At 71.7% G+C, this 81,711-nt stretch carries 70 protein-coding genes and 4 pseudogenes (1 of these 74 running past the window's edge); 33 read left to right on the top strand and 41 right to left on the bottom strand.

The window, feature by feature from the left end:
• Positions 1-91: 91 nt before the first annotated feature.
• The 3 genes from ACZ4TV_RS16690 to ACZ4TV_RS16680 form a co-directional block, all read right to left on the bottom strand.
• The gene (locus ACZ4TV_RS16690) at positions 92-685 is read right to left on the bottom strand and encodes a hypothetical protein (RefSeq protein WP_468135186.1); all 594 of its coding nucleotides are present in this window, start codon (positions 683-685) and stop codon (positions 92-94) included.
• 183 nt (positions 686-868) lie between these two features.
• Entirely contained in the window at positions 869-1,639 is a 771-nt protein-coding gene (locus ACZ4TV_RS16685; protein ID WP_468135184.1) for a bestrophin-like domain, read from the bottom strand.
• A 33-nt stretch (positions 1,640-1,672) separates the two neighbouring features.
• Complete coding sequence (locus ACZ4TV_RS16680) at positions 1,673-1,822, bottom strand: hypothetical protein (RefSeq protein WP_468135182.1); 150 nt, start codon at positions 1,820-1,822, stop codon at positions 1,673-1,675.
• Positions 1,823-2,644: 822 nt separating this feature from the next.
• On the opposite strand from ACZ4TV_RS16680, the gene ACZ4TV_RS16675 reads away from it, so the two are divergent.
• Together ACZ4TV_RS16675 and ACZ4TV_RS16670 are read left to right on the top strand one after the other, a co-directional pair.
• Positions 2,645-3,475, top strand: a complete 831-nt coding sequence (locus ACZ4TV_RS16675) for an SAM-dependent methyltransferase (protein ID WP_468135180.1) — start codon at positions 2,645-2,647, stop codon at positions 3,473-3,475.
• Positions 3,476-3,615: 140 nt separating this feature from the next.
• Positions 3,616-5,757, top strand: a complete 2,142-nt coding sequence (locus tag ACZ4TV_RS16670) for a putative bifunctional diguanylate cyclase/phosphodiesterase (protein ID WP_468135216.1) — start codon at positions 3,616-3,618, stop codon at positions 5,755-5,757.
• 34 nt (positions 5,758-5,791) lie between these two features.
• Here the strand turns inward: ACZ4TV_RS16670 and ACZ4TV_RS16665 are convergent, their stop codons facing one another.
• Positions 5,792-6,871 (bottom strand): FAD-dependent monooxygenase, encoded by a 1,080-nt coding sequence (locus tag ACZ4TV_RS16665; RefSeq protein ID WP_468135178.1) that lies wholly within the window; start codon positions 6,869-6,871, stop codon positions 5,792-5,794.
• A 124-nt stretch (positions 6,872-6,995) separates the two neighbouring features.
• On the opposite strand from ACZ4TV_RS16665, the gene ACZ4TV_RS16660 reads away from it, so the two are divergent.
• Complete coding sequence (locus ACZ4TV_RS16660) at positions 6,996-7,640, top strand: TetR/AcrR family transcriptional regulator (protein WP_468135176.1); 645 nt, start codon at positions 6,996-6,998, stop codon at positions 7,638-7,640.
• A gap of 31 nt (positions 7,641-7,671) precedes the next feature.
• On the opposite strand, the gene ACZ4TV_RS16655 is transcribed toward ACZ4TV_RS16660, so the two are convergent.
• Positions 7,672-8,550, bottom strand: coding sequence for a LysR family transcriptional regulator (locus tag ACZ4TV_RS16655; RefSeq protein ID WP_468135174.1), 879 nt, complete (start codon positions 8,548-8,550; stop codon positions 7,672-7,674).
• Between the two features lie 72 nt (positions 8,551-8,622).
• On the opposite strand from ACZ4TV_RS16655, the gene ACZ4TV_RS16650 reads away from it, so the two are divergent.
• From ACZ4TV_RS16650 to ACZ4TV_RS16635, 4 genes are read left to right on the top strand one after another with little or no spacing between them, the layout of a single operon-like run.
• Positions 8,623-9,327 carry a succinate dehydrogenase cytochrome b subunit gene (locus tag ACZ4TV_RS16650; RefSeq protein WP_468135172.1) on the top strand — a complete coding sequence of 235 codons (705 nt, stop codon included), beginning with the start codon at positions 8,623-8,625 and terminating at the stop codon, positions 9,325-9,327.
• 2 nt (positions 9,328-9,329) lie between these two features.
• The gene (locus tag ACZ4TV_RS16645) at positions 9,330-11,342 is read left to right on the top strand and encodes a fumarate reductase/succinate dehydrogenase flavoprotein subunit (RefSeq protein WP_468135170.1); all 2,013 of its coding nucleotides are present in this window, start codon (positions 9,330-9,332) and stop codon (positions 11,340-11,342) included.
• Complete coding sequence (locus tag ACZ4TV_RS16640) at positions 11,339-12,088, top strand: succinate dehydrogenase/fumarate reductase iron-sulfur subunit (RefSeq protein WP_468135168.1); 750 nt, start codon at positions 11,339-11,341, stop codon at positions 12,086-12,088. The genes ACZ4TV_RS16645 and ACZ4TV_RS16640 overlap by 4 nt, the downstream gene beginning before the upstream one ends.
• Positions 12,052-12,981 (top strand): hypothetical protein, encoded by a 930-nt coding sequence (locus ACZ4TV_RS16635; RefSeq protein WP_468135166.1) that lies wholly within the window; start codon positions 12,052-12,054, stop codon positions 12,979-12,981. Before ACZ4TV_RS16640 ends, ACZ4TV_RS16635 begins: the two co-directional genes overlap by 37 nt.
• Positions 12,982-13,257: 276 nt before the next feature.
• On the opposite strand, the gene ACZ4TV_RS16630 is transcribed toward ACZ4TV_RS16635, so the two are convergent.
• Positions 13,258-14,274: an LLM class flavin-dependent oxidoreductase gene (locus ACZ4TV_RS16630; RefSeq protein ID WP_468135164.1), complete on the bottom strand. Its 1,017-nt coding sequence runs from the start codon at positions 14,272-14,274 to the stop codon at positions 13,258-13,260.
• An 84-nt stretch (positions 14,275-14,358) separates the two neighbouring features.
• Here ACZ4TV_RS16630 and ACZ4TV_RS16625 point away from each other — a divergent pair, with 84 nt between their 5' ends.
• Positions 14,359-14,886: a phosphatase domain-containing protein gene (locus ACZ4TV_RS16625; protein WP_468135162.1), complete on the top strand. Its 528-nt coding sequence runs from the start codon at positions 14,359-14,361 to the stop codon at positions 14,884-14,886.
• A 31-nt stretch (positions 14,887-14,917) separates the two neighbouring features.
• Here the strand turns inward: ACZ4TV_RS16625 and ACZ4TV_RS16620 are convergent, their stop codons facing one another.
• Entirely contained in the window at positions 14,918-15,133 is a 216-nt protein-coding gene (locus tag ACZ4TV_RS16620; protein WP_030028327.1) for a dodecin, read from the bottom strand.
• A 165-nt stretch (positions 15,134-15,298) separates the two neighbouring features.
• Between ACZ4TV_RS16620 and ACZ4TV_RS16615 the strand changes: the two genes are divergently transcribed.
• The 3 genes from ACZ4TV_RS16615 (at position 15,299) to ACZ4TV_RS16605 (ending at position 18,540) form a co-directional block, all read left to right on the top strand.
• A complete protein-coding gene (locus ACZ4TV_RS16615) occupies positions 15,299-16,561 on the top strand; it encodes an extracellular solute-binding protein (protein WP_468135159.1) in 1,263 nt (420 codons plus the stop codon).
• Between the two features lie 147 nt (positions 16,562-16,708).
• Entirely contained in the window at positions 16,709-17,560 is an 852-nt protein-coding gene (locus ACZ4TV_RS16610; RefSeq protein ID WP_468135157.1) for a GNAT family N-acetyltransferase, read from the top strand.
• A complete protein-coding gene (locus ACZ4TV_RS16605; RefSeq protein ID WP_468135155.1) occupies positions 17,557-18,540 on the top strand; it encodes a lysophospholipid acyltransferase family protein in 984 nt (327 codons plus the stop codon). Before ACZ4TV_RS16610 ends, ACZ4TV_RS16605 begins: the two co-directional genes overlap by 4 nt.
• Here the strand turns inward: ACZ4TV_RS16605 and egtD are convergent.
• From egtD to ACZ4TV_RS16585, 4 genes are read right to left on the bottom strand one after another with little or no spacing between them, the layout of a single operon-like run.
• Positions 18,423-19,397, bottom strand: a complete 975-nt coding sequence (gene egtD / locus ACZ4TV_RS16600; protein ID WP_468135153.1) for an L-histidine N(alpha)-methyltransferase — start codon at positions 19,395-19,397, stop codon at positions 18,423-18,425. The two genes, ACZ4TV_RS16605 and egtD, sit on opposite strands and share 118 nt — an antisense overlap.
• Positions 19,394-20,152: an ergothioneine biosynthesis protein EgtC gene (egtC, locus tag ACZ4TV_RS16595; protein ID WP_468135151.1), complete on the bottom strand. Its 759-nt coding sequence runs from the start codon at positions 20,150-20,152 to the stop codon at positions 19,394-19,396. The genes egtD and egtC overlap by 4 nt, the downstream gene beginning before the upstream one ends.
• Positions 20,152-21,507, bottom strand: a complete 1,356-nt coding sequence (gene egtB, locus ACZ4TV_RS16590) for an ergothioneine biosynthesis protein EgtB (protein ID WP_468135214.1) — start codon at positions 21,505-21,507, stop codon at positions 20,152-20,154. The genes egtC and egtB overlap by 1 nt, the downstream gene beginning before the upstream one ends.
• A 56-nt stretch (positions 21,508-21,563) precedes the next feature.
• A complete protein-coding gene (locus tag ACZ4TV_RS16585) occupies positions 21,564-23,057 on the bottom strand; it encodes a glutamate-cysteine ligase family protein (protein WP_468135149.1) in 1,494 nt (497 codons plus the stop codon).
• 108 nt (positions 23,058-23,165) lie between these two features.
• On the opposite strand from ACZ4TV_RS16585, the gene ACZ4TV_RS16580 reads away from it, so the two are divergent.
• Positions 23,166-24,056, top strand: a complete 891-nt coding sequence (locus ACZ4TV_RS16580; protein ID WP_468135148.1) for a TIGR02452 family protein — start codon at positions 23,166-23,168, stop codon at positions 24,054-24,056.
• Between the two features lie 98 nt (positions 24,057-24,154).
• On the opposite strand, the gene ACZ4TV_RS16575 is transcribed toward ACZ4TV_RS16580, so the two are convergent.
• The 4 genes from ACZ4TV_RS16575 to ACZ4TV_RS16560 form a co-directional block, all read right to left on the bottom strand.
• Positions 24,155-24,619 carry a type II toxin-antitoxin system PemK/MazF family toxin gene (locus ACZ4TV_RS16575; RefSeq protein ID WP_468135146.1) on the bottom strand — a complete coding sequence of 155 codons (465 nt, stop codon included), beginning with the start codon at positions 24,617-24,619 and terminating at the stop codon, positions 24,155-24,157.
• A 497-nt stretch (positions 24,620-25,116) separates the two neighbouring features.
• The gene (locus tag ACZ4TV_RS16570) at positions 25,117-25,779 is read right to left on the bottom strand and encodes an O-methyltransferase (protein ID WP_468135144.1); all 663 of its coding nucleotides are present in this window, start codon (positions 25,777-25,779) and stop codon (positions 25,117-25,119) included.
• 61 nt (positions 25,780-25,840) lie between these two features.
• Positions 25,841-27,256, bottom strand: coding sequence for an amidase (locus ACZ4TV_RS16565; protein ID WP_468135142.1), 1,416 nt, complete (start codon positions 27,254-27,256; stop codon positions 25,841-25,843).
• A 61-nt stretch (positions 27,257-27,317) separates the two neighbouring features.
• A complete protein-coding gene (locus ACZ4TV_RS16560) occupies positions 27,318-28,013 on the bottom strand; it encodes an alpha/beta fold hydrolase (protein ID WP_468135140.1) in 696 nt (231 codons plus the stop codon).
• Between the two features lie 183 nt (positions 28,014-28,196).
• On the opposite strand from ACZ4TV_RS16560, the gene cpt reads away from it, so the two are divergent.
• The gene (gene cpt, locus ACZ4TV_RS16555; protein WP_468135138.1) at positions 28,197-28,730 is read left to right on the top strand and encodes a chloramphenicol phosphotransferase CPT; all 534 of its coding nucleotides are present in this window, start codon (positions 28,197-28,199) and stop codon (positions 28,728-28,730) included.
• A gap of 42 nt (positions 28,731-28,772) precedes the next feature.
• On the opposite strand, the gene ACZ4TV_RS16550 is transcribed toward cpt, so the two are convergent.
• Positions 28,773-29,300 (bottom strand): DUF3887 domain-containing protein, encoded by a 528-nt coding sequence (locus tag ACZ4TV_RS16550; RefSeq protein WP_468135136.1) that lies wholly within the window; start codon positions 29,298-29,300, stop codon positions 28,773-28,775.
• 283 nt (positions 29,301-29,583) lie between these two features.
• On the opposite strand from ACZ4TV_RS16550, the gene ACZ4TV_RS16545 reads away from it, so the two are divergent.
• From ACZ4TV_RS16545 to ACZ4TV_RS16525, 5 genes are all read left to right on the top strand, one after another.
• The gene (locus tag ACZ4TV_RS16545) at positions 29,584-30,648 is read left to right on the top strand and encodes a LacI family DNA-binding transcriptional regulator (protein ID WP_468135134.1); all 1,065 of its coding nucleotides are present in this window, start codon (positions 29,584-29,586) and stop codon (positions 30,646-30,648) included.
• Positions 30,649-30,820: 172 nt separating this feature from the next.
• Positions 30,821-32,020, top strand: coding sequence for a thiolase family protein (locus ACZ4TV_RS16540; protein WP_468135132.1), 1,200 nt, complete (start codon positions 30,821-30,823; stop codon positions 32,018-32,020).
• Positions 32,021-32,183: 163 nt separating this feature from the next.
• Entirely contained in the window at positions 32,184-33,623 is a 1,440-nt protein-coding gene (locus ACZ4TV_RS16535) for an aldehyde dehydrogenase family protein (protein WP_468135130.1), read from the top strand.
• 71 nt (positions 33,624-33,694) lie between these two features.
• On the top strand, positions 33,695-34,102 hold the full coding sequence (locus tag ACZ4TV_RS16530) for a thioredoxin family protein (protein WP_468135128.1): 408 nt from the start codon (positions 33,695-33,697) through the stop codon (positions 34,100-34,102).
• A 41-nt stretch (positions 34,103-34,143) separates the two neighbouring features.
• On the top strand, positions 34,144-35,571 hold the full coding sequence (locus ACZ4TV_RS16525) for a dihydrolipoyl dehydrogenase family protein (protein ID WP_468135126.1): 1,428 nt from the start codon (positions 34,144-34,146) through the stop codon (positions 35,569-35,571).
• Between the two features lie 12 nt (positions 35,572-35,583).
• Here the strand turns inward: ACZ4TV_RS16525 and ACZ4TV_RS16520 are convergent, their stop codons facing one another.
• The 8 genes from ACZ4TV_RS16520 to ACZ4TV_RS16485 form a co-directional block, all read right to left on the bottom strand.
• The gene (locus ACZ4TV_RS16520; RefSeq protein ID WP_468135124.1) at positions 35,584-35,784 is read right to left on the bottom strand and encodes a DUF5988 family protein; all 201 of its coding nucleotides are present in this window, start codon (positions 35,782-35,784) and stop codon (positions 35,584-35,586) included.
• 54 nt (positions 35,785-35,838) lie between these two features.
• Positions 35,839-36,150 carry a DUF2087 domain-containing protein gene (locus ACZ4TV_RS16515; RefSeq protein WP_468135122.1) on the bottom strand — a complete coding sequence of 104 codons (312 nt, stop codon included), beginning with the start codon at positions 36,148-36,150 and terminating at the stop codon, positions 35,839-35,841.
• Between the two features lie 156 nt (positions 36,151-36,306).
• Positions 36,307-36,957 carry a hypothetical protein gene (locus ACZ4TV_RS16510; RefSeq protein ID WP_468135120.1) on the bottom strand — a complete coding sequence of 217 codons (651 nt, stop codon included), beginning with the start codon at positions 36,955-36,957 and terminating at the stop codon, positions 36,307-36,309.
• Positions 36,954-37,382, bottom strand: coding sequence for a DUF6114 domain-containing protein (locus ACZ4TV_RS16505; protein WP_468135118.1), 429 nt, complete (start codon positions 37,380-37,382; stop codon positions 36,954-36,956). The genes ACZ4TV_RS16510 and ACZ4TV_RS16505 overlap by 4 nt, the downstream gene beginning before the upstream one ends.
• Positions 37,373-38,002, bottom strand: a complete 630-nt coding sequence (locus tag ACZ4TV_RS16500; protein WP_468135116.1) for a DUF6230 family protein — start codon at positions 38,000-38,002, stop codon at positions 37,373-37,375. Before ACZ4TV_RS16500 ends, ACZ4TV_RS16505 begins: the two co-directional genes overlap by 10 nt.
• 109 nt (positions 38,003-38,111) lie before the next feature.
• Positions 38,112-38,873 (bottom strand): MerR family transcriptional regulator, encoded by a 762-nt coding sequence (locus ACZ4TV_RS16495; RefSeq protein ID WP_468135114.1) that lies wholly within the window; start codon positions 38,871-38,873, stop codon positions 38,112-38,114.
• 47 nt (positions 38,874-38,920) lie between these two features.
• The gene (locus ACZ4TV_RS16490) at positions 38,921-40,123 is read right to left on the bottom strand and encodes a methyltransferase (RefSeq protein WP_468135112.1); all 1,203 of its coding nucleotides are present in this window, start codon (positions 40,121-40,123) and stop codon (positions 38,921-38,923) included.
• A gap of 61 nt (positions 40,124-40,184) precedes the next feature.
• Positions 40,185-40,559 carry a tetratricopeptide repeat protein gene (locus tag ACZ4TV_RS16485; RefSeq protein WP_468135212.1) on the bottom strand — a complete coding sequence of 125 codons (375 nt, stop codon included), beginning with the start codon at positions 40,557-40,559 and terminating at the stop codon, positions 40,185-40,187.
• A 168-nt stretch (positions 40,560-40,727) separates the two neighbouring features.
• Between ACZ4TV_RS16485 and ACZ4TV_RS16480 the strand changes: the two genes are divergently transcribed.
• The gene (locus tag ACZ4TV_RS16480; RefSeq protein WP_468135110.1) at positions 40,728-41,693 is read left to right on the top strand and encodes a pirin family protein; all 966 of its coding nucleotides are present in this window, start codon (positions 40,728-40,730) and stop codon (positions 41,691-41,693) included.
• A 222-nt stretch (positions 41,694-41,915) separates the two neighbouring features.
• On the opposite strand, the gene ACZ4TV_RS16475 is transcribed toward ACZ4TV_RS16480, so the two are convergent.
• Both ACZ4TV_RS16475 and ACZ4TV_RS16470 read right to left on the bottom strand, forming a co-directional pair.
• On the bottom strand, positions 41,916-44,861 hold the full coding sequence (locus ACZ4TV_RS16475) for a hypothetical protein (RefSeq protein WP_468135108.1): 2,946 nt from the start codon (positions 44,859-44,861) through the stop codon (positions 41,916-41,918).
• Positions 44,858-45,286: a hypothetical protein gene (locus tag ACZ4TV_RS16470; RefSeq protein ID WP_468135106.1), complete on the bottom strand. Its 429-nt coding sequence runs from the start codon at positions 45,284-45,286 to the stop codon at positions 44,858-44,860. Before ACZ4TV_RS16470 ends, ACZ4TV_RS16475 begins: the two co-directional genes overlap by 4 nt.
• 220 nt (positions 45,287-45,506) lie before the next feature.
• Between ACZ4TV_RS16470 and ACZ4TV_RS16465 the strand changes: the two are divergent.
• A pseudogene (locus ACZ4TV_RS16465) lies at positions 45,507-46,172 on the top strand (DUF5753 domain-containing protein); the annotation flags it as partial.
• Positions 46,173-46,866: 694 nt separating this feature from the next.
• Here the strand turns inward: ACZ4TV_RS16465 and ACZ4TV_RS16460 are convergent.
• From ACZ4TV_RS16460 to ACZ4TV_RS16440, 5 genes and pseudogenes are all read right to left on the bottom strand, one after another.
• Positions 46,867-47,298 (bottom strand): hypothetical protein, encoded by a 432-nt coding sequence (locus ACZ4TV_RS16460; RefSeq protein ID WP_468135104.1) that lies wholly within the window; start codon positions 47,296-47,298, stop codon positions 46,867-46,869.
• 606 nt (positions 47,299-47,904) lie between these two features.
• Entirely contained in the window at positions 47,905-49,932 is a 2,028-nt protein-coding gene (locus ACZ4TV_RS16455) for a M36 family metallopeptidase (protein ID WP_468135102.1), read from the bottom strand.
• Positions 49,933-50,010: 78 nt separating this feature from the next.
• Positions 50,011-51,885: a M20/M25/M40 family metallo-hydrolase gene (locus ACZ4TV_RS16450; RefSeq protein ID WP_468135100.1), complete on the bottom strand. Its 1,875-nt coding sequence runs from the start codon at positions 51,883-51,885 to the stop codon at positions 50,011-50,013.
• A 427-nt stretch (positions 51,886-52,312) separates the two neighbouring features.
• Positions 52,313-52,450 (bottom strand): hypothetical protein, encoded by a 138-nt coding sequence (locus tag ACZ4TV_RS16445; protein ID WP_468135218.1) that lies wholly within the window; start codon positions 52,448-52,450, stop codon positions 52,313-52,315.
• 64 nt (positions 52,451-52,514) lie between these two features.
• Positions 52,515-52,685 (bottom strand): annotated as a pseudogene (locus tag ACZ4TV_RS16440) (pentapeptide repeat-containing protein); the annotation flags it as partial.
• 220 nt (positions 52,686-52,905) lie between these two features.
• On the opposite strand from ACZ4TV_RS16440, the gene ACZ4TV_RS16435 reads away from it, so the two are divergent.
• Both ACZ4TV_RS16435 and ACZ4TV_RS16430 read left to right on the top strand, forming a co-directional pair.
• Entirely contained in the window at positions 52,906-54,168 is a 1,263-nt protein-coding gene (locus ACZ4TV_RS16435) for a hypothetical protein (RefSeq protein ID WP_468135098.1), read from the top strand.
• Positions 54,165-55,394 (top strand): Dyp-type peroxidase, encoded by a 1,230-nt coding sequence (locus ACZ4TV_RS16430; RefSeq protein WP_468135096.1) that lies wholly within the window; start codon positions 54,165-54,167, stop codon positions 55,392-55,394. Before ACZ4TV_RS16435 ends, ACZ4TV_RS16430 begins: the two co-directional genes overlap by 4 nt.
• A gap of 65 nt (positions 55,395-55,459) precedes the next feature.
• Here the strand turns inward: ACZ4TV_RS16430 and ACZ4TV_RS16425 are convergent, their stop codons facing one another.
• Positions 55,460-56,548: a serine hydrolase domain-containing protein gene (locus tag ACZ4TV_RS16425; protein ID WP_468135210.1), complete on the bottom strand. Its 1,089-nt coding sequence runs from the start codon at positions 56,546-56,548 to the stop codon at positions 55,460-55,462.
• Positions 56,549-56,979: 431 nt separating this feature from the next.
• Between ACZ4TV_RS16425 and ACZ4TV_RS16420 the strand changes: the two genes are divergently transcribed.
• From ACZ4TV_RS16420 to ACZ4TV_RS16410, 3 genes are all read left to right on the top strand, one after another.
• Positions 56,980-58,539, top strand: coding sequence for an alpha/beta fold hydrolase (locus ACZ4TV_RS16420; RefSeq protein WP_468135094.1), 1,560 nt, complete (start codon positions 56,980-56,982; stop codon positions 58,537-58,539).
• Between the two features lie 78 nt (positions 58,540-58,617).
• Positions 58,618-60,156, top strand: a complete 1,539-nt coding sequence (locus tag ACZ4TV_RS16415; protein ID WP_468135208.1) for an alpha/beta fold hydrolase — start codon at positions 58,618-58,620, stop codon at positions 60,154-60,156.
• Between the two features lie 20 nt (positions 60,157-60,176).
• The gene (locus ACZ4TV_RS16410; protein WP_468135092.1) at positions 60,177-61,073 is read left to right on the top strand and encodes a DUF4436 family protein; all 897 of its coding nucleotides are present in this window, start codon (positions 60,177-60,179) and stop codon (positions 61,071-61,073) included.
• A 162-nt stretch (positions 61,074-61,235) separates the two neighbouring features.
• Here ACZ4TV_RS16410 and ACZ4TV_RS16405 read toward each other — a convergent pair.
• Positions 61,236-61,400, bottom strand: a pseudogene (locus tag ACZ4TV_RS16405) (glycosyltransferase); the annotation flags it as partial.
• Positions 61,401-61,581: 181 nt separating this feature from the next.
• Here ACZ4TV_RS16405 and ACZ4TV_RS16400 point away from each other — a divergent pair.
• Positions 61,582-62,211 (top strand): class I SAM-dependent methyltransferase, encoded by a 630-nt coding sequence (locus ACZ4TV_RS16400; protein WP_468135090.1) that lies wholly within the window; start codon positions 61,582-61,584, stop codon positions 62,209-62,211.
• Positions 62,212-62,487: 276 nt separating this feature from the next.
• Here the strand turns inward: ACZ4TV_RS16400 and ACZ4TV_RS16395 are convergent.
• A pseudogene (locus tag ACZ4TV_RS16395) lies at positions 62,488-62,792 on the bottom strand (DUF6891 domain-containing protein); the annotation flags it as partial.
• 394 nt (positions 62,793-63,186) lie between these two features.
• Here ACZ4TV_RS16395 and ACZ4TV_RS16390 point away from each other — a divergent pair.
• The 3 genes from ACZ4TV_RS16390 to ACZ4TV_RS16380 all read left to right on the top strand — a co-directional run bounded on the left by ACZ4TV_RS16390 (position 63,187) and on the right by ACZ4TV_RS16380 (position 67,593).
• Positions 63,187-63,930, top strand: coding sequence for a class I SAM-dependent methyltransferase (locus tag ACZ4TV_RS16390; RefSeq protein ID WP_468135088.1), 744 nt, complete (start codon positions 63,187-63,189; stop codon positions 63,928-63,930).
• Between the two features lie 276 nt (positions 63,931-64,206).
• Positions 64,207-67,128, top strand: coding sequence for an ATP-binding protein (locus ACZ4TV_RS16385; RefSeq protein WP_468135086.1), 2,922 nt, complete (start codon positions 64,207-64,209; stop codon positions 67,126-67,128).
• 48 nt (positions 67,129-67,176) lie between these two features.
• Positions 67,177-67,593 (top strand): DsrE family protein, encoded by a 417-nt coding sequence (locus tag ACZ4TV_RS16380; RefSeq protein ID WP_468135084.1) that lies wholly within the window; start codon positions 67,177-67,179, stop codon positions 67,591-67,593.
• A 156-nt stretch (positions 67,594-67,749) separates the two neighbouring features.
• Here ACZ4TV_RS16380 and ACZ4TV_RS16375 read toward each other — a convergent pair whose 3' ends face one another.
• Together ACZ4TV_RS16375 and ACZ4TV_RS16370 are read right to left on the bottom strand one after the other, a co-directional pair.
• Entirely contained in the window at positions 67,750-69,018 is a 1,269-nt protein-coding gene (locus tag ACZ4TV_RS16375) for an MFS transporter (RefSeq protein ID WP_468135082.1), read from the bottom strand.
• On the bottom strand, positions 69,015-70,379 hold the full coding sequence (locus ACZ4TV_RS16370; RefSeq protein WP_468135080.1) for an MBL fold metallo-hydrolase: 1,365 nt from the start codon (positions 70,377-70,379) through the stop codon (positions 69,015-69,017). The genes ACZ4TV_RS16375 and ACZ4TV_RS16370 overlap by 4 nt, the downstream gene beginning before the upstream one ends.
• Before the next feature lie 88 nt (positions 70,380-70,467).
• Between ACZ4TV_RS16370 and ACZ4TV_RS16365 the strand changes: the two genes are divergently transcribed.
• Complete coding sequence (locus tag ACZ4TV_RS16365) at positions 70,468-71,136, top strand: ArsR/SmtB family transcription factor (RefSeq protein ID WP_468135078.1); 669 nt, start codon at positions 70,468-70,470, stop codon at positions 71,134-71,136.
• A gap of 98 nt (positions 71,137-71,234) precedes the next feature.
• On the opposite strand, the gene ACZ4TV_RS16360 is transcribed toward ACZ4TV_RS16365, so the two are convergent.
• From ACZ4TV_RS16360 to ACZ4TV_RS16350, 3 genes are all read right to left on the bottom strand, one after another.
• Positions 71,235-72,758 carry a flotillin family protein gene (locus tag ACZ4TV_RS16360; protein WP_468135076.1) on the bottom strand — a complete coding sequence of 508 codons (1,524 nt, stop codon included), beginning with the start codon at positions 72,756-72,758 and terminating at the stop codon, positions 71,235-71,237.
• A gap of 76 nt (positions 72,759-72,834) precedes the next feature.
• On the bottom strand, positions 72,835-73,344 hold the full coding sequence (locus ACZ4TV_RS16355; protein ID WP_468135074.1) for a hypothetical protein: 510 nt from the start codon (positions 73,342-73,344) through the stop codon (positions 72,835-72,837).
• A 213-nt stretch (positions 73,345-73,557) separates the two neighbouring features.
• On the bottom strand, positions 73,558-74,619 hold the full coding sequence (locus ACZ4TV_RS16350) for a PucR family transcriptional regulator (RefSeq protein ID WP_468135072.1): 1,062 nt from the start codon (positions 74,617-74,619) through the stop codon (positions 73,558-73,560).
• Positions 74,620-74,895: 276 nt separating this feature from the next.
• Here ACZ4TV_RS16350 and ACZ4TV_RS16345 point away from each other — a divergent pair, with 276 nt between their 5' ends.
• Positions 74,896-76,380 carry an RICIN domain-containing protein gene (locus ACZ4TV_RS16345; RefSeq protein ID WP_468135206.1) on the top strand — a complete coding sequence of 495 codons (1,485 nt, stop codon included), beginning with the start codon at positions 74,896-74,898 and terminating at the stop codon, positions 76,378-76,380.
• Between the two features lie 307 nt (positions 76,381-76,687).
• Here the strand turns inward: ACZ4TV_RS16345 and araA are convergent, their stop codons facing one another.
• Complete coding sequence (gene araA, locus ACZ4TV_RS16340) at positions 76,688-78,199, bottom strand: L-arabinose isomerase (RefSeq protein ID WP_468135070.1); 1,512 nt, start codon at positions 78,197-78,199, stop codon at positions 76,688-76,690.
• Positions 78,200-78,269: 70 nt separating this feature from the next.
• Entirely contained in the window at positions 78,270-79,970 is a 1,701-nt protein-coding gene (araB, locus tag ACZ4TV_RS16335; protein WP_468135068.1) for a ribulokinase, read from the bottom strand.
• 244 nt (positions 79,971-80,214) lie between these two features.
• Here araB and ACZ4TV_RS16330 point away from each other — a divergent pair, with 244 nt between their 5' ends.
• Together ACZ4TV_RS16330 and ACZ4TV_RS16325 are read left to right on the top strand one after the other, a co-directional pair.
• A complete protein-coding gene (locus ACZ4TV_RS16330) occupies positions 80,215-81,213 on the top strand; it encodes an ABC transporter substrate-binding protein (RefSeq protein ID WP_468135066.1) in 999 nt (332 codons plus the stop codon).
• A gap of 103 nt (positions 81,214-81,316) precedes the next feature.
• A protein-coding gene (locus ACZ4TV_RS16325; protein ID WP_468135064.1) for a sugar ABC transporter ATP-binding protein crosses the window boundary here: on the top strand, positions 81,317-81,711 show its 5' portion. Its footprint extends 1,165 nt past the window's final position; the window shows 395 of its 1,560 coding nt (coding positions 1-395); it begins with the start codon at positions 81,317-81,319; its stop codon lies off the right edge, out of view.

Here is an 81,711-nt window from a genome sequence, read left to right as displayed (position 1 = left end):
ACCCACCCTCCCCCCCCCCCCCCCCCCCCCCCCCCCCCTCCCTTCCCCCCCCCCCCCCCCCCCCCCGCCGGTAGCGGGGGACACCGGTCGTTCAATGGCCACGGCCGGCGCCCCTGCGGCGCAGGGCGTACGCGGTACCGCCCACGGCGGCGAGCAGGAGACAGGCTCCCGCGCCGAGCTCCACGGCATTCATGCCGGCCACGCTGCCGCCGAGGCCGCCCTGGACACCGCGGGCCGACGTGGGGGCGGACGTGGGGAGGGACGTGGGGGCGAAGGCCGTGGCGGTGGCGCCCCTGGTGGAGCTGGTGGTCGGTCTGGTCGTGCCGCCGGCGATCGTCAGGTCGGCCGAGCCGGTCTCCCCGTTGCAGGTGAAGGAGACGGAATACAAGGCTCCGCGCCGGGCGTCCCGGTCCACGGTCACCCGTACGCTCTGCCCGCGCGCGATGCTCACGGTGTCGAAGACCCCCGAGGAGGCGGTGGCGTAGGCGGCGTTGCAGCCGGTGACCGCGAGCACCACCTGGCCGCCGGGGGCGACGGTCGATGGGGAGATGGTGAAGCCGAACGAGGTGATGGGCTGGGCCTCGGCCGCGGTGGCGGCGGGCTCGCCGAGGGAACCGAGCGCGAGTACGGCGCCCATGGCGCCGGCGCTCAGCAGGGCTGTGGCGGAGGTACGTATCGCACCCATGGTTGATTCTCCGGATCTCCGAGGAGCAGCCGCGGAACGGTTTCCGCACGTGGGGGGTCGTGCCCTCGATGTCCGCCACGCTAGGCGCGGGTGCCGTGGCCCGCGATCAGGAACGGGCGAATGGGGCATAGCCGTAGGCCGAACCGGGGACGGGAGGCCCGTCCCCGGTTTGCCGGGCGGCCGTCAGCCACCGAGATCCAGGTGCGGGAACTGCGCGAGGAACGGCTCGGCGGTGGCCGAGATGCCCCGGCCGAAGGGCGCGTCGAAGTCCCAGATCAGGAACAGCAGGAAGGCGATGAGCGCGCTGAACAGCCCTGCCAGCAGCAACTCACGGAACGACCGCCTGATCTGCAGGGTGAAGATGAGCCCCACCGTCACCAGGGCGCCGGCGATCAGCCCGAACCACACCACCCCCGGCATCGTGGCCCCGGCGCTCTGGCCGCGCGCACTGCGGGCGTCGTCCACCACCGCGGCCTGGTCGACCAGCGGCTGGTAGGCCTGTCCCTCGTGGTCGGTCTGCGGCTCGTAGTCGGTGACGTCCCGGCGGATACGTTCCAGCAGCTCCCCGCCGCGGTCGGTGAGGTTGCCGCGGTCGGCCATCACCTTCCACTCCGTGTCCACCACGTACGTCACGTACGCGTCGACATCGGACCGGATCCTCTTGCGCACCTCGGCCGGATAGACCTCGGAGCGGACGCTGATCTCGTGCAGGGCCTGCGCCTCCTGGCGTACGGATTCCTGGGCGGCCCCGCGGGCCTCCCAGACGCCGGCGATCGCCAGGCCCAGCACGATCGCGTAGATCACCCCGATCATCATCGTCATGTATTCGATGACGTCCGGGGTCTCGCTCGGATCGTCGTCCTCGCCGATCCTGCGGTGGTTGAAGAAGGCGATGGACAGCACCACGGCACAGGCCGCGGCCATCGCGAGGGACAGGACGAGCCATTCCGACAAGATGACTCCCGATCTTTCGAAAGTGGGGTGCGGCTAGCGCGGGCGCAGCGCGGCGATCGCGAGCACCGCGGGAGCCGCGGTCAGCAGGGTGAAGGTCACCGGCGAGACGTGGTGCTCGGCCGGTTTGCGGGACGCCGCGCGATAGGCCGGGCGGGCCACCGCTTTCGGCGGGGGCGACGTCACCACCGGGGTGGGCGCCGGCTTCGGTGCGGGCGGTGGTGGGGGAACCACGACCGCGCGGGGCGGTGCGGGCGCCGGTTTCGGCGGGGGCGGGACGGGTTTCGGCACGGGTTTCGCCGCCGGCGCGGAAGGTGGCGGTGGCGTGGGTTTCGGGGTCGGCGCGGGCTTGGGGGGTGGCGGCGGAGCGGGGGTCGGCACGGGCGGCGGCGTGGGCTTCGGTGTCGGCTTCGGCGGACACGGCGGGGGAGGCGGCGGTGGGCAGTGGGGGCGGCCGTGACGGCCCCCGCCACGGCCCCTTCCGCGGTCGTCCCCGTGATGTCCACCACCCGGCCCGCCTCCGCGGCCGCCGCCGGCCACCGCGACCACAGCGGTGACGGTCGCGCCGTCGCCGGACTCGATCGTCGCGTAGGCGCAGCTATCAGCCACGGCCGGCGTGGCGGACAGGGCCGCCCACAGCAGGACCGGGACCGCCAGCAGGCGCCTGGCACAGGCTCTGTTCACCCGGGGAGCATGGGCCCGCGCCCGCCCGCGTACGCGGGGCTCGGCCCTGGTTCGCCTGAACGGGTGGACTGGTGAACGGAAAGGTTTGAGCCAGCCGCGAGCAGGTCGCGTGAGGAGCCCGATCGCTACCGATCAATTCCCAAAAGGGATGTGTCGGTAACGGTCATTCTCCCTGCGGGTGCGGCAGGTGTCTTTGGTGTGTGACGAAGAACGGATCGCCAATTTCCGCTTTTGCTCGCCCTGTTGGGCAATGATCAGTACATTCGGCTCGGACAGGAGTCCGACCTCGTACGGACCGCCGTAGGAACAACGCTTGGAGACCCGATGGAGCGCCCCGCCTGGGCCCCGCCAGGCATCGACATATCGGTGCCGAGCGTGTCCCGCATCTACGATTACTACCTGGGCGGGTCCCACAATTTCGAGGTCGACCGCCAGGCGGCCCGCCGCGCCATGGAATTCATGCCGGGACTGCCCAAGATCATGCAGGCCAACCGGGCATTCATGCGCCGCGCCGTCCGGCACGCCGTCGCCGAGGGCATCACGCAGTTCCTCGACATCGGCTCGGGCATCCCCACCTTCGGCAATGTCCACGAGATCGCCCAGGCCGCCACCCCGGAGGCACGCGTGGTCTACGTCGACCACGACCCGGTGGCCGTCGCGCACAGCCACGCGGTCCTCATCGGCGACGACCGCACCGACATCGTCGCCGCCGACCTCCGCAAGCCGAAGGACATCCTGGCCGCACCCGAGGTCGGCCGGCTGCTCGACCTCGGCCGCCCGGTCGCCGTACTGCTCGTGGCCGTCCTGCACTTCCTGGAGGACGCGGACGATCCGTACGCCGCCGTGGCCGAACTGCGCGACGCGCTGGCCCCCGGCAGCCTGCTGGTCCTCACGCACGCCTCGTACGAGGGGATCCCCCTCACACAGGAGGTCGCGTCCGGCGCCGTCGGCGTCTACCGGGACATCCGCAACCCCCTCGTCATGCGCACCCGGGAGCAGATCAGCGGCTTCTTCGACGGGTTCGAGCTGCTGGAGCCGGGGCTGGTCTCCATGCCCGACTGGCGGCCCGACCGGTCCGAGGGCGCCGAGGACGGCGAGGCGCCGGAGGACCCCTACGCCTTCTCGGGCTTCGGCGGCGTGGGACGCAAGGCGTGAGACTTCCGGCACAGACGGCGGGCGCGGCAGCCGCGCCGGGCGCTGCCGCTGCGCCCGTGGCCGAGTCGGCGTCGGCCCAGCCAGCGGCCCCCGCGGCCCCCGCGACCTCATCGGCGCCCGCGGCGGCCCCGAACGGCGGCATCGAGGACCGGATCGCACGCTTCGCGACCATCTGGGGGCGTGCGATCTTCCCGGTCACGGCGACCTCGCTGACGAGGACCGAGTTCGAGCGGCACCTCGTACCGCTCGCCCGGACGCTCACCGAGGCCCTGCGCGCCCGGCCCTTCGACTCCGCCGTGGCCCAGCGGGTGGGGGCGGAACTCGTCGCCGTGCACTGCACCGACCCCGAGGCCCTGGCCGGCACCCTGGGCGTGGTCGAGTCGTACCTGGTGCTCTACTGCGGCCCGGACGGGCCCGAGGGCTCCGGCGTGGAGGGCACCGAGGAGTACCGGTCCCGCTGCGCCCGGCTCCAGCACGGCATCGCGGCGGGATACGCCCGGGCCCTGCGCGAGCGCACCCTCCGGGAGCAGGAGGCCATCGCCCGCTCCGCGCTGACCGCCCGCACCGATGCCCAGCAGGCCCTGCACGCGAGCGAGGAGCGCTTCCGGGCGGTCTTCGAGGGCGCGGCCGTCGGCATCGGCATCGCCGATCTCGACGGGAACGTCCTGGAGGTCAACGACACGCTGCTGCAGATGTTCGGCGGCCTGGAGGGGCACGTCCGCAGCCGCAACGTCAGCGAGTGGGGCCACCCCGACGACACCCCGCACGTCTGGCGGATGTACGGCGAGCTGGTGCGCGGCGAGCGCGAGAGCTACCGCGTGGAGAAGCCGTACTACCGCCACGACGGGACCGTGCTCTGGACCAACCTGACGGTGTCGCTGCTGCGCGACGCCGAGGGCAAGCCGCAGTACCAGCTGGCGCTGATGGAGGACACCACCGAACGCCGGCTGCTGAACCTGCGCCTGCGCTACGAGGCCACCCACGACGCCCTCACCGGCCTGCCCAACCGGACGCTGTTCTTCGAACGGCTCGAGAAGGCCCTCAGCGGGGCCGGCGGCAGCCGCTACGGCCTGTGCTACCTGGACCTGGACGGTTTCAAGGCGGTCAACGACAGCCTCGGGCACTCGGCGGGGGACCGGCTGCTGGTGGAGGTCGCCGACCGGCTGCAGAGCTGCGCGACCGGCCCCGGCGAGGTGGTCGCCCGGCTCGGCGGCGACGAGTTCGTGGCCCTGACCACCGGCTCCGACACCGAGCAGAAGGTGACCGACATGGCGGTCCGCATCCTGACCGCCCTGTCCACGCCGATCCGGCTGGAGGGCCGCGAACTGACGGTCCGGGGCAGCATCGGCATCGTCGAGGGCCGGGCCAAGGAACGCACCCCGGCTGAAGTGCTGCGCAGCGCCGACATCACGATGTACCGGGCCAAGGCGGCCGGCGGCAACCGCTTCGAATTCGCCGACGCCGATGCCGACGCCCGCGCGATCACCCGCCACGGCCTGACCAACGCCCTGCCGGCGGCGCTGGAACGCGGCGAGTTCTTCATCGAGTACCAGCCGCTGGTCCACATGCGCGACGGCAGCGTGCACGGGGCCGAGGCGCTGGTGCGCTGGTCGCACCCGCAGTACGGGGTGCTCGGCCCGGACCGCTTCATCCCGCTCGCCGAACGGACCGGGCTCATCGTGCCGCTCGGCCGCTGGGTCCTGGAGGAGTCCGTCCGCCAGGCCCGCATCTGGCAGTGCCAGCACGGGGGCGCGGCCCTGCGGATCAACGTCAACCTCTCACCGACCCAGCTGCACCACCCGGGCCTGGTCGCCGAGACCGTGGCGGTGCTGGAGAAGTCCGGCCTCGCCCCGGGCGCGCTGTGCCTGGAGGTCACCGAATCGGCCTTGATAGGCGCCGACGACGAACTCCTGGAACCGCTGCGCAGGCTCGCCGCCCTGGGCGTGGACATCGCGCTCGACGACTTCGGCACCGGCTACTCGAACCTGGCGAACCTGCGGCGCCTGCCGGTCAGCGTCCTGAAGCTGGACCGCTCCTTCACGCAGGGGATGCAGCAGCAGCCCGCCGATCCGGTCGACGTCAAGATCGTGGAGGGGATCGTCGCCCTGGCCCACAGCCTCGAACTCGCCGTCACGGTCGAGGGCGTGGAGACCGGCGCCCAGGCCGCCCAGCTGCGCGCACTCGGCTGCGACACCGCCCAGGGCTGGTACTACGCCCGCCCCGGCGCCCCCGACCGCATCCACACGCTCTCCCTCTCGGACGCGGTGCCCACCTCCTCCTGACGCGGGCCCGGGGGCGTCGTATGTGCTGCTCCCGTCAGCCCATGCCCGCCTCCGTCCCCCGGCCCGGCTCACGGACCGCCTCCATGACCCGGGCCATCCGCCGCGTCGTATCGGCGAGGACCGCGGCGGCGACCGGCAGCCGCTCCGCTTCGTAGGCGTCGAGCCCCTGCTCTCCGGCCTGCCCGGTGAGCGCGGCCGTCAGGGTGCGGGCGAGGGCGGCCGCGTCCTGTATCCCGGTGTTCATTCCGAGCCCACCGGCTATGGGGTGGACGTGCGCGGCGTCCCCCGCGAGGAACGCCCGGCCCTCGCGCATCCGGGCGACCATGCGGACGTTGATCCGCCAGGACGAGAGCCAACTCGGTTCCGCCAGCCGTATCCCCGGCATCCGGGCGTGCCGGTCGAAGATCCGCTGGAAGCTCTCCAGGGACGGCGGCAACGGCTCGCCCCGCTCGTCCACTTCCGGTGAGGCCTGGAGCTGGAAGGTCTCCGTTCCCGGCATGGGGCAGAGCAGGATGCCGCCGCCCTCCGAGGTGAACCACTGGTGCCAGTGGTCCCGGCTCAGCCCGGGCGCACGCACATCGCCGAGGACCATGGCGGGCTGCTCCTCCGTGCTCCCTTCGAACGGGATCCCGAGGAGGCTCCGGACCGAGCTGTGCCCGCCGTCGCATCCCGCGAGGTACCCGGCGCGGAGCCAACGGCCGTCTGCCAGCCGCACGCCGACTCCGCTCGCGTCCTGGGTGATGGCGACGACCCGCGCCCCGTATTCGACCTGGACGCCGTGGCCGGCCAGGCGCTCGCGGAGGACCCCTTCGACCTGCCACTGGCCGATCAGGATCCCGTCGCCGGTCGGCGTGTCCCTGATGTGGGCGCCGTCGAAGTACTTGCGCAAGGGCAGGCCCCGGGTGCCGAGGGCGGAGATCCGCTCGGCGACACCGAGCCGGTCGAGAACCTCCAGGCTGCTCGGGTTGAGGCCCTTGCCCCGGGACTCGCGGTGGGGGCCGGGCCGCTGGTCGAGGATGCGGACGCCGATGCCGCGCAGTGCGAGATCGCACGCCAAGGTGAGTCCGGTGGGGCCGGAGCCCACGATCAGTACGTCTGCCCGTAGGTCTGTCATCGGAAGCCTCTCGTCGTCGTGATGTCTCAAGGAAACCGGCTCCCGACACAAAAAGCAACCCGGTAAAGAAAATTACTCAGTGCCAATACTTACCCGGTCACGAAATCGTGCTAGGGTCTGAGGCATGGACAACACGACGGGATTGCGCGAGAACAAGAAGCTCCGCACGCGTCGCCTGCTGGCGGCCACGGCGCTGGAGCTCTTCCTGGAGCGAGGCTTCGATGCCGTGTCGGTGGCGGACGTCGCCGCCGCGGCCGAGGTCTCCAAACCCACCCTGTTCCGGTACTTCCCGAGCAAGGAGGATCTGGTGCTGGACCGGTTCGCCGACCACCAGGACGAAGTGGCGCGCATCGTGCGGGACCGGCCCGCGGGGCAAGGGCCCGTCGAGGCCGTGCGTGCGCAGTTCGTGGAGGCTCTCGCCCGGAGAGACCCGATCACCGGGCTCTGTGACCACCCCGATGTGCTCGCCTACCAGCGACTGCTCTACTCCACCGCGAGCCTGGAGTCCCGCATGGCCCGCTACACCGCCCGCGAGGTGGAGCTGCTCGCCACGGTCCTCGAAGCCGAGTCCGCTCCGCCGTTGACCGCCCGGCTCGCGGCGCTGCACCTGGTGACCGTCCGTCAGGAACTGGGCAGGGGGAACTGGCGCCGGATCGACGCCGGGCAGAGTGCCGACGAGGCGTACGCGGACGCCGTGGCCGACGCCGGCACGGCGTTCGGGATGCTCGCCGGCGGGCTCGACCAGGTCCTGCCGATACGCACGGCCTGACTCGCCCCGGCGCCCGTGCTGGTCCGCGTGGTCAGCCCACGAGCATGCGCTTCAGCTCGCGGGCCGCGCGCGGGGGAGCGACGTCGGTGCGGTGGGCCAGGGCGATCGTGCGGCGCAGCGGGGAGCCGGCCAGCGGGGTCGCCCGCAGGCCGGGACCGGCGCGGTCCACCACCATCGCCGGGACCACCGCGATGCCGAGCCCCGCCCGTACGAAGCCCAGGACCGCGTCCATCTCGCCGCCCTCCACGGTGAACACCGGCTCGAAGCCCTCCGCCCGGCAGGCCGCCACGGTCAGCTCCCGCAGGTCGTAGCCGTGCCGGAACATCACCATCGGCTGGTCGCGCAGCCCCGGGATGGTCAGCTCGCCGCCCCCGCCCGGCGCCGGAAGATCCGCCGAGGAGACCACCACCAGGTCCTCCGTCAGCAGTTCCACCGTGGTCAGTGCCGGAGCGGAGGGCGGAAGTGGCAGTGCGATGAGCGCCAGGTCCAGGGCCCCGCGCGCGAGCTCCCGTACGAGGTCGAGGGAGCCGCTCTCCTCGATCAGCAGCTCGATCCCGGGATGCGCGGCGTGGAAGGCCCGCAGCACGTCCGGCAGCAGGCCGGTGCACACGCTGGGCGTGGCGCCCAGCCGGACCCGCCCGCGCCGCAGCTGCGCCAGCTCCTGGACCTCCAGCCGCGCCGTGTCCGCGTCCGCCAGGATCCGCCGGGCCAGCGGCAGCAGCGTCTCACCTGCGTCGGTGAGCGCGATGTTGCCCCGGGCCCGGCTGAACAGCTCCGCCCCCAGCTCCCGTTCCAGCGCCTTGATCTGCTGGGAGAGCGAGGGCTGGGCCACGTGCACCCGTTCCGCGGCCCGGGTGAAATGCCGGGTCTCGGCGACGGCCACGAAGTAGAGGAGCTGCTGGAACTGCATAGGTCATGTCTATCAAGATGACCGGCATCATGTCTTGGACCTTTCGGGTCCCTCGTCCCTACCGTCGATCCCATGGCTCTGGCAACGCGTACCCGGACAGGCGGACCCGCCGTATCGACGGTCTGGGGCTCCACCATCGGAAAGAAGACCGTCATGGCGGTCTCCGGGCTGATCATGCTCGCTTACCTCGTCGTGCACATGATCGGCAACCTCAAGATCTTCTTCGGCCCGGGCGACTTCAACGGGTACGCCCACTGGCTGCGCCACATGGGCGAGCCCTTCCTGCACAGCCACTGGGGTCTGTGGGCCGCCCGCGTGGTGCTGCTCGCCGCGGTCGGCGCCCACGCGGTGTCCGCCTACCAGCTCAGCCGGCGGGACATCAAGGCCCGCCCCGTGAAGTACGCCCACAAGCGCCGTCGCGCGAGCTACGCCACCCGCACCATGCGCTGGGGCGGCATCATCCTCGGTCTGTTCGTCGTCTGGCACGTGCTCGACCTCACCACGCTCACCGTCAACGAGCGCGCCTGGGCCGGCCACCCCTACGAGAACGTCCTCGCCACCTTCTCCACCTGGTACGGGAACACCATCTACCTCGTGGCCATGGCAGCCCTCGGCCTGCACGTCCGGCACGGCTTCTGGAGCGCGGCGCAGACCCTCGGCGCGGGCAGCGCCCGGCGCGAGCGGACGCTGAAGTTCCTGGCCAACGCCCTGGCCCTCGTCCTCTTCACCGGCTTCGTGTCCGTCCCCGTAGCCGTCATGACCGGAGTGGTGAACTGACCATGAGCGAACACAACCGCTATCCCGACCAGCCCCACCAGACCCACCAGCCCGACCACCCCCACCACCGCGACTACGCCGGCTACACCACCGGCGAGCCCGTCTCCGACACCAAGGCCCCCGCAGGCCCCATCGCCGACCGCTGGGACCGACGCCGCTTCGAGGCCAAGCTCGTCAACCCGGCCAACCGCCGCAAGCACACCGTCATCGTCGTGGGCACCGGCCTGGCGGGCGGCGCGGCCGGCGCCACCCTCGCCGAACAGGGCTACCACGTCGTCCAGTTCTGCTTCTCCGACTCCCCGCGCCGGGCCCACTCCATCGCGGCCCAGGGCGGCATCAACGCCGCCAAGAACTACCGCAACGACGGCGACTCGGTGCACCGCCTCTTCTACGACACCGTCAAGGGCGGCGACTTCCGCGCCCGCGAGTCCAACGTGCACCGCCTCGCCCAGATCTCCGTCGAGATCATCGACCAGTGCGTGGCCCAGGGCGTCCCCTTCGCCCGCGAGTACGGCGGCCTCCTCGACACCCGCTCCTTCGGCGGAGTCCAGGTCTCCCGCACCTTCTACGCCCGCGGCCAGACGGGCCAGCAGCTCCTCCTCGGCGCCTACCAGGCGCTCTCCCGGCAGATCGCCGCGGGCAACGTTGAGATGCACGCCCGCACCGAGATGCTCGACCTGGTCGTCGTCGACGGCGTGGCCCGCGGCATCGTGGCCCGCGACCTGATCACCGGCGAGATCTCCACGTACTACGCCGACGCCGTGGTGCTGGCGAGCGGCGGCTACGGCAACGTCTTCTACCTCTCCACCAACGCCATGAACTCCAACGCGACCGCCGTCTGGCGGGCGCACCGGCGCGGCGCGTACTTCGCCAACCCCTGCTTCACCCAGATCCACCCCACCTGCATCCCGCGTACCGGCGACCACCAGTCCAAGCTCACCCTGATGAGCGAGTCGCTGCGCAACGACGGCCGCATCTGGGTCCCCAAGGCCAAGGGCGACACCCGACCCGCCGCCGAGATCCCGGAAGCGGAGCGCGACTACTACCTGGAGCGGATCTACCCCTCCTTCGGCAACCTCGTGCCCCGCGACATCGCCTCCCGCGCCGCCAAGAACGTCTGCGACGAAGGCCGCGGCGTCGGCCCCGGCGGCCAGGGCGTCTACCTCGACTTCGCCGACGCCATCCGCCGCATGGGCCGGGACAAGGTCGCCGAGAAGTACGGCAACCTCTTCGAGATGTACGAGCGGATCACCGCGGAGAACCCGTACGAGGTCCCCATGCGGATCTACCCCGCCGTGCACTACACGATGGGCGGCCTGTGGGTCGACTACGACCTCCAGACCACCGTCCCCGGCCTCTTCGCGATCGGCGAGGCCAACTTCTCCGACCACGGCGCGAACCGCCTCGGCGCCTCCGCGCTGATGCAGGGCCTCGCCGACGGCTACTTCGTCCTGCCCTCCACCATCAACGACTACCTGGCCCGCCACCCGCACCGCGACACGGTCGACGACACCCACCCCGAGGCGCTCGCCGTCGTACGCGAGACCCGCGAGCGGCTCGCGAAGCTGCTCGCCGTCGACGGAGACCGCACCCCCGACTCCTTCCACCGCGAGATCGGCGAACTCATGTGGGAGTACTGCGGCATGGCCCGCAGCGAGGAGGGGCTGCGCAAGGCGCTCGACCGCATCCCCGAGATCCGCGAGGAGTTCTGGCGCCGCATCAAGGTCCCCGGTCGGGGCGAGGAGTTCAACCAGTCCCTGGAGAAGGCCAACCGCATCGTCGACTACCTCGAACTGGCCGAGCTGATGTGCCTCGACGCGCTCCACCGCGCCGAATCCTGCGGCGGCCACTTCCGCGAGGAGTCCCAGACCCCCGACGGCGAGGCGGCCCGCCAGGACGAGGCCTTCTCCTACGCCGCCGCCTGGGAGTTCGCCGGCACCGGCGCCGCTCCCGTCCTGCACAAGGAAGACCTCGTCTTCGAGTACGTCCACCCCACCCAGCGGAGCTACGCATGAAGCTCACCCTGCGCGTCTGGCGCCAGCGCGACGCCGACGCCCCCGGCCACATGGCCTCGTACGAGGTCGACGGGATCTCGAAGGACATGTCCTTCCTGGAGATGCTCGACACCCTCAACGAGGACCTCATCCTGCGCGGCGAGGACCCCGTCGCCTTCGACCACGACTGCCGCGAGGGCATCTGCGGTGCCTGCAGCCTCGTCATCAACGGCGACGCCCACGGCCCGGAGCGCACCACCACCTGCCAGCTCCACATGCGGTCCTTCGCCGACGGCGACACCATCGACGTCGAACCCTGGCGGGCCGCCGCCTTCCCGGTGGTCAAGGACCTCGTCGTCGACCGGGGCGCCTTCGACCGGATCATCCAGGCCGGCGGCTACATCACCGCCCCCACCGGCGCCGCCCCCGAGGCGCACGCGACCGCCGTGCCCAAGGCCGACGCCGACTTCGCCTTCGAGCACGCCGAGTGCATCGGCTGCGGCGCGTGCGTGGCGGCCTGCCCCAACGGCTCGGCGATGCTCTTCACCTCCGCCAAGGTCAACCACCTCAACGTGCTGCCGCAGGGGTCGCCGGAGCGGGAGACCCGGGTGCTGGACATGGTGGCCCGGATGGACGAGGAGGGCTTCGGCGGCTGCACCCTGACCGGGGAGTGCGCCACGGCCTGCCCGAAGGGCATCCCGCTGCCGTCGATCGCCGCGATGAACAAGGAGTGGCTGCGAGCGGTCCGCAAGGCTCCGCGCCGCTGACCCCGCGAGCCGGGCCCTCGCACCCGCCCGGCTCGCGCCTGCCCGGCTCGCGCCTGCTCGGCTCGGGCCTGCTCGGCTCGGGCCTGCTCGGCTCGGGCCTGCTCGGCTCGGGCCTGCCCGGCTCGGGTCCGGCCCCGCTTCGCTCGCGGGCGCGGGCCGGGCCCTGCGCCGATCGGCTGACCGGCGGAGCGCACGCCGTGCCGCGCCGCGGGGGCGCCCGGGCCATGGGAGACAGTGGCGCCATGCCACACGCCCCCGCCGGGTCCGGACCGCGACGCCGAGCCGTACTGGCCGCCGCCCTCGCCCCGCTGGCCGTGGCCGGCTGCTCCGGCGGGGAAGACCCCCGCCCCGCGGCGCCCGGCCCGGAGGCCGGGCCCACGGACGCCCTGATCATGGTGATCCGGCACGGGGAGAAGCCGTACGCCGGTGACTCCGGCTGGGACGAGGACGGCGAGGACGACCCCGGCTCGCTCGCCGGCCGTGGCTGGCGCCGGGCCGAGGAGCTGCCGCGCCTCTTCCCGCCGGCCCGCGGCTCCTCGCTGCCCCGCCCCGCCGCGGTCTTCGCGGCCGGCGGCAAGGGCGCGGCCCCCGCGCGGTGCAAGCAGACCGTGGCGGCGCTGGGCGCCGCGCTGCGCACGCCCGTCCGCGCCGAGTTCGGCCTCGGCGCCGAAGCCGCCCTCGTGCAGGCAGTATTGGCCGCCCCCATGCCCGTACTGGTTTGCTGGGAGCACAGCGGCATTCCCCGCCTGATCCGGGCCCTCGGCGCCCACCAGGTGCCCGGCACCCCCGCGACCTGGCCCGACCGCTACGACCTCGTCTGGACGTTCACCCGCCGCCGGGGCCGGTGGAGCTTCCGCGAACTGCCGCAGCACTTGCTCCCGGGCGATGCCTGAGCATCAGGGAGTCCGGTACAGCTCGTTCCCGGAAGCGTCGCCGGCAGCCCAGCCGTCCCCCTTCCCGTGGGCTCAGAGGGCTCCGAGGGCCCGAGCCAGATAGCCCGCCGTACGACTGCCCGCTGTCCGGGCCACCTCCGCCGGGGTGCCCTCCGCGACCACCTGGCCGCCCGCCGCACCGCCGCCCGGGCGAGCACCTCCGCGATGTTCAGCCCCCCGTACCGGGCCCGCGTAGGGATCGGCGTAGGGATCGGCGGGCTGGGGCGTTCGTCCCAGTTAGAGGCCCCGCGATCCGCGAGACGTGGAGAGGTCCGCGATCCGCGCCAGCCGCCCGTACGACTCCAGCAGCGCCCTCCGGTCGTACGTGGAGGTGGTGACCAGCAGCTCGTCCGCGCCGGTCAGTTCGGCGATCTCGGCCAGCTCGGCCGCGACCTGCTCCTCGGTGCCGTGGACGTGCCCGGCGAGGGCGCCCTCGTACAGCTCCCGTTCCTTCGGGCTCATCTCCAGGGCCTCGATCTCCTCGGCCGGGCGGAGCGGCGGGAAGCTGCCCCTGGTGCGGGAGTGCGCGAGGGACCACGCCTCCGGGACCAGGAGGCGCCGGGCCTCCTCGGCGGTGGCGGCGACCGCCACCGTCCCGGAGACGACGACGTACGGCTCCGCGCCCCGGGCGGAGGGCCGGAACTCCTCGCGGTACGCCTCCACGATCCCGGCGACCCGGCCGCGCGCCCGCAGGTCGCCCACCACCAGCGGCAGCCCGGCCCGGGCGGCGATCCCGGCCCCCTCGCCGGTGGCCAGCACGTAGGCCGGTATCCGCAGCCCTTCGGCGGGGCGGGCGTGCACCTCGGGGTGCGCCCGCTGGCTTCCGTCCAGCCAGCCCAGCAGCTCGGTCAGCTGCTCCTCGAAGCGGTCGGCGTCCCCGGTGTCCCGGCCCAGCGCCCGCCGGATCCCGTTGGTGAAGCCGACCGAGCGGCCGAGCCCCATGTCGATCCGGCCGGGGAACAACGACTCCAGCACCCCGAACTGCTCCGCGACCACCAGCGGCTGGTGGTTGGGCAGCATGACCCCGCCCGTGCCGACCCGGATCCGGTGCGTCGCCCCGGCGACCGCGGCGGCCAGCACGGTCGGCGCCGAGCCCGCGACCCCGGGCACGCTGTGGTGCTCCGACACCCAGAAGCGGTGGTAGCCGAGCTCCTCGGCCACCCGCGCCAGATCCACGGTGTCGCGCAGGGCCTGCGGGGCCGGGTGGCCCTGGCGGGTGCGGGACCGGTCGAGTATCGAGATTCTTCGGATCACACCGGAATCAACGTCCGGGGACCGTGAGGATTCCCGCGACGGAATTCCGCGATGCCCGGGCCGAGGAGTCCCTAGGGTGGCCGGATGAACGAGAACACCCGGAACACCCAGAACACCCGGAACGCCCAGAGCGCCCGCAGACCGCTGGCCGTCTTCGACATCGACAACACCCTGGCGGACACCAGCCACCGCCAGCACTTCCTGGAGCGCCGTCCCCGCGACTGGTCCGGCTTCTTCGGCGCGGCACCGGCCGATCCGCCGCTCGGACGCGGGGTGGCCATGGCGGCGCAGAGCGCGGCCGACTGCGAGGTGGTGTACCTGACCGGGCGCCCGGAGCGGTGCCGGGCCGACACGGAGGAGTGGCTCGTCCGGCACGGCCTGCCCGAGGGCCGGGTGTGGATGCGCGGGAACCAGGACCGGCGGCCGGCCCGGACGACCAAGCTGGAGGTGCTGAAGCGGATCGCCCGGGGCCGGGAGGTGCGCATGCTCGTGGACGACGACGAACTGGTCTGCCAGGCCGCCCGCGCCGCCGGTTTCCGGGTCGTCGTGGCCGACTGGGCGGCGGAGGCGCCGGAACTCGAGGTCGCCCAGGAGGTGGAGGGCCGGACCTGAGCGGAGCCGGGGAAGGCGGCCGGGTCGGTCCTCAGTCCTCGCCTTCGAGGCGGAAGCCGACCTTGAGCCCCACCTGATAGTGCGCGATCTCCCCGTTCTCGATGTGGCCGCGCATCTGCACCACCTCGAACCAGTCCAGGTTCCGCACGGTCTGGCCCGCGCGGGCGATCCCGTTGCGGATGGCCTGATCGATGCCCTCGTGGGAGGTGCCGACGATCTCGGTCACCCGGTACGTGTGGTTGGACATGGAGTCTCCCGACAGTGGGTGGCTTTTGCCTGGTTCTACGGTGCCCCAGTAAGTCCGGCTCCGCGAACTTTGCGCGAAGAGTCCAGCGCCGAAGACCCTTGACCGGCCCATTGGTCTATGCCAATTTCGAGCCATCTGAGATCGAGCCCCCAGAAGGTGACCCTCTTGAAGATGCGCTTCCCCGCCATGTGCACCGTCCTCGCGCTCGCGACCGCCCTCACGGGCTGCAGCCAGTTGGCCGACTCGGCCGCGGGCCGGCAGAAGGTGACGCTGTGGCTGATGAAGGGCAGCGCCTCGGAGGACTTCATCGACAAGTTCACCGCGTCCTTCGAACAGGAACACCCCGGCACCGACCTCGACGTCAGGATCCAGGAGTGGACCGGCATCGGCGACAAGGTCAACGCCGTCCTCGACGGCACGGGCAAGGAGACCGCCGACGTCATCGAGGTCGGCAACACCCAGGTGGCCCAGTACATCGAGACCGGCGGCCTCGAAGAACTCACGCTCGAAGGTCTGCGCGAGTGGGGCAGCAAGGACTGGCTCAAGGGCCTCGCCGAGCCGGGAAGCATCAACGGCGCCCAGTACGGCGTCCCTTGGTACGCCGCCAATCGCGTGGTCATCTACCACAAGGACCACTTCGCGAACGCCGGGATCAAAACCCTTCCCAAGAACCGCCAGGAGTGGATCCAGGCCACCCAGAAACTCGACAAGGGCGACCAGCAGGGCATCTACCTCGCGGGCCAGAACTGGTACGTCCTCGCCGGCTTCATCTGGGACGAGGGCGGCGAACTCGCCGTCGAGACCAGCGGCAAGTGGGTCGGCACCCTCGACGACGAGAAGGCCCTGGCCGGCATGGACTTCTACAAGCAGCTCCAGGCCCTCGGTGACGGACCCAGGGGCGCCGACGAGGAGACGCCCCCGCAGTCGCAGGTCTTCGCCCGCGGCCAGGTCGCGCAGATCATCGCCCCGCCCGGCCAGGCGGCCGAGATCGAGGCGGCCAACCCCGCCCTGAAGGGCAAGCTCGGCTTCTTCCCGATCCCCGGCAAGACCTCCGACAAGGCGGGCGCCGTCTTCACCGGCGGCTCCGACCTGATCATCCCGGCGAGGACGAAGCAGCGGAAGGGCGCCGTGGACGTGATCACGGCCCTGGTCAGCGAGAGATGGCAGACCGAACTCGCCCGCACGATGAGCTACGTACCGAACAAGTCCACCCTCGCCCACGTGGTCGAGGGCAACGAGGGCGCCGCCAACATGGCCCCCGGCGCCGCCCAGGGCAGGGCCACCCCCACCTCCGCCCGCTGGGCCGAGGTCGAGGCGAAGAACCCGATCAAGCCCTACATGACGGCCGTGCTCACCGGCGAGGACCCCAAGCATGCGGCCCGGGCGGCCTCGGAGGCGATCGGCAAGGTGCTCAGCTCCGATCGCTGACGGGGGTCCAGCCACCGCCGAGTTCAGCGTCCGCACATCCGGGGGCCGCTGAGCGGTCATGTCGAATCCAGCCGGTCACGGAAGAAGTAAAGGAGCCAGGCCACGCACCTGCCGGCCTGGTCCTCCGTGCCCGGATCAGGAGCCGCCATGACCATCGCACCCCTGTCCCCGTCCCCCTCTCCTTCCCCCCTCCTCGCCCCCGCCCCCGCCCCGGCCGCGCCCGCCCCGGCCCCCGTGCCCGCCCCCGCCCGGGGCGCCGTGCCGGCCACCGGCCCCCGCTACGCCGTACGCCTCGCACGCGACGAGGCCGAGGTGCGCGCCGCGCAGCGCCTGCGCCACCAGGTCTTCGCCGGCGAGCTCGGCGCCCGCCTGGACGGGCCCGAGCCCGGCCTCGACGCCGACGCCTTCGACGCGTACTGCGACCACCTCCTCGTCATCGACGAGGAGACCGAGCAGGTCGTCGGTACCTACCGCCTGCTGCCCCCGGAGCGCGCCGCCGTCGCCGGCCGCCTCTACTCCGAGGGCGAGTTCGACCTCTCCGCCCTCGCCCCCATCCGCCCCGACCTGGTCGAGGTCGGCCGCTCCTGCGTCCACCCCGACCACCGCAACGGCGCCGTCATCGCCCTCATCTGGGCCGGCCTCGCCCACTACATGGACCGCTCCGGGCACAACTGGCTCGCCGGCTGCTGCTCGATACCGCTCTCCGAGGGCGGGGTCCTGGCCGCCGCCACCCGGGAGACCGCCCTGACCCGCAGCCTCGCCCCCGAGGAGTACCGGGTCACCCCGCACCTCCCCTGGAAGCCCGAGGGCATCACCTTCCCCGACCGCATGGAACTGCCCCCGCTGCTGCGCGGTTACCTCCGCCTGGGCGCCTGGGTCTGCGGCGAACCCGCCTTCGACGCCGAGTTCGGCTGCGCCGACCTGTACGTGCTGCTCTCCCTGCGCCGCACCAACCCGCGCTACCTCAAGCACTTCCGCTCGCTCGTCCCGGGCGCATGAGCGTCTGGCTGCCCACCTCGCCCTGCACCCCCGAGGCCTGTGCCGGCCACGAGGGGAGCACCGCGAGCGTCCCGCACGCGATGCTCAGGCTCACCGCCGCCGTCGCCCTGATCCTGGTGGGAATCCTGGGCGCCCCGCCGGTCCGGCTGCTTCCGGCCGGCCCCCGGCACACGGTCGTACGGGCCTGGTCGGCCGCGCTGGTACGGGCCTTCGGCATCCGGATCACCGTGCACGGCAGCCCGGGCCCGGACGGCGGCCGCCTGCTGGTCGCCAACCACATCTCCTGGCTGGACATCCCGCTCGTCGCGGCCGTCCTGCCCTGCCGGATGCTGGCCAAGAGCGACATCCGCGCCTGGCCGGTCCTCGGCCGCCTCGCCGGGCAGGCCGGCACCCTGTTCATCGAGCGCGACCGGATCCGCGCCCTGCCCGCCACCGTCGGGACGATCACCCGCGCGCTGCTGGCCGGCGACCGGGTCACCGTCTTCCCCGAGGGCTCCACCTGGTGCGGACGCGCCCGGGGGACCTTCCGCAGGGCCGCCTTCCAGTCGGCCCTGGACGCGCGGGTACCCGTACAGCCCGTGCGCCTCACGTACCTGCGGTGCGACGGGAACCCGGCCGGGGCGCCCGCCTTCGTCGGGGACGACCCGCTGACCGCCTCGCTGTGGCGGATCGCCCGCGCCCGCGGGGTACGGGCCGAGGTCAGGCTGCTGCCGCGGATCCCGCCGGGCCGGTACGCGCACCGGCGGGACCTCGCGGCGGCCGCTCAGCGGGCCGTCGGCGCCGCCTCCGACGCAGGGCCGCCCCCGCTGCCGGGACCGTTGCCGACCCCGCTGCCGGGGCCGCGTCCGCAGGGCGTGCCCACTCAGCCGGCCGCGCCGTCGGCGACCGACAAGGACAGCGCGAACCTGCCCGCCGCGTCCGTCCACCACTGCGTCAACTCCAGCCCCGCCGCCGCCAACTCCTTGCGCACCCCCTCCTGACGGAACTTCGCGGAGACCTCCGTGAGGATCTCCTCACCCGCCGCGAACGGCACCACCAGATCCAGCGCCCGGACCTTCACCACCAGCTCCGACCGGGCCCGCAGCCGCATCTCGATCCATTCCTGCTCCCTGTTCCACACCGCCACGTGCGCGAAGTCGGCGGTGTGGAAGTCCGCCCCCAACTCCCGGTTGATGACCGCCAGTACGTTCTTGTTGAACTCGGCCGTCACCCCTCGCCCGTCGTCGTACGCCGCCACCAGCACGCACTCGTCCTTCACCAGGTCCGTGCCCATCAGCAGGGCGTCCCCGGGCGACAGCATCGCCCGTACGGACGCCAGGAACACCGCCCGCTCCGGCGGCAGCAGATTCCCGACCGTGCCGCCCAGGAACACCACCAGCCGCGGCCCGGGAGACTCCGGCAGGTGCAGCGCACTGGTGAAATCGGCCAGCAAGGCGTGCACCCGCAGCCCCGCATGCTCCGCGAGCAGCGTCTCGGCCGCCCCCCTCAGCGCGCTCTCGCTCACGTCCACCGGGACGTAGGTGTCCAGCGCGGGCATCGCCTCGATCAGGTGCCGGGTCTTCTCCGAGGACCCCGAGCCCAGCTCCACCAGGGTGCGCGCGCCGCTCTCCGAGGCGATCTCCCGCGCCCGCTCCAGGAGGATCTCCCGCTCCGCGCGCGTCGGGTAGTACTCGGGCAACCGGGTGATCTCCTCGAAGAGCTCACTGCCCCGCGCGTCGTAGAACCACTTGGGCGGCAGCACCTTGGGCGTTCCGGTCAGCCCGTGCAGCACGTCCGCACGCAGCGCGCGCTCCGCGGAGTGCTCGTCGAGGGTCCGGGTCAACTGGAAGTCAGTCACGGGGAGTTCTCCTTGAGCGGGGTCAGGTCGACCCGCGTACGGGTGGCGGTGAGCAGGGTCCGCTCGGGCACTTCGCGCCAGCGGGGGTCCTCGTCGTACGGCTCGGAGGCGACCACGGTGCGCTGGGCTCCCGCGTCGGCCAGGTACCAGAGCGAATCGCCCCAGGCCGTCGCGGCGATGGCGGCGCCGTCCGTCAGCAGCAGGTTCAGCCGGGATCCGGGCGCGGCCGCGGCCAGCTCCCGGACCGGCCCGGCGAGCGCCGCGCCGAGGCCGTCCCCGGCCCGCAGGCGGTGCAGGACCAGCGCCCAGATCAGCGCCGAATCCGTGCGCGCGGCCAGCTGGAGCAGCTCCTCGGGAGGCAGCCCGGCCGCCAGCGGGGCCGCGGAGTCGGGCCAGTCCCGGATCGCGCCGTTGTGGCTGAACAGCCACGGCCCGTCGGCGAACGGCGCGGCCGCCGCCTCCCCGTCGGCCCCGGGCCGCGTGGAGTCCCGTACGGCGGCCAGCGCGGCCCCGCTGCGCAGCACGCGGGCGAGATCCGTGAAGCCCAGGTCGGCCCAGATCGGCCCGGCCCGCCGGTAGCGGGCGGGCACCGGATCGCCCTCGGCGTACCAGCCGATGCCGAAGCCGTCGGCGTTGACGGTGCCACTGCGCTGGCGGCGCGGCTCCCAGGACTGGCGCACCAGCGAGTGCTCCGGCTCGCTCAGCAGCCGCCCGAGCCTCACCACCGGGCCCAGGTAGGCGAGATGACGGCACATCAGACGTCCCTCGCGGTCCGGAAGCCGGAGAAGATCTGCCGCCGCACCGGGAGGTCCCAGTTGCGGAAGGTGCCCCGGCAGGCCACCGGGTCCACCGCGAAGGAACCGCCGCGCAGCACCTTGTGTTCCGTGCCGAAGAACACCTCCGAGTACTCCCGGTAGGGGAAGGCCCGGAAGCCGGGGTACGGCAGGAAATCGGAGGCGGTCCACTCCCACACGTCGCCGATCAGCTGGCGCACCCCGAGCGGGGAGGCCCCGGCCGGATAGCTGCCCGCGGGGGCCGGGCGCAGATGGCGCTGCCCCAGATTGGCGTGGGCGGGGGTCGGCTCCGCGTCGCCCCACGGATAGCGGGCCGAGCGGCCGGTCGCCGGATCGAAGCGGGCCGCCTTCTCCCACTCCGTCTCCGTGGGGAGCCGCCGCCCCGCCCAGCTGGCGTAGGCGTCCGCCTCGTACCAGCTGACGTGCAGCACCGGCTCGTCGTCCGGCACCGGTTCGGTCACCCCGAAGCGGCGGCGCAGCCACTGGCCGGCCTCCTTACGCCAGAACAGCGGGGCCTCGATGGAGTGCGCGCGGATCTGTTTCCAGCCCGGCTCCGCCCACCAGCGGGGCTCGTGGTAACCGCCGTCCGCGATGAACGCCTGGTACGCGGCGTTGGTCACCGGCACCGTGTCGATCCAGAACGGCGCGGTGACCCGCACGTGCGCCGGCCGCTCGTTGTCCAGCGACCACGGCTCGGCGGAGGTGCCCATCGTGAAGGGGCCTGCGGGGACGAGGACTTCGACGGTCAGGACTTCGGGGCCGAGCGGGGAGTCGTACGGGGAGTCGTACGGGGGATCCGGATCCGGGGCGGTCAGCACGGGCGCGCCGCGCCGAAGCTGATGGGTGATCAGCATGGTCTCGTCGTGCTGCTGCTCGTGCTGGGCGATCATCCCGAAGACGTAGCCGGAGTCCAGCAGGGACGTTCCTTCCAGTGGAGTGCGCTCCAGCAGGTCGAAGACCCGGCCGCGCACCTCGGCCGCGTAGGCGCGGGCCTCGTCCGGCCCAAGCAGCGGAAGCTTCGGCCGCTCGGCGCGGGGATGCTCGAAGGCGTCGTAGAGCGGGTCGATCTCGGGACGCATGGACTCGCGCCCCGCGACCTTGCGCAGCAGCCAGAGCTCCTCCATGTTCCCGATGTGCGCCAGGTCCCAGACGAGCGGGGACATGAGCGGGGAGTGCTGGGCGGTCAGGTCCGCGTCGCTCACGGCGTCCGTGAGCGCGGCCGTACGCAGGCGCGCGGCGGTCAGAGCGGCGGCGGCGCGCTCGCGCAGGGCCTCCTGGGAGGTGGCGGACAGGGCCTCGTCGGAGGTGGCGGGCAGGGCCTCGTGGGAGGTGTCGGTGTGGGGTGTGTGCTGCTGGGGCGAAGACGGGCTGGTCACCGGCGGGCCCCCTTTCCGGTGAGCTGGAGCGGGGATTCCTCGTCGGCCGGACAGCGGCCGCGCAGGACGAAGCGCTCGGTGAAGGCGCCCACCGTCTCCCGGACGTGCTCGCTCGCGCCGAGCCGGGGCAGCGCCTCGGCGGCGGCCAGGAAACAGACGGTCGCGGCTGCCCGCAGCTCGGGATCGGCCAGACCGTGACGGGCGGCGGAGTGCCAGAGCGGATTGCGGGGCGCGGGGTGCGGGCCGTGGGTGTCGGCCAGCGCCTTGGTCACCCGGTACGCGGTCTCGGCGGCCTCCGGATCGTCGAACAGCGCGTGCACGATGGCCACCGGGACCAGCCAGCCGTCGTCGCCGGGCTGCGCGTCGATCATCCGCAGCTCCAGGTGGCCGCGCGGCCGTACCGGTGGGAAGAGCGTGGTCAGGTGGTAGTCCAGGTCCTCGGCGGTGGGCGGGCGCAGGGGTAGTAGGGGGTGGCTGGGTGTGGGGCCTGTGGCGGGTGTGGTGCGCGTGCCGCCGATGCTGGCTGTGCCGCCGGTGCCGCTCGTGGCGCTTACGCCGCCCGTGCCGCTCATGCGCAGCCAGTCGCGGAAGGTCGTACCGCGCGGGATCTCCCACGGCTCGCCGTCGTAGGACCGTACGCACATCACCTCGGTGTCCAGCGCCTGCCGCGTCCACCCGGCCCGGGGCTCGGCGTCCAGCGGCGGGGCGAGCGTGCGCCGGGAGTCCAGGTCGCTCCAGATCCCCTGACGGGCACAGCGCCATCCGGCGTACGGGCCCTCGTGCGCGGGGGAGTTGGCGAAGGCGGCCACCAGAACCGCGCCCAGCAGGTGCGCCAGCCGCCAGCGCCGGCCGTGGCCGAGCACGCCCGGCTCCTCGTGCCCTGCGTCCACGCAGACCTGAACGGAGGTGGAGGCGCACATCATGGCGCGCCCGGCCGGGCCGGTACGGTCGAAGTAGGCCTCCATCGCGTCGTAGCGCGGGCTGCTCAGCAGCCGGCGGTGCGGGAGGCGGGGATCGTGGCCGAGTCCGCGCAGGACCAGCCCTTGGGCCAGCAGGGCGGCGCGTACGGCGGTGAGGTCGGCCTGCAGGCCGTCCACGCATCCGGTGAGGGAGTCGGCGGGGGCCGAGCTGAGCTCCAGCTGGCCGCCGGGCTCGACGGTCAGCCGGGAGCGCAGGGGCAGCGCGCGGGCGGCGGTGTGCGCGGCCCGCAGGCGCTCGGGGGACACGGGCCGCCCGGGCCGCTCGGCGTCCAGGACCAGCCATTCGAGCTCGGCGCCGATGAAGCGGGGAGGGCCGGTCTTGAAACAGATGCCGTGGATCAGGTCCTCCGCCTGGGTCTCGGTGAGCGGAGGGAGTGGAGGGGATGGAGGGAGTGGAGGTAGTGGAGAGAGTGATGGCGTTGGCTGCGCTGGCTGAGTTGGCCGCGCTGGCTGAGTTGGCCGCGTTGGCCGCGTTGGGTGGGCTGGAGGAGCGGGTGAGTCCTGGGGCATGACCGGGTCCTCGTCTCCTGTCGTCGGTCGTGACATCACCCGTGCCTACCCGTCCCGTGGACACAAATTCCTTTGCCGCCGGTGATCTGGAGGGCGAAGGATGGCGGCGTGAGCAGCAGATTGCGCGAGATCGCGCGGGAGAACGCGGAGATCCTGGCGGCCGGTGGCTACCGGACGCGGTCGGGACGGCAGGTTTCGCTTGCCGCCGCCCTGGCGGAAGCCAAGGCGGGAACCAGGATATATGGACCAAACCGGGTCATTCCAGGCGAATGGCCCGAGGGGAGGGGTGCCGGGACGGCCATCGAGGTCACGGGGGAGAGCAGTACGGTCGCGGCCCGCAGGCTCGCCCAGCCGGTCGGGGGCGGCGCCGCGGAGGGTGCCCCCGTGGCCGTGCTGAACTTCGCTTCGGCCCGGAATCCCGGGGGTGGTTACGTTCGCGGGGCCAAGGCCCAGGAGGAGGCGCTGTGCCGCGCGTCTGCCCTGTACGAGACTTTGCTGGAGGCTCCGGAGTACTACGAGATCCACCGCGCGGAGCGCAGCACCTTCTACACCGACCGGGTGATTCACTCGCCCGGGGTCCCCGTGTTTCGTGACGACCGGGGCGAATTGCTGGAGAACCCCTTCCGGGTCGGCTTCCTGACCTCCCCGGCCCCGAACGCGGGCACGATCCGGCGTCAGGAACCGGAACGGGTCGCCGAGATCCCGACGGCGCTGGTCCGGCGGGCCGGGCTCGTCCTGGAGGTGGCGGCGCTGCACGGGTACCGGCGGCTGGTGCTGGGGGCGTGGGGGTGCGGGGTGTTCCAGAACGACCCGGCGGAGGTGGCGGAGGCCTTCCGGGGGCTGCTGGCGGGCCGGTTCGAAGCGGTGTTCGAGCGGGTGGTGTTCGGTGTGCTGGACCGCAAGCCGGAGACGCGGGAGGCATTCGAGCGGGCCTTCGCGGGGTTCGGTGAGGCTGGGGGGACGGGCGGGGGGAAGAGCGGGGGGACGAGCGGGGGCTGAGGCTCGCCGGGGGGCCTTGGCGGGGGCCGCCTGGCGGTGGCAAGCCGGGGGAGGCCTGGGGCTGGCGCCCGGACTGTGCCGTGCCGTGCGACCGTGCGCTACTGCCAGCCGTAGCGTTCGCTCAGGCGGTGTACCACCAGTTGGAAGCGTCCCAGGTCCAGCGCGCAGGCCTCGCGCCGCATCCCCGACTCGTGCACCCGGAGTACCCGGTCGACGTCCACCCAGGACTCCCGGCCCGCGCTGTCCCACGGGCCCGTCCCGATCGGCACCCACTCCCGGTCGTGGTCGTGCCGCTTGCTGGACAGCTGTACGGCGAGCAGGGTTCGACCGCCCGCCTCGCGGGCCACGACCAGCACCGGGCGGTCCTTGCCCCGGCCGTCGTTCTCCTCGAAGGGGACCCAGGTCCACACGATCTCGCCGGGATCGGGGTCGCCGTCGGGGTCGGGTGCGTACGACGTGCGGACGGGGCCGATGGCGCGGGGGTCGGCCTCGGTGGTGGCGGTGGCGCCGTCGCGGCCGGGCTGGCCGGTGGGACCGGTGCTGTGGTGTGAAAGTGCCGTCATTCGGGCGAGATTAGTGGGTCGGGGGGTGCGGCTTCGAGCGGCGGGAGCTGGGCGGGCGGGATCAGGGAGGGTTTGGGGGTTTCCCGTCAGTCCCATCGTCTCTCCGTGTCGGGCCGGTCCCTCAAGGGCGCTCCTCCTTCGTCGTCGCGTCGCTGCGCGATGGCCTTCGGCCACCCTTGACCGACCGTCCCGCCCCGGACATACGAGGACAGCCGGGAAACCCCCAAAGGAACGAGCCTGGGGTTCCTTTTCAGGGACGGGGCGGTCGGAGATGGACGGGTGGGGCGGGGGACGCGTTCGATCGCTACGCGCTTCGCACGGCTTGGCGGCCGGCCGCCGTCTGGGGCTGGGCGCGGGCGCCACCGATCGCTCCGCGCTTCTCGATGACGGCGGCCGGCCGACCGTGTGGGGCTGGTCATAAGCCGCCACCGATCGCTACGCGCTTCCCGGCGTGAGCAGCTGGCTGTCGTCCGGTGCGTGGCGGGGCGGGCTGGGTGTTACTCCGTGACCAGGGCCATGACGAGGCCGTCGTAGCCCTTGCTGCCGACGGTCTGTAGGGCGGTCGCGGTGAGTTGGGGGTGCTGCGCGATGAGTTCGGTGAAGCGGCGTACGCCCTGGACGCGGGGGTCGGGACTGTCGGGATCGACCACGGCACCGTCGCGGACGACGTTGTCGCCGATGATGATGCTGCCGGGCCGGGTGAGTTTGAGGGCCCATGCGAGGTACGCGGGATTCGAGGGCTTGTCGGCGTCGATGAAGACGAGGTCGAAGGGGGCCAGGTCCGTGAGCTGGGGGAGGAGGTCAAGCGCTCTGCCACGGCGGATGTCGACGAGGTGCTTCAGGCCGGCACGGGCGATGTTGGCGGCGGCGATGTCGGCGCACTGTTCGTCGACCTCCAGCGTGACCAACTGCCCGTCTTCGGGGAGGGCTCGGGCGAGCCAGATGGTGCTGTAGCCGCCCAGGGTGCCGATCTCCAGGATGGTGCGGGCACCTCTGATCCGGGCCAGGAGGTGGAGGAGCTTGCCCTGGTTCGGGGCGACCTGATGGGGTGGCAGGCCGGCCGCCTCACTGTCTGCTGCGGCTGCTCGCAGGGCCTCGTCCTCGTCGACCAGCAACCCGTCGAAGTACGCGTCGACCGCCGTCCACGTCCGTTGAGTCATGGGTACCCCCTGTGGTGTGTAGTGCATTCCCATGGGGAACTTACAGGAGGGGAAGGGTTTTTCAACAGTCCGTTGATCGTTCGGGGCGTAGGGTCTCCCATCCCTGCGCCGCCTCGACCTGGGCGGCCAGTCCCAGGAGGAGTGGCTCCGAGTCCGCCGTGCCCAGGAGTTGGGCACCCATCGGCAGGCCGGCGCCCGTGAATCCCGCCGGGATGTTCACCCCGGGCCAGCCCAGCACGTTCCACGTCCAGGCGTAGGGGCAGGCGGCTATCATCGCCCGGTCCGTGGCCATGGCCCCCAGCCCGGCCAGCGCTCCGATCCGTAGCGGCGGTGTGGCTGTCGTCGGGGTCAGGACCACGTCGAAGCGGCCGAAGATCTCGCCGATCCGGTGGCGGAGCCCTGCTTCCGCCCGGCGGGAGACCCGCAGGGGCAGCCCGCCCAGGATGCGGCCGGTCCGTACGGCCCCGTGCGTGCGCGGGTCCAGGAGTGCGGGATCCGGCACCCGTGCCGCCCAGTCCCGTACGCCGCTGGTCGCGCGGGGTACGAACGTCAGGCCGATCGGGCCGTACCGCGGGTCCTGCGGGATCACCTCGTGCCCCAGCGACTCCAGTCGCCCGGCCAGTCGCTCCACGGCGGAACGGACCTCCGGGTCGAGGGACTTGGGGGTTGCCGTGAAGGGCATCCGGAAGGAGAGGGCGATCCGCAGCCGACGGGGCGCGCGACGGGCCGCATCGACCGCCGAGATGCGTGCCGGGCGGTGCGGGTCCTGCGGGTGCGGGCCGCTCGCGGCGTCCAGCAGGAGCGCCGCGTCGGCGACGGTGCGGGCCAGGACGCCGTTGACCGTGAGCCCGTGGAAGGACTCGGGCTCCGGCCAGGTGGAGATGCGACCGCGCTGCGGTTTCACGCCCACCAGGTGGGTCCAGGCCGCGGGGATCCGTACCGAGCCGGCTCCGTCCGAGCCCAGCGCGGCCGGGACCAGGCCCGCCGCCACGGCGGCTGCCGAGCCGCCCGAGGAACCGCCGGGCGTGTAGGCCGGGTTCCACGGATTGCGCGTCTCACCGAAGGCGTGGCCCTCGGTGAAGGGCCACTGGCCCAGCTCCGGCGTCTGGGTCTTGCCGACGATCACGGCGCCGGCCGCGCGCAGCCTTCGTACCGCCTCGCTGTCGGAGGTCTTCGGCGGGAACGTGCCGGCGCAGCCGAAGGCGGTCGGCTCGCCGGCCACGTCCATGTCGTCCTTGACGGCGAGCGGGACGCCGAGCAGGGGCAGCCGTTCGCCCGCGGCCAGCCGCCGGTCCGCCTCGTCCGCCTCCGCGAGCGCGGCGTCGGCGCGTACGGTCCGGAAGGCGTTGAGCTCCGGCTGCGCCGCCGCGATCCGGCGCAGTGCCTGCTCGGTCAACTGCCGTGCCGATACGGTGCCTTCGGCGAGTGCGGCGGCCATCCCGACGAGGCCGGTCGTTGGCGCTGAAGAACCCGGCATGTGAACCACTCCCCCGTTACCGTTCGGTAGGAAGACGGTAGTGGGGAGTGCTTGTGAAGGGCTAGATCCACCCCTCCAGGGAGGCCATGAAGCCGTCGAAGTCGTCCCGGTGGATGGTGTGTCCGGCCCCGGCGACCGAACGGACCTCGAAGCCGCGGGACGTGAGCGTCCGTGCCCGCTCCGGCGTGATCAGGGCGCTCGGGTCGGCGAGTTGCACGAGTGAGGGGACCGCCGGCGCGGCCGGCATCAGGTCGGCGCCGAGCAGCGGGGCGAGGCTCAGAGCGGTCTGCTCGTCCCACAGCGCCAGGGTCGCCAGCTCGATGTCGACGTCCACCTCCTCCCACCGCGGGCTCATCGTGCGGATCTGCTCCCTCGTCGCCGTCTTGAACTGCGCCAGCAGCTCAGGACCGGAGCCCTCCACGGGGGCGGCCAGATGCCATGCCGGGTCGGAGAACACCGCCCGTCGTGGCTTCAGCCGGTCCACCGCGAGGGAGAGCGTCAGCCCGCCGAGGGAGTGGCCCATGGCGAGTTCGGCGCCGGCGGGAAGCGTCTCGACCACGTCGTCCGCGTAGAGCTCGGGGCTGTACGGGCCACGGCCGCTGGCCCCGTGGCCCCGCAGGTCCACGGCGATGACGCGGTAACCGCGGTCGGCGAGGGCGGGGCCCACGCGGCGCCAGGTCCGGTGATCGGCCATGATGCCGTGGATCAGAAGGGCGATGCGGTCGCCCTCGCCCCAGGTCTGTGTGTGCAGCCGCACGGTGTCGCCTTTCGAGTCGAGTGTGGGGTGCGCCCCGTGATTACACGTGTCAGTGACGCGTGTAAGGGCTGTGTAGCACTCGTTTCACGGCATCCGCTAGTCCTCGGACGGCATCGGTTCCGGCCCGCTTCCTTCTCAAGGAATTCGTTTCGTGTCGTGGGGAGGCCCCTTTACGGTGGCGCGGTGACGACTCAGATGATCATTCTCAATGGTGGTTCCAGCTCCGGGAAGTCCGGCATCGTGCGGTGCCTGCAGGCCGTCCTGCCGGATCCGTGGCTGGCGTTCGGGGTCGATTCGTTCGTCGACGCGATGCCCGCGAGGATGCAGGCGTCGGACGCGGGGATCGAGATCTCGGCGGACGGCCGTGTGAGCGTCGGGGCGGACTTCCGGGCGCTGGAGGCGGCCTGGGTCCAGGGCCTCGTGGCGATGGCCGGCGCCGGCGCCCGGGTCATCGTCGACGACGTCTTCCTCGGCGGAGCGGCGTCCCAGCAGCGGTGGCAGAAGGCCCTGGGGGGACTCGATGTGCTGTGGGTCGGCGTCAGGTGTGGGAGCGAGGTCGCCGCGGGCCGTGAGATCGCACGAGGAGACCGGGTCCCGGGAATGGCCGCCCTGCAGGCAGAATTGGTTCACCAAGGGGTGGTCTATGACCTGGAGGTCGACACGACGCACACCGAATCCCTGGTGTGCGCGCGCACCATCGCCGCCCACGTCGGCTGATCGACGCAGAGGGTGCGCCTGGCGCGCGGGCCCTGTGTCGATCTACGCGATCGGCACTCCTGTCCTGAGGAACAACAGACCAGCGATGCTTCCGTCCTTGTGGAAGGTCACGCGGAACTCGCCGGGCCGGTGTTCCATGCGCAGCGGCACGTTGACCACGGTGAACTCGCCGAGGGCGACGTCCTGGGGATCCCCGTGCGACTGATAGCGTCCGAACTCGTCCTGGTAGGTCTCCCAGGCCTCCGCGAGGGCGTCCGGAGTCAGCACCTTGCGCAGCGTCGCGTCGAAGCGGGCCGTGGCCGCGGTGTAGTCGCCGTTCACGATGTCGTTGAGCGTCCGGGTGGCGATCCGGTCGTATGTGGTCTGGGCCGGGGATGCCGCCGCGACCGTCGTGGCGGCGTGGCCTTGCGTCGCGGCCAGCGCGAAACCGTTGACCGGCAGCAGCGCGCAGGCGGCCAGCGTGACCGTGGCTCCGGCCTGGACCAGGAGCCGCTTGCTGTGGAGCGTCGAGTCTTTGTCGGGCATCAGGACCACGGCTTTCTTGAGCGGGGCGGGTCCGGATACGTTCATCGTGCGCCACCCGCTCGCCCTTCGCCTGCGGGGCAGCCATGGCCTCTTCGGAGGGGATGCCGAGGGGCGAAATCCGGTCCGAACCGCGCCACGCGGGCAGCTCAGATGGGCTGGGAAGCGACGGGCCCGGCACCGCGGCCTGCGGGTAGGGTTGAGCCGGAAGGTCATCATTTGCGGCTCCGCTGCTGGTCACACGCCTGCGCGGTGAGGTACGGACGGGGGCAGTGCAGGCGCGATGTCTGAGATTCGTACCGGTGGTAGGAACGAGGACAGGGCGACGGCAATGTCTCAGTCATCGAAATCGCCGAAGCCGCACAAGCCCCCCAAGCCGCAGACGCCGGCCTCCGGATCGTCCACGCCCCCACCGCCCGTTCCGACCAGCGCCGACGTGGCCCGGCTCGCGGGCGTCTCGCGCGCGACGGTCTCGTACGTGCTGAACAACGCGGAAGCCGTGCGCATCAGCGAGCCGACCCGCCGCAAGGTCCGCGAAGCCGCCGAGGAGCTCGGGTACGTGCCGCACGCGGCCGCCCGCAGCCTGCGCGCCGGGCACACCCGCATCGTGCTGCTGCCCACCCCGAACGCGCCGATCGGGCCGCTCTACAGCACCTTCCTGAACGAGCTCCAGTGGGCGCTGCGCCGCCTCGACTACACCGTGGTCCAGTACGGGAGCCTCGGCCTCAGCGGCGACGAGGCCGTGCGGGCGTGGGCGGAACTGCGTCCGGTGGCGGTGATATCCCTCGGCGAGATCACCCTCACCGCGCACAACGTCGCCACCCTCAAGCGGGCCGGGGCCCGCGCGGTGATCACGATGGGGCCGGTCGGCGTGCCCGGGGCACACGCGCTGGTCATGGACCAGCAGGAGGTCGGCGCCCGGGCCGCCGCCCATCTGGTCGAGCGGGGCCGGCGGCGGATCGGCGTGGTCGTCCCGCAGGAGGAGGGCCTGGAGCTGTTCTCCGGGCCCCGGCTGGCGGGTGCCCGCTCGGTGGCGGGCGCGGAGGTCGAGGCCGTCCCGCTGGCCTACTCGGAGGAGTCGGCCGCGGCGCTCGCGGCCCGCTGGCGCGGGCTCCGGCTGGACGCGGCGTTCGCGTACAACGACGAGTACGCGATGCTGCTGATGCGGGCCTTCCAGGACGAGGGGCTGCGGATCCCCGAGGACGTCGCCGTCATCGGCGCCGACGACCTGCTCATCGGGCGGCTGCTACGGCCCCGGCTGAGCACGGTGCAGATCGAGATGCCGACCGGTGACCACCTGGCGTCGCTGGTGGACCACGCGGTGCGCGAGCCGTCGAAGGTCACCGAGCGGCACGACCTGATGGCGGCCACGGCCATCCACCGGGAGTCGACCTGACGGTGCCCGGGGCCCTTGGCGTCCAAGAGGGCCGGGGGGACCGTTGACAGGCGGTGACGTGCGGAAGGAGACTGCGGGCGCGCCCCACCGGGCGTGCCCGGCGGCGCGCCGGAGGCCCACACCGGCACCGATCCGCGCCACCGCCCGTACGGATCCGCCCAGGAGAGACCCCATGAGCATCCGCACCGTCCGCGACGTCTACGTCGTCGACGCCGTCCGCACCCCGATCGGCAAGTTCGGCGGCGCTTTGGCCGGGGTCCGGCCGGACGACCTGGCCGCGCACGTGGTGCGCGCGCTGGTGGACCGTACTCCCGACCTCGATCCGGCCCGTATCGACGACGTCGTCTTCGGCGACGCCAACGGCGCGGGGGAGGACAACCGGGACGTGGCCCGCATGGCCGTGCTGCTGGCGGGGCTGCCCGTGAGCGTGCCCGGCGTCACCGTCAACCGGCTCTGCGGGTCCGGCCTCGAAGCCGTGATCCAGGCCGCCCGCGCCATCGCCCTCGGTGACGCCTCGGTGGCCATCGCGGGCGGGGTCGAGTCGATGAGCCGCGCACCCTGGGTGGTGCAGAAGCCCGAGCGTGCCTTCCCCGCCGGGCACCAGCAGATGTGGTCCACCACCCTCGGCTGGCGGATGACCAACCCGCGCATGCCCGAGGAGTGGACCGGCTCGCTCGGCGAGGGCGCCGAACTCGTCGCGGACAAGCACGGCATCACGCGCGAGGCCCAGGACGCCTTCGCCCTGGAGAGCCACCGCAAGGCCGCGGCCGCCTGGTCCGCCGGTCTGTACGACAACGAGGTCGTCCCGTACCCCGGCGTGGACCTGGGCCGCGACGAGTGCATCCGGGAGGGTTCCACCCCCGAGGCGCTGGCCCGGCTGAAGCCCGCCTTCCGGGCGGACGGCACCGGTACCGTCACGGCGGGCAACGCCTCCCCGCTCAACGACGGCGCCGCGGCCCTGCTGCTGACCGACGAGGCGGGGCTGGCGGCCACCGGCCGGGAGCCGCTCGCCCGGATCAGCGCCTCGGCCGTCACCGGAATCGAGCCCCAGCTCTTCGGCCTGGGTCCGGTGGACGCCGTCCAGCGGGCGCTCGCCAAGGCCGGCCGCAGCCTCGACGACCTCACCGCCTTCGAACTCAACGAGGCATTCGCCGCACAGGCGTTGGGCTGCCTCGCGGCCTGGCCGGAGCTCGACCCGGCCGTGGTCAACCCGCGCGGCGGCGCCATCGCGATCGGCCACCCGCTCGGTGCCTCGGGCGCCCGGCTGGCCGGCTCGGTCGCGCACCAGCTGGCGGCGGCCGGCTCCGGAACCGGCATGGCGGCGCTGTGCATCGGCGTCGGACAGGGCATCGCACTCGTTCTGGAGCGCTGAACCCACCGACGACGTACCGACGGAGCTGGGGCCGTCGATCGTTTCCGGTCATCGGCCCCTGTCAACTGCCCAATAACTGAACAGAAGTGGAGCCTCCGGTCTGGCACGATGGCGCGTGCTGCCGCCCCCCGCCCCGCCCATCCCCACCCGGAGGCCCCGCGCCATGCCGCTCCTCGACCCGACGCTCTGGCAGGACGGACCCACCCTCACCGGCGGCGCCGCCCCGGTCGTCGAACCCGCCACCGGCCGTGCCCTCGCCACGCTCGACCTCGCCGCGCCCGCCGATGTCGCGGAGGCCGCCGTACGGGCCCGGGCGGCGCAGCCCGACTGGGCGCGCGCGACCCACCTGGAGCGGGCGGCCGTGCTGCGCCGCGCCGGGGACCTGTTCACCGCCCACGCCGACGAGCTGCGGGAATGGCTGGTCCGCGAGTCCGGCTCGATACCCGGCAAAGCCGACTTCGAGCTGCACGTCGCCGCGCAGGAGTGCTACGAGGCCGCCGCGCTGGCCTCGCGACCGGCCGGGCAGGTGCTGCCGAGCGAGGTGCCCCGGCTGTCCTTCACCCGCCGGGTCCCGGCCGGAGTGGTCGGGGTCGTGACCCCCTTCAACGCCCCGCTGATCCTGGCGATCCGCTCGGTCGCCCCGGCGCTGGCGCTCGGCAACGCGGTGCTGCTCAAGCCGGACCGGCGTACCGCCGTCTGCGGCGGCCTCGCCCCCGCCGCGGTCCTCGCCGCCGCCGGACTGCCGGACGGACTGCTGCGCGTCCTGCCGGGCGGCGCCGAGACGGGCGCGGCCGTGGTCGCCGACCCGCGGGTCCGGGTGGTGTCCTTCACCGGATCCACCGTTGCCGGCCGATCCGTCGGAGAGCTGGCGGGCCGTCACCTCAAGCGCGCCCACCTGGAGTTGGGTGGCAACTCCGCCCTCGTCGTGCTCCGGGACGCCGACATCGAGGCCGCCGTCGCCCAGGCCTCCTGGGGCTCCTTCTTCCACCAGGGCCAGATCTGCATGACGGCCGGCCGTCACCTCGTACACGCCTCGCTCTACGACGAGTACGTCGAGCGGCTCGCCGAGCGGGCCGAGGAGCTGGCCGTGGGGGACCCGTACCGCGAGCAGGTCCACCTGGGCCCGCTGATCGACCGGGCCCAGCTGGAGCGCGTGGACGCCCTGGTCGAGGCCAGCACCGGACGAGGGGCCAAGCTCGTCGCCGGCGGCACGCACCGGGACCTCTTCTACCGGCCGACCGTGCTCGCGGGCGTCACCGACGACACCCCCGCCTATGCCGAGGAGGTCTTCGGGCCGGTCGCGCCCGTACGGTCCTTCGCGACGGAGGAGGAGGCCGTGGCGCTGGCTTCGGCGGGCCCCTACGGCCTCTCCCTCGGGATCGTGACCCGGGACGCGGCGCGCGGGCTGGACCTGGCCGCTCGGATCCCGACCGGGATCGCGCACATCAACGACCAGACCGTCAACGACGAGGCCGTGGCCCCGTTCGGCGGAGTCGGCGCCTCGGGAACCGGCGCCCGCTTCGGCGGCGAGGCGAACCTGGACGCCTTCACGGAACTGCGCTGGACCACCGCCCGCGCCGTCCCCGCGGGCCACCCTTTCTAGGGACTGGCGGAATGCTGGGGGCAGGTCGCTCGTTCAAGGAGCAGACGGCTCAATCAGGAGGTCTGGAAACCGTGGCTACAGTCGAGCTCACCAAGGACAACTTCGACCAGACGGTCAGCGAGAACCCGTTCGTCCTGATCGACTTCTGGGCGGGCTGGTGCCGACCGTGCCTGCAGTTCGCTCCGGTCTACGAGAGGGCCTCGCAGACCCATCCCGACCTGCTCTTCGCCAAGGTGGACACCGAGGCGCAGCAGGAGCTGGCCAGCGCCTTCCAGATCACCTCGATCCCGACCCTGATGATCGTCCGGGACCAGGTGGCCATCTTCGCCCAGCCCGGCGCACTGCCGGAGGCGGCGCTGACGGACCTCATCGGGCAGGCCCGCGCGCTCGACATGGACGAGGTGCGAGCCAAGATCGCCGCCTCGCAGCAGGGCGCGCAGGGCACCGGTACGGAGGGACCCGGCACGCCGGAGGCCTGAGTGCGTGACGCGGCCACGGACCAGCGGTGACACTGGCCCGTATGACTGAAGCCGTGGAGTACGACGTCGTGGTGCTCGGTGGGGGGCCGGCCGGCGAGAACATCGTCGACCGGACCCGCGCCGCCGGGCTGAGCACGGCGCTCGTCGAGAGCGAACTGGTGGGCGGCGAGTGCTCGTACTGGGCCTGCATCCCGAGCAAGGCGCTGCTGCGTCCGGTGCTGGCCCGGGCCGATGCCCGCCGGGTGCCGGGGCTGGCGGGGGCCGCCCAGGGGCCGCTGGACACGGCGGCGGTGTTCGCGCACCGCGACTACTGGACCAGTGACTGGAAGGACCAGGGCCAGATCGACTGGCTCGACTCGATCGGAGCCCATGTGTACCGGGGCCACGGCCGGCTCTACGGGGTCCGCAAGGTCTCCGTCACCAGCCCCGAGGGCGAGCACCACGTCCTGTCGGCCCGGCACGCGGTGGTCGTCGCCACCGGCAGCCGGGCGGTGATCCCCGAGCTGCCGGGGATCGCCGGGGCCCGCCCCTGGACCAGCCGCGAGGCGACCGCCGCGAAGGAGGCCCCCGGCCGGCTGCTGATCGTGGGCGGCTCGGTGGTGGCCGCCGAGATGGCCACCGCCTGGCAGGGCCTCGGATCGCAGGTCACCGTCCTCGTACGCGGCTCACGGCTGCTGCCGCGGATGGAGCCCTTCGCGGGAGAGCTGGTCGCCGACGCGCTGCGCGAGGCCGGGGCGGTGGTCCGTACGGGTGTGGCCGTCGAGGCGGTCGTACGGGACGGCTCCACCGGCCCCGTTCGGGTGGTGCTGGAGGGCGGGGAGTCCCTGGAGGGCGACGAACTGCTGATGGCGACGGGCCGCTCGCCACGGACCGAGGACATCGGGCTGGACACCGTCGGCCTGCCGGCCGGGGAGTGGATCGGGGTCGACGACACCTGCCGGGTGCCCGGCCACGACTGGCTGTACGCCGTCGGAGACGTCAACCACCGCGCGCTCCTCACCCACCAGGGCAAGTACCAGGCCCGGATCGCGGGCGCCGCGATCGCCGCCCGCGCGGCCGGCACCCCGCTGGACACCGGCCCCTGGGGCGCGCACACGCCGACCGCCGATACCCGCGCGCTCCCGCAGGCGGTCTTCACCGACCCGGAGGCCGCCGCCGTGGGGCTCACCCTGGCCGAGGCCGAACGGGCAGGCCACCGGGTCCGCGCGGTCGACCACGACCTGTCCAAGGTCTCCGGCGCGGGGCTGTACGCCGACGGATACCGCGGCCGGGCCCGGATGATCGTCGACCTCGATCGTGAGGTCCTGCTCGGGGCCACCTTCGTCGGCCCGGGCGCCGCCGAGCTGCTCCACGCGGCCACCATCGCGGTCGCGGGGGAGGTCCCGATCGAGCGGCTGTGGCACGCGGTGCCGGCCTTCCCGACCATCAGCGAGATCTGGCTGCGGCTGCTGGAAACCTACCGGGGGTGAGGAGGAGACCCCTCACTCCGCGATTTCCGTGCGCTCCCACCACTCGTAGACCGGGAGCCGTCCTTCCGGGCTGTCCTGGTGCCGCGACGTGGTCTTGAAGTGCTCGTACCCGCCGCGGTGCGGAATCTTCAGGTCTTCTCCCGGAGTGGTGACCGCGACGATCCGCTCCGGCAGATCGTCCGGGCCACCCTCCAGCACTGCCTTGTTCGCCATGCCCACAGTGTTCCCATCCCCGGCTCCGCTCGCATCACGAGGGACCGCGGCCCGCTACCGGGTGGTCGTGGACCGCCGGTAGCTGCGGCCGTCACGGGTCCGTGTCAACAGGCCCGAGGTGATCAGATAGCGCCGCAGCGCCGAGCAGTCCTCGTGCACGGTGCGCAGGGCGTCGTTCACCTCGGGTTCCGTGTACTCCCGGTCCACGGTGAAGAGCGTCTCGGTGAGGTGGACGAGCAGCTGCTCGCGCCGGGCGGCCTTGCGCGGAATGGCGATGAGCCGGCCGCCGGAGAAGAGGTCCTGGACGTCCCGTCGCGTCTGGGGCGGGGCGGCGGAGGGCTGTTGGTGATCGGTGCTCTCGGACATGTCGGCGAGCTTGGCGTGTCCGCTCGCGACGGGCAACGGAATTTCCGGCTCTTCGACAACGCCTCCTGCGGCGTGCCGGCCGACCAGCTCTCACACGACCGCCCGGCCCCGGGGTGCTCCGGGGCCGGGCGGGCCTTGGCGCTCGTACGGGTGGAGTCAGGGGCCGACGCTGATCTGCTGCGCCGGGTCGGTGGTGTCGGCGACGTGGTAGACGGCGTTGAAGGTGGACGAGGTCGCGCTCGTCGGGCAGCCGAACCCGCCGGTGACCTTGACCGGTACGGAGGCGTTGGTGAAAGTCAGGCTCGACGGGGCGCCGTTGACCCAGGTCCCGCCGACGTTCGCCGCGGCGGTGGGCGCCGCGGTGACGGTACAGGAGGCGAGTCCGGTCGTCTTGACCACCAGCCCGCCGACGGGCACGGTCATGGTGGCGGTGATCGGGGAGCCGTTCTGCATCGACACCGACCAGGCACCGCTGGTGGTGACCGTGGGGGTCACGCCCGGCATGCTGGAGGTGCACGAGCTGTACGTCGGCGCCGAGATGGGCGACGACACCGGCCCGGCCGGGTTGCTGTTGCCGGGGGCGGCCGGCACCGTGCCGGTGGCGACGGAGACCGTACAAGTCACCGTCACCGAACCGGCCTTGAGGGTGGCCTTCCCGCTGAGGGTGGCCTTGAAGGCGTGCCCGGCCGGGGTGACGGTGGTCGACCCGGCCGCGGGTAAGGGCGCGGCGGAAGCGGTGACCGAGGCGAGCGCGAGGGCTCCGGCAGCGGCCGTCCCGAGGGCGAGCGCGGTGCGCGTGCGGCTCATGGCTGTGCTCCTTGGGGATCGTGGTGCGGGGTGGGGGGAGGGGACGCGGTCGCGGCGGACTCCGCGTCCCCGGCGCGCTGCGCGGCGTACGGCTGCCAGGCGAACATCAGGCCGCCGCCGAGGATGCCGAGCATGGTGCCGATCAGGAAGCCGCCCAGATTCGACAGGACCAGCGCGGCGGTGGCGATCAGGGTGGTGAGGACCCCTGCGAGGTTGCGCTGTGGGGGAGAGAACCAGGCGGTGAGGCCGAGCACGATCATCACGAGACCCATCAGGACGGACGGGATCCCCGCCACCCCCTGCTGGAGCATGATCTTCAGCGGTGCCAGCGGCAGGAGGCAGATCCACGCCCCGGCCAGGACGGTGAACAGACCGCCCCAGAAGGGTCTGCCGTGCCGCCACCGCCGCCAGCGGGTCAGAAGCATTCCTTCTTGCCCTTGCTGACGTTCATGCTGAGCCCGGAGAGCTTGAAGGTGCCGGCGTTGGTCGCCCACGCCGTCTGCTGGAGATCGGTGATGCGGACCGTGTCCGCCTGCTGGGCGAAGAGGTCCTGCATCCCCTGCGCGTCGGCCGGCCCCTTGTCCAGGGTGGAGGCGTCGCGGCCGATCTCGATGTTGCTGAAGACGGCGTCGCCGGAGAGCTGGGTCGCGTCGACGAACAGGTTGCTCGCCTCCACCGGAGCCTTCCGGCCGGCGGTGAGGTTGAGCGAGATGTCACCGACCACCGGGAGCGAGGTGACCACGGACTGGCAGAGGTTGTGGAGCCGGGCCTCCTTGATGGCGGTGACCGCCACCGGGATGAGCTCCTCGCGGGCGTTGACGTCGACGCTGCCGTACTGGACGAAGCCCTCGCCCTCCAGGCTGCTCGCCGACACCTTGAACTGCTGTCCCGACACGGCGAACGAGGCGGCCAGCACGCCCTGGGCGAGGGCGATGCCGAGGCCGGCGGTCACGGCGACGGCAGGGATGGTCAGGACGGCGAACCGCCGCCAGCGAATGCGGCCGGAGCCGTGGGGAGCGTCGGATAAGTGAGGGGAATCCGTCATGGGGTCGTCCCTTGTATTTCGGCTGTGCACCGTTGTTACCGACGAGTTGAATGTAAGAGTGCCAATGGAGGTTGGCAAGGTTGTGCGAGCGCAGCCTTTGAGCCGACTCCTACTGCTCCGTACGCAGCAGTTCGGCGACCTCCGCGTCCACCCGCCGGGCCATCGCCCGGGCGAACTCCGTGGCCACCACCTCCCCGGCCACCGGCCGCAGTGCCGTCACCGCCGCGGTGATGTGCTGGAGCTGCGTGGCCGAAAGCCGCTCCAGCCCCTGCGTCCCCTGCGTACCGATCACATGCCGCCGGAACAGCCCGACGAACCGGTCCGCGAGCGCGGCCGCCTGCGCCTGGAGGAACTCCCCGGCGTCCAGGATCTCCGCGAGCGGCACCCCCTGCCGCACCAGCGTCAGCGTCGCGTCCAGCAGTCGGCGGCTCGGGTACGTGATCAGGTCCCCGTCGACCGTCACGTAGCCCAGCTCCGCCGCCCGCCGGGTGTCCTCGGCGCTCGCCGTGGGGCCGAACAGCTCCCGCAGCTCGGCCCGGGTCATCGTGACCGGCTCCTCCTGCACCCAGTCGCGGGTCATCTCCCGCTCCAGGCCCAGCAGTCGGGACAGGCCGCCACCCTCCTCCCACGCGTGCAGCAGCTCGGCGATCCCGTTGACCGTGTAGCCGCGGCCCAGCAGATCGCTGATCAGGCGCAGCCGGGTCAGGTGGTCGTCGGAGTACCAGGCGATCCGGCCCTCCCGGCGCGGCGGCGGCAGCAGCCCGCGCTCCTGGTAGTAGCGCAGGTTGCGCACCTTGACGCCGGCCGCCCGGGCCACGTCCTCCCGGCGGTAGCGCCCGCCACCGCTCTCGTCCCCCACCCGGCTGCTCACGCGGCCGAGTGTAGGACGTACTGGCTGGTCACATGGGTCGGTCGAGGTCACATGGAGCGCGGACGATCCTGCTTGACCGCCCGCAGGACCACGAACTTCGGCTCGCTCGCGACGACTTCGCTGTTGCCGAAGAGCCGGCGCAGATGGGTGTGGTAGCCCATGTGCCGGTTGGCGACGATCCACAGCTCGCCACCGGGCCGCAGCACCTTGCGCGACTGCGCGAACATCCGCAGCGCCGTCGCGTCCGTCGTGGCCTGGTGGGAGTGGAAGGGCGGGTTGCTCAGCACCAGGTCCACGGACGCGGGGGGCAGCATCGCCACCCCGTCCCCGACGAAGAACTCGGCGGTCCGCCGGCCCTCGCGGACGTTCGCCCGGTACGTGGCCCGCGCCGACGCGACCGCCTGGTAGGACTCGTCGGTGAAGACCACCTCGGCATCCGGGTCGTGGACCTGGACCGCCGTGCCGACGACGCCGTTCCCGCAGCCCAGGTCCACGACGCGGGCACCGTCGGTGTTGGTCGGCAGGTTCTGCAGGAAGAAGCGGGTGCCGACGTCGAGCCGGTCGGCGCAGAAGATCCCGGCGTGGTTGACGACGGTGAGGCCGGAGCCCGACCCGGCGTCCTCGTCCACCGTGTACGTCAGCGGCCACGGCCCGGGGGTCGTGGGACGGGTCGCGCCCGGGGTGCCCGGCGTGCAGAAGATCAGCCGGGCCTTCTTCTCCGCCAGCGAGGTCCTCGTGGGGCCGAGAATCTTCTCGAAGAGCCGCAGCGTGGAGGTGTGGATCTCCTTGACCATGCCGGCGCCGACCACGACGGTGCCCGCGTGCACGTGCGGGGCCAGCCGGTACAGCTGGTCCTCCAGCAGCGCCAGGCTCTTGGGCACGCGCACCAGCAGTACGTCGATCCGCCCGGGCGGCGGGTCCTGCGTGGTCAGCAGGGTCACCGTCGACTTGGACGTCCCGATCCCGGCCCGGTCGAGGTTCGCGGCGGTGGCCGAACGGGTGAGGGCGGAGTCGGTGATCTGCGTCGGGTGGTACGCGGCGAGCGCCGTCGTCAGCGTCCCCCAGCGGTCCCCGAGCACGGTGATCTGTCCGGCGGCGGCCAGATCCACCGGCCCGCGTTCGCCGGTACCGGAGTCGAGGTGGCGCAGCAGGTACTCGTCGGCGGCGTCCCAGGCCTGGAGCCGGTCGCGCGGGTCCTCGGGGAAGCGGGTGAGCTCGTAGGAGCCGAAAGGTGTGGTCAGGCGGTTCATATGGGACCCAGGCTATCCGAGGAGGCCGCCCGACCCCGCATGCGCGGGGCCGGGCGGTCCGCTACTCCGAGAACTCGCCCGCCATCGCGGCGGCCACCCGCAGGTACGGGCGGGCCTCGGTGGCCCGGCCCAGACGCTCCAGGGTGCGACCGAGCATCAGCTGCGCGTAGTCCTCCACCGGCCAGCGCTCCAGGATGGCGCGCAGCTCGTGCTCGGCGCGGGAGAGCTGGGCGGAGTGGTAGTAGGCGCGGGCCAGCAGCAGCCGGGGCGCCAGCTGCTCGGGGGCTTCGGCCGCCAGTGCGTCCAGGACGCGGGCGGCCGTCGCGTACTCCTTCGCGTCGAAGAAGAGCAGGGCGCGCGCCCAGCGCTCCGCTGCCGTCCCGTGCTGGAGGTACGCCGTCGGCGCATTGGTCGCGGTGTCCGTCGCGACGTTCATCGCGGCGTCCGTCGCGGCGTTCATCCCGTCATTCGTCGCGGCGTTCATCGCGTCCCTTCCGTCTCCGTCGTGCTGTGTCCCCTGTCCCCTGCCTCGAACGCACCCGCCCGCCGGAACATTCCGGGGCGGAGCCACCCCCTCACACCCCCTCACGACTAAGTTGTCCGTATGAGCAATCTCGATCGCCAGCCCGCGCTCTCCGTCTGTGGCGGACGCGGTTTCGTCGTGGCCGAACCGGTGCGCGAGCTCCTCAGCCCGCGCAAGGTCAAGCTCGGAGAGTCCACCGAGGTCCGTCGACTCCTGCCGAACCTGGGCCGCCGCATGGTGGGCGCCTGGTGCTTCGTGGACCACTACGGCCCGGACGACATCGCCGACGAGCCCGGCATGCAGGTCGCGCCGCATCCGCACTCCGGGCTCCAGACGGTGAGCTGGCTCCACGAGGGCGAGGTACTGCACCGCGACAGCGTGGGGAGCCTGGCGACGGTACGCCCGCGCGAGCTGGGACTGATGACCTCGGGCCGCGGCATCAGCCACTCGGAGGAGAGCCCGCGCCCGCACGCCCGCTTCCTGCACGGCGCCCAGCTGTGGGTGGCGCTGCCGGACGCCCACCGTGACGTGGAACCGCACTTCCAGCACCACGCCGAGCTGCCGCGGGTGACGGCCCCGGGCCTGACGGCGACGGTCATCCTGGGCACCCTGGACACGGCGACCTCGCCCGGTACGGCGTACAGCCCGATCGTGGGCGCGGACCTGGCCCTCGCGGCGGGCACCGAGACCCGGCTCCCGCTCGACGCGGACTTCGAGTACGCGGTCCTGTCGATGTCGGGCGAGGCGGAAGTCGACGGCGTCCCGATCCTCCCCGGCTCGATGCTCTACCTCGGCTGCGGCCGCACGGAACTCCCCCTGCGGGCGGTCTCGGACGCGGGCCTGATGCTGCTGGGCGGCGAGCCGTTCGAGGAGGAGATCGTGATGTTCTGGAACTGGATCGGCCGCTCCCATGAGGATATCGCGCAGGCCCGCCAGGACTGGATGGATGGGACCAGATTCGGCGAAGTAAAGGGCTATGACGGCCCTCCACTTCCGGCTCCTGACCTGCCCCAGACCCACCTCAAACCGCGCGGCCGGGTGCGCTGACCTGCGGTAACTGGAGACAGGTGGTCCCGCGGGACGCGGGGGGTACGTCTTCCGGTTGCTGAAGCCTCGGCGCCTTCGATCGCGTCCCGCGCTTGCCCTTCGATGGTGCGGGGCCTTCCCCCTCTGTGGGCGTCCGTGGGCGGGTGTGTGTCTACGAATGCTGACCCAATACTGACTTTTCTGACGCTGCATCACCTTCTCCGTGTCGCCGGGGGACGCCGGTCAGCCGGCGCGGCCAGGGAGGGGCCATCGGTGGCGGCGGGCTTCGCGACGGCTCGCACGCGCGTCGCGGTCTCGGCCCGCCGTCTTCTGGCGGGCCGCCAGCATCCTCAGCATCCCGACGAGCCCCTTGCGGTACCTGCCCGGGTTCATCGCTGCGAGTCGGCGGTGGGCCTCCACCGCCCGCTCCATCGCTTCGAGGGCCTCCGGCCGGCGCCCCGCCCTCCACAGTTCGTCGCTGATCGACAGGAGGGTGGACGCGAGCAGGGACGTGTTGCCGGCATGCGACGACGGATCGGTATCGTGCAGGGCCACACCCTGCTGTACGTCGGCGATCTCCTCCAGGAGGGGGATGTCCGCGGGTTCGCCACCACGCGGGAGGACCCTGTACAGGCGGGGCAGGAGATGCTTGCCGTACCTCGCCATGTCCTCGCGGGCCATGTACCGGAACACCGCGAGTTCCACGGAGTCCACGACGTCGGAAGCCTCCTGACGGTCGTACGGCACGTGAGGAACGTGGACGGGACGGCTTCCGGGACGCGTACCGAAGGAGTGCAGGTCGGCCTCGTCGAGCGCCGTTCGCGCGGCCGCGGGACGGCCGGCCGCCGCGAGGGCCTTGGCGTGGATCCGGAGGGACTGTGCGAGATCCTCCGCCAACGCGAACGGGTTCGCCTTCACCCGCCGACGGTTGATCTCCACCGCGCGGGCACTCGCCTCCAGGGCCCGCTCACGCCAATCGGTCCCGGCCCGAAGGGCCTGGCTCTGGGTAAGCAGGAGACGTGCCAGATTGGTCAGGGCCGTCGACAGTGGTCCTTCGCGGACCGGCGAACCGCTGCCGGTCTCGCGCTCCAGGAGGAGGACCGCGGCGTGCGTCGCGGCGAGCGCGGCAGGCTCCCGTAGCGCGGCCAGCAGGGTGACACCCAGGTCGAGGAACTGGAGACCCAGCGTGTGCTCGTACGCGCCGGGACGCTCCTCGACCAGTCGGGTGACCAGTTCCATCGATTCGATGTGCGCACGCAGCGCTTCGATGTCCCGCCCGCTCTGTCGAAGCACTGACGCGTAGTTGGTCAGGGCCGTGGCCAGCGAGGCACGGTGGGTGCCCGGGTCGGCCGACGCCAGACGGCGCCGGACGTCGACCGCTCTGCCGCCCGCCTCGACGGCCTCCAGCAGGCGGTCGAGCTGGTTCAAGCTCGCACAGAGGTTGCCCAGTGCCATCGCCAGACCTGCCGTGTGCGCCGCCGGGTCCCGTGCCGCCACGACTTCGTACAGCTCGACGGCTCGTACGGTGGCGGCGTGCGCCTCCAGGAGCCGACCGGAGCCCGTCAGGGCGAAGGCGAGGGTGGTGTGCACCTCGGCGTGCCTGGCCGGGTCGTCGGAGCCGGCCAGCCAGTGGGGGGCGAGTCGTTCGACGAGGACGGTGCGGTGCGGGTCGAACTCGGCGCTCTCATGGGTGGACAGCTCTGCCTCGACGGCCTCCAGGAGCCCGGGGTCGATGTCGTCGAGGGCCAGCAGCGTGCCGAGCGCCGGGCCGCCGGCCGCGACGGCGAGCCAAGGGGCCCGTCGCAACAGCGGGTACAGATGGTGGCGGCGCACATGCGGCCAGCGCGCGGCGGATGCGGCCAGGAAGGTGAGCGCGCGCGGTGCCCAGGGGGCCGCCGTCCGGTCCGCGCCGCGCGGCAGCAGCGTGCGGAGGGCCTGCGGAGCCCATGGAGCCGAGGCATAGGCGGTTTCGGCGCTGTGCCCAGGGAGGGTGAGGGCGAGGAAGTCCTCGGCGAGCCGGTCGGGCAGCAGGGGTTCGAGCACGGTCGACCGGTCGGGTTCGGGGGGCGGGTAGCAGGTCGTGTGGTCCCTGAGGGTCCGCACGGCAGGGTGGTTCAGGACCGGAGGGTTCGCTGCCACACGCGCGACGACGCCGAGGCCGGCCCGCCGGGCGACCGGCCCCGTGAGAGCGGCCGCGAACACCGTCCGGTTCATCATCTCGGGCGGCGTGCCCCAGGTCCGCCCGACCGCGGCGGGGCGGCGCCCCGCGTCCTGGGTGTGGAGCCGGGCCCAGTGGGACCTTTCCCGGTTGAGGAGGTACGTGACCAGGAAGGCGGCGTCGGTGGGTGGCCGCTCGCCGCTCACATGGGCGTCGACGGCCACCAGGGCGGCCATGTGAATGCTGAGCGTCAGCCCGAAGTCGCCCCCGTCCAGGGACATCGGCGGCCGAACCTCCGCGGCGGACGCCAGGTTGCGGCAGGTGGCGAAGGTGTCCCGGGCGACACGGAACATCTCGGCACGCGGCCCGTCCTCCCCGCCCGGCAGCGGCTCGAGGATCTGGGTGGAGGTGGCGGCCTGGACGTCGCTGAGGGTGGCCTGCACGGCCGGCCACATGTCGGAACCGCGGGCCAGCAGCAGCACGCGGGTCAGCAGGTGCTTCTGGTGGAGGAGCCGGTTGCTCAGGAGCCAGGTCAGATGCGGCAGGGGCCAGTGGTCGGCGTAGTCGACGACGAGGAGGAGCCCGGCCGCGTCGTCGGTCCGCAGATCCACGCTCTCGTCGGCGGCCGGCGCCAACACGTTGCCCGGGCCGTGGACGGCCCTGACCACCTTCCAGCCGTCCGCGACGGCTTCCCGGGCGAGGGCCGCCGCGAGACGGCTCTTGCCCTGGCCGCCGGGCCCTTGAAGCCACCGAACGGCCAGGCGGCGCCTCGAGGAGCGCCAGGCATGCAGATCGGCGAGCTCCTCGGCACGGCCGGTGAACGGCACGATCTCGTGGCGTGCGCTCAGCATGCGGCTGGGCAGCTCCCGCAGCCACTCCGGATCCGCGTCCGGGGCGGGGCGCCAGTTCTCCAGTACGTAGACCGGTAACCCGTCCACGTAGACGTGGATGTCACCCCCGATCACCGCGTAGGCGAACCCGCCCTTCGCGCTGACGTGTTGGCGTGCGGGGGAGTGGTCCTGACCGCTCATGCGGGGGCGTCGCCGGACGCCGGCCGGTGATGGTGCACGTGAACGCTGCTGCCGGGCCCCTGTGCTCCGAAGGCCGCGCCGCCCGCGTGTGCGGTGATGTGCTGCGACCATCTCTGCGCGGCGGGGGGAAGGGCGGCCTCCTCGACCATGGCCCGCAGGTCGTCGGCCGCCTCGGGGTGCTCGCGCAGCAGCGCGGCGATCCGTCGGGCCCAGGGACGTACCAGGTCGTCGCGGACGCCGTCGGTGTCCTCCCCCTCTTCGAGGACGAGGTCGGCGTCGCCGTCCAACTGGGCCCGCAGAGCCGCCGCTCGATCCGCGTCCCGGCGCCGGAAGAGTTCCACGACCCGGTCCCGCGTGCCTTCCCAGACGTTGGTGGCCATCGCCGCCACGAGGGTGGTCGCCCCGGTCATGGCCAGGACAGTCATCGGATCCGACATCAGAAACCCCGTCACTCGCTGAAGTTGTCCGATTCAGACTAGTGACGATCCGGTGTGTTCTCCCCTCGAATCCCCCGATGGAGTGGCGGGGAGATGCCTGCCTGTCGTCCACGGGATTCTCAGGCGCGCCAGAGGCCGGCACTCTCGTCCCACACAGCGCGGGGCCCAGCACCGGAAGCCATCCGGTGCGGGGTAAGCCCACCGCTTTGCGTGGTGCGCGGCCGCCGACTCCAACGACCAGGCGGCCGACCTGATCGCCACCGCCCGCGCTGTCGATTCGATGTACCAGGAGTGGCGGCGCCTCCACCGCAACGGTATGCGCAAAGCCCACGAAGACTGGTCGGACCGGCATCGGCAAGCCCGGATCTGCCGTACCTATGTCTTCAACGTGGTCCCCGGCTACCTTCAGACCCCCGCGTACGCTGCGGCGCTCATGCGCAACATCACCAGCTTCCAGGGCACTCCTGACGACGTGACCTTGGCCGTGGCCGCCCGCGTCGTCCGCAGCCGGTTCCTATACGAGGGCGGCCACCGCTTCGTTGTGCTCATGGAGGAGTGGGTCCTACGCGCGCGGATCGGCGACGTCGACACGATGACCGCCCAGCTCCGGCACCTCCTCAACATGCAGCCGCTCGCCTCGGTCTCCCTCGGGATCATCCCGGCCAGCGGGCAGCGAACTATCTGGCCGTTGGAGGCGTTCTACCTCTTCGACGACCGCCAGGCCGCCGTTGAGACCCTGACCGCCGAGGTCAACATCACCCAGCCCCGAGAACTCGCGGACTGTGCACAGGCGTTCGCCAGCCTGGCAGACATGGCGGTCTATGGCGACAACGCCCGCGAACTGATCACGGCCGCGATCGACTTCCTCGGATGAGAATCCGCAATTAGGCGCAACTTCGTTGAGTGCGGATCCCCCGTCTCCATACGGTGAGGACACGCCGCTCGGGGTGGTCACAGACCTCCGGGCGGCTCCCCCGAAGCAGCGGACCGCAGTCCTTCGCGCTGCGGTCCGCTGTCCTCCACCGGTCAGGAGCACGCCATGCCCGAGCCTCGCCCGCGCCCGCCAGCTCCAGGATCAGCCGGACTACACCCCTCGGGCGACGTTTTCGGCAGCCCGACCCCAGCCTCGCCCTCCGAGCCCGGAACTAGAACACGCAGACGCGGGACAGCGGTTTGGTGGTCGGCGTCCGCCGGATCACCGCGGCCCGCACCCGTGCCGAGGAAGCCTCGGACAACGACACCTGATCCACGGAAGGACACGCGCACGATGACTGTTCCTTATCGTGGGCGGCGCGGCTGGGCGGGGACACGTTCCTCGCCCAAAGGGCGGCCCGGCCCCGCCAGGTCACTCCTCGGCGGGGCAGGACCGCGTCCCGGACGGAAGCTTCCCGTCGATCAGGAAGGGGTCCACGTAGCCCTTCACGCAGGACGAGGAGTTGTAGCCGACGTGGACTTACTCGTCTAGGACTTGTCCGGCCGATCATGTTCGGAGCCAGATGAAACCGGTCCGGCCCCGGGCAGGACCGGCAACGCCGACTTCAGTACCTGTCCGGCCCGGTCTGGACCGGTCACCAGCACGACCGCGGGTCTTGTGCGTGCTCCGGCGAGTGCCGGTCCTCTCCCCTGCCCAGGCCGGTCCGGACCAGGAAGCCGGGGTCCGCGTCCCGTGGCCGGGCTGCGATGTGGACCCGCTGGGTGCCGGGGATGCCCACCTCGACGAGGGCTCCGTCGCGGAACATCCACAGACCGAACAGGTCGTCGTCCTCGTCGTGCAGCATGACCTGCACGCAGGCGGGCTCGTTCCACGGCAGGGACTCCAGGTCCTTGAGCACGCCGCGACGCCCGTTCCACCGCTCGAACTCGATGTGCCAGCCCCCTACGAACCAGGGGATCTGCACAAAGCAGCCCTGCCAGGTGCGGGCCTCGTCCGGCCGCGTCAGCGGCTCCATCACCTCGTCCTCGTATCGCGCCAACACGATGACCTGCGCCATTCTGCTCATGCCCACATGTCACACCGTGCCGGGCACCGAGAGCAACCGGTTTGGGCCCGGAGCTCGTCGGGGCTCCTTCCGTACGCGGAGTCCGCCGCCAAGGACTTGCCCGGGCGGCCACGTTCGGAGCCAGACGGTGAGGGCTGCGGCGGTCGCGGTGCCGAGGTAGACGTAACGGCGTTTGTCGTAGCGGGTGGCGACGGCTCGGTGCTGCTTGAGCCGGTTGATGGCCCGTTCGACGGTGTTGCGTTTCTTGTACCGGTCCTCGTCGAAGCCGGGTGGCCGCCCGCCGCGTAAGCCTTTGCGCAGGTGGGCGGCCTGACTGTCGGTCTTCTCCGGGATCGTGTGCCGGATGCCGCGGCGCCGCAGGTACTCGCGGCATGGCCCGTTGCTGTGTGCCTTGTCGCCGCGAGGCTGTCCGGCTTCTTGCGGGGCCTGCCCGGCCCGGGCCGCGGCACGCGGATCTTCTCCAGAACGGGCTGGAACTGGGTGCTGGAGCAGTCGCGATCTCGCGCTGCTTGCCTCGATCCACCCGGCCCTGGCAGACCCCTGGAGCGAGCCGGAGAGGACGGCGCCTGCGCACGTGGGAGGCGTTACCCGGCCCGCGGCCGCCCGTCAGTCCTCGTGGCCGGCCGGGGGCAGCTGGGTGCCGGCCTGGCAGGTGGCGAGGAGGGAGGCGTTCGGGCAGAACGCGTCGAAGCCCATGCCGAACTTCGCGAAGGATCCCCAGGCAGCCTTCCGGACCGCCGTGTACTCGGCTTCGGTCAGCCGGCTTCCCTCCAGGTCCTTCAAGGCGCGCAGGACCGCGTCGCGGGCGGTGAGGAAGCTCGGGTTCTTCGGCGTGAGCTTCAGCCCGTCGACGACCGCCTGCCACATCACGCGGTAGCCCCGCTCCTTGCTGCCCAGCGCGCCGACGACCTTGCGGGTCGTTTCCATGAGGGCCGCGCACCAGATCTCGCCGACGTTGTGGACCCTTCTGTAGTTCAGGCCGCCCGGGAGCTGTCCGGGGCCCTTGCCGATGTCCCCGAAGCCGCCCGGATACTGCGAGTCGTAGGGCCGCTGGCGGAATCCCCGCGTGTTGTCGAGCGACCAGGTGGCGATGACGACGCGCTCCTGCTCCTGGAAGAAGTTGCGCGTGGTGAGTGCGAAGAAGTCCGACCAGCCCTCGCCCATCGAAACGGACTGGAACTCTTCAAGGCCCTCCGCGTCGAGCAGGCCTCCGACGAGCCGGTTCGTCACCCCGTGGACGTACTCGTGGAAGACGACGTCCGCGTCGTTGGCGGTGTGTCTCCCACTGGCGCGGACCAGGCCCATCCTCATCACCGCCGTCGTGCCGTCGGCCGAGGTGTCCATGGTGGCCGTGCCATTGATCGGTTCCGGGTGGGCGATGGCGAGGACGGGGTCGGCGCCCCTGCCGAGCCCCGTCACGTTCGCCGTCTGGAAATTGCCGTGCTTCTCGGTGAAGTCGAGCATCATGAAGAAGTCGTGCATGTAGTTGCAGAGGAAGAACATGTTGGTGACGAGCTGCTGCGGCGAGTCCGGTTCGGTGGTGAACACCCCGTTGCCGTCCGGATCCGTGTCGATTTGGACGGTTTTCCGTGTCACCGCGTCGATGGCCCGCACGTTGTTGCCGACGGTCGCCACCTGTCCGTTCTGGGACGTGGCCCACGCGCTGGGGAACCCCGGGATCGGAACGGCGGGCAGCTCGGTCGGGTACTCGCTGAGAGGGAGCGGGAAAGGAACCTTGTCGAAGCTGCTCTCCGCCGGATTCCGCCGGAAGACGAACCCCTCGACCACATGGCTGGCGAGGTCCTGGAGCAGCAGGATCCGGGGCGCGGTGACATCCTCCGTCCGGTCGTCGGCCTCCACCAGTGCCTCGTACCGAACGGCCAGGTTGGCGCGGGAGAACCTGAACGACCACGTCAGGCGGATGTCACCGCCCATGTAGAGGTACACCAGCCGGGCGGGAACGGCTTCGTCGAACGGACCTTGGGCGAAGGTCATCGGCTGGTCGTTGCGTGCCTGGTACGCCAGACGCTCAAAGCCGCCCGAGACGTCCAGGGCCGGCAGCTCGTCGTCGCCGAAGGGGCTCTGGAGCGTCGTCGGTTCGGCGGCCTTCGCCGCCGCAACCGCCAGTGCCACCTCGGCCGCCACGGCCGGCATGGACGCGACGTTCGACGGAACGCTCACCGTGTCACCAACGACCCGCTCCACCGTGCCGTCCTCGCGCATCCACACCTTCGGCGCCATTCCCCGCACTTCGATGCCGTTGTGGACCTGCTGCAGACTGACGACGCGCGTGCCCTGGCTCGTGGTGCTCACCGTCGGATCCGCCACGAACTCGGGGGGCTCGTCGGCCGCGAACCCCATCGCCTCCGCGACGGACGGGACGTAGGCCCTGGCTCGGGCGATGTAGTCCGCGTCGGTGGTCTCCGTCAGGGACTCTTCGGTGAAGCCGGGGGAGTGGTCCACCCTCAGCTCGGTCAGATGGCCGGTGAAACGATTCACCTTTCCGGCTTCGGCCGTGAGGCCGTGCTGCACCCCGGCCGCCACGCGGTCGGTGTCTTCGAGGAACGCGTCGGCGCCGGGGATCGTGTCGAACCGGTCGTAGGCCAGATCCCGCCGATCGATGAGGTCGGTCATGGTGTGTCCTTGTGGTGGGTCCTCGCAGTGGGTTCGGTCCTTGTGCTGAGGGGGCGGGGCGGAGACCGGTGGTGGCGGCTACAGTCCCGCGAAGGTCAGGGCGGTCGCGGTGACGGAGCGGGCGATCGTGGCCGCGTACTGCGTGTCATGGTCCTCATCGAGGAGGGTGTCGCCCGGCGTGTGGTACTGCCGGGTTCCGGTCCCGTTTTGTCCGCCGTCGGGACCGAAGAGGTCCTCGGATACGGCGATGGCCGCCCATCCCCGCTCGTGGAAGCTCGCGTGGTCGCTCCGCCCCACGGCGGGGTCCCCGGGCCCGGTGAGCTGCTGGATCGCGAAGCCGGAGGCGAGGGCCGGGATGGTCCGCGCGACCAGGCCGCCGAGCGCTTCGGAGGCGGCCACGACCGGACCGGGTACCTTGGACCCGGCATGGATCTCCACCGTGGGCGTGCTGCCGTTCTGCAATCCGGCGATCATGTCCATCTGGAAGACGCCCGCGATGCGGTCGTCCGCCGCGGCGGCGGCGCGCGCGTAGCGCTTGCTGCCGACGAGCGCCTGCTCCTCGGCGTTGAAGAGGACGAAGCGCACATGACGCGTCGGCGCTCTGCCGTCCGCGACGAGCGCGTGCAGACATTCGGCCGCGGCCATGACCGCCGCGGTGCCGCTCCCGTCGTCGTCCGCACCGGGCGCCGGGTCCACCGCGGGGTCGTAGGGGCGGGGCTCGCCATTCGCGTCGACGAAGTGACCGCTCTGCGCCGTCGAATCCAGATGTGCCGTGATGAGAACGGCGGAGTCGGCTCCCTCGACGCGATGCTCCGCTTCGACATTGAACAGTTGGCGTCCCCGCCACCTGAACGCATGCCGTCGGACCACCAGTCCCAGGTCCTGGAAGTGCCGGACCAGCGCGTCCACGACGAGCCCGTTGTCGGCACTCGCCGCGTCACGGCTGCGGATCCTCAGCGGCTGGCCCGGGACCAGCGGTTCGACGCCGGAGATGCGCGCCACGTGGGCGCGCAGCGCCTCGGGCGTCACGGCCGCGCGTACGGCCGCGATCGTCTCGGGGGAAGGGAGGCCGTTGCCCACCCCTTCGAACCCGTCGGGCAGGGCCTCGGCGAAGCCCTCGGTGTAACCCTCGGCCTGCGACTCACCGGGGCGCGACAGGAGTGCCGGGTCCGGGAGAAGGCGCTCGGTGTGTCCGGGCTTGGCTCCCGGCGTGTGCACGTCTTCGATCGGGACACCGGCGGGCGCCGCGACGTAGACACCGCCGGGCGCCGGCCCGAGCGAGGCGATCGGCCGCAGGTACCCGATCAGCTCGCCGGAGGCGAAGCCGAACGCGGCCGCGGCGCGCATCGCCCCTTCGGTCACCGTCCTGGACTCCTCCGAGGCGCCCGCGAAGGCCTCGGGCACCGAGACCGGGCGGTCGTCCCTGATCAGGAATGCCGCCGTGTCCTCCACCTGCCCCCGTACGTCGGTCGTGAACCCGCCCTGTTGGAGCGCTTCAACGCCGAGTGCGGTCGCCATGGCGAGCACGAGCCGAGGGGAGGCGACATGCACGGGAACGACCTCGGCGCCGTTCGCCACCGCCTCCAGCCCGGCCAGGCTCCGGCCCTCCGGCAGGTCGATCCTCGTCCAGAAGACGGGGCGGTTCTCGATGGCGGCCCGGGTGAACACGGGGTGGGCCGCGACGCGCATGCCCGCCGTGCGGGCGAACGCGCGCTCCTCGTGGTCCTCACCCACGAAGACGCAGTCGCCGGCCGCGCCGCCCGTGCTCGCGACCGCGTTGTCGAAGATCGCGCGGCTCGTCTTGGGGCCGAAGTGGATGAGGCGGTCGTCCGTGAACCGGTCGGGAAATGCCTCGTGGAGTGCTTCCGTGGCCCGTGCGACCGCATCCTGGCCGGTGCCCGGGTTGGAGATGATGCCCTTGCGTTCCCCTGCGAAAGCATCGAGAACCCGCAAAACACGGGGGAGAGGACGCAACCGGAAGGATCCGTCGGCCTCAAGACGGGCATCCGCCAACGTCGCCCCGATGTCGAAGAAGAGCACGGTCATCTCGGCGCCTCCGATGGTTGAACGGCGCACAGTTGAACGGCACACATGGGACGCCGGGTGTGAGGGAAGCCCTGCGACCGTCGGCCCTGCGCGGTGGCCCGCACCCGTGCACGCTGCTCTGAGGACCCCCCTTCATGGTCCGTCCGCTGCCGTGCTCCCGCACTACGAGAATCAGACCGGTTCAACCCGCCTTGAGGTGCTGTGCATCGAGGGTGGTGCCTCGATCTCCCCGACGAGCCGGCCTTGCACCTGGCCGCACCTGACGACGCCCCGCAGGGGTGGCGCAACCCCCGCCGCTGCGGCCCGTGTTCCCTGCCCGTGTTCCTGCGCTGAGTCACGGCCGCAGTACCTCTATGTCGCCCCCGCGCGCCCGGATCCAGTCCTCCAGCTCGTGCCCGGCGAGGGTCGCCCGGGAGCCGTCCTCCGCGACGTGTTCCGCCTGCCCGAACACGGTCCCGGTCAGCCCCGCCACCAAGGGTGCTGTCGTCCCTCGTCACCTTGAAGGAGTTCTCCTGGAGCACCGCCCCGCTGAGGTCCGCCCCGCGCAGGTCGGTGTCCAGCAGCTCTGCGCCCAGGACGAGGGCGCCGCGGAAGCTGGCGCCGCGCGCGTCGGCCCCGGTGAGGTCGGCGCCCTGGAGTGGGCACGGCAGAAGTCGGCCCCGACGGGTTGCCCATGGCCGTCGCTCCCTGTCACTGGACCGGCTCAATCCACGCTATGCCGATGGAGCGAGGCCTCGGGCCGCCGGCCCCAGCACAGGCGCATCCGCCGGTTCGGGAGGAGGAGCGGGCGGAGGTGTGCCCGGACGTGCGGCAGGCGATCCCGGGCGCGCCGATGGTGACGTGGCGCATTTTGTTCGATACGGTGCGTGACGATTCGTTCGTGCCCTACGTCGCCTGCGGGTTCGCGACCCGCCGGGAGGTGCCGACATGCCCTCATCGTTCTCCGCCCCCGGATTCGCCGACGAGTTGACTCCCGGCGTCCTCGACCGCTGGAACCAGGTGGTCGAGGACGAGTTCAAACGTCTCGAACCCCTCTACGGAAGCCCGTACTTCACGCTCGAACCCGGCGATCCGGACGCCCAGCGGGTGGCCGTCACCTGGTTCGGGAACCCGGCGGAGCCGGAGTTCTGCTTCGACGAGACGACCGCCCGCAAGCTCTGCGACTGGGGCGTCCGCGGACGGCGCGCGCTCCACAACGAGTACTGCGAGTACGCGGTGGTCACTGCTCCCGACCGGCAGGGCAACCTGCGCCCCAAGAGGGTCCAGGTCACCACCGAACTGCCCGAGTATTACCAGGTGCTCGCCGAGGACGACCCGGACCTGCTGCGCGGCATCCTCACCGACACGCTCGGCGGTGAACCTCCCCGTTGGGAGGAGCTCTACGGTCCCGCGGTCGCCAACCCGAAGCTGCTCAGCCCCACACAGCGCCGGGTGGCGTTCGCCCGCCAGATGACCGGCCACGGACTGCACCCCGACCTCCGGGAAGCTGATGTCCCGGCCGATCCCGTGGGTTCCCTCAACGCCGTCAACGCCCTCTTCATGGCCCACCCCATCAACGGGCTCGACGACCTCCTCTACATCGTGATGTTCGGCGCCAAGCCCTATGCGCGCCGCACCGCCACCGGCGCGCTGGAAGCGGCCGGACGCGACCAGATTTTCCGCCAGGACCCCCCTCTCGCCGCACTGGCCTGCCGCAACGCCGACCCGGCCGCCGCGATGACCGCGGCGGGCGCCGCCTTCGACGGGCGGACCGTGTCCTTCGCCGACCCCATCGGCATGTACATCCACGCGTTCACCTCCGAGGTCTTCCAGTTCGAGGGCGGGCCGGTCCCCGATCCGTGGATCCGGCTCAGCCGCGGCCGCCAAGGGCTCCACCAGCGGCTGGAGTTCGGCCCCGGAGACGCGGACCCGCACTTCCTCGACGACATCACCGTGGTCGAGGGCGAGTCCGAAGACCCGCTCACCGGCGGCTACCAGGTCGTACGCCACGTCCAGGTGGGCCCGCTCGCCGCGCTCGGCGCACCCAAGGACGTCCCGCCGGCCGACTTCGTGGTCCTGCCCGATCCGCCCGGCCCTATCCGCTGCCGCGACGCGGGCGTGTGCAGCGGCGTCGTACGGCCGCTGAAGGAGGCGTTCGAGGCCGCGGCCGGGCAGCCCGCCCCGCCCGCCGGCCCGCGCGGCCGCCGATGAGCACCCTCCAGGACGGGCTCTACCACGGCCCCGGCCGCCGCCCGCCCGGGCACCTCGCTCTGGTGTTCCTGCGCGCCGACCCCGCGGCGGACTCCGCCGCCGTGGACGGCGCGCTGCGCGAAGTGACCGGGATGCTGCGCGACCTCGCCGAAGGGCGCGTCGGCGAGCTGCCCGGCCACCCGGTCCCGACCGGTGACCTGGAGTTCCTCCTCGGCTTCGGACCCAAGGCCTTCGACGTCCCCGGCGCCCGCGTCACCTGCCCCGCCGCGCTCGGCCCGCGCTTTCGCTTCCGCTCCCCGCTGCCCACCGGCGGCGGCCCCGTACTCGTCGGCTCGGGCCTTCCGTACGCCTCGGACATCGTCCACAACGACGCCACCGAGGAGTTCTGCCTCCAGTTCACCGCCGGGACTCAGCTCGCGGTGTCCCGTGCGGTCGTGGAACTGTGGAAGCTGCTCGGCGGCAGAAGGGACAGCCGCACCCGGATGGCGCCGCTGGAGATCGCGGGCATCCATACCGGCTTCCAGCGCGACGATCTGCGCAGCTGGATCGGCTTCCACGACGGCGTGTCCAACCTGGAGAGCAGTGACCGGGAAGGGGTCATCTCCATCGGCGACGCCGAGGCCGGCTCCGATACCTGGACCGTCGGCGGCACCTACCTCGTCTTCCTCAGGCTCGCCGTCGATCTCGACCAATGGCACCATCTGTCGTGCGCCCAACAGGAGTTGCTGGTCGGCCGGGACAAGCTCACCGGCGCCCCGCTCACCGGCACGGATCCCGAGGGGCTGCCCGTACCGGCCCCCGGCTGCCCGGTGGCCGGGACCACCGAGGTCACTCAGCCCGGCAACGAGGACTTCATCGAGCCGGGCCCCACCGACGACCCCGTGCTGCTCGCAGCCCACGTCCGCCGGGCCAACCTGAGCGGCGACTCCGCCCCCGACCTGGCTGGCTCACTGCGGATGTTCCGCCAGGGCTACGAGTTCTTCGAAGCCGTCGCGGCCGCGCCCGGCTTCCGCGTCGGCCTGAACTTCATCAGCTTCCAGGACGGCCCCGACCGGGTGCTGCGCGTCCTCACCCAGCGCGGCTGGCTGGGCGGCGTCAACTTCGGCGGGCAGCCCGACGGGGACGGTCCGGCAGGCCGGCTGCTGACCGTACGGGCCGGCGGCACCTACCTCGTCCCGCCGGTGCGGGACGCCGCTCCCTATCCGGGAGCCGAGGTCTACGGGTGAACACACCCCCTCTCCCGGATGGAAACGGAGACGCACGGTGGCACGTTGGTTAAGGGCCCGACGCCTCATTTGGTCCAGATGTCCAGCAGTTGGTTTGCCGCACGGAAATGATCGGGTGAATCCACGTTGCACACGACGGTGACGGCAGCGTTACGGTCGGGGCTCACCTTGAAGGTGCTGTGAAACCCCTCCCAGTCGCCGCGATGGACCAGGCTCTTGTCGGGGAGAAGGAGGATTCCGGCCCCGTACCGTCCTTCTTCGATGCCACGCGGGCGCAGGACGTCGCCCACACTCACCGCTCCCTCCGTGACCCCGGCGAGCAGTTCCGTTCCACCGATGCGACCAGTGCGGTAATTGTCGGCCCAGCGGACGAATTCCCCAGGGGTGGTTTGGACGGATCCGTCTCCGTACTGTTTCCAGGGGGAGGAATTGGGAGTGAAGGAGCCGTCCTTCTCGACGTACGACTTTGCCTTGCCGGGAACGTCCACCGCCGGGGACAAAGTCATGCGCAGGTGCAGCGGGGTGAAGAACTCCTGTTGGATGAAGGTCGGGAACGGCCTGCCGGTGACCCTCTCGACGACATGTGCCAGGAGGACGTAGTTGGAGTTGGAGTATGAGAAGCGCTTGCCCGGAGGGTCTTCCGGCTGTGAGGCGAGGATGGCCGCGATCGCTTCCTTCTGGCCGGCCGGATCCGTCAGCTCGATGCCCTTGTCCTCCAGCAGATCCTGGTAGTCGGTAATGCCGCTGGTGTGACGCATCAGGTCGCCCAGGGTGACGTCCCGCGTCCAGGCGGGCGGGTTGTCGAGATAATCGGACAAGGGGTCGTCCAGCGCGAGTTGGTGCCGTCCGGCCAACAAAAGGACGGCGTCTGCGGTGAATTGCTTGGAGTTGGATGCCATGTCGAAGACCGTCTTCGAGGTGATGGCGCGCCCAGTCGTGAGATCCGCTTTCCCCCTCCCCGCCTCCCAGACAACGCTTCCCCGCATGCCGACAGCTGCCGCACAGCCCGGGCCATCAGGAGAAGGCACCAGCCCCTGGAGAACATCTGCGCTGCGTTTCTCGCGGTCATCGCCGGCCGCGTATGCCTGCGGCCCTGCGACCGCGGCCAGTACAACCACGACCGTGGCGCCTCCGGCGGCACACAACGACGCCATCCGATTCACGGACACCACCCTCTCTCTACTGGGAACGAGGGCCTTCATGTCGAACGTCCCGTTGAGGAAGGGCCGGTCGGGGTAGCGGTGGTCGAGCAGCCGACGCACCAACGGTGCGGGCGGAACGCATGCAATTTCAACGCTACCGGGTGGTCCGAAGACGCGCACAAGGGACGGGAGGTGGCCACCGTTACTCGCGGCCGCTTGGCCGGGCCGCGACGCTGTCGCCGGCGCGGGTGGAGTAGCTGTAGCTGTCCGCTATAGGGATGCTGGGCGCAGCCGGGCTGCGGCATCGTGCAACGCGGACTGCGACTGCTCCGCGTGGCGGGCGTACGCGCCACCCGGTAGCGTCGAAAACGCGCGTTCCGCCCAAACCGCTGTGGCCTGGCCCGGCAGGGCCGCCGCCGATGTCGGCAGAGGAACGAGATCACATGCCAAAGCACAGCATCCCCGCGGTGACTGCCGGGGCAGCTCTGGTCTGTCTGGCGGCATTCGGCCCCACATCCAGCAGCGCCGCGTCAGCACCCGCCCAGCCCACCGGACAGCAGCCCAGCCCGGCAGGCTCGTCCCGGTTCGTGCCCGGCTCCTGTCCGAAGCCGCCCGAGCCCATCGAAGCGCTGAGCGACGCACGGTGCGGTTTCCTCGAGGTCCCCGAGAACCGTTCCCGCCCCGGCGGCCGGACCATCAAGCTGGCCGTGGCCGTCATTGCGGCCGTCACCCCGGCGAAGCCCGCGCAGGCCCCCGTGGTGTTCATGGCGGGCGGCCCCGGTGCCGACACGTTCGACGACATTCCGTTCCTCGTCGACTCCGGCCTGAACAAGGACCGCGAGCTGATCATCATGGCCCAGCGCGGCAACCTCTACAACCAGCCGAACCTCGCCTGCCCGGAGGTCGACCGGTTCAACGGGCAAGCCGTCGGCCTCGGCTACGACGCACCGGAGGCAAAACAGCTCTTCCTGAAAGCGGTGAAGGACTGCCGGGACCGCCTGACGGCCGACGGCACAGACCTGAGCGCCTACAACACCACTGAGAACGCAGCCGACTTCGCCGACCTGCGCAAGGCGCTGGACATCCCCCAGTGGAACGTCTACGGCTACTCCTACGGCAGCAACCTGGCCCTCACGTACCTGCGCCTGCACCCCGAGGGAATCCGCGCGTTCGCGATCGACTCGATCACCCCTCCCCAGGTCGTGACTCTGCCGTGGACATGGGGCAGCACCGCCGAGGGGATCCGCAACATCTTCGAGGCGTGCGCGGCGCAGCCCGCCTGCAAGGACCGGTACCCGGACCTCCCCCGTACGCTGACGGAGCAAGTGCGCAGGCTGGAGGCACAGCCTCTGACGCTGAACGTCCCGCCGCCGAACGGAGGAAAGCCGGTCAAGGTCGTCCTCGACGGGGGCGCACTGCTGAACCTGATCGTCGCCTTCAACCCCCGGCCGAAGGACATCCCGGCGGCGCTCGAGGAACTCGCCAACGGAAACCCGGAGCGCTACGCGAAGGCCCGCGCGGCCGGCTCGGTCCAAAAGGTCGGCGAGTTCGCCCACGGCCTGACGAACTCGGTGGTGTGCAGCGAGTGGGCGCCGGGGTATTCGGAAGCCGACGTGCTGAAGGCGGGGCGCAAGACCTACCCCGGGTGGCCGGACACGGTGCTGGCCCAGGTGCCGCAACTTCCCTTCCAGTACCCGGCATGCGGGATCTGGAACGTTCCGGACCGCGCCTCCGTCCAGCGGGTGGCCACGGTCAGCTCCGTACCGGCGCTCGTCATCTCCGGCACGTTCGACGTGAAGACCGGGGCGAGCTGGGCGAAGGACGTCGCCCGCAACCTGTCCGGCTCGACTGCCATACAGGTCCCCGGAATCGGCCACTGGGTGGTCCCGCAGTCGCCTTGCGCGCAGAGCGTGCTGGCCTCTTTCTTCGCTCGCCCGACCGCGCCCGACACCGGTTGTGTGGACGGTCTCGAGCCCGAACCGTTCACGATCATCCCGAAGTAACCGGGAGGGCAGATGACACGCCAGCAAGCGCCCCGTCGTCGTCGCACCGCACGACGACTCCTGGCCACGTCGGCCTGCATGGCGACCGGTCTCCTCGTCACCGGCCTGCTCGCAGCGCCCGCCCAGGCGCAGCCCAGCCCCGACACCGACACCGGAGCACCGATCGGCACGACCGCCCGGACGGTGGGCGACGCCCGCTACGAGCCGGGCCCCTGCCCGAAGACACCGGAACCGGTGGAGGAGCTCGAAGGGGCCCGCTGCGGAACGCTCACCGTGCCCGAGAACCGCGCCAAACCAAGCAGCAAAACGATCAAACTCGGTGTCGCGATCGTGCCCGCCGCGGCTGACACACCGAAACCCGACCCCATCGTGTGGCTCGCGGGCGGACCCGGAGACGACGCCGTGGGCGAGGCGAAGATGGCGATCGGCGGCGGCCTGAACCGCGACCGTGACGTGATCCTCATGTCCCAGCGCGGTACGTACTCGGCCGACCCTGCGCTCCTGTGCCGCAACATCGACGAGTTCAACGCACGCGCGGTCGGCCTCGTCTACGACGCGCCGTCCACCGAGCGCCTGCACGTCGACGCCACGAAGGCCTGCCGCGACCAACTGGCGGGCCGCGGGCTCGACCTCAGCGCCTACAACGACACCGAGAGCGCCGCCGACTACGAGGACCTGCGCACCACGCTGGGCATCAAGCAGTGGAACCTGTACGGCATCTCCTACGGCACCCACCTGGCGCTGGTCTACATGCGCCTGCACCCCGAGGGACTCCGCTCCGTGGGCATCGACGGCATACTGCCGCCGTCCAGGGCCGGGTCGGCGGCGACCTGGAGCAGCGCCCGGCAGGGCTTCGACGGCCTGTTCAAGGCATGCGCGGACCAGCCGGCGTGCAACGAGCGCTACCCGAACCTGTCGGCCACCTTCGAAAAGCTCGTCAGCGACCTCGAAGCCAAGCCGGTCACCACCACCGTCACGCTCCCCGGCGACGACACGCCGGTGAAGGTCGTACTGGACGGCGGAGCCCTGGTGAACTGGATGACCTCCGCCACCCACGTGGCGGAGCAGGTACCCGCCGCCCTCGACGAGCTGGCCAACGGCAAGCCGCAGCGGATCGCCCGGCAGTGGGCGGCCGGCAAGCTCAGCCCGGCGGCCATGGGCAGGGTCGCGCACGGCCTCGTCTACGGCATCTTCTGCAGCGAGTGGACGCCGTACGAGACCCAGGAACAGGCGCTCAAGGGCGGACAGGAAGCGTTCCCGTCGTTCCCCCGCTCGGTACAGGCCCAGGCTCCGCAGCTCACCTTCCTCCGTCCGGACTGCGACGTCTGGAACGTCCCCCCTGCGGCGCCCTCGATCCGGGACGTCACGCGCGGTGACACCCCCACCCTCGCCCTGTCGGGCAGCTTCGACTCCCAGACCGGGGCGGACAACGGGACGTACGTCGCCCGCACGCTGAGCAAGGCCAAGGTCGTCACGATCCCCTACGAGCCGCACGTGGTGTTCGCCACCTCGAAGTGCGCCCAGGAGATCGCCGTCTCGTTCTTCGAGACCCCGGACGCGCCGAAGACCGAATGCCTGAAGGGCCTCGAGCCGCCTGAGTTCGAGATCGCTCCCTGATAACCGCTCACGGAGTCACCATGGCCCCAACTTGGGACCCACGTCACCCACGCCGCTCCGGGCCCTCGATCCTGCCGGTCCTGCTGCCCATCGCGGTGCTGATCGTGGTGGCGGTGGCCGTGGGGTCGTGGCTGCAGTTCACCGAACGGCAGACGCTCGATACGGTCCACACGGTCGGATCCCAAGCCACCGACCGGGTGGACGTGGAGGCCAACGTCCAACGCGTCGACGCCGCGGCCAGAGAGCTGGCACTGCGGGTCCGGGTCACCGCGCGCGGGAACCTCGGCGAGGCGGAGGGGACCGCCCCGGTGGCTGATCTCAGCCTCCAGACTTCCGCGCAGACCCTCGGCGACCTGGAGTTCAAGGCGCACGAGCGGCTCACGACCAGGGACGTGCAGGTCGCGATCACGGATGGATCGATCAGCGACTACCCGTTCGACACCTACGAGACCGACATCGAGTTCTGGGCACAGCTGGACGGCAAGCAGGTGCCGGTGCGGATGCTGTTCTCCAACAACGACACACTCTTCTCGATCTCCGCGAAACCCACTCCGTCCGGGCAAGAGGCTGTCGGCGTGGCGCTGGGGCTGGGGCTGGCCCGATCGGGCAGCCTGCTCGTCTTCGTGGTCTTCATGATGGCCGTGATGTGGGCGCTGGCGGCGTCCGTGCTCCTCGGGGCCTGGTACCTGACGACCCGCAGAGAGGGCCTGGTCTGGGCCTCACTCGGCTGGATGGCCGCCACCCTGTTCGCCCTCTCGGCCTTCCGCAACAACGCCCCCGGCACACCCCCGATCGGCTGCGTGATGGACTGGTTCGCCTTCCTGTGGGCCGAAACCGTCATCGCCCTCTGCCTGATCGCCGTGGTCATCTCCGGCGTCGCCACCGCCCTCCAACACGACGACACCCATCCCACCTGAAGGTTGTTGCAGAAGCACCGCCGGCCACCGGTTCTTGGATCACACCGTCGTCGGATGTGCTTGCGGCTCGGCCGGAGTGTCCGCGAGGGCGAGTTGGGCGAGGCAGAAGGCGCCCAGGCGATGGCCGGGACCGAGGTCGTCCCCGTGGTGAGGCAGTAGAGGGCGACGGCGCCCGACGACGCGCCAGCCCGCGCGGCACAGGGCCATGGCGATGTCGGTGTCCTCGGCGAGGGTGTCGGCGCTGATGCCGCCGCAGGAGGCCGGGGCCGAGCGCCGGAAGGCCCCGGTCCGCCCGGTCCGGCGGGTCTGCCCGTACACCCGGTCCGCCCGGGTCGCGCGCGCCCGACGGCCGGAGGAAGGCCGACATGGACACCGGAATCTCCATGCCCATGATGAACAGGAACCCGGGGAAGACCAGGTCGGTGACCGTCAGCCCGAAGCCGTCCGCGGGCAGCATGATCGAGCCGGAGAACGGCTGCGAACGTGCGCGGATGTTAGCTTCTTTCCCGTGGCGGAACACCAGGACGAGACCAGGGCGGCCTACGACGGGATCGTCGAGCTGTATGCGTCGCTGTTCGCTGATCGGTTGGAGACGCAGCCGTTCGCGCGGGCCATGGTCGGTACCTTCGCCGAGCTGGTGCGCGGGACGGGGAACCTGCGGGCAGCCGACGTCGGGTGCGGGCCCGGACATCTGACGGCCATGCTGCACGACCTGGGCCTCGACGCCTTCGGGCTCGACCTCTCCCCGGCCATGGTCGACCACGCCCGGCGGGCCCATCCGGCGCTGCGGTTCGACGAGGCGCGGATGGAGGCCCTGCCGGTCGAGGACGGCGCGCTCGGCGGCGTGCTGGCCCACTACTCGATGATCCATACCCCGCCCGAGGAACTACCCGCGCTCCTCGCCGAGCAGGTGCGGGTCCTGGCACCAGGGGGCCTGCTCCTGGTCTCGTTCTTCGCGACCGACGGACCGGAGCCGGTCCGCTTCGACCACAAGGTGACGCCCGCCTATAGTTGGCCGGTGGACCGGTTCGCCGAGTTGCTGGCCAGGGCCGGGCTCGTCACGTTCGCCCGGCTCCTCCACGACCCGGCCTCCGAACGGGGTTTCCTCGACGCCCACTTGCTGGCCCGCCTCCACTAGAGATTGCGCGATCGGACTGTGGGAGGGCGGCGGGCTGTACTGCCTGCGCCTACCTCATCATGGCGACGTCGCCCCGTGCATGACCGATTCGAGGCGATCGCGGAGGCCGCCGATCTCCGCCTTCAAGCTCTCCAGGGCCGGTCCGTCCCTGGGATCCGCGGCCGCGACGTGGCTCCGGCTGTCGCGCAGGGCGCGAAAGATTCTCCTCGTAGACCTTGGCCGCGGCTTCGGTCTGCTCCAGCTCGCGGCCGATCGCGGACGCCCTGGAGACGATCTCTAGTCGGCTAGGCGGCGGCGCCAGTCCAGGGGCGTGATGGTGATGGCGCGGCCGGGGTCACAGTCCCATTCCGCTTGGAGGCCGGCTGCTTCTAGGGCGGCCACGACCTCATGGCCGATGCCCGCCGTGGTCTCGGACGAGCCGTCGAAGCCGCCGTAAAGGAGCATCAGTCCGTGGCCGGCCGCGGCGGAGTCCGTGCACTGCGAGTGGAAACAGACTGACCGCAGCTGCGGCAGCAGGTGAAGTTCTCGCGCGCGGTGATACCGGCCTCCTGCAGGGCGGTGAACGCGCGGGTGAGCCGCTCACACCCCCCTGACAGCAGACCTCCTGGACCCACGACGCTGCTCACTTCGACAGCCCAGGGCATCCCGAACCCGCGTAAACGTCCGGTCACTCAGTTCTCCGCACCCCTGGGCGGCCCCCGGGCCGAGCTCTGACCGTGGTTTCTGAGATCAGGTGGCCCGGGCACCGCGCACTGGCCTCAGAGGTTCAACGACAAGCCAAGGCCGGGTCCGTCCGCTCGAACTCGCAGGTCCGCCTGTGCGGGAGCCCGGGGCGATGTCGATATTTTCGTGGTTTCCGCTAAGCCTGATGGCCTGTCGTGTTGGGAGAGACTGCCAGCCAGAGGCGGCGGCAACGTCCCGATCACGGGCGGCCGGGGCCGATCAGATCATGAAACACACGGGGAGGACGGCGCGATGAGTGCGCAGCAGCAGTACGACGAGATCGGTGAGGCGTACGAGGGCTTCAAGGCCCTGCCTCTGGAGCAGTACGCGGTGGTGCCCGGTTTCCTGGCCCTGGTCGGGGACGTGAGCGGCAAGTCGGTCCTCGACCTGGCCTCCGGGACCGGCTTCTACAGCCGGGAGTTCAAGCGACGCGGCGCCACGGACGTCCTCGGAATCGACATCTCCGGCGAGATGGTCGCCGTGGCGCAGAAGCTGGAGGAGCACGACCCGCTGGGCGTGCGCTACGAGGTCGGTGACGTGTCCACGCTGCGGACCTTCGAGCAGCCCTTCGACGTGGGCCTGGCGGTCCAGCTGCTCAACTACGCACCGGACATCGCCACCACTGAGCTGATGTGCCGCAATATCCACCAGAGCCTGAAGCCCGGCGCCGAGCTGTTCCTGCTCAACCAGTCGCCCGACTTCCGCTTCGACGGGCCGTCCCCGGAGAAGTACGGCTTCCGCAGCGTCCTCACCGGTGAGGAGGTCGAGACCGGACCGCAGGTCCGGACCACGGCGCTGCTTGACCCGCCCGTCTCGTTCGTCGCCAACCGTCCGCGCCGCGAGGTCTACGAGGACTGCCTGAAGGCGGCCGGATTCAGTGAGCTGACCTGGGTCCCGGTGGAGGTGTCCGAGGCCGGCGTACGCGAGTTCGGCGCGGACCACTGGGCCGACCTCTACGCCAACCCCCCGCTGGAAATGCTGCGCTGCCGCGCCTGACGCCCCACCGGACATCCCGGCGACCCGACCTCCGATGCGTCCGCACCGGGGCCGGGTCGCCGCTCCGCCCGGCGTCCAGTCGCCTCCTCGTAGGAGCGGACGATGTCGCTGGGGCCGGGCTGGGGCTGGGCTGGGACCGGCTGATCGTTCGGCCCGTTCCGCGAGCCGACCGAGCCGACCGAGCCGACCGAGGTGCCCGGGAGCTCGCCCGCCAGTGGATCGGCGGCCTCGCCCATGGCGAGGCCCGGGTAGGGACATGGCGGTAATGTCTCTGATGTGGTGAAGCGGTCGCCGCTGGTCGGCCGGGCGGCCGAGCGGGCAGCGCTGGATGCGGCGCTCGTACGGTGCCGGGCCGGTGCGGGCGGTCTGATGCTGGTGAGCGGGGACGCGGGCGTCGGCAAGAGCCGGCTGGTCCGGGACGTTCTCGCCGATTGGGACGGCTACGTGCTGCGCGCCGCCGCCGCCCCGGGGGCCGGGGCGTACGCGCCCCTGGCGGATGTGCTGAGCGCCCTCGGTGAGGAGTACGGCGACGGCGCGCTGCCGGGGGCTGCAAGGACGCTCCTTGCCGGACCGGCGGGGAAGGCCGTCGCGGGGGACCAGCAGACGCTGGCCGCAGCCGTCCAGCGGGCCTTTCGCGATGTCGGACGGCGCCGGCCGACGGTGATCGTCCTGGAAGACCTGCACTGGGCGGGCGCCGCGGCCATCGACCTGCTGCCGGTGCTCGCGGCCTCGATGGCGGCCGAGCCACTGCTGCTGCTGGCCACCTACTGCGGTGACGGCCTGCCGCGCGCCCACCCCGTCCGCCGTATGCGTACCGAGCTGCGCCGCGCCGGCAACTTCGCCGAGCTCGCGCTGCGGCCGCTGACCGCCGACGAGACCGGGGAGCTGCTCGCCGGGCTCCTGGACGGCACCCCCTCCCCGGGCCTGGTCGCGGCGGTGCACGAGCGGGCCGAGGGACTGCCGTTCTTCGTCGAGGAGCTGACCGCCGCCCTGGCCGAGTCCGGCGGCCTGCGCCGCACCGGCAGCGGCGTCGGCCTGGCCCCGGACGCGGTGCTGTCCGTACCCGACAGCGTCACGGACGCCGTCCTGGCCCGCACCGAAGACCTGAGACGGCGGTACCGGTCGGCGGTGGAACTCGCCGCGGTTCTCGGCGTACGGGTCGATCTCCCGGCGCTCGCCGCCCTGGTGGAGCCGCAGGCCGTCGACCAGCTCCTCGAGGCCGGGCTGCTGCGGGAAGAAGACCCCGAATCGGCGGTGTTCCGGCACGCACTCGTACGGGACGCGCTGTACCGGGCCATTCCCTGGGCCCGCAGGCGCGGTCACCACCAGCACGTCGCCGCCCGGCTCAGCGCCTGTGGAGCCCTGCCCGAGGTCGTCGCCGCGCACTGGACCGCCGCGCACGAACACCAGCGTGCAAGGCCGCTGCTGCTCGCCGCGGCCGAGCGGTACTGCGCGGTGCACGCCTACCGGGACGCCGCAGCGCTGGCCCGGCAGGCCCTGGACGGCTGGCCCGAAGGCGTGGACCCGGAAGGGCGGATCACCACCATGGAGCGGCTGGCGGACTGCGCCGAGCTCTGCGGGGAACCGGAGCGGGCCGTGACCGGTTGGGCGGAGGTCGCGCGGCTGCACCGCACCCGGGGCGACCTCGCAGGTGCCGGCGCCGCACAGCGGAGGCTGGCGAACGCCGCCGGGCTGATGGGCGACCAGCTGCGGGCGGTCGCCGCCCGCGAGGCCGCGGCTGAGGCCTTCGCGGCGGCGGGCGGGCGCGGTGAGTCGGCGACGGAACGTCTCGCACTGGCCGACCAGCTGAAGTCCGCGGCGCACTACTCCAAGGCGCTGGACCAGGCCGTGGCGGCCGCTGAGGACGCCGAGGCGGCGGGCCGTAGCGACCTGAGGGCCCACGCACTCGCCCTGCAGGGCGCGCTCCTCGCCGCGCTCGGCGACGGCCGGCGGGGAGTCGCCCTCGCCCGGTCGGGGCTGGCGCTCGCCCTGGCCGGTCACCCGGGGGCGTCGGCGGGCGAGACGTACTACGAGCTGGCGGAAGCACTGGAGTACGCGGCCGACTACGCGGCGGCGGCCGGCGTCTACCAGGCGGCCTTCGAACTGTGCCGCGGGCAGGGCGCCACCGAACTGGCGCAGGTCTGCTTCACGTGCACATCACCGGTGACGCGGCTCATGGGCGACTGGGACCGGTCGCTCGCCATCTGCGCCGAGACCCTCGCCGATGAGCACACTGCCGAGCTGCTCCACATGGTGGCGCAAGAGGAGATGGGGCTGATCCTCGCGCTCCGGGGCGACCGACGGCGAGCGCGGGGACCGCTGCGCCGCGCCGCCGCCTTCGGCTACGCCAAGGGGATATTCGGCATGGAAGTGGGCGCGCTCTGGGGGCGGGCCGTGGTCGCCGGCCTCGACGGAGACGAGCCCGGGGCACTCGCATCCGTATCCGCCCTGCTGGAACGCTGCGGCACCAAGGAGGAATGGCACTACGCGCTGCCGGCCCTCCGCTGGAGCGCCACCTTCCTGGCGGAGCGGGGCGACCGCGACGGCCTGGCCCGCTGTCATCGGCTGCTGGCCACCGCCGCGACGCGCAACAGCTCGGCCAAGGTGCTGGCGGCCCTGGCGCACGCGGGCGGCGAATTGGCCCTGGCGGATGGCGACGCGGGGCAGGCGGCGGAGCAGTTCGGCCGGGCCGTGGAGCTCCAGCACGGTGTTCCGGCGCCGTTCGAGAAGGCGCTCAGCGGGCGGCGCCGGGGGGCCGCACTGGCCGTGGCCGGCGACCGGGAAACCGCTGTCCTGGTGCTGACCAGCGCCTACCGGACCGCCCGCCGGCTGGGTGCCAGACCGCTGGAACGCGAGTGCGCGGCCGCGTTGGCGGCGATGGGCGAGCAGGTCGACCGGCGACTCGGCCGCCTCGCCGCCCGCTCGCTCGAGGCCGCCGGTCTCACCCGCCGGGAGAAGGAGGTGCTGCGCCTGCTGGCCGGCGGCCTGACCAACCGCGAAATCGCCCACGAGCTCTTCGTCAGCCCGCGCACGGTCGACATGCACGTCCGCCACGTGTTCGACAAGCTCGACTGCCCGACCCGGACGGCGGCCGCCCGCCGCGCCGCGGAGCTCGGCCTGACCGACGCCCCCACCCCGGCGCCGGCCCGCCGGAAATACGGCAGAACCACGCATGTTCCCTCCGCCGCCGCTCCCTAGCGTGGGACGCACACAGCCGGTACGGGGTGGGGAGAGGAGACAGCGGTCATGGAGAAGCTGGCCATCGTCGTCCGGGACGACGCCTACGACAAGATCCTCACCCCGCTGACGTTCGCCTGGCTCTGCGCGGAGAAGGGCATCGAAGTCGACATGCTCTTCGTGCTCTGGGCCGTCCGCGCCCTCACCGAGGAGGGCGCCGACGCGTTGGAGCTGGAAGGCAGGCACGCCGCGGACGCGGACACACTGAGAGCGCAGATGATCAAGGACGGGGAGCCCACCGAGATCATGGACTACCTCACCCACCTCAAAGGCACCGGCAAGGTGCACTTCTACGGCTGCCGTGCCGCCGCCGGGACATTCGGGGTCGACGAGTCGAACCTGATCCCGGAGGCAGAGGGCATCGTGGACGCCACCTGGTTCCTGGAGGAAAAGGCGACCAAGGCGGACCACTGCCAGTACTTCTGACAACCACTGGTGACCGGGACCGGGACCGGGACCGGGGCCGGGGCCGGGACCCGGACCCGGACCCGGACCGGGATCGAGACCGGGCCTGGGACCGGCACCGGCCCGGCCGACGCCGTGCCGGGCCCGGTCAACGCCGACTGCCGGGCTTTGTGTTGATCACTTGCGCGGGTGCGTCTCGTACATCCGCACCGCCACCACCAGCCCAGAGGCGGCGGTCAGCGAGGCGATCGCATAGATGGCAGTGGTGAGGCCGTACGCGTCGGCGAGGACGCCGGCGAGGAGGGCGCCGACGGCGAAGCCGCCGTCGCGCCAGAGGCGGTAGACGCCGACTGCACGGGCGCGCCAGGCGGGGTGGGCGACGTCGCCGATGACGGCGAGAAGGGTGGGGTAGACGAGGGCTGTGCCGATGCCGAGGAGGATCTGGGCGGTGGCCCAGACGGCGAAGGAGGTTCCGGCGGCGACGAGGGCGATGGCGGCGGCCTGGAGCAGCATGCCCGTGGTGATGAGGTGTTTGCGGCCGATGTGGTCGGACCACCAGCCGGTGAGCATCTGGCCGGCGCCCCAGACCGCGGGGTAGAGGGCGGCGAGTACGCCGATCTGTGCCAGGGACAGGCCATGGGCGGCGAAGAGGAGGGGGAAGACGCCCCAGGCGAGGGCGTCGTTGAGGTTGTTGACCATGCCGGCCTGGCTGGCGGCGGACAGGGCCCTGTCCCGCAGGCTGGTGAGCCGCGCGACCTGCCCGGTGGTCAGCTCACCGTGGCGGGCGCCGCCCGCCCGCGCGGTGTGCCGGGCGGCTTCGAGGCGGGCGTGGTCGCGGGTCTCGCGTACGGCGAGGGTGGACAGGCCCAGGGCCAGGACGACATAGGCGGCGCCCAGCAGGAAGGGGGCGGGGCGCAGTCCCGCGTGTTCGGCGATGGCGCCGGTGGCCATGGCGGTGGCGGCGACGGCGACGTAGCCGGCGGCTTCGTTGAAGCCCATGGCCAGACCGCGGCGTTCCGGTCCGACCAGGTCGATCTTCATGATGACGGTGGTGGACCAGGTCATGCCCTGGTTGATGCCGAGCAGGACGTTGGCGGCGATGATCCAGCCCCAGGACGGGCCCCAAGCCAGCATCGCGGGCACGGGCAGGGCGATCAGCCATCCGGTGATCAGGACCGGCTTGCGGCCGAAGCGGTCCGACCAGGTGCCGGCGAAGAAGTTGGTGACGGCCTTGGTCGCGCCGAACGCCACGATGTAGGTGAGGGCCGAGGTGTAGGCGGAGAGGTGGAAGACGTCATCGGCGAGCAGCGGCAGGACGGTGCGTTCCTGGCCGAGCATGCCGCCGACCAGCGCGTTGATGGCGACGAGCAGGCCGAACTGGGCGAGATTGGCGCGCAGTCCGAGCCGTATCCCGCTGACGTCCGGCGTGGTTGGCGTGGGGGTCACGCGCCCTCGTCCAGCCGGCGTCCGGTGGCCTTGGTCCAGTCGGCGGGTCCGCCGCTGAGGACGGCGAGGTCCTTGTGGCCGGCCCGCTGGAGGAGGCTGGCGGCGGTCATGGCGCGTTCGCCGTGGCCGCAGGCGACGACGGCGCCCTTCGGGGCCTTTCCGGAACGGGCTGCGAGGTCGCCGAGTTCGATGTGAACAGCCCCGGGTATGTGCCCCGTGATGTGCTCGCTCCGCTGGCGGACGTCGAGGACCGGGCGGTCGGCGATCCGGTCGGCGGCGATCAGTTCGAGGCGTTCCTGTGCTCCGCCTCCCGCGGTCCAGGCGTACATGCCGCCGTCGAGGCGTCCGGCCAGACGCTCGTAGCCGATCTTCAGGGCCTGCCAGGTGATCTCGGCCGGGTCCTGACCGGGGGACGTGACGAACACGAGCGGACTGTCGTCGGGCAGCAGCCAGCCCAGCCAGGTGGCGAACTGAGCGCGCAACGGGATGGAGATCGCGCCCGGAAGGTGGCCGGCGGCGAAGTCCGCGACAGGGCGTACGTCGATGACCTGGGCGCCCTGGCGGAGCAGGGTGCGGACCTGGTCCACGGACAGTGCGGGGAGCGCGGGAGAGGGGGCGAGGACGGCGGGCCCGCGCCGGTTGATCTCGCCCAGCCGGTCGAAGTACGCGGGATAGGAGCCGAGGCCGGCGAGCAGCTGCCGTACGAAGGTGTCCTCGTCCGGGGCCCCGAGCAGCGCATTGGCCTGCTTCTGGGCGCCGATGGTGGTGGTGCGCTCGGCGCCGGGCGGGGCGGAGCAGAAGGATCCCGCGCCGTGGGTCGGCCACACGGCGGTGGCGTCCGGCAGCTCGGCCAGACGCCTGAGCGAGCGGTACTGAGCCCGGGCCAGCTCCACGGTGCGGCCGGCACCGAGCAGGTCGGTGCGGGCGGCCGAACCGACGATCAGCGAGCCGCCGGTGAACACCCCGAGCTCACGGGAGCCGTCCAGGAGGAGGAAGGACAGGTGCTCGTCGGTGTGGCCGGGAGTGGCCAGCGCTCGGAGCGTCAGGCCGCCCAGATCGGTCTCGTCGCCGTCGCCGAGCGGGGTGTGCTCGAAGGCGCGGTGGCCGGCGGCGGAAGCCAGGACGGCGGCTCCGTCGTCGTGCGCGAGCTGCACGGCACCGGAGAGGAAATCGGCGTGCAGATGCGTGTCGGCGGCGAAGGCGACCGCGAGGCCGCGCCGCCCGGTGGCCGCACGCAGGGCACGCAGATCGCGGCTCGCGTCCACTGCCAGGGCGCGGCCGTCGCCGAGGTCGACGAGATAGGCGCTGTTGCCCAGCCCCTCATCGACCAGCGGTATCAAGTGATCGTCGGCGAAACCCATCAGGCCCTCCAGGTGTCATGCCGGGTGCCGTCCGTCTCTTCGGCTACCACCCTTAGCTATAATATTCCATGGAACGATGGAGGAAGCCATGGGAGACCCGGCTCGCAAAGCCGCGCTGTACGACGCCTTCGCCCGTACCGGCAAGGCGCTGAGCAGTGGAAAGCGCCTGGAACTGCTCGATCTGCTGGCCCAGGGCGAGCGCCCCGTCGACGCCCTCGCGAAGGCGGCCGGGCTGAACTTGACCACCGCCTCGGCCCACCTGCAGACCCTCAAACAGGCCGGACTCGTGGCCACGCGCCGCGACGGCGTACGCGTCCACTACCGGCTCGCCGGCGACGACGTCGCCGCCCTGTACGCGCTGCTGCGCCAGGTCGCCCGTACTCATCAGGCGGGCGTCGAGCCCGCCCGTACCGCCTACCTGGGCACCGACGGGGCGGAGGAAGTCGACCGCGAGGAACTGCTGGCCCGTGCCGAGGCGGGTGAGATCGTCGTCCTCGACGTCCGCCCGGCCGAGGAGTACGCCGCCGGACACATCCCTGGAGCCCTGTCCATCCCGGTCGCGGAACTCGCCGAGAGGGTCGCGGAGTTGCCGGATGACGCCGAGGTGGTCGCCTACTGTCGCGGGGCCTACTGCGTCCTTGCCTACGACGCCGTACGCGTGCTGCACGCCCACGGCCGCAAGGCGGTCCGGCTGACCGACGGGATGCTGGAGTGGCGGCTGGCCGAGCTGCCGGTGCGGAGCGGGGCCGCGGCATGATCCCTGCATCGCGTTCCCTTCGCCTCTGAGTCTCTGTTCGCCCACGCCTTGGGTGCCTGCTCCCCGGCAGGCACCCAAGGGAAGCGTGAGCAGCTCAGTTAGCCTGCGATTTCGATCTTGCCGTCGGGTGTGGTCGTGCTGGGCATGGCGGACGTTTTCGCGGCGGTGAGGCTTCCCAGGAGCTGGGCGAGGTCGACGCCGGTGGTGGAGGCGAGGAGTTCCATGCCCTGGGCGACGTTGTCGGTGACGGTGCGGGAGAGCTTGCTCGCGCCGTCGGTGGAGATGACGGTCATCTTGTCGATGGCGGACAGCGGTTCTGCGGCCTTGGCCACGACGTGGGGGAGTACCTCGGTCATCATCTGGATCACCGCGGCGTCGCCGTAGTTCGCGAACGCGTCCGCCTTCTTCTGCATGGCCTCCGCCTCGGCAGCGCCCTTGGCCGCGATGGCCGCGGCCTCCGCGTCGCCCTCGAGGCGTACCGCCTCGGCGATGGCGGCGCGCCGGGCGCGTTCGGCCTCCCCTCGCTTGGCGCCCTCGATGGCCTCGGCCTCGGCGAGTGCGGAGCGGCGCTGCTTCTCGCCCTCACCGGTCAGGCGGGCCCGTTCGGCTTCGCCCTGGGCGGCGGCGATGGCCGCGAGGCGTTCGGCTTCGGCCTGCTTGACGCGGGCGACGCGGAGCGCTTCGGCTTCCTGTTCCGCCTGGTAGCGGCGGGCGTCGGCGGGCTTGCGGACCTGGGTGTCGAGCTGGCGGTCGGTCAGGGCCGCCTGGCGTTCGGCGACCTTCTCCTGCTCGGCGAGGATCTGCTGCTGCCGGTCGGCGTCGGCCAGGGGTCCGGCGGCGTTGGCCTGGGCGGTCGCCGCGTCGGTCTCCGCCTTGATCTCGGCCTGGCGCAGGTAAAGGGTGCGCTGGGCGACGGCGATTTCTTCTTCGGCCTTCAGGCGGGCCTGCTCGGCGGCCTGGCGGGAGTTCGCCTCGGCGATGTCGGCTTCCTGCCTGGCGCGGGCCGCCTCGGGGCGTCCGAGGTCCTCGAGGTAGGAGCCCTCGGTGGTGATGTCCTGGATCTGGAAGGCGTCCAGGACCAGGCCCTGCCCTGACAGGCTGGCCTCGGCCTCCTCGGCGACCTGCCCGGCGAACGCGGCGCGATCCCGGATGATGTCCTCGACCGACATGCGGCCGACGATCGCGCGCAGCGCGCCGGAGAGGACTTCCTGGGTGAAGCCGACGATGCCGTCCTGCTGCTGCAGGAACCGCTGGGCGGCGGCGCGGATGGCGTCCTCGGTCCCGCCGACCTTGACGATCGCCACGCCCTCCAGGTTGGCCTTGATACCGCGCAGGGTGACCGCGCCCCGTACGGCGATCGGGATGTGCCGGCTGGAGAGGTCGAGGGTGTAGCGCTGCTGGACGAACGGGACGACGAACACCCCGCCGCCGACCACGACCTTCTGGCCGGTGTTGTCGGTCGATATCCGCCCCGTCTCCGGATCGGTGGAGCTCTTGCCGCGGCGTCCGGTGATGATGAAAGCCTCGCTGGGGCCCGCGACCTTGTAACGGGTGACCACCACGAGGGCGAGCAGAACGAGGAGTACGACCACTCCGACGACCGCTGTGACGACTGGACTCACGAGGGTCCCCCTCCTGCCTCCGAAGCGGCAGATCGATGACGGTTGGGCTGGGTTGCGCGGAAGGAACGGATCAGGGTCAGCGCTCTACGGCGCGGACCGTGACCGAGGTGGCGGACGGTGCGGCCGTCACCCACACTTCGGCGCCCCGGGTCAGCGCGGCATCGGCCCGCGCGGCGTACTTCACGGGCTGGCCGGCCAGCCGGAGCAGGACCTCGCCGTACCCGTCGGCGGGGATGGCGGTGACGACCGTTCCGGTGGTTCCGAGGAGGTCGTCCTGGCGGGGGGCGGCTGCGCTGCGATCTCCCAGCAGCGTCCGGCTCAGCCGCCAAGCCAGCCAGCCCGCTCCGGACCCGGCCACTGCTCCCGCGGCGGCTGCCGCTCCCGGCCCGAGTCCGGTGGACCCGAGCACGATCGCCCCCGTGAAACCGAGCATCGAGACGAAGCCCGCGATCACCGGAAGCGACAGCCAGCCGTCGAACAGGCCGTCGAGAACGCCGTCGAAAGCGCCGTCGACGAACCCGTCGAACACCAGCGAGGCGGCCAACAGCACGATCCCCCCGATGCCGAGACTCAGAAACAAGCCCATGAGCACCTCCGCTGTCGCACTGCCGCCCTCGCTGGACAACGGCATCGTTTCAGCGGGAAGGGCCTGCACACATTGCCAGCCTCCGGCAATCTTTACGGCGCTTTGACGCACAGGCCGGGCATTGGTTTCGGTAGGTACGGAACGCCGCCGGACCGTGGCACGTGCCGCTGCGTCCGGGAGTACCGCGCGACCCGGAGGAACGCACCCGCTCGCTCAGGCGTCGGCGTCGGGCCAGCCCAGCAGGCGGGCGCCGATCACTGCCGTCTGGAGCGTGTAGCGGTTCACGGGGTCGGCCGGGTCGGCGCCGGTGAGGCCGTGGATCCGCTCCAGCCGGTAGGTCAGCGCCCGCACGCTCAGCGACAGCCGACGTGCGGCCTCGGTCGCCACGCAGCCGCTGTCGAAGTACGCGGTGAGGGTGTCGATGAAGGGCTGGGCGCCACCGCGCCCTTTACGGAGCGGGCCCAGCACGCTGTCCACCAGGTCGGCCATCGCTTGCCGGTCCCGCGTCAGGACCTGGTAGACCAGCAGATCCGCGGCGTGCAGTACCGGCCCGTCCAGGCCTATCCGCTCAGCCAGGTCAAGCGCGTTGAGAGCCTCCTCGTACGAGTGGACCACGCCGCCGGCGCCTGGGTGTGAGCGGCCTATGGCCACCTTGCCGCCATCGGTGGCCGCGTACGCCTGCTTCGCGAAGAAGGCGAGAACGTCCGGCTGGTCGCCGGGGGCCACGCAGATCAGCCGGCCGTCCTTCGTGGTCAGCAGGATCTGCCGGCCCGCGAACCGGGTCAGCACCGCCGACTCGATGCCACGGGCCACCGGATACCCGTCCCCGTACGGCTCCGGGCCGCTGGCCACGGCCACCGCATGAGCCTGGGACAAGCGCAGCCCGAACCGCTCCGCCCGCTCCGCCAGCCTCCCCAGATCGCTGCGCCCGTAGAGCAGATCGTCGATGAACTCGCGGCGCTGCGCCTCCTCCTGACGGACCGCCTGATACTGGGCACGCTCGTACCCCTCCACGAAGGCGTCCACCGCCTGCTCGACCGCCGCCAGGAGGGAACCCGCCGCCTTGTACGGGACCGTCGCGAGGACATCCTGCGACGCGGCCAGATGCTCCCGGATCAACCCGCGGAGGCCGAGTCCGTCCTCGGCCGCCTGTTCCCCCATGGCGCGGCGGGAATCGAGTTCGGCGCGGGTCAGCCGGCGTCCCGTGGCACAGGCCTCGCCCAAACTTTCGGCGTGCCCCGCCAGATGGTTCGCCGGTGCTTCCTGGTCCGTCACGCGTTTCCCCCGATCTCGACGCGTCATGGCGTGTTCTTGCCGCGGGGACCAGGGTGACACGGGCAACGAAGGACGCCGCCAACGGCCTCGCCCCGCGATCCGTGCCGGGCGAGCGAACCGGACCTGCGTCGGTTGCACGACGTTCGGCTTCAGCGCGATGCTTCGCTCAGTGAAGGGACACGGATGCAGAGCGATGGCATGCCTATGACATTGAGCACGCGGTGGTGGTGGGGACGCGGGAGGCGTACGGGAGTGCTCGCCGCGGCGACCGCCTTGATGGCGGCGCTCCTGACCGGAGCTGACGCCGCCGGGACGGCGCGGGCGGCCACCGTGGATACGGGCGTGTGGTACGTGCTGGTGAATCGTGGCAGCGGCAAGGCGCTCGACGTGTCGGGAGGGAGTACTGCCGACGGGGCGGCGCTGTCGCAGTGGGCCCGTCATGACGGGGCCGACCAGCGGTTCCAGTTCGTCGACTCGGGTGGCGGCCACTACCGGCTGAAGGCGCAGCACTCGGGCAAGGTGCTGGACGTCTACGACTACTCCACCGCGGACCACGCGGACATCGTGCAGTGGAGCGATACGGGCGGCGTCAACCAGCAGTTCCGGCTGGCGGACTCGCCGGACGGTTACGTCCGGCTGATCAACCGCAACAGCGGCAAGGCCGTCGAGGTCCGGAACGCCTCCACCGCGGACGGCGCCAAGGTCGTGCAGTACGCCGACCGGGGCGGGGCCCACCAGCAGTGGCAACTGGTCCGCGCGACGGGAGTGCCGGCGCAGGTGCACACCGCGGGGCGGGTCAAGGACGCCGGGAACACGGTGCAGTACAGCTGGCCCGGCGTGTACTTCGAGGGCCGCGTCAGGGGCACCGGCGTGGGCATCGTGCTCAACGACTCGGCCGCCGATTACGACGTCCAGGTCGACGGAGCCACCGTCGCCACGCTCGTCACGCCCGGCGACACCACGCACTGGATCAACGGGCTGCAGAACCGTGAGCACACCGTCCGGCTCGTCAAGCGCAACGACAGCCCGGGGGACACCAGTACGTTCGGGGGCTTCCTGGCCGCGCCCGGCGGTGCCGTACTGGGCAAACCGACGGCCCGCAGCCGTCAGATCGAGTTCATCGGCGACTCCCTCACGGTGGGCTACGGCAACCTCTCGACCTCCCGCACCTGCACCTGGGACCAGATCAAGCGGAACACCAACTCCGATGTGAGCTACGGCGCCCTCACCGCCCGGCAGCTGGATGCCGACTACCAGCTCAACGGCTATTCGGGCCTCGGCATGGTACGCAACTTCAACGGAGGCTCGCCGGACGTCACGTACCGGAACTTCTACGACCGTGCCCTGTTGAACGTGTCCGGCGACGTCTGGCAGAACCCGGGCACCTGGCGCCCCCAGCTCGTGGTGGTCAACCTCGGCACCAACGACTTCTCGACCGCGGTCAACCCCGGTGAGCCGTGGACGCCCGACAGCCTTGCGGCCGACTACCGCAGCGCCTACGGCGACTTCCTCCAGAAGCTGCGCACGCGCTACGGGGCCGGGACGACCATCGTGGCAGTCGGCGCCAGCCAGTACGCCGGCCATGTCCAGCAGGTGGTCAAGGCCCGCAACGACGCCGGCGACAGCGGGGTCCGCTACTGGTTCCTCGACGACTCGGGCCTGGACTTCCTCGGCTGCGACTGGCACTACTCCGCCCATGACGACCGACTCATCGCCGACCGCCTCACCTCGTTCCTCGCCGGTCTGCCGACAGGCTGGTGACGGCCGCGAGCCCGGCGTGATCGGCAAGAGCGAGACACCCCTACGGGAGGGCCTGCGCGCACCGGATCGTCTTGCCGACGCCGGGTCAGATGAACCGCCACAGGTGGTCGTTGGTGCCGTTGTCGTCCCAGAGGACGGTCTGGGCTCCCAGGGCGGTGGAGGCGCCGGGCCGCCTTCGAGCCGTCGCGTCACGTTCGCTGCGTCCCCGGGTCGTCGGGTCCTGCTGGCGGACGGGGCCGGTGGTGACAGGCGTCGGGGCCGGTCGGCCGGTGCCAGGCTGCGCGGAACGGTGTGGGCTTCGACTGGTTCACAGTCCCCGTGCCAGCCGGTAGTACGCCTGGTTCCAACGGAGATCGCGCCGGAACTGCTTCGGGGTGGTGGTCTCGTCGATGAGGACGAGTTCCAGGCGGAGCATTTCCGCCAGGTCGTCGAGGTGGTCGGAGGTGAGGGCGGTGCTGAGGACGGTGTGGTGCGGTCCTCCGGCCGTCAGCCAGGATTCGGTGGAGGTCCGCAGGTCGGGGTGGGGCCGCCAGACCGCGCGGGCGACGGGCAGGGCGGGCAGGGGGTAAGGGGGTGCCACCACGTCGATGTCGTTGGCGATCAGGCGGAAGCGGTCGCCGAGGTCGGCGAGGCCGACCACCACGGCCGGGCCGGGGGCGGCGTCGAACACCAGGCGCACCGGGTCCTCCCGCCCGCCGATCCCGAGGGGGTGGATCTCGCAGCTGGGCCTGGCGGCCGCGAGGGTGGGGCAGACCTCCAGCATGTGTGCGCCGAGGATGAGCTGGTTGCCGGGTGTCAGGTCGTAGGTGTAGTCCTCCATGAAGGAGGTGCCGCCCGGGAGGCCGGTGGCGGCCACCTTGAGGGCGCGCAGCAGGACGGCGGTCTTCCAGTCGCCCTCTCCTCCGAAGCCGTGCCCCTGGGCCATGAGCCGCTGGACCGCGAGGCCGGGCAGCTGGCGCAGTCCGCCCAGGTCCTCGAAGTTGGTGGTGAAGGCGCCGAAGCCGCCCGTTTCGAGGAAGGTGCGCAGGCCGGCTTCGATGCGGGCCGCGTAACGCAGCGCGTCGTGCCGTTCGCCTCCCGGCCGCAGTTCCGGCGTCAGGTGGTACAGGTCCTCGTACTCCTTGACGAGGGAGGTCACCTCGGTCTCGTCCGCGCTGTCGACGACCTCCACCAGGTCGTTGACGCCGTAGGTGTTGACGGAGACGCCGAAGCGCAGCTGGGCCTCGACCTTGTCGCCCTCGGTGACGGCCACGTCGCGCATGTTGTCGCCGAAGCGGGCGACCTTGAGGGTGGCCAGCTCGGATCGTGCGGCGGCCGCCCGCGCCCAGATCGCGACGCGTGCGGTCGTCACCGGATCGGTGACGTGGCCGGCCACGGTCTTGCGGGGTACGCCGACACGGGCCTGGACGTGCCCGAACTCGCGGTCTCCGTGGGCGGCTTGGTTGAGGTTCATGAAGTCCATGTCGATGGTGTCCCAGGGCAGGGCCACGTTCGACTGGGTGTGGAGATGCAGCAACGGCTTGCGCAGCGCGTCCAGTCCGGCGATCCACATCTTGGCCGGCGAGAAGGTGTGCATCCAGGCGATGAGCCCGATGCACCGGTCGTCGGTGTTCGCGTCGAGGCACACCCGGCGGATGGCGCCGGCGTCCGTCAGTACCGGCTTCCACGCCACGCGCGCGGGAATGCCGGAGGCGTCGGCCAGCGCGATGGCGATCTGCCGCGACTGTTCGGCGACCTGCTTCAGCGTTTCCTCCCCGTACAGGCCTTGGCTGCCGGTGAGGAACCAGATCTCCTGGACGGGGGATGTTTGGCTGGGCACATGGGCTCCTGAAGGTGACGTCCCGCGATGGTGGTGAGGGCGGCGGGCGGGTGGGGACAGCGGGGCGGGATCAGCCCGCGGCGTGGGTCGTGTCGCGGATGTTCCTCAGGCGGTGCAGCAGGCCGCCGGTGCCGAAGTGGTCGTGCAGGAGCCGGTACTCGGCGAAGAGGGCGTCGTAGGCGTCGGCCCGGGAGGCGTCGGGCGTGTAGACGGCAGGCCGTCGGCGGCCCATGGCGGCGGTGGCCGTTCGTACGTCGGTGTGCGCGCCGGCGGCTACGGCGGCGTGGATGGCCGACCCCAGGGCGGGCCCCTGGTCGGACGCGGCGAGGGAGACGGGGCGGCGCAGCACGTCGGAGTAGATCTGCATCAGCAGTTCGTTCTTGGCCAGTCCGCCGGCGACGATGAACTCGTGCACCGGTACGCCGCCCGCCTCCAGGGCCTCCACGATGACGCGGGTGCCGAACGCGGTGGCTTCGAGCAGCGCGCGGTAGACGTCCTCGGGGCGGGTCGCGAGGGTGAGACCCACGACGACTCCGGATAGGTGGTGGTCGACGAGGACCGAACGGTTGCCGTTCAGCCAGTCGAGGGCGACCAGTCCGTGGCCGCCGACCGGCTGTCGGGCGGCTTTCCGGGTCAGCAGGGTGTGCAGGTCCTCGCCGCGGTCGGCGGCCTCGGCGAGGTAGTCCGACGGGACGCCCTGGTCCAGTACCCAGGCGAAGATGTCGCCGACCGCGCTCTGGCCGGCCTCGTAGCCGTAGGTTCCCTCGACGATCCCACCGCCCACGACACCGCAGATGCCGGGGACATCGGCGAGGACGGGCGCGTTCACGACGTGGCAGGTGGAGGTGCCCATGATGGCGAGCAGTTGACCGTCCTCGACGGCCTGGGCCGCCGCCGCGGTGACATGGGCGTCGACGTTGCCCGCGGCCACGGCGATGCCCGGGCGCAGCCCTGTCCAAGCCGCTGCCTCGGTACTGAGCGAGCCCACGCGTGAGCCCAGCGCGGAGAGGGGGAATTCGAGGCGGGTACGTGCGAAGTCGGCGAACCGGGGGTTCAGCGCGGCCAGGTACTCCTCGCTCGGGTAGGCGCCGTCCTGGTGGATGCCCTTGTATCCGGCCGTGCAGGCGTTGCGGGACTCCGTTCCGGTGAGCTGCCAGACGATCCAGTCGGCGGCCTCGATCCACCGCGCGCAGGTCTCGTAGACGAGCGGATCCTCCTCCAGGACCTGGAGGGCCTTCGCGAACTGCCACTCGGCGGAGATCCTGCCGCCGTAGCGGGCGATCCACTTCTCCCCGCGGGCGTGGGCGAGTTCGTTGATGCGGTCGGCATGCGACTGGGCCGCGTGGTGCTTCCACAGCTTGGGCCACGCGTGCGGGCGTCCGGCGAGCTCTGTCTCGGCGAGCGGGGTCCCGTCGGCCAGCGTGGGCAGGACGGTGCACGCGGTGAAGTCGGTGGCGATGCCGATCACTGCGGCAGGATCGACCCCGGCCGCCGCCACGGCCTCCGGGACGGCGTGACGCAGTACGTCCCGCCAGTCCTGGGGGTGTTGCAGGGCCCAGTCCGGAGGCAGCCAGGCACCGCCGTGCGGCAGGTGCCGGTCGATGACGCCGTGCCGGTAGGGGTGGACCGCCGCGGCCAACTCCTGACCGTCGCGAACCCGCACCACCACGGCGCGGCCCGACAGCGTGCCGAAGTCGACGCCGACCGTGTACTGCTCCTGCTCCGATTCCTCGGAATGCGGGGTGGGCGCGTGGGGATGGGGTGATGTCAACAGCGTGCCTTTCGAAGGAGCCGTGGGGCGGCAGGCGGCCCGGCAGGCGAAGTTACCGCAGTGCCATGCAGTGTGAGCGCTAACAATGCCGATAGGCAAGAGGTCGCGGGTGGGTCGTATGTGAGGCCCCGGCACCCGACGCGGTAACGGGCAGGTAACGCGCGCAAGGGGGTTGAGAAGCTGGCTTGTTAGCGCTCACAATGCGACAGCACTCCTGGGACTCCTAGTAAAAAGGACACTCGATATGGCTCGCAGAGCAGCTCTCGTCCTCGCCGCCGCCCTTCTCGCCTCCTCGGCGTTGACCGCCTGCTCGACCGAGGGCCCCGCCTCCGGCGCCCCCTCGGGAGCCAAGGGTGGCTCCGACGGCACGATCACGCTCGGCTTCGCCCAGGTCGGCGCCGAGAGCGGTTGGCGTACCGCCAATACCAAGTCGGTCCAGGAGGCGGCGAAGAAGGCCGGGATCACCCTCAAGTTCTCCGACGCGCAGCAGAAGCAGGAGAACCAGATCAAGGCGATCCGCAACTTCATCCAGCAGAAGGTCGACGTCATCGCCTTCTCGCCGGTCGTGGAGTCCGGTTGGGACACGGTGCTGAAGGAGGCCAAGGACGCGGGCATCCCGGTCATCCTCACCGACCGCGCCGTGGACACCAAGGACACCTCCCTCTACAAGACCTTCCTGGGCTCGGACTTCGTCAAGGAGGGCAAGTCCGCGGGCGAGTGGCTGACCGGCGCGTACGCCAACGAGCAGGGCCCGGTCAACATCGTCGAGCTCCAGGGCACCACGGGCTCAGCGCCCGCCAACGACCGCAAGGCGGGCTTCGCCGACGTCATCCGCGCCGACGGCAAGTTCAAGATCGTTGCCTCGCAGTCGGGCGACTTCACCCGCGCCAAGGGCAAGGAAGTCATGCAGGCGTTCCTGAAGTCCCAGAACGACATCGACGTCCTCTACGCCCACAACGACGACATGGCCCTCGGCGCCATCCAGGCCATCGAGGAGTCCGGCAAGAAGCCCGGGACGGACATCAAGGTGATCTCGGTGGACGGAATCAAGGACGCCTTCGTCGCGATGACCGAGGGCAAGATCAACGTCGTGGTGGAGTGCAACCCGCTGCTCGGTGACCAGCTGATGGAGCTGACCAAGAAGGTCGCGGCCGGGGAGGCCGTGCCGACTCGTGTGGAGACCGAGGAGGGCGTCTTCCCGCAGGACAAGGCCGCGGCCGCGCTGCCGTCCCGGAACTACTGAAAGAGCACGTTCCGGTGCCGGAGGAGGCCCGGCACCGGTGCCTCCTTCACTTCCTTCACCGTCCGGAGCGCGCTCCACCACCCCACCCACGAGAGGAGGGCGGATGGCATCCCCGTCCACCCCGCGGCCCACGGACGCCTGCGGCCCGCGGCCGGTCCTGGAAGCCCAGGACATCCGCAAGCAGTTCCCGGGCGTGCTCGCCCTCGACGGAGTCGCCCTGCGGCTCTTCCCCGGTGAGGTGCACGCCCTGATGGGCGAGAACGGCGCCGGGAAGTCCACCTTGATCAAGGTGCTCACCGGTGTCCACCCCGCCGACGGCGGCACCATCCTCGTCGACGGCCGGCCTCACACGTTCGCAGGCCCCCTCCAGGCGCAGCAGGCCGGCATCAGCACCGTCTACCAGGAGGTCAACCTCTGCCCGAACATCTCGGTCGCCGAGAACATCCTCATCGGGCGCGAACCGCGCCGGTTCGGTCTCATCCACTGGTCCGCGATGCG

It is taken from the genome of Streptomyces sp. NPDC028910 (genome assembly GCF_055564955.1).
The sequence above is the reverse complement of the archived record's forward strand: the minus strand, read 5'-3'. Positions and strand labels throughout refer to the sequence as shown.

Coding starts and splice junctions, on each gene's coding strand:
- ACZ4TV_RS16690 (WP_468135186.1), bottom strand. CDS start 685: ATGGGTGCGATACGTACCTCCGCCACAGCCCTGCTGAGCGCCGGCGCC.
- ACZ4TV_RS16675 (WP_468135180.1), top strand. CDS start 2,645: ATGGAGCGCCCCGCCTGGGCCCCGCCAGGCATCGACATATCGGTGCCG.
- ACZ4TV_RS16665 (WP_468135178.1), bottom strand. CDS start 6,871: ATGACAGACCTACGGGCAGACGTACTGATCGTGGGCTCCGGCCCCACC.
- ACZ4TV_RS16660 (WP_468135176.1), top strand. CDS start 6,996: ATGGACAACACGACGGGATTGCGCGAGAACAAGAAGCTCCGCACGCGT.
- ACZ4TV_RS16655 (WP_468135174.1), bottom strand. CDS start 8,550: ATGCAGTTCCAGCAGCTCCTCTACTTCGTGGCCGTCGCCGAGACCCGG.
- ACZ4TV_RS16650 (WP_468135172.1), top strand. CDS start 8,623: ATGGCTCTGGCAACGCGTACCCGGACAGGCGGACCCGCCGTATCGACG.
- ACZ4TV_RS16645 (WP_468135170.1), top strand. CDS start 9,330: ATGAGCGAACACAACCGCTATCCCGACCAGCCCCACCAGACCCACCAG.
- ACZ4TV_RS16640 (WP_468135168.1), top strand. CDS start 11,339: ATGAAGCTCACCCTGCGCGTCTGGCGCCAGCGCGACGCCGACGCCCCC.
- ACZ4TV_RS16625 (WP_468135162.1), top strand. CDS start 14,359: ATGAACGAGAACACCCGGAACACCCAGAACACCCGGAACGCCCAGAGC.
- ACZ4TV_RS16620 (WP_030028327.1), bottom strand. CDS start 15,133: ATGTCCAACCACACGTACCGGGTGACCGAGATCGTCGGCACCTCCCAC.
- ACZ4TV_RS16610 (WP_468135157.1), top strand. CDS start 16,709: ATGACCATCGCACCCCTGTCCCCGTCCCCCTCTCCTTCCCCCCTCCTC.
- ACZ4TV_RS16605 (WP_468135155.1), top strand. CDS start 17,557: ATGAGCGTCTGGCTGCCCACCTCGCCCTGCACCCCCGAGGCCTGTGCC.
- egtC (WP_468135151.1), bottom strand. CDS start 20,152: ATGTGCCGTCATCTCGCCTACCTGGGCCCGGTGGTGAGGCTCGGGCGG.
- ACZ4TV_RS16585 (WP_468135149.1), bottom strand. CDS start 23,057: ATGCCCCAGGACTCACCCGCTCCTCCAGCCCACCCAACGCGGCCAACG.
- ACZ4TV_RS16575 (WP_468135146.1), bottom strand. CDS start 24,619: ATGACGGCACTTTCACACCACAGCACCGGTCCCACCGGCCAGCCCGGC.
- ACZ4TV_RS16570 (WP_468135144.1), bottom strand. CDS start 25,779: ATGACTCAACGGACGTGGACGGCGGTCGACGCGTACTTCGACGGGTTG.
- ACZ4TV_RS16565 (WP_468135142.1), bottom strand. CDS start 27,256: ATGCCGGGTTCTTCAGCGCCAACGACCGGCCTCGTCGGGATGGCCGCC.
- ACZ4TV_RS16550 (WP_468135136.1), bottom strand. CDS start 29,300: ATGAACGTATCCGGACCCGCCCCGCTCAAGAAAGCCGTGGTCCTGATG.
- ACZ4TV_RS16545 (WP_468135134.1), top strand. CDS start 29,584: ATGTCTCAGTCATCGAAATCGCCGAAGCCGCACAAGCCCCCCAAGCCG.
- ACZ4TV_RS16540 (WP_468135132.1), top strand. CDS start 30,821: ATGAGCATCCGCACCGTCCGCGACGTCTACGTCGTCGACGCCGTCCGC.
- ACZ4TV_RS16535 (WP_468135130.1), top strand. CDS start 32,184: ATGCCGCTCCTCGACCCGACGCTCTGGCAGGACGGACCCACCCTCACC.
- ACZ4TV_RS16525 (WP_468135126.1), top strand. CDS start 34,144: ATGACTGAAGCCGTGGAGTACGACGTCGTGGTGCTCGGTGGGGGGCCG.
- ACZ4TV_RS16520 (WP_468135124.1), bottom strand. CDS start 35,784: ATGGCGAACAAGGCAGTGCTGGAGGGTGGCCCGGACGATCTGCCGGAG.
- ACZ4TV_RS16515 (WP_468135122.1), bottom strand. CDS start 36,150: ATGTCCGAGAGCACCGATCACCAACAGCCCTCCGCCGCCCCGCCCCAG.
- ACZ4TV_RS16510 (WP_468135120.1), bottom strand. CDS start 36,957: ATGAGCCGCACGCGCACCGCGCTCGCCCTCGGGACGGCCGCTGCCGGA.
- ACZ4TV_RS16505 (WP_468135118.1), bottom strand. CDS start 37,382: ATGCTTCTGACCCGCTGGCGGCGGTGGCGGCACGGCAGACCCTTCTGG.
- ACZ4TV_RS16500 (WP_468135116.1), bottom strand. CDS start 38,002: ATGACGGATTCCCCTCACTTATCCGACGCTCCCCACGGCTCCGGCCGC.
- ACZ4TV_RS16490 (WP_468135112.1), bottom strand. CDS start 40,123: ATGAACCGCCTGACCACACCTTTCGGCTCCTACGAGCTCACCCGCTTC.
- ACZ4TV_RS16485 (WP_468135212.1), bottom strand. CDS start 40,559: ATGAACGTCGCGACGGACACCGCGACCAATGCGCCGACGGCGTACCTC.
- ACZ4TV_RS16480 (WP_468135110.1), top strand. CDS start 40,728: ATGAGCAATCTCGATCGCCAGCCCGCGCTCTCCGTCTGTGGCGGACGC.
- ACZ4TV_RS16475 (WP_468135108.1), bottom strand. CDS start 44,861: ATGAGCGGTCAGGACCACTCCCCCGCACGCCAACACGTCAGCGCGAAG.
- ACZ4TV_RS16470 (WP_468135106.1), bottom strand. CDS start 45,286: ATGACTGTCCTGGCCATGACCGGGGCGACCACCCTCGTGGCGGCGATG.
- ACZ4TV_RS16460 (WP_468135104.1), bottom strand. CDS start 47,298: ATGAGCAGAATGGCGCAGGTCATCGTGTTGGCGCGATACGAGGACGAG.
- ACZ4TV_RS16455 (WP_468135102.1), bottom strand. CDS start 49,932: ATGACCGACCTCATCGATCGGCGGGATCTGGCCTACGACCGGTTCGAC.
- ACZ4TV_RS16435 (WP_468135098.1), top strand. CDS start 52,906: ATGCCCTCATCGTTCTCCGCCCCCGGATTCGCCGACGAGTTGACTCCC.
- ACZ4TV_RS16430 (WP_468135096.1), top strand. CDS start 54,165: ATGAGCACCCTCCAGGACGGGCTCTACCACGGCCCCGGCCGCCGCCCG.
- ACZ4TV_RS16425 (WP_468135210.1), bottom strand. CDS start 56,548: ATGGCGTCGTTGTGTGCCGCCGGAGGCGCCACGGTCGTGGTTGTACTG.
- ACZ4TV_RS16420 (WP_468135094.1), top strand. CDS start 56,980: ATGCCAAAGCACAGCATCCCCGCGGTGACTGCCGGGGCAGCTCTGGTC.
- ACZ4TV_RS16415 (WP_468135208.1), top strand. CDS start 58,618: ATGGCGACCGGTCTCCTCGTCACCGGCCTGCTCGCAGCGCCCGCCCAG.
- ACZ4TV_RS16410 (WP_468135092.1), top strand. CDS start 60,177: ATGGCCCCAACTTGGGACCCACGTCACCCACGCCGCTCCGGGCCCTCG.
- ACZ4TV_RS16390 (WP_468135088.1), top strand. CDS start 63,187: ATGAGTGCGCAGCAGCAGTACGACGAGATCGGTGAGGCGTACGAGGGC.
- ACZ4TV_RS16380 (WP_468135084.1), top strand. CDS start 67,177: ATGGAGAAGCTGGCCATCGTCGTCCGGGACGACGCCTACGACAAGATC.
- ACZ4TV_RS16370 (WP_468135080.1), bottom strand. CDS start 70,379: ATGGGTTTCGCCGACGATCACTTGATACCGCTGGTCGATGAGGGGCTG.
- ACZ4TV_RS16365 (WP_468135078.1), top strand. CDS start 70,468: ATGGGAGACCCGGCTCGCAAAGCCGCGCTGTACGACGCCTTCGCCCGT.
- ACZ4TV_RS16355 (WP_468135074.1), bottom strand. CDS start 73,344: ATGGGCTTGTTTCTGAGTCTCGGCATCGGGGGGATCGTGCTGTTGGCC.
- ACZ4TV_RS16345 (WP_468135206.1), top strand. CDS start 74,896: ATGGCGGCGCTCCTGACCGGAGCTGACGCCGCCGGGACGGCGCGGGCG.
- ACZ4TV_RS16330 (WP_468135066.1), top strand. CDS start 80,215: ATGGCTCGCAGAGCAGCTCTCGTCCTCGCCGCCGCCCTTCTCGCCTCC.